Raw genomic sequence first — 115,343 nt, forward strand, 5'->3', positions numbered from 1 at the left:
GGGTGCAGGATCTTTCCTGGCGCGAATGGCCTGTCGCCAAGCGCCTCGAACATGCGCTGGTCAACGGCATCACCGACTATATCGATGCCGATACTGAAGAGGCCCGTCTTGAGGCGGACCGCCCGCTGCATGTCATCGAGGGACCGTTGATGGCCGGCATGAATGTTGTCGGCGATCTCTTCGGATCGGGAAAAATGTTCCTGCCGCAGGTGGTAAAATCCGCCCGCGTGATGAAGCAGGCCGTGGCTGTGCTTTTGCCCTACATGGAAGAGGAAAAGCGCCTGAACGGCGGCGAACAGCGCAAATCCGCCGGCAAGGTGCTGATGGCGACCGTGAAGGGCGACGTCCACGATATCGGCAAGAACATTGTCGGCGTCGTGCTCGCCTGCAACAATTACGAGATCATCGACCTCGGCGTCATGGTGCCCGCCACAAAGATCCTCGAGACGGCGATTGCGGAAAAGGTCGATGTCATCGGGCTCTCCGGCCTCATTACGCCGTCGCTCGATGAAATGGTGCATGTGGCCTCCGAAATGGAGCGGCAGGGTTTTGACATTCCGCTGTTGATCGGTGGCGCCACCACCAGCCGCGTCCATACGGCCGTGAAAATCCATCCGAAATACAATGCCGGTCAGGCGATTTACGTGACCGATGCCAGCCGCGCTGTCGGTGTCGTGTCGAACCTTCTCGCCGAAGGCGGCCGCACCGACTACGTGGAAAACATCCGCGCCGAATATGCCAAGGTCGCGGCCGCTCATGCCCGTTCGGAAGCCGACAAGATCCGCCTGCCGATCGCGCGTGCCCGCGCCAATGCGCAGAAGGTGGATTGGGCAGCCTTTGAGCCGAAGGCGCCCTCCTTCCTCGGCACCAAGGTTTTCGAGGACTATTCGCTGGAAGACCTCGTTCCCTATATCGACTGGACACCCTTCTTCCAGACCTGGGAGCTGAAGGGCCGTTATCCCGCCATTCTCCAGGACGAGAAACAGGGGGAAGCCGCGCGCCAGCTGTTTAGCGATGCGCAAGCGATGCTGAAAAAGATCGTCGAGGAAAAGTGGTTCCGCCCTCGGGCCGTCATCGGCTTCTGGCCGGCCAATGCGGTGGGCGACGATATCCGCCTGTTCACCGACGAGAGCCGGAAAGAGGAGCTGGCAACCTTCTTCACCCTGCGTCAGCAGCTTTCCAAGCGTGACGGGCGGCCGAACGTGGCGCTTTCCGATTTTGTCGCACCTGTTGACAGCGGCAAGGCCGATTATGTCGGCGGTTTCGTGGTGACGGCCGGCATCGAGGAAGTGGCGATTGCCGAACGGTTCGAACGTGCAAACGACGACTATTCTTCCATCCTCGTCAAGGCGCTGGCCGACCGTTTTGCCGAAGCCTTTGCCGAGCGCATGCATGAACAGGTGCGCCGCGAGTACTGGGGATATGCCGCCGGTGAAACGCTTTCGCCTGAGGACATGATCTCGGAAACCTATGCCGGCATCCGCCCGGCACCCGGTTATCCAGCCCAGCCCGACCACACGGAAAAGCGTACGCTGTTTGATCTCCTGAAGGCAGAAGACACGACCGGCGTGGTCTTGACAGAAAGCTATGCCATGTGGCCCGGCTCCTCCGTCTCCGGCCTCTATATCGGCCACCCCGACAGCTATTATTTCGGCGTCGCCAAGGTCGAGCGCGATCAGGTGGAAGACTATTCCCGCCGCAAGGGCATGGCGGTGGCAGAGATCGAACGCTGGTTGGGGCCGGTGCTCAATTACGTGCCGCAATCGGCAGAGGTTGAGGAGGATGCGGCGGCGTGAGCAGGGCAGCTTGGCGCCAACCGTTGGACAGTGTTGCCTTCCCCGGTCCGGGGAAGGAGGGTTCTGGAAAAAACCGTTAGGCCAGCAGCGTCTTCAGGCAGCCTTGTAACGCTCGATCCGCTCGAGTTCCTCGCGCAGATGAGCGGCCTCGATCTTGAGATCGTAGCTGGCCTGCAGGTTCGTCCAGAATTCCGGCGACGTGCCGAAGAACTTTGCCAGTCGAAGCGCCGTATCCGTCGTGACCGGCGCCGTTTCCTTGACGATGCGCTCGATCCGGGTGCGGGGCACGCCGAGCTTCTTTGCCAGCGCGCCAGCGCTCATATCGAGTGGCAGAAGATAGTCTTCAAGCAGGATTTCGCCCGGATGAACCGGCGGCAAGATATCCGTCATGGCTCAAGCCTCCTTCCAACGCTGCCTTGCTCAGTGATAGTCGACAATCTCAACCTCATCTGCACCGCCATCTTTCCAGATAAAACAGATACGCCATTGATCGTTGATCCGGATCGAGTATCGACCGGCTCTATCGCCTCTCAACGCTTCCAGACGGTTGCCGGGAGGAGACCGCAGATCGTCCAGGACTGTGGCAGCATTGATCATTGTCAGCTTTCGGATCGCAGCCTTCACGATATCTGACGGAAAACCCTTTGGCGCCCGCCCTGCCGCGACGCTTTCAGTTCGGGTATCGCGAAAGGAACGGATCACGCTGCACCCGATCAGTTTTGTATCGTGCGATGATACATATCATGGCGGTCAGCGGAGGCCAAGCCCGGTAGCTGCTACGTAGGGTCCACCGGGGCCGTAGGGAATTAGTGCTGTAGCGTCATTCTGTACCAGAAGAGGCTTACAATGCTTGCCGTTTCCATCTGTCCGACAGCACGCGGTCATCGATCACGAGAACCAGCAGGATTTCGGTGTCGATGAGGGGCACGTTTCGCCGCGCGTCATGGCCAGGATTGCGTCGGTTTCAAGCCCTGTTCCGGCATGGCCGCGTAAGCTGTCAAACCGGCTTGGTGGCAGTGTCTGTTCGGCGTTGGCCAGCACGGCGCTTCCATCGTCCGCGCGGTGGAAATTGACTTTGCTGCCGGGGGCAAGACCCAGAAGATCGCGCACCCCTTTGGGAATCGTCACTTGTCCCTTTGCAGTTATCGTCTTCGCCATCGCATGCACCGTGCAATAGCAGTTTTGATTGATGTACTCCCTGCGGGCTAGAGCTTCAAGGCGAACGAAATGCAGGGCGCGTTCCTCACGCTTCCACCCGCACCAGAACCGCTGTTGTATCGTCGCACTGCTTGAAGCGCGGATATTTTAGGCCATCCGGGTCCACCTCGCTTTCGAGATGGCGAAGCTCTGCGACCAGCGAGCCAAGGCCGGCGGTGGCGGCGCGTTGGATGAGGGTGGCGGGGTCATAGGCGCCGTAGAGGCTGACGAGATCGGCAAGGCCGTCCGAGCAGATCACGGCGGTTGCGCCCCCCTGAAGGGGGATGGATTGGCGTACCAGATGGTCGGCGGCATCAGGCACGAGGCCAAGCGACCAGACCCAGCCGTCCGGTGTGTTCTGGCGCTCGCGGTTGCGGCGCAGTTCCGCAAGCGTCTCCGGGTCGCCAAGCGCTGCACCGGAGGCTCCGATGCCGCCGACGCGCTCCACATGTCGGCGGGCGGCAGCCTGTTCTCGGGCGAAGGCATCGGGCAGCGCGGTGATGGTTTCCGCACGGCCATGGTCATGCAGGACATAGACGACACTGTCGCCGAGGCCGAAGAAGTCCAGCCCGTCATCCGTCACGCGAAGTCCGGCGAGCGCTGCGAGCGGCCAGGCATAACGGGGTTGTTCTCCGGCGGTCGCATCGAAGATTTTTCGCGCATCGGTGCTGATGCGGCGCAGCAGATCCGAAACCGCCATATCAGGGGTCAGTTCGACGGCAAGCCGCCGGGATGCGTATTCGGCGATCCAGGCGGCATCGCTGCCATAGTCGGTCATGAACTGCCGGTCGCCAAGCCCGGTCGCGCCATCCACCACGAAGGCTGCGGTGCGGTTGAAGCCAAAACGGTCTTCGTTGGGGCGGCCGGGCTTGCCGGCATCGGAGAGGGTGGCGATGACGTCGAGGCTATAGGTCATGCGATGCTACTCAAAACGGTCGATGATGCTGATGCCGCTTTCGCGAAACGTGTCCATGGCCGGCAGCGCCTCTGCGGCATCGGTGAGGCTGATATGGCGGCCGATCAGCTTTTCCGGCGAAAGCTGCCCCGTCTCGATCATGGCGAGCATGGCATCGTATCGCCAGGCCTGCATGCCGTGGCTGCCGTAGATTTCCAGCTCATGCGCAATCACCCGCCCCATGGGGATTTGCGGCATGGCGTGATCGGCCAGCATCAGGCCCACCTGCACGTGACGGCCGCGGCGGCGAAGGTTGGAGATGGAATTGCAGCAGGTCTGCGGATGGCCGAGCGCATCGACGGAGACATGCGCGCCGCCGCCGGTCGAATCCCGAACGGCCTCGGCCACGTCGGTCACGCTGCGGCTATTGATCGTCACCTCTGCACCGAGTTCGCGCGCCAGCGCCAGCTTGTCGTCCGCAATGTCTATGGCAATGACGCGAGCCCCAAGCCCGCGGCCGATCATGATGGCGGAGAGGCCGACGCCGCCGCAGCCGTGAACCGCCAGCCATTCGCCACCCTTGAGGCGACCCTGATCCACCACCGCACGAAACGAGGTGGCAAAGCGGCAGCCAAGGCTTGCGGCCGTGGCATAAGACATCGCTTCCGGTAACGCGACGAGGTTCTGCTCGGCATGGTCGATCGCGACATATTCGGCAAACGATCCCCAATGGGTAAAGCCCGGCTGGAATTGCGTTTCGCAGACCTGCTGGTTGCCGGAGCGGCATTCGTGGCAATGGCCGCAGCCGGAAACGAAGGGCACGGTCACGCGGTCGCCCACCTTGAAGCGGCGCACGTCGCGTCCGGTAGCTGTAATCACGCCGGCAAATTCGTGGCCCGGCACGTGCGGCAACGTGATGTCGGTGTCATGGCCCATCCAGCCATGCCAGTCGCTGCGGCAAAGCCCGGTCGCCTTGACCGCGATCACCACGCCATCGTCGGACGGTGTGGGATCGGGCAGGGTGGCAACCTTCGGTGTCTCGCCGAACCGTTCGAAATAAAGTGCGCGCATCCTGCCGTCTCTCTTTCATCAAATCGCGGCCATCCGTAGCCCGATTTGCCACGGGATGGAAAGACGTGGATGGCCCGGTTCCTCAGATCGAGGGCGGGCGAGGATCAGTCGCCCAGCACCATCAAGCCATCCTTCTGCAGGGTCAGCGACAGGATGTCGCCGGCCTTCGGCCGCAGAGCGGAAGGATGGTTGAAAATGTCGAAGGAGATGATGTTGCCGCCGACATCGACCTTGGTGCGCATGACCGAACCGAGGAAGTTCGATGACAGCACGGTGCCGGTCAGCGCCGCCGGTCCGGTGGAAGGGCCGGCAACCATCGCGGCTTCCGGCCGGAAGGCGACCGAGATCGACTGGCCATCGGCCTTGCCGCTGACGGGCTGCGGCAGGCTGACGAGTTCTTCCCCGATCTTCACCACGCCGGTGGCGCCATTAACAAGCGTTGCCTCGATGACATTCAGCGTGCCGACGAAATTGGCGACAAAGCGGGTTGCCGGGCGGTTATAGATCTCCGGTGCGGTGCCGATCTGGTCGGCCTTGCCGCCGTTCATCACGACGATGCGGTCGGAAATGGACAGCGCCTCTTCCTGGTCGTGCGTCACGAAGACGGTGGTGATGCCGAGATGGCGCTGGATCTGGCGGATTTCTTCGCGCAGCGACACGCGGATCTTCGCATCGAGCGCCGACAGCGGCTCATCGAGCAAAAGCACCTCCGGTTTTGGCGCCAGTGCGCGGGCGAGCGCCACGCGCTGCTGCTGGCCGCCGGACATCTGGTAGGGGTAGCGGTCAGCGAGATGCTCGAGATGAATGAGTTTCAGCATCTCCTTGACGCGGCTCTCGATCTCGCTCTTCGGTTTGCCCGCGACCTTCAGGCCGAAGGCGACGTTGTCGAAGACGTTCATGTTGGGAAACAGCGCATAGGCCTGGAACACCATGCCGATATTGCGCTGGTTCGGACGAAGGTGCGTCTGGTCCTTGCCGGCAATTTCAATGGTGCCACCGGTCGGGATCTCGAATCCGGCGATCATGCGCAGCACCGTCGTTTTGCCGCAGCCGGACGGGCCGAGGAAGGACACGAACTCGCCCTTGTCGATCGTCATGTTGAAATCATGCACGACCTTCACGGAACCGAAGGACTTTTGCAGATGGGTCAGTGTCAGAAAGCTCATGGATGAAAAGTCCTCAAACCGGGCGCTGCGCGGATTTCTGGAAGCGCGAGACAAGCTGGATCAGGCCCAGGCAGCCCCAGGTGATGGCAAAGGCAATGACGGCAAGGGCGGCAGGTTCATAGGCACGGTTGGCGCCGAGAACCTGCATGTAAGGCCCGAAGGCCGGCCGGTTGAGCAGCGCTGCCATGGTGAACTCGCCGATGACGATGGCAAAAGTCAGGAAGGCGCCCGACAGAACCGCCACCAGCACGTTCGGCAGGATGATGCGGGTGATGATGGTGAACCAGCCGGCGCCGAGGCTTTGTGCCGCTTCCGTCAGCGTCGTCACATCGATGGTGCGAAGGCCGGTATCGACTGCGCGGTACATGTAGGGAAGGGCAAGCATCGTATAACCGGCCACCAGCAGCACATCAGTGCCGAGTGCTGTTCCTGTGAGCGGCAGCCAGCTCGATGTGTTGTAAAGCCTGATGTAACCGAACACCACGACGATGGCCGGTATGACCAGCGGCAGGAGCGTGACGAATTCCACGTAAGGCCGCAGGAACGGCAGTTTCAGCCGTACCCAGTAGGCCGTGGGCACCACGAGGAACACGCCGACGAGAATGGTCAGCAGCGCAAGCGTCACCGAATAGGTGAATGTTTCCTGGAAACGCGTGTCTGCGAGCACTTTTGCATAGGCATCGAAGGAATAGACGCCGCGGCGCATTTTCAGCGAAAAGTTTGTCATGCCGATCAATGGCAGGATGAAATAGAGGAGGCCGATGATCAGCGCTCCCCAGGCCCAGAAACGCTTCATCTCATCCACCTTTCGCTGCGGGCGCGCAGCCAGATGTAAACCGTGTTGGCAACGCCGGTGACGGCGATCATGCCGAAGGCCAGCGCATAACCCAGATGCGGATCACCCAGCACGTCGCCGCGGATCTGCGCAAACAGCAGGATCGGCACGATGCTGAGCGACGAGCCGGTGAGTGCGATGGCTGTGGCAACCGCGCCGAAGGCATTGGCGAAAAGAAGGGCGAATGTGCCGAGGATCGCAGGCGTGAGGATCGGCAGCGCCACCATGCGCCAGTATTGCGCGTTTGTGGCGCCGAGGATGGAGGCCGCCTCGCGCCATTCCTTCTTCAACCCGTCAAGCGCCGGCGTGATGATGAGGATCATCAGCGGGATCTGGAAGAAGAGATAGGTGAGCGTCAGCCCCCAGAAGGAGAGGAGGTTGAAGCCGAGCATGCGCAGGTTGATGCCAAGCTCGGTCTGCAGGAACACGGTGATGAAGCCGACAGGGCCGAGCGTTGCCAGAAAGGCAAAGGCCAGCGGCACGCCGGCAAAGTTGGAGGCAACGCCGGAAAACGTCATCAGCGGCCCGCGAATGGCGCGCGGCAGGCCGCCGAGCACAACGGCGGCTGCGGTGCCAAAGCCGATCAGGCAGCCGAAAAAGGCGGATGCCATGCTGATGCGGATCGAGATGCCGTAGGCGGCAAGGATCGACGGCGTGAACAGATTGCCGATATTTTGAAAGGTAAAGCTTCCGTCTGGCCGCTGGAAAGCGCCGATGACGATCTTCATCGTCGGCATGATGAGAAAAAGCAGCACAAAGATCGCGAACGGCAGGATGCCGAGCCAGTGGAAAGGCAGGCGCATGCGCCTCGCCGGGAAGGGCCCGGTCGGTGGGTTCGGTGACGTCATTCCCCTCAATTCCGTTTTTGTTTCAGGCAACGGTTATTGTTCAAAGAGTGCAACGTTGCCCCGGCATTTGCAACCGGGGCAACGGATTCAGGTCTTACTTGACGTTTGCGCCGACGACGCTGTCCCAGGCGCCGGTGACGGCAGCCTTGTTGGCATCGACTTCTTCGAGCGTCGGGAAGTAGGCCTTTTCATAGGCAGCAGCCGGCGGCAGCTTGTCGAGCAGATCCTTCGGGATCTTGTTTGCCTTGGCCATCGCGTTGAAGCGGATCGGGTGGCAATAGCCCTTCAGCCAGCCAAGCTGACCGGCGTCCGAATAGAGGTGTTCCATCCAGAGCTTGGCTGCGTTCGGATGCGGAGCATAAGCGGAAATGCCCTGTACATACACGCCGGCGAGAACGCCGGACGCGGGAACGACGACTTCAACCGGCGGGTTGCCGGCCAGCGTGTCCTTGGCGGCAAGCGCATTATAGTCCCACATCACGACGATCGGGGTGGCACCCTGGGCAAGCGTGCCCGACTTGCCGATGACAGGCACGAAGTTGCCGGCCTTGTTCAGTTCGCCGAAATATTTGAGACCGGCTTCGCCGGCTTCCTTGCCAGCCTTTGCGCCGCTTGCGAGGCCGGCTGCGAGAACACCGAGAATGGCCTGGTTGGAGGCGCGCGGATCACCGGCAAGAGCGACCTGACCGGCATATTCCGGCTTCTTCAGGTCCGACCAGTCAGCCGGTGTGTTCTTGACCAGATCCTTGTTCACCAGCAGCGACATGACGCCGTAATAGTCGCCGTACCAGTAGCCTTCGGCATCCTTGACGTTGTCGGGGATCTCGCTCCAGGTGGAAACCTTGTAAGGCTGAAGAAGGCCTTCCTTTTTCATCTGCGGGCCGAATGCAAGGCCAACGTCCACGACGTCAGGCGCCTGCGGGCCCTTGTTGTCCTTGTTAGCCTTGATGGCTTCCACTTCGTCGGCCGAACCGGCGTCCGGGTTCAGTTCGTTGACGGTGATTTCCGGATACTTCTTCTTGAAGTCAGCGATGACTTCGCCGTAGCCGCACCAGTCATGCGGAAGGGCAACGGTGGTCAGCATGCCTTCTTTCTTGGCGGCAGCGATCAGTTCGGCGCTGGGCTCTGCAAAGGCAAAGCTTGTCGATGCAACGACGATCGCAGTCGTCAGAGACAGCATACGTTGGGTCTTGGACATCACGTTTTTCTCCTCAAGGTTATGGTTGGTGGCGCGACAAGTAGAGGCAGTTGATGAATGGCATGTGACAGTATCGGTTTGTATCCCGCAAGCGTCGCTTATGATGCGATGCGCGAATTTTCTCCTTTTTTCAGTTATTTGCCCCGGTCCTTCGGTTCGGGGCGCCGAAACAGCCGGCTGCGTTCGAACAAGGCCTCCAGCGAATTCATGCGTTCGCGGGTTCTCTCCCAGGTGGCACTTTGTACCGCCTCGATCAGCGCTTCCACGGTAAACAGCGTGACAACAGAGGAATCCCAGGCGGACGGCGCTTCGATGGCCAGTTTGAACACGTGGCGGGCATGGCGGGCGACGGGAGAGGCCCAGACATCGGTGAACAGAATGATCACCACGCCGCTGGCCGCTGCTGCCTCCGCAAGCGTTGCCAGTTCCTGCTCGTAACGGCGGATATCGAAGATCACCAAGACGTCGCCAGCGGACATGTTTAGAAGATATTGCGGCCAGGAACTGCGATTGGTCGAAATCAGCGTGGTCTTGGGCCGGATCACCTGCATATGGGTGAAGAAATAATCGGCCAGCGCCCCGGTGATGCGCCCGCCAACAAAATAGATGGCACGCTTGTCGTCGCGCAACAGATCGGCGGCATCGTCAAAGGCTGCAACATCGATGCTCGAGAGCGTGGTGCGCAGATTGTCGCTGACGGCCTCGGCAAAGCGATTGAGGACATGGGCCGTCGGGGCGCCGGCTGCCCATCGGTCATGCTTGGCAATCGGGCTTGATATCGTCGCCTCGAGATCCTGGTGCAGATGCGCCTGAAATTCCGGGTAACCCTTGTAGCCGAGCTTCTGCACCATGCGGGCAACGGTTGGCGTGGATACGCCGGCATTGTCGGCCGTCACGGTAATGCTGCCCAGCCCCGACATCGGATAGTTGTCGATGAGACTTGCGGCGAGCTTTTTCTCGGCCGGCGTCAGTCCGTCGTAATGCAGACGGATCACATCCAGCACCGTATTCGATGATGATGTCACGAACTCTTTGTTCCCTTCCCGATCTTTGCCGGTTTTGTGCAACTAAACTATCGGCAGGTGGGGCGAGTCAATCCACCCACTGAAAAGATTCTTTCAGGAAGTGGTTGACGATCGACTGTGTTTGAAGAATTCTCTTCTTGTCGAAGTCTGATACAGGCACGGAAACCTGATGACGTTTGTCCCGACCGATGTTCTGACCAGCGAGGATGAAAGCCCGGTTGCCATCGAGCGGGCGGATGCCACTGGTGACGTTCTGCTGGTGTGCGAACATGCATCCCGGCGGTTGCCGTCGCGGCTGGGAACGCTCGGGCTGTCGCAGGAGGCGCTTTCCTCGCATATCGCCTGGGATCCGGGCGCTCTGGCCGTCGCCCGGCTGATGGCGGAAGGGCTTGATGCCTGCCTGATCTATCAGCAATTTTCGCGCCTCGCGTTTGACTGCAACCGGCCACCGGGTGCGCCGGGGGCCATCCGCGATGTCAGTGAAGTGTTTCGTGTTCCCGGCAATGAAAACCTGTCGGAGACGGAAAAGGCCGCGCGGGCGCAGGCGCTCTATTATCCCTTCCAGGACAGGATCGGTGAGGAAATTAAAGATCGGCACGCCCGGGGGCAGGCGACCGTTCTGGTGACCGTTCACTCGTTCACGCCGGTCTATTACGGCACGCCGCGCGCCGTTGAAATCGGCATCCTGCATGACGAAGACAGCCGTCTTGCCGACCGCATGCTGGCGGCCGCGGATGGCAACGCGCACTACCGGGTGGAGCGCAACGAACCCTATGGTCCGGCCGATGGTGTAACGCATACGCTCGTCCTGCATGCACTGCCGGCTGGCCTTCTGAACGTCATGATAGAGGTCAGGAACGATTTGATCGATACGGAAGCCGGGCAAAGGATCGTGGCCGGTTTTCTCACGGAGTTGCTGGCGAAAAGCCTTGGCGACATCCAAAGATAAGATCCAGGGGAGCAGTTGGTTGGCATGCCCGAGGTCTTGTGCCGCGGGGGTTGAAACTGGGCGGTCGCAATGACGCGACCGATCTGCTGAGAGGGGAATGTCATGTCCGCTTATACAGACAAAGATAAAAAGCAGGATGTTCAAATCCTGCATTCCATGGGTTACGCGCAGGAACTGGAGCGTCGCATGAGCTCCTTTTCCAATTTCGCAATTTCATTTTCGATTATCTGCATTCTTTCGGGTGGTATCAACTCGCTCGGGCAGGCGACATCGGGCGCTGGCGGTGCGGCAATCGGCATCGGCTGGCCGCTCGGCTGCCTGATTTCCGGCATTTTTGCGCTTGGCCTTGCACAGATCAGCTCGGCCTATCCGACTGCCGGCGGGCTCTATCACTGGGGCTCCATCCTCGGAAACCGCTTCACCGGCTGGCTGTCGGCCTGGCTGAACCTTTTGGGTCTCGTCACGGTTCTCGGTGCCATCAATGTCGGCACCTTCTATTTCTTCTTCGGCGCCTTCGGTCCGGCATTCGGCATCGAGGATACCCTCATGCACCGGGTCCTGTTCGTTGCGGCCATTACCGCACTGCAGGCGCTGATCAACCATCTTGGCATTGGGCTGACGGCAAAGCTCACCGATTTCTCCGGTTACCTGATCTTTGCAACGGCGCTGATCCTCACGGCCGTGTGCCTATTTGCAGCGCCAAGCTGGGAGTTTTCGCGCCTTTTCACCTTCGCCAATTATACCGGCACGGAAGGGGCAGCACTTGTCTGGCCAACGACCGTTTCGGGCGGCATGGCCTTCCTGCTCGGCCTGCTTTTGCCGATCTACACGATCACCGGCTATGACGCATCTGCCCATACGTCGGAAGAAACCGTCAAGGCCGCCGAATCGGTGCCGCGCGGCATGGTCTCCTCGGTCATCTGGGCCTCCATCTTCGGTTATATCATGTTGTGCGCCTTCGTTCTGATGCTGCCCAGCATGGAAGAGGCGGCAAAGCAGGGCTGGAACGTGTTTTTCTGGGCCATGGATACCCAGGTCAACGCCACGCTCAAGACGGTTCTCTACGTGCTGATCTTCATCTCGCAGTTCCTCTGCGGCATGGCGACCGTCACCTCGCTGTCGCGCATGATCTTCGCCTTCTCGCGTGACAAGGGCCTGCCGGCCTCTTCGAAGCTTGCCAAGGTCAGCCCGAAATACCGCACGCCGGTTGCCGCGATCTGGACGGGATCGGTCTTGTCGGTTCTGTTTGTCTGGTTCACCTCCGCCATCACCATTGCCGGAACGCCCGCTTATTCCATCGTGGTGTCCTGCACGGTGATCTTCCTGTTCCTGTCCTTCATGCTGCCGATTGCGCTTGGCCTGGGGGCGATCGGCACGGCCAAATGGCTGGCCATGGGACCGTGGAACATGGGCATCGGCGCCTACAAGCTGGTGGCTGTTCTTGCCATCATCGCCATGATCGTGATCTTCTTCATCGGCGTGCAGCCGCCGAACGACTGGGCGCTGGAAATTACCGTCGGCTTCCTGGTGCTGACGGCCGTGGTGTGGTTCGTCTTCGAGAACCGCCGCTTCCAGGGCCCGCCGATTGGCGATGCCATTGCAAAGCGCAAGAGCGAAATCGCCGCTGCCGAGGCAGCCGTCGGAGAGGCGTGACGTAACCGAGGCATCATTTCATCCGCCGCCGCATCCGTGCGGCGGCTCCCTCTTTGAAACGGACACATCCATGACCTCACTCTATACTTTCGACGATCTGAAGATCGATGTGGCCGCCGGACGGATAGATACCGTCATCGCAGCACAGATCGACATGCAGGGACGCCTGATGGGCAAGCGTTTTCAGGCGGAATATTTCGTCGACAGCGCCTGGAAGGAAACCCACAGTTGCAACTACCTGCAGGCCACCGACATCGAGATGGAAACCATCTCCGGCTACAAGGCCACCAGCTGGGAGCAGGGTTACGGCGACTACATCATGAAGCCGGACCTCGCGACACTGCGCAAGCTGCCCTGGCTGGAAGGCACGGCGCTCGTGCTCTGCGACGTGCTGGACCATCACACCCATGAGGAAGTGCCCCATTCGCCGCGCGCCATTCTGAAAAAGCAGATGCGGGCGCTGGAAGATCTGGGCTTTGCCGCTTTCATGGCAACCGAGCTTGAATTTTTCCTGTTCGACCAGACGTTCGATCATGCCCGCGAGACCGGATACCGGAACTTGCGTCTCTCCAGCGCCTATAACGAGGATTACCACATCTTCCAGACCACCAAGGAAGAAGAGGTGATGCGCGCCATCCGCACCGGGCTGCAGGGCGCCGGCGTTCCCGTCGAAAACACCAAGGGCGAAGCCTCTGCCGGCCAGGCGGAAGTCAATGTGCGGTATGCCGAGGCGCTCACCATGGCCGACCGCCACGTCATCATCAAGAATGCCTGCAAGGAAATTGCCTGGGCCAAGGGCAAGGCCGTCACCTTCCTTGCCAAATGGAATGACAAGGCAGCCGGTTCGTCCTCGCATATCCATCAGTCGCTGTGGAGCACCGATGGCAAGGTGCCGCTGTTCTTCGACAAGGACGCCGACCACGGCATTTCTGAGACCATGCGGCACTACATTGCCGGCCTTCTCGCCTATGCCGAGGAGTACACCTATTTTCTGGCACCCTACATCAATTCCTACAAGCGCTTCGTCGCCGGCACCTTTGCACCCACCAAGATCGTCTGGAGCATGGACAACCGCACGGCCGGTTTTCGCCTGTGTGGTGACGGCACCAAGGGCATCCGCATCGAATGCCGCATCGGCGGCTCCGACCTCAACCCCTATCTTGCCATGGCAGCGCTGCTCGCCGCCGGCATCGAGGGCATCAAGAACAAGATGGAACTGGAACCGGCCTTCGTCGGCGATGCCTATGGCGGCAAGGGCGTGCGCGAAATTCCCCGGACGTTGCGCGACGCGACGGAAAAGCTGCGCGCCTCGGCCATGCTGCGGCAAGCTTTTGGCGAAGACGTCATCGACCATTATGTGCGCGCTGCCGAATGGGAACAGGAAGAATATGACCGCCGCGTGACGGATTGGGAGGTGGCGAGAGGGTTCGAGAGGGCGTAAAACGTCTCTCGGCTCGCCAGCTGATTTGGATAACAGGAAACAACCATGTCGATGATTCAATGTATTTCGCCGATCGATGGCTCGGTTTATGCCGAGCGGCCGGCGATGGCGCTTGAGCCTGCCGCCGATGCGGTGGCGCGCGCAAAAAAGGCGCAGAAGTCCTGGGCCAAACGCCCGCTGGATGAGCGCGTGCAGCTTGTGATGAAGGGTGTCGCCCGGCTGAACGAGATGGTGGACGAGGTGGTGCCGGAGCTTGCTCACATGATGGGCCGGCCGGTGCGTTACGGCGGTGAGTTCCGTGGCTTCAACGAACGCTCCAACTATGTCGCCTCCGTTGCCGCCGATGCGCTGGCGCCGATCCTCGTCGAGGACAGCTCTGCCTTCACCCGCCGCATCGAGCGCGAGCCGCATGGTGTGGTGCTGGTCATCGCGCCGTGGAATTATCCCTACATGACGGCGATCAACACCGTGGCGCCGGCGCTGATGGCGGGCAATACCGTGATCATCAAACATGCCGCCCAGACGCTGCTGGTGGGCGAGCGCATGGTGCGCGCCTTTGTCGAGGCCGGCGTGCCCGATGATGTCTTCCAGAACCTCTTCCTCGATCACGCAACAACCGAAAAGCTGATCGCTGCCGGCTCGTTCAACTTCATCAATTTTACCGGTTCGGTTGCCGGCGGGCGTGCCGTGGAGCGTGCGGCTGCCGGAACCTTTACCGGCATGGGCCTGGAGCTTGGCGGCAAGGATCCCGGTTATGTGATGGAGGATGCCGATCTCGACGCAGCCGTCGACACGCTGATGGATGGCGCCACCTTCAATTCCGGCCAGTGCTGCTGCGGCATCGAGCGCATCTATGTGCATGAAAGCCTCTACGACGCCTTTGTCGAAAAATCCGTTGCCTGGGTATCGAACTACAAGCTCGGCAACCCGCTTGATGCGGACACCACGCTTGGACCGATGGCAAACGTACGTTTTGCAAAAACCGTGCGCGAGCAGGTGGCCGATGCCGTCTCCAGGGGCGCAAAGGCGCTGGTCGACCCAAAGCTCTTCCCGAAGGATGATGGCGGCGCCTATCTGATGCCGCAGGTGCTTGTTAATGTGGATCATTCGATGGAATTCATGCGCGAAGAGACCTTTGGCCCGGCTGTCGGCATCATGAAGGTGAAGAGCGATGAAGAAGCGCTCTCCCTGATGAACGACTGCCAGTATGGCCTCACCGTTTCACTCTGGACGAAAGACGAAGAACGCGCCTCGCGTCTCGGCGCCGATCTCGAGACCGGCACGGTCTTCATGAACCGCTGCGATTATCTCGATCCGGCGCTGGTCTGGACCGGCGTCAAGCAGACCGGACGTGGCGGCTCGCTCTCCGTTCTCGGCTTCCACAACCTGACGCGGCCGAAATCCTATCACCTCAAGAAAGCCTGACCCCATGAACATTACCGCCAACTGGAGCTATCCGACCGCCATCAAGCTTGGCCGCGGGCGCATCAAGGAACTGGGCGATGCCTGCAAGTCGCTCGGCATGAAAAAGCCGCTGCTGGTGACCGACCGTGGTCTTGCCAGCATGGCCATCACGCAAGGGGCGCTGGAGGCGATGGAAGAGGCGGGCCTCGGCCGCGCCATCTTCGCCGAGGTGGATCCGAACCCGAACGAGATCAATCTGGAAGCCGGCATCAAGGCCTATCGTGATGGCGGCCATGATGGCGTTGTCGCCTTCGGCGGCGGCTCGGGGCTCGATCTTGGCAAATGCGTCGCCTTCATGGTCGGGCAGACGCGGCCCGTCTGGGATTTCGAAGATATCGGCGACTGGTGGACACGCGCCAACAGCGAAGGCATCGCGCCCATCGTTGCCGTGCCGACGACAGCCGGCACCGGTTCGGAAGTGGGCCGCGCCTCGGTCATCACCAATTCCAAGACCCATGTGAAGAAGATCATCTTCCATCCGAAATTCCTGCCCGGCGTCGTCATCTGCGATCCGGAACTCACCATGGGCATGCCGAAGGCCATCACCGCCGGAACCGGCATGGATGCCTTTGCCCATTGCCTGGAAGCCTATTGCTCGCCTTTCTTCCACCCGATGAGCCACGGCATTGCGCTCGAAGGCATGCGTCTGGTGAAGGAATTTCTGCCGCGCGCCTATCATGAGGCAAATGATATCGAGGCCCGCACCAACATGATGGCCGCCGCCGCCATGGGCGCCGTTGCCTTCCAGAAGGGGCTCGGCGCCATCCATGCGCTGTCGCACCCGATCGGTGCCGTCTACAACACCCACCACGGCATGACGAACGCCGTGGTGATGCCGGCCGTGCTGCGTTTCAACCGCAAGGCCATCGAACAGAAGATCGAACGTGCCGCCGCCTACCTCGGCATCGCCGGTGGCTTCGACGGTTTTTATGACTATGTGCTGGCGCTGCGCACGGAGCTGAACGTGCCGGAAAGCCTCACCGCCATGGGCATCAAGCCCGACCGGATCGATGAACTCTCGGCCATGGCCATCGAGGACCCGTCCTGTGGCGGCAACCCGGTGAAGCTGACGCTGGAAAACACCAAAACCCTGTTTGCAGATTGCTTCTAAGACCCGTACCGCTTGCATGGCGAAATCGAAAAATCCGGGCCTTTCGCCCGGATTTTTTATGAGTTGATGTCGGTGAAAATGGCACAACCCCAGTTATGTCAGGTCATATTGATGGCCCTGAAATTTACGCTTCATTAACCCTGTTTTTGCAAAAGTGACCGTCATTGGCACCATGTCGTGATGCGGTGCCGCTTCTGAGCGATGCGGCTCGATGACCGTCGAGGACAAACTATGCCTGTGATTTCATTTGCAAATGCCAAAGGCGGTGCCGGCAAGACGACGGCAGCGCTTCTCCTTGCCACGGAGCTGGCGCATCAGGGCCACCGCGTCACCCTGATCGATGCCGATCCGCAGCGCTGGATCAGCCAGTGGCACGAGATGTCCGGCTCGGTGCGCAACATCACCATTATCACCGAAGTCACGGTTGCCTCGCTGCAATGTCACCTGCGCGAGATGTCGTCGACCACGGATTATTTCATCGTCGATCTCGCCGGTGCCCGCGATGCGCTGGTGACCACCGCCATCGGCCTCTCGGATCACGTCATGATCCCCGTACAGGGCTCGGCGATGGACGCCAAGGGGGCCGCCCAGATCCTCGATCTGCTGGCGCTGATGAAGGAAAAGGCAGGCCTTGCCATTGCCCATTCCGTCGTGCTGACCCGCGTCACGCCCGTCGTCACCACCCGCGCACTGGTTGCCATCAAGGGCCTTCTTGCCCAGCGCGGCGTCAACGTATTGAACACCCCGATCGGCGAGCGCACTGCGTTTCGCGAACTCTTCGAAGTCGGCGGCACGCTGCATACGCTGGACGCGGCAAAGGTCTCCAACCTCGACAAGGCGCGCGAAAACGCCCGGATGCTCGCCGAAGAAGTCAAGCGTCTGATGCCCACCCGCGTTGTCCGCTCCGGCCTTCCCAGAATCATCGGTTTTGGTCGCCACGCGGCGTAGTGCCTGACATCCATTGCATACGAAAAAGGGCGCCCCGCAAAAGGCGCCCTTTTTGATGTCCATTTTACCGTGAGATCTCAGTCGACGAATTCCACCACGGTGCCGGGTTTCACCATCTTGGCGAGTTCCGTCGCATCCCAGTTGGTGAGACGGATACAGCCGTGGCTGTTGGTCTTGCCTATCTTGGAAGGCTCCGGTGTGCCGTGGATGCCGTAGGTGGGTTTGGAGAGCGCTATCCAGACCGTGCCGACGGGGCCGTTGGGGCCGGGCGGGATCTGCAGGATCTGGTCGTTATCGCCCTGCTTGAAGTTGATCTTCGGATTATACGTATAACCTGGATTGAGCGCGATACGCTGCACGGTGTGGCTGCCGGTGGGTGAGGGGGTGTCGGACGAGCCGATGGTGGCGGGATAGGCGGCCACAAGCTTGCCATCCGGGCCATAGGCAAAGACCTGCTTTTTGGCCTTGTCTGCCACCACGCGCGCCACTTCGCCGGTTTTTGGCTGGCCGGGGTTCACCACCTTGATGGTGGAGCCTGGAATGGTGAAATCGACACCGGGGTTCAGCGCCTTGAGGTAACCTTCGTCCATGTGGAAACGTTCGGCCAGCGCCTCCGTGGTCGAGGTATAGGACATGGCCGGCAGCTGCGCCTTGTGGGCGTAATCATCCGGAATGGAGGCAACATAGGGGCCGGCGGCATCGGCGGGCGTGATCGTGTAATTGACGATCGGCAGGCCGCCCGAATAGGAGAGGCGCTGCAGGATGTCCTCGGAATTGTTTGGGTCGAGCGTCTCGCCGGTCATTTCCTGCCAGGCGGCAATCGCCTTGTTGACGTTGTCGCCGAGATGCCCGTCGATCACGCCCGGCGAAATGCCTTCGCGGTCGAGAAACACCTGCAAGGCGGTGATTTCCGCCTGCGGCTTGCTGGTGATCGCCATCACGGGCTTTTCGTTGCGTGGCACGATGCTCGGCTGCGGCATCGGCTGTGTCTCCAGCGAGGCCTCTTCCTGTCCGTCATCGACGATGGCGCCATCCGCATCGAGCGGCAGGCGCACGATCGAACTGTCGCGGGGAATGGAGCCGGTCACTTCACCGGGCTCTCCTGGACGGTACTGGCGATAATCGCGGTAGCCGGCATTATTCTGAGCCGGATAGGCGTCCTGGCGAGGATAGGCTGGCTGGGAGGGGTAGGCGTCGCCATATCCGCGCTGGGGCCGTGCCTGATAACCACCGGCAACCGGATCGCGAAACGTATCGCTGCGCATCTCCGTTGCCACGACATTGCCGAAATGATCGATCAGCACTTTGCGCCCCATGCGGTCGCGGCTCACCACCACGTCGCCGGCTTCCGGGATGTAGTCGAGAATTTCGCCGGTCGGTGCCACGAGCACGGTGTCCGAGCGGGAGCCATAGGCGCCTTGGGCAACAGCCGGTGCGACCGACTGGAGCGAGAGAAGAAGAGCCAAACTGAGGCTGAACACTGATGTGGACTTCACAATATCACCGATTCGAGATTACGACGTATAACGGCGGCACGCGCTGACACGTTCCCGACAGCCGAGGTTCTTCTTCAGACAGGTCAATTTTGACGCGAGTGAGGTAGAATTGGCATTTGTGGTGAACGAATACTTAATTTTGAGTGTTTGTCACGCTTTGTTGAGACATGACTAAGGGAGGTTACGGTGAAAGCATTTGTGGCGGCGAGGGGACCAAAGCTGTTCCTGGATGAATCAAGCGTGCTCGATATCGGCAGCTGCATCGTGAATGGTACCGATGTGGCGCCCGGCCGGGCCATTCCCGATGATGGCGATCCACGAATCGACCATTCGCTGGAAGGCTTTTTGTTTACCTGCGGGCCGGATCATATCCGCCATCCCGAACCGATCGATGGCAATGCCGAGGGTCGCAAATATCCATTGCATGGCTCCTATTCCGGCAATCGCGCCGAAATCCTGTTCTGGGATGCGCAAGGCGAGGATGCCGAATGCAAGGCACGCGTTTCCGTGAAGACCGCCGATGGCGGTCTTGCCCTTCTGGAACGGCATGTGCGCACCGATGGCGAAACCGGCGAGGTCTGCCTCTCCGACCGCGTCACCAATGTCGGCACGACGCCGTTTGCCAAGGTGCACATGTACCACATGAACATCGGCGCCTGGCTGTTTGACGGCGATGTGCATCTGACCGGCAAGATGCTGGAGGGCGGCGGTTTCCCCTGGAATTTCGGCGAGGATCCCGGCGGTGTTTTCTGCGTGCCGGCGCGGGTGGCGGGCGAGGAATGGGCGGAAGTTCGGCTCGGCCCCATTGCTTCGCTTACTGGCGCGACACTGAAGGTGCGTTTCAGAACCGATACGCTGCCTTATCTGCAGGTCTGGCGCAATCAGCAGGCGCCGGCGCATGTGCTTGGCATCGAGCCGGTGTCGCACCGCTGGGTCGGCCGCGACGAGCTGAAGGCGTCCGGCGAATTGCAGATGCTCTTGCCCGGCGAGAGTGTCGATTACGGGCTGCGTTTCAGCTTTGCCTGATCAGCGGGATGGCTCTTACAGATTGAAAGGATGGCCTTTTCATTGACGCCATCCCTCTTGCATCGTAATTGAAAACCCTTGTTTGAACGCTGGAGGCCGAAACCATGGACATTCGCCAGATCAACGACGAATATTCCGTCACCGGGCAGATCACGCCTGCCGATCTCGACGACATCAAGGCCCTGGGCTTCAAGTCCATCGTCTGCAACCGTCCCGACGAGGAAGAGCCCGGCCAGCCAAGCTTTGACGAGGTTGCCGCCCGCGCCCGCGAACTCGGCCTCGATATCGCCTATGTGCCGGTCGGGCGTATGGGAGTCGATGGCGAAGCGGTAAAGGGCATGGTGGATGCGCTGGACGAATTTGCGCGCCCCATGCTGGGCTATTGCCGCTCGGGCGCCCGCTCGACCGCCATTTATGAAAAAAGCCTGCACATCCGCGGCTGATCTTTTTCCCCGAAACCATTTTCGGTTTCAGTTCCGCCCATTTACATGAGGAGCATATCCATGAGCATCAAGCGTATCGAACCCGGCAAGCGCATGAGCGGCGCCGTCGTTCACGGCAACACCGTTTACCTCGCAGGCCAGGTGGGTGAGGGCACGTCCGTTACCGAACAGTCGAAGTCGGCGCTCGCTGAAGTCGACCGCCTGCTGGCGCTCGCCGGCACCGACAAGTCAAAGATCCTGCAGACGATCATCTATCTCTCTGACATGGCGAATTTCGCTGAAATGAACGCTGTCTGGGAAGGCTGGATCGACCCGGCAAACCCGCCGGCCCGCGCCACCAGCGGTGCGCCTCTGGCCACGCCGGATTACAAGGTCGAATTCATCGTGACGGCTGCTCTCTGAGCCCGATTTGATCCTTAGATGATGGCACCGCAGGCATATGGCTGCGGTGCCATTTTATTTATTGCATGGGCGGCCATGAGGCCTGCCCGACGGTTGCCACACCAGCTTGTGGTTCAAGACGTCCGATCACGGAGCGTCTGTTCCTGTGCTTTGTCAGACGCAAAGACTGCCTTCCTAATAAAGCGATCTTTTGTAGGCCTCTTCCAGATCATCATCGAGCTTGCGCTTTTCTGCTTCGTCCTCCGGTGCCCCCGTCGTTTCTTCCAGAATGATCTGGACGAGCGAAGGCATCTGCCTGCGATCCTGGAAATGCTCCGGGTTCCACAGATGCGACCGCCGGAAGGCCTTGGCGCAGTGAAAGAAGATTTCGTCGACGTGAACGACGATGGCAAGTTTCGGGCACCGGCCGTTGACTGCCATGCGGTCCAACAGCTCCGGCTGCGTCGTCAGCGTGGCGCGCCCGTTCACGCGCAACGTGTCTTCAAAACCCGGAATGATGAACAGCAGGCCAACGCTTGGATTGCCAAGGACATTGGCGAGCGTATCCAGGCGGTTGTTGCCCGGCCGATCCGGGATCGCCAGCGTCTTGTCATCCAGCACCTGAACGAAGCCGGCTGGATCGCCGCGGGGGCTGACATCCGCGCGTCCGTCAGCGTTCTGCGTACCGATGCAGAGAAACGGCGAGCGGCCAATGAAGGCCTTCGCATGGTCGCTCAGCGTCTTCCGGCACTTTATGACGGCCAGATCATGCGTTGGCTCGAACAGGCTTCGCAGGCCGTCCTCATCCTTGATGGTAAACAGCGGGTCGAGCGAGAACGCTTGCATCTGTTTTTCCTCCCGAAAACCTTTGAGATGCGTACGACAATCAATTTGATGTACGTACCTCAAAAGGTCTATTGCGGCGGAAGATGCTTGTCAATCCAGCGAATCAGGCGATGGGCGTGCCCCGGATCTGGCTCAGCGTGCGGGTCGGGGTTATCGCTTCCGGCGACAGCATCACCTCGATGATGGCCGGTTTGCCGGAGGCGCGGGCGCGCTCGAAGGCAGGACCGAAATCATCCGTCTTTTCCACCCGCTCGCCATGGCCGCCATAGGCTGCGGCGAAGGCGACGAAATCCGGGTTGACGAGATCCGTGGCGCTGACGCGCCCGGGAAAGTCGCGCTCCTGATGCATGCGGATCGTGCCATAGGTGCCGTTGTTGACGAGCACGGTGATGATCGGCAGCCCATAGCGCACGGCGGTGATGAATTCCTGCCCATGCATCATGAAGCAGCCATCGCCGGCAAAACACACGACTTCACGCTCGGGAAACAGCTGCTTTGCCGCAACCGCTGCCGGAAGCCCGTAACCCATCGAGCCGGATGTCGGGGCGGACTGGGTGTTGAACGCCTGGAAGCGATGGAAACGGTGCAGCCAGGTGGCATAATTGCCGGCGCCATTGGTGAAGATGGCGGTCTTTGGCGTGTTTTCCTCGATCCAGTTCATGATCGGACCCATCTGCACATCGCCGGGACCGGTTTCCGGCGGCGTCGACCAGCGCAGGTAAGCGTCGTGCATGGCAGCACTCCGCTCGGCCCAGACGGGCCAGGCCGGCGGTTCGAGATCGCGGATGGCAGCGACGAATTCGGCAGGGCCGGCGCAGATGGCAAGATCCGGGCGGTAGATGCGGCCGAGTTCCTCCGGGTCCGGGAAAACATGCACGATCTTCTGCGACGGGTAGGGGATATCAAGCAGCGTGTAACCGGACGACGGCATTTCCGACATGCGGCTGCCGAGCAGAACGATCAGGTCGCTGTCCTTGATTTCCTTCGACAGCGCCGGATTGATGCCGATGCCGACATCGCCGGCATAACAGGTGTGCAGGTGGTCAAACAGCATCTGACGGCGGAAGGAGCAGCCGACGGGCACATGAAAACGTTCAGCAAAATGGCGGAAATCGGCAACCGCTTCTTCCGTCCAGCGCGTGCCGCCGAGAATGAACATCGGCCGGCGTGCTTCCCGCAGCAACGCCTCGAATGCCGCGATTTGCGACGGGCCGGGATGGCTTTCGACGCGGGTATAAGGCTTGGCTTCCGGCGCTTCTACCAGATCGCGCAGCATGTCTTCCGGCAGCGTCAGCACGACCGGGCCGGGACGGCCGGACGTCGCGACGGCAAAGGCGCGGGTGACGAATTCCGGAATGCGCCGGGCATCGTCGATCTCGCCGACCCATTTGGCAAATTCCGTGAAAGCGCGGCGGTATTCGACTTCCTGAAACGCTTCCCGCTCGCGCGCATCGCGCTGCACCTGGCCGATGAACAGGATCATTGGAATGGAATCCTGCATGGCGACATGCAGGCCGGCGGATGCATTGGTGGCGCCCGGGCCGCGGGTGACCATGCAGATGCCGGGTTCGCCGGTGAGGCGCCCCCAGGTATCGGCCATCATCGCAGCGCCGCCTTCCTGACGGCAGACCAGAACCTCGATGCCGCTGTCATAGAGCGCATCAAGCACCGCAAGATAGCTTTCGCCGGGAACGCAGGACACGCGGGACACGCCGTTTGCCTTCAGCGCCTCGACTATCAGTTGACCGCCGGTCTTCATGGGTTCTGCCTTTCCTTCTGTCGTCTGTCGAGTTCTGCAAGCACCGCGCCGGTGTGCTCGCCAAGCGCCGGGCTTGGCCTGTGATAGGAGAGTGGGGTTTTGGACATCACGATGGGCGTCCTGACGCCGGGAATTGTGGTGCCGTCCGCCGTCTCAAGGTCGATGCGCAGGCCGCGTGCAACAATCTGCGGATCGGCAAACATTTCCGCCACCGAATTGATCGGGCCGGCCGGCACGGCATTTTGGCCGCAGGCGGCCAGCAGGTCGGCCTTCGTCCATTTGACGGTCTCGGCAATGACGGCGGCGCGCACGGCGTCGCGGTTGGCAACACGGGCCTTGTTGGTGGCGTGGCGGGCGTCTTCGGCAAAGGCGTCGATGCCTAAAATAGCGCAGAGGCGGCGGAACTGGCCGTCATTGCCGACGGCCAAGATCAGGTAGCCATCGGCGACCGGCACCACTTCATAGGGGCTGATATTGGGATGGGCATTGCCGAGCCGCACCGGGGCAGCGCCGGAGACGAGATAATTCATGTTCTGGTTGGCAAGCACCGCCGACATCACGTCGAGCAGCGCCATGTCCACCTGCTGGCCCTCTCCGGTCTTCATGACGTGGATGAGAGCGGCCTGGATGGCGGTAACGGCGTAGATGCCGGTGAAGATATCGGCAATCGCGACACCCGCCTTCATCGGCTCTCCGTCAGGCGCGCCAGTCACCGACATGAAACCGGACATGCCCTGCACGATATAGTCATAACCGGCAAGGCTGGCATAGGGGCCGTCCTGGCCAAACCCGGTGATGGAGCAGTAAACGAGGCGCGGATTGATGACCTTCAGGCTGTCATAGTCGAGGCCGTATTTCTTCAAGCCGCCGAGCTTGAAATTCTCGATAAAGACATCGGCATCGGCCACCAGACGACGCACGATTTCCTGTCCCTCCGGCGTGGAGAAATCGACTGCGATGGAGCGCTTGCCGCGGTTGGTGGAATGGTAATAGGCGGCAGACAGGTTTTCGCCGTCCTTGCCCTCGACAAAGGGAGGCCCCCAGCCGCGTGTATCATCGCCACCCTCGGGGTTTTCCACCTTGATCACGTCGGCCCCGAGATCGGCCAGCATCTGGCCAGCCCAGGGGCCTGCCAGCACGCGCGCGAGTTCGATGACGCGGATGCCGTCGAGGGGTGGTTTGTTGTGGGTCTCGCTGGTCATGTCTTCTCGCCGGTGTACAGAGCCCCATGGTCATGAGGACTTTCGATCATGGCGGTGCTCGTGGCCCCCTCACCCCGCCTCCGCTTTGCTCGGCGGACCTCTCCCCAAGGGGAGAGGGGGAACGCGAGCGTTGCGGCCTATCCCTTCTCCCCTCGGGGAGAAGGTGCCCGAAGGGCGGATGAGGGGGCTCTCAACGCCGCCTTACCGTTGTTCATACCGCCACCACCCAACCACGGCACTTGATATCTAGTCATGAGGTCATTCCCACAACGGCAGGTGCCGCTGGTTTGGAAAGGTTCGTCTCGGCCCAATCGGCAAATTCCTGCATGGCGGCCTCGCGGCCGATTTCGTTCAGCGTCTCGTGGCGCATGTCATGATAGATGCGTTTCGTCACCCGCGAAAAGCCGCGCTCGGCCAGACGATGCGACAGCCAGGAAATCGCCTTGCCGCCTTCGGTTGCCGGATCCTGCCCGCCGCCGACCAGATGGATGGGCAGATCCTTCTTCAGGCGCGCCAGAAGCTCTTGTTCGGTGCCGCGAAAGCTCAAGGCAAACACGTCGAGCCACAGAGAGATGGAAATATCGAAGCCGCAGAGCGGATCGGCGAGATAGGCCGCCACTTCCGCCCGGTCGCGCGATAGCCAGTCGGCTTTCGTCTGGTGGTCGGGCATGGCGCGACCCCAGGTGTCAAAGGTGAGTTTTGGCAGGATGAGGCTCGGCACGTCAGAACCCTTCAGCGCCCGTTCGGTCTTCAGCACCACCTGCGCCAGACGCCCGGCAGCACCCACGGCAAAATTGGAATTCCAGACGGCGAGCGCCTGATAATCGCGGGGATAAGAAAGTGCTGTGTTGAGCGCAATCAGCCCGCCCATGGAATGGCCAAACAGCAGCACCGGCAGGCCGGGATGCGCAGCCCTTGCGGCGTCGCTCACGGCCTTGACGTCGGATAGGACCGCGTCGACGCCACCCTTTGCGGCAAACCGCCCTTGCGGCGCATCCGGTGCGGTCGTGTGCCCATGGCCGCGGTGATCATGGGCATAAACGTGAAACCCGCGGGCCGCCATGAAACGGGCAAAGCCGAGATAGCGGCCGCTGTGTTCGCCAAGTCCGTGGCAGATGTGAAGAATGGCGCGCGCCGTGCCCTCGGCGGGCGCATGGCGCATGGCAAGATCAGCGCCGGATGGGCTTTTCAGGCGATTTACTGTCTCGAACATGCACTCTTCCTCCCCTTGCCGCATTGCTCCGGCGGCCCGTTTCGCCTAGATAGCGTCCAAACCCCCAAAAGTCGCCGGAGCAATTTTCCTATGGCACGTCAGTTTATTTATCACATGTCCGGGCTCAACAAGGCCTACGGCGCAAAGAAGATCCTCGAAAACGTCAACCTGTCCTTCTACCCGGATGCCAAGATCGGTATTCTCGGACCCAACGGGGCCGGTAAGTCCACCGTGCTGCGCATCATCGCCGGCCAGGACAAGGAATTTACCGGTGAAGCCTGGCTCGCCGAAGGTGCGACCGTTGGTTACCTCGAGCAGGAACCGCATCTCGATCCGTCCAAGAACGCCTTCGAGAACGTCATGGAAGGCGTCGCCGACAAGCAGGCCGTGCTCGACCGTTACAACGAACTGATGATGAACTATTCCGACGAGACGGCGGAAGAGGGCGCGAAACTCCAGGACATCATCGATGCCCAAAACCTGTGGGATCTGGAACAGCAGGTCGAGATGGCGATGGAAGCCCTGCGCTGCCCGCCGAAGGATTCGGATGTCACGGTTCTCTCCGGTGGTGAACGTCGCCGTATCGCGCTTTGCCGCCTGCTTCTGTCGCAGCCGGACCTGCTGCTGCTCGACGAACCGACCAACCATCTGGACGCCGAAACCATCGGCTGGCTTGAAAAGCACCTGCGCGCCTATCCCGGCGCCGTGATGATGATCACCCACGATCGCTACTTCCTCGACAACGTCACCGGCTGGATCCTCGAACTCGACCGCGGCCGTGGCATTCCTTACGAAGGCAATTACTCGGCTTACCTGCAGGCGAAGGCCAAGCGCATGCAGCAGGAAAACCGCGAAGAAGCCGGCCGCCAGAAGGCGCTGTCGCGCGAACAGGAATGGATTGCATCGAGCCCGAAGGCCCGTCAGGCCAAGTCCAAGGCGCGTATCAAGGCCTACGAACAGCTGGTGGATGCAGCCGAAGGCATCCGTCCCGGCGACGCGCAGATCATCATCCCCGTCTCCGAGCGTCTCGGCCAGGTGGTCATCGAGCTTGAAGGCGTTACAAAGGGCTTTGAAGGCCGCACGCTGATCAACGACCTCTCGATCAAGCTGCCGCCGGGCGGCATCGTCGGCATCATCGGCCCGAACGGCGCCGGCAAGTCGACGCTGTTCAAGATGATCACCGGCCAGGAACAGCCGGACGGCGGTTCGATCCGCATCGGCGAGACCGTGCATCTCGGGTATGTCGACCAGAGCCGCGATGCGCTGGATGGTTCAAAGACCGTCTGGGAAGAAATCTCCGGCGGTGCCGAAATCATCAAGCTCGGCAAGTTCGACATGAACAGCAGAGCCTATTGCGGCGCCTTCAACTTCAAGGGCGGCGACCAGCAGCAGAAGGTCGGCAACCTCTCGGGCGGCCAGCGTAACCGCGTTCACCTTGCGAAGATGCTGAAGGCGGGCGGCAACGTTCTCCTCCTCGACGAACCGACCAACGACCTCGATACCGAAACGCTCGGCGCGCTCGAAACTGCGCTCGAAAACTTTGCCGGCTGCGCCATCATCATCAGCCATGATCGCATGTTCCTCGACCGTCTGGCGACGCACATCCTCGCCTTCGAGGGCGATGGCCATGTGGAATGGTTCGAAGGCAACTTCGAAGACTACGAACAGGACAAGATCCGCCGCCTCGGCGCAGACGCTCTGAACCCGGGCAGCCAGTCCTACAAGCGCCTGACGCGCTAATTGCTCAAACCCGTAGCGGAACCGCTGCGGGCAGAGGAGCCTCGACAGAAGGCCCGCGTGTTGCAGATGCAAGACGCGGGCCTTTTTCATGAATACGATCACTCGTCATAATAAGGCAGATACTGGCTCGCAGTCGACACGGATCGCAGCCGTGTCGCCAGAACAAAATGCCGCGAACGCGACTATAGTGGGAAAAATCCAACGAAATCTGGCGCGTTTTATCGCTCGTACCCCTGGGGTTTTCCTGAACGGCACGCGGCGATCCGAAGATATACAGATTCGTAAGTATCCGGTGCTACCGTACCCACTCTTGACTGCCATGAGGGGGCAGCGGCTGACGTATTCTGTCTGGTGGGCATGAGGCTTCTCCTGCGGACACAAGGGAGGAGTGCGTCTTGTCGCTACTCGGGAAGCTTTCGTTTCGCAAGTCTCTATCATTGCTCGCACTGGTGCCACTGACGGCCGTGGTCGGGCTGGGCCTGGCCGTGGGGTGGTCGAGCTACGAAAATTATGCGCGGCTGCACCGGGCCGAGGCCATGGCCAAGCTGGCCTATGCCGGCGGCGAGATGATGATGATCATGCCGTTGGAAGGTTCTGTTCCGGCGGCCGACCGGCCAGCTGTGCGGGCAAAAGCCGATGGCGTCTACAAGGACATGATCGAGCAGCTGGATGCGCTGGCGGTGCTGGGCTATGACGATGCCGCGACCCGCAAGCTGCGCGCCGACCTCGAGGCGACCTTCGCCAAGATGCCGGAATACCGCCAGCAACTGGATGCAGGCGATACCAACCCGATCCTGCCGCTGCGTTATGCCCAGCCCGTTGCCTCTGCCGCACTGTCGCTGTCCTCGCGCGCCAGTGGCTTGACGGATGATGTGGCACTTGCCCGCGACATTCGCGGCATCCATGCCTGGATGAAGGTCAACGAGGGGTATCTCGTGCTCAACCGCATGGGGCAGGTCTATATCAAGAACGGGAATTTCACCAGGCCGGAGCAGGCCCGGTTCAACGGAGCCGTGAGCCAGATCCGCAATTTCGACCCACCCTTCCGGGAGTTCGTGGCGCCGGCCATGCTGGGCCGCTACGATGCCTTCTTCACAACGCCTGAAGGCAAGATCATCGTCGATACGATCAAGGCGATGGAAAGTACCGAGGACTTCAAGGGCAAGCCGGAAGATCTGAATTCTTTCATCCAGGCCATGGCCAAGCGTCGGGATCAGGTGGCTGAACTTCTTCGGGAAAACGGCACCAATCTGCTGCAGGGCGCGCAGGCGCGTCTTCAAGACGCCTATCATTCCATGCTGATGATCGTCGGCGGCATGCTGCTGTTTGTCGTCTTCGTGATCATGCTGAGTGCCGGTGTCACGCGCGCGCTGTCGTCCTCTATCCGCGGGGTCAACCGGTCGATGACCGAGCTTGCGGGCGGCGATACGGTGCGTGCTATTCCCTATACCGATCGCAGCGATGAAATCGGTGACATGGCGCAGTCCGTGGAAATCTTCCGTCAGGCAGCGATCCGCAATGCGCAGCTGGAAGCGGAAGCCGTCGGCAGCCGCCAGCGTTCGGAGGCTGAGCGTGCCCAGGTTCAGGCCAAAGCCGAAGCCGAGGCGGAGGAACGCCTCAACCAGGTGACCAGCACGCTTGCCGCCAGCCTTCGCCGTTTGGCTGCCGGCGATATGGGTTGCGAGATCGAAATGCCGCTTGCACCGCAATTTGAAAACCTGCGCGCCGACTTCAACACCTCCGTTCGCCAGTTGCGCGATGCGCTGGTCAGCGTCGGCGGCTCGGTGGCAACGGTGACAAACGGCTCCAAGGAAATCTCTGACGCATCCGACAATCTTGCCAAGCGCACCGAACAGCAGGCGGCTTCGCTGGAGGAAACGGCCGCGGCGCTTGAGGAAATCACCGCCAATGTGGTGGCAACATCGCGGCGTACCAGCGAAGCGCGCGATGTGGTGCGCGATGCTCGCGCCCGCGCCGATCAATCCGGTTCGGTGGTGCGCAATGCCGTCTCCGCCATGCAGCGCATCGAGGAATCCTCGCGCCAGATCAACCAGATTATCTCGGTCATCGATGAAATCGCCTTCCAAACAAACCTTCTTGCCTTGAATGCCGGGGTGGAAGCCGCGCGCGCCGGTGAAGCCGGAAAGGGCTTTGCGGTCGTTGCCCAAGAGGTGCGTGAGCTTGCCCAGCGGTCTGCCAATGCGGCCAAGGAAATCAAGTCGCTGATTTCGAAATCCACCACGGCCGTCTCCGAAGGCGTCAAGCTGGTCAGCGATACGGGTGAGGGGCTTTCGGCCATCGAGCAACTGGTTCAGACCATCAATACCCACATGGATGCCATCGCAACGGCAGCCCATGAACAATCGACCGGGCTTGCCGAGGTCAATACCGCCGTCAACCATATGGACCAAGCCACACAGCGCAATGCGGCGATGGTCGAAGAAATGAACGCCGCCGGTGCAGGCCTTGCCCAGGAAAGCGTGCAACTGTCAGACCTTCTGTCGCGCTTTCGCCTCACGGGCCCTGCAAATGCGCAGCGCCCGGCCACTCCTATGCGCTCCTCGCGGGCGGCCTAGCGCCCGCGTGCGGGGCGCTGTTAAGCCTGCCTTCATCACTCCTCACTTAAGGGCGGCTCGGGCCGCCCTTTTGCTGTCGCGCAGTGGGTTTGCGCTTGTCAGGTGCTCATAAATCACATAAACATATCTTTATGTGTTGATCGTGATTGGAATGCTGTGATGGGTCTGCCGCTGGACAGTCTGGTGGGAATTTTGAAGACGGCGGGCGAACCGACGCGGTTTCGCCTTCTGGCGCTGTTGGCCGGTGGCGACCTGACGGTGAGTGACCTTACCGATATTCTCGGCCAATCCCAGCCGCGCATTTCCCGCCACCTGAAGCTTTTGACCGAAGAGGGCCTGATCGAGCGTTACCAGGAAGGCGCCTGGGCCTATTTCCGGCTGAAACAGGATGGACGTGCAGCCGTTGTCGCGACAAATCTTCTGTCTGCCGTCGATGCGGCCGATCCAGTCCTTGCGCGCGACAGCGAACGGTTGGCCACCGTCAAGCGGGCGCGGGCGGAACGGGCGCAGGCCTATTTCAGCCGCAACGCCTCCGAATGGGACGAGCTTCGCCGGTTGCATGTGAGCGACGCCGATGTGGAAGCAGCACTGCTGCAGATCCTCGGGCCTGATCATGTCGATGCGCTGCTCGATCTCGGCACCGGCACGGGCTGGATTTTGCAGCTGCTGGAGCAGAGTTACCGGCGTGCTGTCGGCATCGATGCCAGCCGCGATATGCTCGCCGTTGCCCGCGCCAATCTCGACAAAGCCGGCATCGTCAAGGCGAGTGTGCGCCATGGCGATATCTTCAACCTGCCGCTTGAGGCAGGCGATTTCGATCTCATCACCATTCATCAGGTGCTGCACTTCCTCGATGAACCCGAGCGCGCCATTGCGGAAGCTGCCCGTGTGCTGCGCCCCGGCGGGCGCCTCGTCATCGTTGATCTGGCGCCGCATGCCTTTGATTACCTGCGTGATGAACACGCGCATCTTCGCCTTGGCTTTTCGCACCAGACGGTGGCGGAATGGCTGGAGAAGCTTGGTCTGACCGTCGGCGAGATCATCGATCTCCAGCCGAAGCAGCAAAAGCCGGCTTCAGCGCTCACCGTCACCATCTGGCTTGCCTCTGCCCCGCTGGCCTTAAAGGCTGAGGCGCCTCAAGGGCGGTCGCGCCAAGTTGCTGCCCCCCGCAAATCCCTTCTGTCGGAAATCGAGCTATGACCACTGTCGCAAACACCTCCCGCAAGGCCCAGCCGTTCCGGCTTTCCTACGAGTTTTTTCCGCCGAAATCGCCGGAGATGGAGGAGCAGCTCTGGCAGACGGTGGAGGAACTGTCCCGCTACAATCCAGATTTCGTCTCCGTTACCTATGGCGCCGGCGGCACGACCAAGGCACCGACCTTTTCGACTGTTGGGCGGATGATCCGCGATATGGGGCTTGCGACCGCCTCGCACCTCACCTGCGTCGATGCCGATCGAGCAGAAACCCATCAGGTGATCGAGGACATGCGCCAGCTTGGCGTGCGCCATATCGTGGCCTTGCGCGGCGATCCGGCAAGCGGCATCGGCACCGCCTATCAGCCGCATCCGGATGGGTATGCCAACGCGGCCGAACTTGTGGTGGGCCTGAAGGAGATCGGTGGTTTTGAGATTTCCGTCTCGGCCTATCCGGAAAAACATCCGGAAAGTGCGGATGTGGCCGGCGATATCGAGATGCTGAAGCGCAAGGCCGATGCCGGCGCCGACCGCGCGCTGACGCAGTTCTTTTTCGACAACGATGTTTTTGAGCGGTATCTGGAACAGGTACGGACGGCCGGCATCACCATTCCGGTTATTCCCGGCATCATGCCGATCCAGAACCTGTCGCAGTTGAGGCGTTTTGCCAGCCGCTGCGGCTCCACGGTGCCGGCGTTCCTCGATGCGCGATTTGAAGGGCTGGACGACAAGCCGGAAGACCGCGCCAAGGTTGCCGCCGACGTGGCCGCCGAACAGATCGAAGACCTGATGCGCCGGGGCCTTGGCGAGTTCCACATCTACACGATGAACCGCGCGGCACTGACCGGCGCGATGCTCGATCGTCTGGGCTATGCCAAGGATGAAAAGCACATGTCCGCAGAAGCAAAGTCTGCACAAGGCCAGTCTGAACAGGAAAAAGCTGAAAAGACGCAGGCCGGGGCGGCGGCCTGAGCCAGGACTTCCAAGGCGGGGGCGGAGATATCCGCCCTTCCAATTTTTGAAGCCGATTTGTCTCTTAAACGACTGCTGAAACGGTCAGCTCAATCGTGGCATGGATTATTCTTTGTCGCGATGCTCAGACAAAGAGCATGGATGCCACGAACACAAACGCTGCACCGACGAGAAGGACATTGAAGGAATGTACGTGTCCCATGTCTGCCTCCTTGCGTTAACACTTGAGATGTAAGTGCATTTTTGAACGCTTGGGAAGCGAATAATGTGCTGCACTGCGGGAACACATATGACGGATTTATGGCGGATCACGCGACAAGCCGCTGTTATGCAAAGATAAATCCGTTAATTAACAGGGTTTACCATCCGTGAACAAATCTGTCCGCGCTGTTAAGAACCGTCACATTGCGTGATGGGGAGGGCCCGGCAGCGGCATGAACGCCCCACAAAAAAACCTCCTGGGAAGACCGCGGGAGGTTTTGCGCGCATAGATAAGGATGATTCCCCGTCTGCCTTATAGCGCGTTCAGAAGCGCTGCGGTGGGCCAGCCATCGGCGGGCATGCCGAGCCGCTGCTGCGCCTTCTGCACGGCCACACGCGTGCCGGAGCCCAGAATGCCATCGATCTTGCCGACATCATGGCCGATGCCGTCGAGCTTCGTCTGCAATACCTTCATCTCGTCGACGCTGAGGCCCGGTTCCGGATTGCCCTTGGCATAAGTCGGCGCACCTGAGAGGCGGGTGGCAAAATAGGCCGCCGACGTCGTGTAGATGAACGACTGGTTCCACGAGAGATAGATCGAGAAGTTGGGATAGGTGATGAAGGCCGGCCCCTTGCGGCCCTGCGGCAGCACGAGTGCGGCGGGAAGCGCGCCAAACGACGTGTTGCCGTCGCGCGGTTTGACGCCGAGCTTGAACCATTCGGCGGCCGGCATTTCGTTGCCAAGACCGCTTTTCTCGTAAGGCAGGCTTTCCGGCAGTTCCACTTCCTGGATCCACGGCTCGCCCGGCTTGAAACCGAGGCTCCTGATGAAGGAGGCGGCCGTCAGGATGGCATCCGGCGCGCTCGTCTTGACGTTGATATGGCCGTCGCCATCGCCATCGACGCCATGTTCGATGATGTCGCGCGGCAGCATCTGTACCTGGCCGATTTCGCCGGCCCAGGCGCCGGTATTGCTCTCAGGATCGAGATCGCCATGCTGCACCATCTCCGTGAGCGCCAGCAACTGCGGGCGAAACAGTTCCGGACGGCGGCAATCATGCGAGAGGGTGACAAGGGCATTTCGCGTGTTGAAATCGCCCTGTACGGCGCCGAAATCGGTCTCCATCGCCCAGAAGGCGGTGATGACGCCAGGGGCTACGCCATATTCCTTCTCGGCCCGCCCAAACACCTCGGCATACTGCTTCATCTTCTGGCGACCGATATCGAGGCGGGCCTGGCTAACGGTGCGCTGCGAAAACTCCAGAAACGTCTGGCGGAACACGCCCTGCGCCCGGTCGCGTGACAGCACTTTCGGATCGATCACGGCACCGGCCAGCGCCCGGTCGGCCGCCTCTGCCGGAACGCCCATGCTAAGCGCTTCAGCCTTCACGCCCTGCAGGAAGGCAGAAAGGTCTCCGCCGCATGCCGGTGGATTCTGGCCAGAGGTTGGCTGGCCAGAGGCTGGCTGAGAAGAGGCTGGCTGGGCAAAGGCCGCGGAGGCGAGAAGCCCCGTCAGGGCAAGGGCAAGCGAGATCGGGCGAACGGAAGGCAAGGGCATGAAAGGTTCCTCTGGCGGGCTTATGCCCCATGTCGGCGAGATTTGTGACGGAAGATGGGCAAAGACCATGCGGCGTCAATGGCGACGCTTCCGAATGTTGCTGAGGGGCGCCTCGCGGACGCTGAAAGGGAGTGCGGATGGGTTTTACGGGCCGACGGAGGCGACCCAGTTGCGCCAGTTCTTTTCCGTGCCGGCAAAAACGTTGATATCAGTGTCGCCCTTGATGCCGGGAACGATGCCGGTGGACGTGTATTGCCAGAAGGCCCATTTGCGCGCCTCGTAGATCTTGGCGGGGTGCGCCGCTACGGAGCGGACCCAGAAATGATAGTCCTGGAACGCGCCGACCAGATTGTCGCGGTGGAAATCGACCGATGTGTAGATGATCGGGCGCTTGCCGTAATAGGCTTCCAGCCGGTCCATGAAGCGCTTCATCTCCGCCCGCACGGTCTCCGGCGCCGGCCAGGTGGTGCAGGTTTTGGACGTGTGGTTCCATTCCACGTCGACCACCGGCGGCAGGCTGCTGGCGGCCTTCGGCACATTGGCGATGAACCAGTCCGCCTGTTCATCAGCGCTCGAGCAGAAATAGTAGAAATGGTAGGGCGCGTGGGCAAGACCGGCTGCTGCCGCATTGCGCCAGTTTGCCTCGAAAGCCGGATCGACCCGGTCCTTGCCTTCGGTTGCCTTGATGAACACGAAGGACACGCCACCGCGCTTGACGGTCGGCCAGTCGATGTCGCCATTCCACTTGGACACGTCGATGCCGTGGATCTCATGGCGATCCGGATGGTTGGCGCCGAAATCCTGCGGGTCGCTGTCTTTAAATTTCGGCTTGGAGATCGATGCCGTCGACATGAAATCATAACTTGTCGAGGTGCAGCCGGTGGCAAGGGCGGCAGTCGCAAGAAGGGCAAAGATGAGCCGAGGCATGGCGCTTCCGTGATGACCGAGGGGACGAATCACTTGTCGGCCACGCCGAATCACCGGGCGCAAACAAGGATGCGAAACGACCTGATAACCATGTCGGCGTAAATATTCCCTTACGCACCAACGATTTGCCGCGCAGCGTTTCAGACGCGCGGCAACGTCATCATGCGCTAAGAAATTCGTGAAATCAAGCGCTTGGCCGCCATCAGCTCCGGCGACGGACGATCGCATGCCAGGCGTAACCACGGCCCGTTGTCTCGAACATCATGTCGGCATCGAACTGCGCAAGGCGGGCCTCGATCGCTTCGGCAAGGTCTGCGCGCGGCGTCACATGAAATCGCGACAGCCAGGCCTGTAGCGATGCGCGAAACCAGACGGGCAGGTTTTCCTGCTGGCCGAAATCGACGATGTGCAGCGAACCGCCGGGCTTCAGCGCACCAAGGGCTGCCGTCAGCGCGCCCTGCCAGTCGGGGATCATCGACAGCGCATAGGAAATGAGGATGCGGTCGAAACCATCCGTGCCGAAATCGGCGGGCGAAAACGTCGTCGCATCTGCCACCTTCAGCATCGGTTCCGCCGCCTTGCCGCGGAAATTGGCGCGGGTGGTGGCGAGCATCTCGCTGGAGATATCGAGGCCATAAAGATGCGCCCGCGGATAAATGCGGTGGGCGAGCAGAAGGTTGCGACCGGTGCCGCAGCCCACTTCCAGAAGCGTGCCATCCTTCGGCACCGCAAGGTCGCGGATCGCCCGATCACGGCCGAGAAGGTAATATTTGCGCGTCAGGTCATAGATATGGCGCTGGTAGCGATACATCCGGTCCATGCGGGCAGCGTGATCGGATGTCGGCCCTGTTCTTGTCCCTGGTCCTGTCCCGCCCAGCGCCGTCATGCCGCTTTCTCATAGATGTGGAAGCCGCCATAGATGGCCGAGCGGTCCTGCAGGTTCAGTTCCCCGGAGCGGGCTTCGAGATAATGCCACTGGTCGCGCAGCGCCGGCGAAAGGCGCCCCTCGATGATGCTCTTTTCGGCCGCGGTGCGGAAGATGACGCGGGCGCCCGGTGCGGCGGTGCGGCTGATTTCTGCCCAGAGATCGTTGAGCTGGCGGTCGTTCATCCAGTCCTGCGCGTCCAGAAGCACATAGCGATCCACGGTGCCGGCGGCCTTTTGCGACAGAAGGTCGGTGAAGGTTTCATGATGCACGGCAACGCGCGACACGTTGTTGCGGATGGTGCGGTAGTTTTCCGCCTTCAGATAGGTCGGCAGGGAACCCTCGTGCGGCAGCGCATAGCGGCGGGCAAACGCCTGCCAGGCGAAATAGTTGTCACGCAGCGGAAAATGGCAGGCAAGTTTTTCCAGCCGCTGGCGCAGAACCGGCGCAATCGAGCCATCCGGCGCAAGGCTTGCCAGCTCGTCATATTGCTGCGGCGGAATGCCAAGGCCGAACAGCGAGCTTTTGGCGCTCGTCAGCCAGCGAATCAACGGCTTGTCGAAGAGAGGCGCGATGCGGGTATCGAAAAACTGCCGCTGTTCGCGCAGCGAGCCCATGGCCGCCATTTCGGTGAGGTTTACGCCATGCATCCGCGCCAAAAGGTGGCCGACAGCGATAAAGCGACCAAGCAGGCCGGTGCGGTAGATATTGCGCTCGAAGACGGAAATGCGGCGTCGCCCGGTGAGGCTGCGCTTCTGCCAGTAGGCCCGCGTTTTGTCATCCAGCTTCGGGGCGATGAACAGATCGAAGGCGCGCGCGTTGGTGCCGGCGTTTTCCGTGGCAAGAAGGCGCACGACATCGGCATGTGAGGGAAGGGCGGCAAAGGCTTGAAGCTTCAGGCGGTTGAGCGCGATATGATGCGGATTGAGATCCACCACGTCGATGGAGCGCGGCGAGCGGGAGAGGTAAGCCAGCATATTGCAGCCGCCGGAGCCGATGGTGACGATGCTGTGGCCTTCAGACAGCGCCATGCCCGCCATGTCGACATCCGGATCCTCCCAGATCTGAGGATAGACAAGGCCGGAAAACAAAAGGCCGAACAGGCGTTCGGAAAGCCCGCTCTTTGACAATGCCTTGTGCTGCAGCAGTGCAGTCTTCAGCTTTCCATTCTTCAGAAATCCGGCTTCCGGTGCAATCTCGGCCATGCTCTATTCCCGTTGCCTCGTCATGAGTGTCAAACGGCTGTAGCCGCTTGCTGCTACAGTTTCATGACGTGTCCTCATGCCGCCGCACTTGCTCCCCAGGCTTGACATCTGGCGGTGCGCTGGAGACGGCATGCCGCCGCCAACAGGAATGATCTGATGCGCCTTGTGCTTCGTCTTGCAAAACTTTCCCTCGTCTTTGTCGCGTTGTTGCTGGTTGCCGGTTTCGTCTGGCTTCAAGCATCGCCGCCCACGCTGTTGCGGGTGGGAAGCGGTTATGCGGCAAAGATTGTCTGCTCGAACGTGTTTCTGGCGGGGCGCGAGCCGGCAGAGGTGCTGTCTGAAGATGTGCAGGCGCCCGGTAATCCGCTGCTGCGGCTGATGCGGGTGAATGTCGAGCGAGATGCGGGCCTTGTCCATGCAGCACTTGTCGGCGGCATCGCGCCGGTGACGGCGATGTACCGTGGAGGGCTCGGGTGCAGCGTGCTGGCGGATGGCGCAAAGCCTGAAAGCCTTGCCGCCGTCAATCTGGCAGCTGATGCGCGCGAATCGTCGACGGAGCCACAAGCTCTCTGGCCGAAAGGTGAGACGGTGACGCCGCGCCCGGATATTTCGGAGATCCTGTCGCGCGATAACCTGACGGGGCCGGGTATGCGGGCCGTGGTGGTGGTGAAAGACGGTCGTATCGTCGCAGAGCGCTACGGCAAGGGTTTCGATGCAAAGACGCCTCTCCTTGGCTGGTCGATGACGAAGACGGTGAATGCCGCCCTCATCGCCACGCTGGTGCGCGATGGGCGCATCTCGCTCGACGAAAACAACCTGTTTCCCGCATGGAAGGGCGACGCGCGCGCAAAAATCACCGTTGCGCAACTGCTCGGCATGGAAAGCGGTCTTGCCTTCAACGAGGACTATGGCACCGTGGCGGATGTCACGCGGATGCTGTTTCTGGAGCCGGATATGGCCGGCTTTGCCGCAAGCCTGCCCCTTGCCGAGAAACCCGGCACGGAGTTCAACTATTCCTCCGGTACGGCCGTTCTTCTGTCGCGCATCTGGATGGACCGGCTCGGCAATGCTGAGCAGGCGCTGGCCTATCCGCGCAAGGCGCTGTTTGAGCCGCTGGGGATGGGGAGCGCGGTGTTTGAACCGGACGAGTCGGGAACCTTTGCCGGCAGTTCCTACATGTATGCGACGGCGCGTGACTGGGCGCGCTTCGGGCTTCTTCTGCCAGACAAAGGTGTCTGGCAGGGCCGCACCATCCTGCCGGCGGATCTGGTCGAGGATATGTGGCGTGCGAACGCGACATCCGGCGGGCGTTATTCCCGCATTCAGACATGGCTTGCGTCTCGGAGGGCGGGGGAGGGGGCTGCTGTACCGAACGACCAGTTTGCGCTGCAAGGCCATGACGGTCAGAGCGTCACAGTCATTCCTTCAAAACGGCTGGTGGTTGTGCGTCTCGGCCTGTCTCCGGCATCAACAGGATATCGGCCGGGCGCGCTGGTTCAGGCAGTAACGCAGGCGCTGGAGTAACCGCGCCTTATACCGGTTATTTCAGGACGTAGAGCATGTCCTTGCGCTTGGCATCGTAATAATAGCCACGGGCATAAAGGCCGATTGCGTCATCCGGCTCGTTATCGGCCACCAGCCAGGCGCCACGCAGGTATTTGATGGCGTATTTCAGATTGGTTTCGGCATCGAGCAGGCCTTCCGGCGTGCCGCCATATCCCATCGACTTTGCCGTGGAATACTTGATCTGCATGAGGCCGAAATAACCGCGCTTGTTGTAAGCCTTCGGGTCGTAGCGGCTTTCGCGATGCACGACGCGGTGCACGAGCGATTCCGGCACGCCATACATGCCGGCATAACGCTTGATCAGCTTGTTCAGCGTGGGCGTGCTGGCCTCTGCCGTTTCCGGCACGGGAGCACCGGGCGCCGGCGGGAAGAAATCGTTGGAGACCGAAGACAGTGGCTGGGCAGGCGATGCATAAGCCAGCATCGAAGAGGTGCTGGACGAGGCAGGGCGCGGACGCGGCGTCGGAATGGCGGCGTAGCCTTCCGAGACGTCGGCGGGAATGCCGAGATGTTTTTCCTCGGGCTTTTGTGTCGAGCGCAAGGAGGCGGTCTGGAGATCAGGCGAAATATCCTGACGCGACCTGGAAAGCGGGGATGCCGCAACCGGGGCCGTCATGGTGTTGGCCGTTGTGGTGGCCACATTGATGGCTTCCATGGCGCCCGTTGTCTGCATCGATGTGGGAGCCACGGCGAGCGCCGGCGTCACCACGGGCATTTCTGAGGCCTGCGCGAGGGCGGCGCGCACCGCATCGTTTTGCGCGGCAATGGCCGATTGGCCGGTCGGAAGCGCCACGGCGTGAACCCGGCCACCTTTTTCAGCAACGGTCATGATCGAGCCGGCCGGTGCCTCCACAGGCCCGCCGGTCGCAGCCGCCGCTGCAGCGGCAATGGAAATGCGCCCGGTCTTGGTTGCCGACTGTTGTCCTGCGGTTTGCTCAGCGGCAGGTGCCCCCGCCGAAGCGACGTCCGCAGACTGTTCGGTGGTGTCAGCTGCCTTGTTGGAAGCCGTTTCCACGCTCGAGCAGCCGGAAACAGCCCCGCAAATCGCAAACGCCACAACCGCGTTGCAACCGAAAATTCGGGTTATCGCCATGGTCTCACTTTCACGAAGATGATTGTCCCAGCCTGCAAGTGCCCCTCAAATCTAAAGATTTCTTAACTTATCCGAACGCCTGCGGCAAGCCCGAGGATTTTATGCGGCAATTCGGCGGTAACCGGCGCTGACGGCGCGGCGCGCGATGAAGCGCGTGCGCGGGGTGGCGGAGGCCGCGTTCTTCAGGCTTACAAGCCGCATCTTGCGGGTGCTGCGCCCGGCAAGCAGCACCTGCAACAGGCCAGATGCGATGGCTGCCATGGCAAAACCCGCAGCGGCCTGAAGCGCCAACCGTTCCGTTGTCCCCGACGAATCAGCCAGATGAACCAGAAGTGCGGCAAAGGCGATGGCAAGGCCCGGGCGCACCTGGGCGATAAGGCAACGGCCCATGCCGCGCACAAGAGATTTCTCGCGAAGGTTGTCATTATCGGCGGCGCGCTGGCGAATGCCCTGCTGCAGGCCCTTGCCGACATAAAGCGCAAGATAGGCAAGGGCTGCCCAGCCAAGCGTTTCATGCATGCTGCGCAGCGACACCGAGAGCCAGAGGAAGATCGCAAATCCTGCCGCAAACGACAGGAAGGAACCGGCAGTCATGGCCGGAACAAGCGCCATTGCCCGCGGTTTGCCGCGAGCAATGGTATAGGCCGCCAGAAAACGGCTGGATGCCGAAGGCAGATATAGCGTCAGCAGGCAGAGCACTGAAAATATCAGGATCGCCTCGATGCTCATGTCGTCTCCTCCGCATCAATCTCCACACAAGACCGGTCTTTCCTCGCGGGCCGGCCACGGTTTCGATCACGCCGCCCGGAAAGGCTGCCCGATGAAGTTCATGACGTCACCGAACCAGGGGGTGGAGAGATCGAAATGCTTGCCACCCTTGATACGCGGGAATTCGATCGTGCGCAATTTCCCATTCTGGTCTTCGTCATGACCCGTCACGCCGGATATGCCGTTCAGCGCGCTTTCGACGGCCAGATCCACCATGCCCTGGATGAGGCGCAGGTCCTGCTGGTTTGCCGGGGCCGAGCGGGCGTAATAGCCGGATTTCTGCACCATCGAGCGTTCCGCATGCAAAAGCGAGGCAAAATGCGTCTGGAACCAGTTGCCGACATTGATCGTGTCGATCTTCACGTGACCAAACGCATCGCGCTTGACCTTTTCGCCGGAGGCTTCGCGCTCGGCAACGATGGTTTCCAGGCCGGCGCCTTCCGAGACGAACAGCGTCACGAAGCCGCAGGTATCCATGATGCCGCGCAGACGCTCGGCTTCCGCTTCCAGGTCGAAGGCCATCTCGGGCAGGTAGAGCCCGTCGATGTTCTTCATCTGGGTGTTCATCATGAAGCCTTCGACATATTCATTGTTGCACGTGTCCTGGATATAGGCGCGCGCGGTGGCCGCCGTCAGCCAGCCGCAGTGGCGGCCCATCACCTCATGGATGACCAGCGTGCGCGGGGCTGCACTCTGCTCGTTGCTGACATGATCGAAGAAATGCGCGCCGACTTCGGCCGCCGTCCACGCACCGAGCGACTGGCGGATGGGCACCACGTCATTGTCCACCGTCTTCGGCAGGCCAACGACGGTGAGGTCATAACCGTTTTCAGCGAGATAGGCGGCAAGGTCGGCGGCCGTCGTATTGGTATCGTCGCCGCCGATCGTGTGGAGAATGGTCACGCCATCGGCTGCCAGCCGGTCGGCGGCAACCTTCAGCGGGTTCTCGCCTTCCTTGACCAGGCCGCGCTTGACGCAGTCGGCGGCATTGGTGAGCTTCACCCGGCTGTTGCCGATCGGCGAGCCGCCATATCGGTGAAGAAGATGGGCACCCTCGCGCATGGTCTGGTTGATCTCGATTCGATCTCCCAGCAGCACGCCCTGATAGCCGGAACGGTAGGCGACAAGCTCCAGTTCGGGGGCGATGTCGCTATAACGCTCGATCAAACCGCCCACTGCCGATGACAGGCATGGAGCAAGCCCTCCTGCTGTCAGCATTGCCACTTTCTGCTTGGCCATCGAACCTCCTTGGCGCCGTTGCGCCTTGCCATGAACTGGCAAAGGGATGCGACAGAGCTTTGCGGCTGTAAAGTGAATTTCTCAAGAAAATCCGGCATTTCGCAGCTTTTCTGGAACGCTTGCGGATTTAATCGGTTCAAATATGAGATGAGGAACAGGGGCGCTGCCGGCGCCGTTCCACGTCACCCGGATTGCGGCCGGCCGCTGTGCCGGACTGCGACGTTTTGGCTTCTTGCTGAACCGGGCACAAACCAATCCCGTAAGGGTGAACAAAGTTTAACCCGACCTTCGCCGGCTTGCGCTTGCCAAGGGTTCCAGAATTTGGTCAGGTGCAGCATGATTTTAGATTTTGCATGCCTTCAACTGACGAACTTGTGGGAGCGACTGCTGGGCAGTGTCGGCGACGCCGCCCACAATGCGCTGTCGCGCGTCGTGGAGGCTATCCGTACACTGTTCGAAGGCGATCCGGAAACCCGTCGCAAGGTGTCCTTCTCGGTTGCCATCATCGCGCTGTCTGCCAAGATGGCCAAGGCCGATGGTGCCGTGGTTGCCTCCGAAGTGGAGGCATTTCGCCAGATTTTTGATTTTCCGGAAGAGGAAGCGCGAAACGTCGCGCGCCTCTACAATCTCGCGCGCCAGGATGTCGCCGGCTACGAGGCCTACGCCGAAAAGCTTGCGGGCCTTTGCGGATCCGGCGAGCAAAACTGCCAGATGCTGGAAAACGTCGTCGACGGCCTCTTTCACATCGCCAAGGCTGACGGCATGGTGCATGAGAAGGAGCTGGATTTCCTGGCCCGCATCGCCGAAATCTTCCACATCGACGAGGATCACTTCCGCCGCATTCTTGCCCGCCACGTGGAAGTCGATGGGGGCAATCCGTATCTCATCCTCGGCGTTTCGCCGGAGGATGATTTTGCCGAGATCCGCAAGCGCTATCGCCGGCTGGTGTCCGAACATCATCCCGACAAGCTGATTGCGCGCGGCGTGCCCGAAGCGCTGCATGCGGCCGCCAACGAGCGCATGGCAGCCCTCAATGCCGCCTATGCGGCGATTGAACGGGAACGCAAGGCCGCATGAAACTGGTGCCCGATTTCGAAGGCGCAAGGGTCGATCCCTCGCCCAACCATGGCGAACGCGTCGGCGGTGTCGCGCCCGACATGATCATCCTGCATTACACCGGCATGGCCGATCACGGGCAGGCGATCTCGTGGCTCAAAAATATCGAAAGTCAGGTCTCCAGCCATTATTTCGTCTGGCCGGATGGTCGCGTGGTGCAGATGGTGCCGGAAGCGCGCCGCGCCTGGCATGCCGGCAAAAGTGTCTGGGCCGACGAGACGGATATCAATTCCCGCTCCATCGGCATCGAAATCGCCAATGCCGGCCATCCCGGCGGCCTGCCAGCCTATCCCGATGAACAGATCGAGGCTGTGATTGCACTCTGCCGCGATTGTGCCGCCCGCTGGTCGATCCGCCCGGAACGGGTGCTCGGCCACTCGGACGTCGCGCCGAAGCGCAAGGTCGATCCCGGCGAGAATTTTTCGTGGGAAAGGCTTTTTCGCGCCGGCATCGGTCATTGGGTCGAGCCGAGCCCGATCCGCAGCGGCCGGTTTTTCCAGCGTGGTGAAAGCGGCCAGCCGGTGGAGGCGCTGCAGGGCATGTTGGCGCTCTACGGTTACGGCATCGAGATCACCGGCGAGTTCTGCGAAAAGACCGAAGGGGTGGTCGAAGCCTTCCAGCGGCATTTCCGTCAGGAAAGGGTCGATGGCATTGCCGACATGTCGACCATCGAGACGCTGCATCGGCTTCTGTCGCACCTGCCGCGCTACGGTGCTTCCGCCTGATCCTTCCGCTCAAGGTTACGGTCTGCTCTGCTGCGACCGTTTCGCCTCTTTAAACCGGCGCGCAAACCGCTATCAGTGCGCCACGGATTTTTAAGCAACAGGGCAGGCGAGAGGCGATCATGACGCCGGACTTCAAATACATCATCATCGGTAGGGGCATGATGGGGGCAGCTGCCGCCCGCCACCTGACGCAGTGGACAGACGGCGTGGCGCTGATCGGCCCGGACGAACCGGCGGATGCAAAAACCCACCCGGGCGTTTTTGGCAGCCATTACGACGAGGCGCGAATCACCCGTACCATCGATTCTAACCCGGTCTGGGCGCGCCTCGCCAACCGCTCCATCGCCCGCTATGGCGAAATCGAACGCGACAGCGGCATCCGCTTTTATCACGGCGTTGGTTGCCTCATGGTCGGGCCGGACCCGGCCACCGGTCACACCTATATCAACGGCACCCTGAAGGCGGCTGAAACGCTCGGCGTCGAAACCGCTTCGATGGACGATACATCCCTTGCCGAAAATTTTCCCTGTTTCGGTTTCGAACCGGCCTGCCACGGTGTTTTCGAGGCTGCAAACGCCGGTTACGTGAACCCGCGCGCGCTGGTTTCGGCCCAGTCGCTGCTGGCCGAACGCCAGGGTGCTCGGAAAACCGCGGAGACGGTGGTGTCTGTGCGCGAGGAGGGCGGGCTTGCCGTGGTATTGACCGCAGAAGGCAAGATCTATCGCGCCGAAAAGGCGCTGGTGGCCGCCGGTGGCTTTTCCATCGCGGAAAATCTCATGGCGCGCCCGGTCGATATGGCGGTTTATGCCCGCACGGTCACTTTCTTCGAGATCCCCGACGAGGAACTGCCGCAGTTTGCCGGCATGCCCTCCCTGATCTACGAGCCGCGCGACAGCCGCAACCACATCTATATGCTGCCGCCGGTGCGTTATCCCGATGGCAAGACCTACCTGAAGATCGGCGGCGATCCCGACGACATTCTGCTGACGCGCGATGAAGACATGCGCGCCTGGTTCCGCTCCGGCGGGCGCGAGAGCGTGCGCGATCATCATGCCGGCATCATCGAAACACTGGTGCCCGGCATAGATGTCACACGCATCTCGACGGGCGCCTGCGTCGTCTCGAAGACCCCGAGCGGCTATCCCGCCATCGGCTATACGGAGAGCCCGGCGGTTGCCGTTCTGACCGGCGGCTGCGGGGCGGCCGCCAAAAGTTCCGATGAGATCGGCCGTCTCGGTGCCGAACTGCTCCACAGGGGCCGGATCGAGGATGAGGTCTATGGCGTCTCCTTCGCACCGGATTTTGCCTGAGCTGCTTTCGTCTTTCCGGTGGCATTCGGCTTTCAAACCGTCTAAGGAGCCCCTGCCAGTTGGCCGGGCAGCCGCGCTTTACCAATGCCGAAAGGCGGTAGGGTGAGGAAAGTCCGGGCTCCACGGAAATACGGTGCCGGATAACGTCCGGCGGGGGTGACCCTAGGGAAAGTGCCACAGAAAGGAAACCGCCCCGCCTGCTGTTGTGCTCTGGTTTGAGCGCAAGAGCTGGCGGGGTAAGGGTGAAAGGGTGGGGTAAGAGCCCACCGCGGGACTGGCAACAGGACCGGCATGGTAAACCCCACCGGGAGCAAGACCGAATAGGGATGACGCGGGTGCTTTTTGCACTACAGCCTGTTTCCGGGCCAGTCATCCGGGTGGGTTGCGTGAGGCGGCGTGTAAACGCCGTCCCAGATGAATGGCTGCCACGTTCCGGTGCTTGCACCGGTGCCATACAGAACCCGGCTTACAGGCCAACTGGCGATTTCATTTTTTATCCGTTGCGACCGGAGGGCGGTTTCGCTCTCCGGTGCTTCGTCATGTGCTTCTGGTTGCGCTAACGCTGCGGTGCGGTAAAACCTTAAATATCGTTAGGGTTGTGCTCTGCATAGTGACAGGCACTCGGGTTTTTGCAAATGTTGTCGTGATGGCAACGACTTAACCGGCTTTCCCCGTCCTCTCCCGGCCGTGTTTGCGGCGGTCTCTGGGAAGTTCTCGCTAACCCTTTGTTAAACTTAACAGGTTATAAATAATTCAGGTTGCCACGGTCCGGTGTGGCGGCTTCCCATTGACGCCCATATGGTCCCATGTTATCCCAATTCCACACTGCGAGCGGGCAGATAGGTGCCCTTTCATCGGACAGTTTCGGAGCGCTCCCGCAAGGGGGAACCGGACGGAATGTGTTCCGTCTGAACGGCTCGGTTGTGTCCGGTGGCTTGCGTAATGTGGGGTGTAATTTCGCTCTGCTAATAAATGGGCCGGGTGTTTGGCGTTATGAACCGCTTCTTGTCCAATGCGACGAACAGGATCGATGCGAAGGGGCGGGTTTCCGTGCCTGCGCCGTTTCGAGCCGTGCTCGCGCAGCGGGATATCCAGGAGCTTTATTGTCTCCAGGATCTTGTGTTTCCGGCGGTGAGCGTCGGCGGTCCGGATTTGCTCGAGCGGTACGAGCGCCAGATCGCCCAGGCGGACCCGTTCTCGCCGGAGGCCAATGCGATGTCGCTGCTGGTTCACGGCGGCGGCGTCTATATGCGGCTCGATGCGGAAGGCCGGCTGATGGTCACGGATTTTATTCGCGACTTCACCGGCGTGACGACGGAAGTAACCTTCGTCGGCCGCTCGGATCATTTTCAGCTTTGGCAGCCGCAGGCGTTCCACGAGGCGCAGGCGGCGGCAAGAGCGGGGCGGGCCACGTTTGCGGCGCGTCCTGCATAAGACAGGGGATCGGAATGGCGGCTAATCCTGGCGACGGAATTTCCGAGGCCGATGGCGGACCGATGCGCCACATTCCGGTGATGCTGGGAGAAGTGCTTTCGGCACTTGCTCCGGCCCCCGGCAAGACTATTCTCGATGGTACATTCGGGGCCGGCGGCTATACCCGCGCGATCCTGTCCACCGGTGCTGATGTCGTTGCCCTCGACCGCGATCCCAATGCGATTGCGGCCGGACAGGCGATGGTCACGGAATTTGATGGCCGCCTGACGCTGCACGCCACCCGTTTTTCACGCCTTGCCGACCACGCGCCCGAAGAGGGGCTCGATGGCGTCGTGCTCGACATCGGCGTTTCCTCCATGCAGATCGATGAAGCCGAGCGCGGATTTTCCTTCCAGCGCAACGGCCCGCTCGACATGCGCATGTCGTCGTCGGGCGTTTCTGCGGCCGATGTCGTCAACCGGGCAAAACCCGGCGATCTCGCCCGCATCTTCGGTTTTCTGGGTGAAGAAAAGCAGGCTGGGCGCATTTCGCGCGCCATTGAAAAGCGCCGTGCGTCCGAGCTTTTCGTTACCACGCGTGACCTTGCCAACCTCATCGAGACCGTTAATCCGCGCAAGGCCAAGGACAAGATCCACCCGGCCACCCGTGTTTTCCAGGCGCTGCGCATCTTCGTGAATGACGAGTTGGGCGAGCTTGCCCGCGCGCTGTTTGCCGCCGAACGGGCGCTGAAGCCCGGCGGTCGTCTCGTCATCGTCAGCTTCCATTCGCTGGAAGACCGTATCGTCAAGCGTTTCCTCGCCGACCGGTCCGGCCGCGCCACCGGCTCGCGCCATATGCCGATGGTGGAGGAAAAGGCTGCCGTGTTCGAGCCGATCGGCAAGGGCATGCAATCTGCGACGGAAGCCGAGGCCGAGATCAATCCGCGCGCCCGCTCCGCCAAGCTGCGTGCCGCGTTCCGCACGGCCGCTCCGCCCGCCGCAGCCGACCTTTCCATCTTCGACCTGCCTGATCTTGCCAGCCTCGACAAGTTGGGAGCCTGACCATGTTGCGAAGCTTCGACCTGATCCTGATCGGCGTGATGACGGCAACCGCCGTCGTCACCTACAGCATCAAGCACCGCGCCGAACTGAAGCTGGAGGAGGTCCACCGCATCGAGACGGAAATCCGGCTTGAGCGCGACACGATCGATCTTCTGAAGGCCGACTGGGCGCTGCTGACGCAGCCGAACCGTCTGCACCGGCTGACCGCCGTCTACCAGTCGGAACTCGATCTTGTGCCGACCGAATCGACGCAGCTTGCCATGCCCAAGGAACTGCCGATGCCGAAATCGCAGCTGCCGCAGCCGGAAACCACCATCGAGCAGTTAATCGCTGGCAATGATCCGGCCGTGGCGGCTGCCATTGCAGGTGTCGACAAGGCAAAGGCCTCCAAGCCAGAACCGCACATTCCCGTGCCCCTGCCGCGCGGGGCCTCTTCCGTCGATGTCATTTCAACCGGATCGGTGAGGCGCTGATGTCCTTCCTCTCCCGTGTCATGGTGCTCAAGAGCCGGGCCCATTTTTCCGCCGGTGCCCGCGGCGTCAATTTTTCGCAGCGTGGCCCAAGCTTTGAAGGCGTGCGCAAGCGGCGCAACGGCCAGACCCGCACCCGCGTCGGCATCATCATCGGCGGTTTCGCCATCATGTACTGCGTGATCGGCGGCAAACTCATCTATTACGGCACGATGCAGCCCGAGGCGACGTCGAGCATCATGCCGGCCGACCGGCTGATGGCCTCGCGCCCGGACCTTTTGGACCGCAACGGCGAAGTGCTGGCGACCGACATCCGCACGGTCTCGCTGTTTGCCGAGCCGCACAAGATCGTTGATCCCGACGAGGTGATCGAAAAGCTGCGCACCGTTCTGCCGGATATCGACAGCCGCCAGATCTACAACAAGCTGTCGTCGAAATCGCGCTTCCAGTGGTTGCGTCGCCAGCTGACGCCGAAGCAGCAGAGCCAGATCCTGGCGCTCGGCATTCCCGGCATCGGCTTTCGCCCGGAAAAGCGCCGGTTTTATCCAGGTGGCCCGACGGCTGCCCATATCGTCGGTTACGTCAATATCGACAACCGCGGCGTGGCCGGCATGGAGCGTTATGTCGACAGCCAGGGTCTTGCCGATCTTGCCGCCGTCGGCATGACCAGCAGCCAGCCGCTCGAGCCCGTGCATCTGTCCATCGACGTGCGCGTACAGGCGATCCTGCGCGAAGTGCTGATGTCAAACATCACCAAGTTCAAGGCCAAGGGCGCCGGCGGCGTGGTGCTCGATGCCAATACCGGCGAAGTGCTGGCGATGGCGTCCGCGCCCGATTTCGATCCCAACGATCCGGCTGGCGGCAGCGAAGACGGCTGGCTGAACCGCATGTCGAACGGCACATTCGAGATGGGCTCCACCTTCAAGTCGTTTACGCTGGCCATGGCGCTCGACAGCGGCAAGGCCTCGATCAACGACATGTTCGATGCCCGTTATCCGATCCGCATCGGCGGTTACACGATCAAGGACTTTCACGGCCAGAGCCGCATGCTGAGCGTGCCGGAAATCTTCCAGTATTCCTCCAATATCGGCACCGCCAAGATGGCCGACGTGGTGGGCATCGACGGGCACAAGGCGTTTCTGACCAAGATGGGGCTGCTCAGCAAGATGCAGACGGAACTGCCGGAAGTGGCCATGCCCAGCCAGCCGCGCGAGTGGAAGAAGATCAACTCCATCACGATCTCCTTCGGCCATGGCGTGGCAACCACGCCGCTGCAGACGGCAGTGGCGGGTGCGGCTCTCGTCAATGGCGGACGCCTGATCGAGCCGACCTTCCTGCCGCGCACGCGTGCTCAGGCGGATGAGGTGGCAAAAACCGTCATTCGACCGCAGACCAGCGAGAACATGCGTTATCTGTTCCGCTGGAACGGTGTCAAGGGATCGGGCAAGAACGCACTGGTGGATGGCTTCAATGTTGGTGGCAAGACGGGCACGGCCGACAAGGTCATCAATGGCCGTTACAACCACGACCACAACTTCAACGCCTTCCTGGCCGCCTTTCCGATCGACAAGCCACAATATGTCGTGCTGACCTTCATCGACGATCCGCGCAGCGAAACCGACCGTGCAGTGCTCGCCGGTAACAGCGCCGCACCGATGGTGAAGGAAATCATCCGCCGTTCCGCCGCAATTCTCGGTGTAAAACCGCTTTTCGGGGAAGATGGGTCAGCCACTCTGGTGTCCTATTAGGCCATAATGACTGCACCCGACGATTCGCAGCCCAGAGTTTGGGTTGCAGCTGAGAGAGGGTACCGATGAATTTGAGACAGCTCTCCGGCGGGGAATTTCCGGAGATTTCAGACGTGCTCGCCGGACCGGTGGGCGATGTGCAAATTTCGGGTCTTACCGCCGATAGCCGCAAGGTTTTGCCGGGCACGCTGTTTGTGGCGATTGCCGGAAACAAGGCTGATGGCGCAGGTTTTATCACCGATGCGGTGTCCCGCGGCGCGTCTGCTGTCGTGTCAGGCCAGCCTGTTGCGGCCGATGTTCCGGTGATCGTGGTTTCTAACGCGCGCCGCTTTCTGGCGCTGGCGGCGTCGCGTCTCTACGGGCCGCAGCCGCAGACCATGGTGGCAGTAACAGGCACGGCCGGAAAGACCTCCGTTGCCTCCTTTACCCGCCAGATCTGGGCGCATGCCGGCCTTGCCGCTGCCCAGATCGGCACGACCGGCGTGATTTCGCCAACCCGCAACGAATACGGATCGCTGACGACGCCGGACCCGGTGGCGCTGCATCAGTTGCTGGCTGAACTCTCCGGCGAGGGCGTGAGCCATGCGGCGATGGAAGCCTCCAGCCACGGTCTCGACCAGTATCGCCTTGACGGCGTCCAGCTTGTTGCTGCCGGCTTCACCAATCTCGGCCGCGATCACATGGATTACCACCCGACGATCGAGGACTACATGGCCGCCAAGATGCGGCTGTTTGCCGATCTTCTGCCGAAGGGAAGCCCCGCGGTGATCTTTGCCGATGATCCCTGGTCCGCCGAAGCCATTCGCGTCGCAACTGAAGCGGGCCATGATGTGCGCACTGTCGGCCGCGCCGGCAATTTCATCACGTTGAAGCGTGTCGAGCATTTCCGCCACAGGCAGATGGCCGAAGTGCATGTCGGTGGCGCCATCTTCGAAGTCGATATCCCGCTGGCCGGCGATTTCCAGATTGCCAATGCGCTGGTCTCCGCAGGCCTTGCCATCTCCACAGGCGTTGCGCCAAAACTTGCGATGGCAGCACTTGAAAAGCTCGTAGGCGCGTCTGGCCGGCTGGAACTGGTCGGGCAGGCAAAGAATGGCGCGCTCGCTTATGTCGATTATGCCCATAAGCCGGATGCGCTCGCCAATGTGTTGTCCTCCGTGCGGCCCTTTACCACCGGCCGCGTCATCGTCGTGTTCGGCTGCGGCGGCGACCGCGACAAGGGCAAACGGCCGATCATGGGCGAGATTGCAACGCGCCTTGCCGATGTCGTCATCGTCACCGATGACAATCCCCGCTCGGAAATGCCGGCCACCATCCGGGCCGAAATCATGGCCGCAGCACCGGGTGCGACCGAAATTGCCGACCGCGCTGACGCGATCCGCCATGCCGTTGCCATGCTTGGCGCCGGCGATACGCTGATCGTGGCCGGCAAGGGACATGAGGAGGGCCAGACAATCGGAACGACGGTTCTGCCGTTCTCCGATCACGTCGAAACCCGCAAGGCACTGGAGGAGACGCAAGCTTGACCTGGCTCTGGGATACCGCGGATATGATGGCTGCCATGGGTGGCCGACCGTTTGGCTCGCCCCCCTCGGGCATTACGGGCATTTCCATCGACAGCCGCTCGATCACGCCGGGGGAAGCCTTCTTCGCCATCAAGGGCGACCGGGTGGATGGCCATGATTACGCAACGATTGCGGTCGCAAATGGCGCCTCGCTGATCGTCGTCAGCGAAGCAAAGCTTCCCGCGATGGGCAGGCTCACCATTCCGATGATCGTCGTCGAGGATGTGCTGGCAGCGCTTGGCAAGCTGGCTGTTGCCGCGCGTGCCCGCAGCCGCGCGCAGATCGTTGCCGTCACCGGATCCGTCGGCAAGACCACGACCAAGGAGATGCTGCGCAATGTTTTAGGCCCCTCCGGCAAGGTGCATGCAGCCGTTGCCTCCTTCAACAATCACTGGGGCGTGCCTCTGACGCTTGCCCGCATGCCGGTTGATTGCGATTTCGGCGTCTTTGAAATCGGCATGAACCATCCGGATGAAATCCGCCCGCTGGTGAAGATGGTGCGCCCGCATGTGGCTGTCATCACCACGATTGCGGCCGCCCATCTCGGCCACTTCAAAAGCCTTGAGGAAATCGCCGCCGCCAAGGCCGAGATTTTTGAGGGGATCGAGCCAAACGGCGTGGCGCTGATCAACCGCGACACCAGACAATACCCGTTTCTGGAGCAGAGGGCGCTGGAGGTCGGGGTTGAGAACATGCTGACCTTCGGCCAGCACGCCAAGGCGGATTTCCGCCTCGCCGATTTTGAGGGCACGGCGGAAGGCTCGACCATCTGGGCCGTGATCAACGGCGAGACGATTGAGGTGCATCTTGGTGCGCCCGGCCGTCATATCGCGGAAAATGCCATGGCGGCACTCGGCGTCGTAGCCCTGTTCGGGGCCGACATGGACGCGGCGAAGGCCGCCCTTGCAGGCCTTCGTGCCGTCAAGGGCCGCGGTGAGCGTCACCAGTTGGCGATCGGCGGAGACTATCTCACGCTGATCGACGAGAGCTATAATGCCAATCCGGCTTCCATGCGGGCCGCCTTTGCGCTTCTTTCGCAAAGCGTGCCGCACGGCGCCGGTCGGCGTATCGCGGTGCTCGGCGATATGCTGGAAATGGGCGAGTTTTCCGCCCGCGTTCATGAGGATCTCGCCGGTGCGCTGCTGTCGGCCGGCATCGAGCATGTCTGGCTGTCGGGCGCGGAAATGCTGGCGCTGCGCGACGCGCTCCCCGACACCGTTCATGTCGAACACCATGCGACGACCGCCGAACTGTCCGATTTCGTCGTGGGCCACGTGATGCCGGGCGATGTGCTGATGGTGAAATCCTCCCTCGGCCTCGGCTTCGGTAAGATCGTCTCCGCACTTATTGACAACTACCCGGCATTGCCCGACACGGAGCGCCAACTTTGACCGGCATCAAGAAAGACACATCATGCTGATCTGGCTCGTCGAGCTTGCGGGCACCTTCCAGGTGTTCAACCTGTTTCGCTACATCACCTTCCGCACGGGTGCGGCGATGTTTACCTCGGCATTGATCGTCTTCATGTTCGGGCCGCAGATCATTGCCTCGCTGCGCATCCGCCAGGGCAAGGGCCAGCCGATCCGCGCCGATGGGCCGCAGACCCATTTCAAGAAAGCGGGAACGCCGACCATGGGCGGGCTGATGATTCTGGCCGGCATCGTTGGCGGATCGCTGCTCTGGGCGGATCTCTCCAACGTCTATGTGGTGGCAACGCTGCTCGTGACGCTCGGCTTCGGCGCCATCGGTTTTTACGATGACTATCTGAAGGTCACCAAGCAGACCGACAAGGGCTTTTCCGGCAAGGCCCGTCTTGGCATCGAGTTCCTGATCGCCGGCATCGCGGTGTATTTCATGATGCGCGTCGCGGTGACCAACAGCCCGCCCGGCTCGGTGCTTGGTACCTCCATCGCGTTTCCGTTCTTCAAGGAGCTTGTGGTCAATCTCGGCCTGTTCTTCGTGCTGTTCGGCGGCTTCGTCATCGTCGCCGCCGGCAATGCCGTGAACCTGACCGATGGTCTCGATGGTCTGGCCATCGTGCCTGTCATGATTGCGGCGGCCTCCTTCGGCTGCATCGCCTATCTCGCCGGCAACGCCGTGTTTGCCAATTACCTGCAGATCAACTTCGTGCCCGGCACCGGCGAACTCGCCGTCATTCTCGGCGCCGTCATCGGGGCGGGGCTCGGCTTCCTCTGGTTCAACGCGCCGCCGGCTGCCATCTTCATGGGCGATACCGGTTCGCTGGCGCTCGGCGGCCTCATCGGCTCGGTCGCGGTTGCCACCAAACACGAGATCGTCATGGCGATCATCTGCGGCCTTTTTGTCATGGAAACACTATCGGTCATCATCCAGGTCGGTTTCTTCAAGCTGACCGGCCGTCGCGTGTTCCTGATGGCGCCAATCCACCACCATTTCGAAAAGCTCGGCTGGACGGAAAGCCAGGTTGTGATCCGCTTCTGGATTATCGCCGTGGGTCTTGCCATGCTCGGCCTTTCCACGCTGAAGCTGCGGTGAGATCATGATCCCTGTCGCCACCTTTGCCGGCAAAAAAGTCGCTCTTTTCGGGCTCGGCGGTTCAGGCCTTGCCACGGCAAAGGCGCTTCAGGCCGGTGGTGCCGAGGTGACGGCCTACGATGACAATCCTGATAGCGTAACCAAGGCCTCTGAAGCCGGCCTTCTGACGGCAGACCTGCGCACCATCGACTGGTCAGCGCAGGCAGCCCTCGTGCTTGCTCCCGGCGTACCGCTCACCCATCCAAAACCGCACTGGTCGGTGGATCTGGCCCGCACGGCCGGCGTCGAGATCATCGGCGATATCGAGCTTTTCGTGCGCGAGCGTCGGGCCCATGCGCCCGATTGCCCGTTTATCGCCATTACCGGCACCAATGGTAAATCCACCACCACGGCGCTGATTGCCCATATCCTTACGCAAAGCGGCCGCGACACGCAGCTCGGCGGCAATATCGGCACGGCTATCCTGACGCTCGATCCGCCGAAGGCGGAGCGTTTTTATGTAGTGGAGTGCTCCTCCTACCAGATCGACCTGGCGCCGACGATCAATCCGAGCGCCGGCATCCTTCTCAATTTGACGCCCGATCACCTCGACCGCCACGGCACCATGCAGCATTATGCCGACGTGAAGGAGCGGCTGGTGGCCGGCAGCGATACGGCGATCGTCGGCATTGACGACAGCCATTCGGCGCTGATTGCCGACCGGGTGGAGCGGGCAGGCGTTAGCGTGCAGCGTATATCCAGGCGCAGTGCCGTCGCTCATGGCATTTATGCCGAGGGTGCGCGGCTGATCGCTGCCGAAACCGGTGCCACCCACGAGATTGCCGATCTCTCCGCCATCGATACGCTGAAGGGCAGCCACAACGCCCAGAACGCGGCCGCCGCCATTGCCGCCTGCCGCGCCGTTGGCGTGTCGGAAGAGGAGATCCGGGCCGGCCTTAAAAGCTTCCCCGGCCTGAAACACCGCATGCAGCCGGTGGCCCGGCGCGGGCAGGTGGTGTTCGTCAATGACTCCAAGGCCACCAATGCGGAAGCCGCCGCACCGGCACTCTCCAGCTACGAGCGCATCTTCTGGATTGCCGGCGGTCTGCCGAAGGCCGGCGGCATCGCAAGCCTCGCGCCACTTTTTCCGCATATCGTCAAGGCTTACCTGATCGGCGAAGCGGCGGCGGAATTTGCCGCAACACTCGGCGAGGCCGTTCCTTACGAGATTTCCGGCACGCTGGACCGGGCCGTCGCCCATGCCGCAGAGGACGCCGCAGACGATAACGGCGCGTCTGCCGTGATGCTGTCGCCCGCCTGCGCCAGTTTCGATCAGTTCAAGAATTTCGAGGTCCGGGGCGAAGCTTTCGTCTCCCTGGTCGCAGAACTCGACGGCGCAACGATGCTGGTCGAACCGGAAAAGGGGATGTGACATGGTAAGTCGTGCCGATCGCGGGGCGCTCGCAGACTGGTTCTGGACGATCGATCGCTTTTTCCTGGCGACCTTCGTGCTGCTGATGGGCCTTGGCTTTATGTTGTCCTTTGCCGCATCGCCGCCGGTTGCCGAGCGCATCGGCCTGCCAAGCTTCCACTTTGTCGAACGCCACGCGGTGTTTCTGCTGCCATCGCTTGCGGTGATGATTGGCCTGTCGTTCCTCACGCCCCGGCAGGTGCGCCGCACGGCAATCATCATTCTCGTCATCTCGATCTCGATGATGGTGCTGGCGCTGTTCTTCGGTGTGGAAATCAAGGGCGCCCGCCGCTGGTTCTCGCTCGGACCGCTCTCCATCCAGCCTTCGGAATTCCTGAAACCGTCTTTCGTCGTCGTCTGCGCCTGGCTGTTTGCCGAGCATGCGCGCCAGCCGGAAATTCCCGGCAACCTGTTTGCCATGATCCTTTTCGGCATTGTGGTGGCGCTGCTCGTCGCCCAGCCCGACCTTGGCCAGACCATTCTCACCAGCGCCGTCTGGGGCTCCATGTTCTTCATGGCGGGTATGCCGTGGCTGTGGATCGTGCTGCTTGGCGGCATGGGCGTCGGCGGTCTGTTTGCCGCCTACCATATCTTCCCCCACGTCGCCGGCCGTATCGACCGCTTCATGACCGGTGAGGGCGATACGTTCCAGGTGGATACGGCGCGCGAGGCGATCATCCGCGGCAACTGGTTCGGCCAGGGGCCGGGTGAGGGCATCGTCAAACGTATCCTGCCGGACAGCCATACGGACTTTATCTTTTCCGTGGCTGCCGAAGAGTTCGGCATCATCTTCTGTATGGTTCTGGTGGCGATCTTTGCCTTCATCGTCATCCGGGGCCTCAGCCACGCCTATCGCGAGCGCAATGATTTCAACCGTTTTGCCGTGGCCGGCCTGGTGCTGCAGATCGGCATCCAGTCGATGATCAATATCGGCGTGAACCTCGAGCTGATGCCCGCAAAAGGCATGACGCTGCCGCTCATTTCCTACGGCGGCTCCTCGATGATCGCCATCTGCGTCACCGCCGGCTTCATTCTGGCGCTCACGCGCCATCGCCCGGAAAAACGGGCGCAGGAACGCAGCCTGTTTCGTGTTTCGAACGGCGTTCCCGCGGAGTAGACCACCATGACCAAAGGTATCATTCTGCTTGCCGCCGGGGGAACCGGCGGCCATTTGTTTCCGGCCGAAGCGCTGGGACATGAACTGCGCGCCCGCGGCTACAGCGTCCATCTCGTCACCGACAGCCGAGCCGAGCGTTTTGCCGGCACTTTTCCGGCAGACGAAATCCATGTCGTGCCGTCCGCCACCTTCGCCTCGAAAAATCCGATTGCGATGACGAAGGCGCTGCTGACGCTCTGGAAGGGTCTGCGCGCCGCACGCCGGCTAATGACGCGGCTGAAGCCGCTTGCCGTGGTCGGTTTCGGCGGTTATCCCACCGTGCCGCCGCTTCTGGCCTCCACCGGGCTTGGCATCCCCTCCATGGTGCATGAGCAGAATGCCGTGATGGGCCGCGCCAACAAGGCGCTGGCCGCACGCGTTGTCGCCATTGCCGGCGGCTTCCTGCCGGCAGGTGAAGGCCCGCATGCGGCAAAGATCGTCACGACAGGCAACCCGGTGCGCCCGGCCGTGCTGGCGGCCGCCGCTACACCCTATGTGCCATCCGTTGGCAATGACCCGTTCCGGCTGGTCGTGTTCGGCGGAAGCCAGGGCGCAAAATTCTTCTCCGGCGCAATCCCGACGGCCCTTGCCCTTCTGCCGGAAGACTTGCGCGCACGCATCGTGCTCACCCAGCAGGCCCGCCCGGAAGACCGCCCGCAGGTGGACCAGTGCATGGCCAAGCTGAAGATGGATGCCGACGTCTCCCCCTTCTTCGGCGACATGGCCGCGCGCATCGGTGCCGCCCATCTCGTCATTAGCCGGTCCGGCGCCTCGACCGTTTCGGAAATCTCGGTCATCGGTCGCCCGTCAATCCTCGTACCCTATCCATATGCGCTCGATCATGACCAGGCGGCCAATGCCGCAGCGCTCGTCAAGGCCGGCGGCGCCGAGGTTGTGCCGCAGGCGGAACTTTCGCCGGAAAAGCTGTCGGGCCTGATTGCTGCTGCGATGCGTGAGCCGGAGCGGATGGCCAGGATGGCGGAAGCGGCGCGCGTTTCCGGCCGGCCGGATGCGGCGGCCTTGCTCGCCGATCTGGTTGTGGCTATTGCCGACAAACAGGATATTTCGAAATTCAAAGGAGTTCGCCCATGAAAATGCCAAAGGCCATCGGTCTGGTCCATTTCATCGGCATCGGTGGCATCGGCATGAGCGGCATTGCCGAGGTGCTGCACAATCTCGGCCATCGTGTTCAGGGGTCTGACCAGTCGGACGGCGCCAATGTGCAGCGCCTGCGCGACAAGGGCATTCCGGTTTTCGTCGGCCATCAGGCCGATAATCTCGGGGATGCGGAAGTGGTGGTGGTTTCCACCGCCATCAAGAAGAACAACCCGGAATTGATTGCTGCCCGGGAAAAGTCGCTGCCGATCGTGCGCCGCGCCGAAATGCTCGCCGAACTCATGCGCTTTCGCAATGCGATTGCCATCGGCGGCACGCATGGCAAGACCACGACGACCTCGATGGTGGCAGCACTTCTCGAAGCCGGGTCGCTGGACCCGACCGTCATCAATGGCGGCATCATCAATGCTTACGGCACCAATGCCCGCATGGGCGAGGGCGAGTGGATGGTGGTGGAGGCCGACGAATCGGACGGCACGTTCCTGAAGCTGCCGGCAGATGTGGCCGTCGTCACCAATATCGATCCGGAACATCTCGATCATTACGGCAGCTTCGACGCCGTGCGCGCCGCCTTCCGGGAGTTCGTCGAGAACGTGCCTTTTTACGGTTTTGGTGTTCTCTGCCTCGATCATCCGGAAGTGCAGACGCTGGTCGGAAAGATCGAGGACCGCAAGATCGTCACCTATGGCGAAAACCCGCAGGCCGATGCCCGCTTCTCCAACGTGCGCATGGAAGGCACGAAGTCGATCTTCGACGTGGAAATCCGCCGCCGCCGCACCGGCCGGGTGTTTTCTTTCAAGGACCTGACACTGCCTATGCCGGGTCGCCACAACATTTCCAATGCGACGGCCGCCATTGCGGTCGCCAATCGTCTGGGCATTTCGGAAGCCGATATTCGCAAGGGGCTTGCAGCGTTTTCCGGCGTCAAGCGCCGCTTCACGCTGACCGGCACCTGGAACGGTGTGTCGATCTTTGACGATTACGGCCACCATCCGGTGGAAATCAAGGCGGTGCTGAAGGCGGCGCGCGAAAGCTGCCAGGGGCGAATCATCGCCGTGCATCAGCCGCACCGCTACAGCCGTCTGGCGAGCCTGTTTGAGGATTTCGTCACCTGCTTCAACGATGCCGACAGCATTTTGCTGGCGCCTGTTTATGCCGCGGGCGAAGATCCGATCGACGGCATCAACTCGGAAGCGCTGGTTTCGCGCATCCGCGCCGGGGGTCACCGCGATGCTCGTTACCTTTCCTCACCGGATGCGCTTGCCGGCATGATCGCCGGCATTGCAAAGCCGGGTGATTTCGTGGTTCTTCTTGGGGCTGGCAATATCACGCAGTGGGCGGCGGCCTTGCCACGAGAATTAGAAAGTATTTCGGGATAGTCTGCATGAAACAGGTGAATGGGGAAAAGCTGCTGGCCTCGCTCGGGGACGGCGTAAGTGCGATACGGGGGAGGCTGACGCCCGACGCACCGATGGATCGCGTCACCTGGTTCCAGGCCGGCGGTCTGGCGGAACTGATGTTCCAGCCGCATGATCTGGACGATCTCGTGACGTTCCTGAAGCTTCTGCCGGAGGAAGTGCCGCTGACCGTGATCGGCGTCGGCTCCAACCTGCTCGTGCGCGATGGCGGTATTCCCGGCGTCGTGCTGCGCCTGTCCGCCAAGGGATTTGGCCAGGTGGATCTTGCCGGCGAAAACCGCATCATGGCCGGCGCCATCTGCCCGGACAAACATATTGCGGCCATGGCCATGGACAATGGCATCGGTGGCTTCGCCTTCTATTACGGCATTCCCGGCTCCATCGGCGGCGCGCTGCGCATGAATGCCGGTGCCAATGGCGGTGAAACGGCGGCCCGCGTGGTCGAAGTCCATGCGGTGGACCGCAAGGGCGAAAAGCATGTGCTGTCAGGCGCCGACATGGGCTACAGCTATCGCCATTCCTCCGTTCCCGCCGATCTCATCTTCACCCATGCGCTGTTTGAAGGCTATGCGGACGACCGCGCCAAGATCCGCTCGGAAATGGATGCCGTGCGCCATCACCGCGAAACCGTGCAGCCGGTCAAGGAAAAGACCGGCGGTTCGACCTTCAAGAACCCCGACGGTCATTCGGCCTGGGAACTGATCGACGATGCCGGCTGCCGCGGGTTGATGAACGGCGGCGCGCAGATGTCGTCTCTGCACTGCAATTTCATGATCAATATCGGCCATGCCACCGGCCACGATCTGGAATATCTCGGCGAGATGGTGCGCCAGCGGGTGTTCGAGAATTCCGGCATCAAACTGGAATGGGAAATCAAGCGGCTGGGCATCTTCATGCCGGGCCGCGAAGTGAGGCCGTTCCAGGGGGCTGTTTCGGAATAGGGCAGCGAGCGCCCGTTGGGGGGATGAGATGTCGACGCTGATCCACAACGAGCGCACGAAACTGCTGGCCAACGCGCTGGACCGGTTGTCGACGGCCAGCGTTGCGGCCGGATTTATCGCTCCCGTGAGCAGTCTGATCGGCAACAACTCGCCGGGCATCACGGTTGCTGTTGCGATATCGACAGGCGCTTGGCTTTCGGCGTCGGTGATATTACATTTGGCAGCAAGACGTGCTCTTGGAGGGCTGATGTCATGAATGCCGCGACCGTGTTTTTCCTGTATGTCCTGCCTTTCGTGATTGCAGGACTGGGCTGGGGCGCCGTGTTGCTGAACGAACAGCAGAACCGCCGCAAAAACCGCCTCCATCCCGGCGAGTAACCGCAAGCACCATTGAAACAAAAGCCCGCGAAACCAATGGTTTCGCGAGCTTTTTTGTATCGAGCTGACTCTACCGGATCAGACCTCTTCCTTACCCGAGAGGAGGATGCAGGCGAGCGTGATGATGGCGGCGACCAGAAGGTAATAACCGACATAGGTCATGCCGTAATTCGCCTGCAGCCAGGTGGCAATGTAGGGCGCAAGCGATGCGCCGAAAATGCCGGCAAAGTTGAAGGTGATGGACGAGCCGGTGTAACGCACGGCCGTCGGGAAGGGTGCGGCAAGGGCCGTGCCGATCAGGCCATAGGTCACGCCCATCAGCGCCATCGAGGCGGCCGAGAAGATGAAGATCGCGGTTTCGCCGCTTGTCATCAGCGTCGGCAGCAGGAACGAGAAGAGGCCGATGAGGATGGTGACGGCAATCAGCAGTTCGCGGCGTCCCACACGGTCGGCAAGCTTGCCGGCGAGCGGAATGAAGGCGCCGAAGACGATCGAGCCGAGCAGCTGCACTTCCAAGGCGTCTGTGAACGGGATCTTCAGGATCTTGACGTTGTAGGAGAGGAGATAAGCCGAGCCGATGTAGAACAGCACGAAGGTGGCCAGCGCCACGAAGGTGCCGAGAACCAGGCTGCGCTTGTGGTTACGGAAAAGCTCCGCCACCGGCACGTCGACCCGCTCATGTTTGTCGATGGCCTTCTGGAAGGCCGGCGTTTCGGTGATTGAGAGGCGCACCCAGAGGCCGATGGCAATCAGCACGATCGAGGAGATGAACGGCACGCGCCATCCCCAACTGAGCAGCGCCTCCTGCGACATCACATGCAGCAGCAGCCAGAAGATGCCCGAGGACAGGAAGAGGCCGACGGGCGCGCCGAGCTGCGGGAACATGCCGTACCAGGAGCGTTTGCCGGGCGGTGCGTTTTCCGTTGCCAGAAGTACCGCGCCACCCCACTCGCCGCCGAGGCCAAAACCCTGGCCGAATCGGCAAAGCGCCAGAAGCAGCGGCGCAACCACGCCGATCTGCTCATAGGTCGGCAGCAGGCCGATGATGACGGTGGAGACACCCATCGTCAGAAGGGCGGCGACCAGCGTCGTCTTGCGCCCGATACGGTCACCGAAATGGCCGAACACCACGGCGCCGAAAGGACGCGCGAAAAACGCGATGGAGAAGGTGGCAAAGGAGGCGAGCAGCGCGGTCATCGGATCGCTGTTGGGGAAGAACAGCGCCGGGAAGACGAGCACGGCTGCGGTGGCATAAACATAAAAATCGAAAAATTCGATCGTCGTGCCGACCAGGCTGGCCGTCAGGACTCGTGCAGGAGAATTCAATGCAACAGGTACCAACGGCTCGGCGGACGGCGACACGGGAGAGGTCGCTTGCGTCATAATCTTGTCCACTGAGAGTTAAAGACAGCTCTGTTTGAAAGGGCTCGCGGTCCTTTACGGACATTTTCACAAACCTCAAAGCCCTTTTGCGCCCGCTGACGTCAACAAAACCGGCACTCGTGCGCGCCCTGCCGGGGTGATGCGCGATGGCAACACGGCAGCGCGGTTAACCAAAGTAAACGATTCATTAACCATGGCCGGTGTCTAATCGGTCTGTGCAGGAATCAGGTCTGCGCAAGCAAGATGGCATAAGCCCAGGTAATCTCGGGGGACTATTGATGAGTGGCAAGCACGTGGCAGTTCTGATGGGAGGGCTCTCCTCCGAGCGCCCGGTCAGTCTGTCGTCCGGCAATGCCTGCGCATCCGCGCTGGAGGCTGAAGGCTTCCGCGTCACCCGCGTCGATGTGGCCCGTGATATTGCCGCCGTTCTGGCGGACCTGAAACCCGATGTCGGCTTCAACGCCCTCCATGGACCGAACGGCGAAGATGGCACCATTCAGGGCATTCTCGAATATTTGCAGATCCCTTACACCCATTCCGGCGTGCTGGCCTCGGCCCTTGCCATGGATAAGGACCGCGCCAAGGCTGTTGCTGCCGCTGCCGGCATTCCGGTTGCCGAAGGTATTGTTGTTGATCGCCACGAGATTGGCGCAACCCATCCGATGCAGCCGCCTTATGTGGTGAAGCCCGTCTGCGAAGGATCCTCCTTCGGCGTCGTGATTGTCCGCGAAGGCCAGTCGCATCCGCCGCAGGTGCTCGGCTCTTCCGACTGGCGGTATGGCGACCGGGTGATGGTCGAGCGTTACATTGCCGGCCGTGAACTGACCTGCGGTGTCATGGGCGATGAAGTGCTTGGCGTGACGGAAGTGTTGCCGCTTTCCGGCGCCTTTTATGATTATGATGCGAAATATGCCGCCGGCGGCTCCTCCCACGTCATTCCGGCGCAAATTTTACCGAATATTTACCAAAAAGTACAAACACTGGCCCTTAAGGCGCACCAGGCGATGGGGTGTCGCGGTGTGAGTCGCTCCGATTTCCGCTTCGATGACCGTTTGTCCGAGGATGGCGAGCTTGTCTGGCTTGAGGTGAACACCCAGCCGGGCATGACGCCGACCTCCCTGGTGCCTGAAATGGCCGCCTATGCCGGCCGTTCCTTTGGTGATCTCGTCCGCTGGATGGTGGAGGACGCTTCGTGTTCGCGCTGAATGGCAAAAAAGCTCCGGTTTCCCGCGGGCGCCCGTCGCAATATCCGGCCGGTGACGACCGTATGGTGCTGCCGCGCCCGATGCGTCGCGTCGTGCGCTTCTGCGTGAGCCTGGCCACCGGGCGCATTCATATTCCCCGCCACACCGGCACGGCCGGCGTTTTTGTCCTGTTCGGCGCGGTCGGCCTTTACGGCATGTCGCTGGGCGGTCATGCGGACGATTTTGCCCAGGTGACGACGGCCGCTGCCGGCTTTGCCATCGAAAAGGTGATGATATCAGGCAACGTGCAGACGTCGGAAATCGATATCCTGCAGATGCTGGGCCTTGATGGCGCAACCTCGCTGGTCGCGCTCGACATCGAAGCGGCACGGCGCAAGCTTGCCGATCTTCCCTGGGTCGAGAACGCGCAAGTGCGCAAGGTCTATCCGAAGACGATCGAGGTCACGCTCAAGGAGCGTGAAGCCTTCGGCATCTGGCAGCATGGCACCGAACTGTCGCTCATCGAAAAGAACGGCAGCGTGATCGCGCCGCTACGCGACAACAAGTTTGCCTCGCTGCCGCTGTTCGTCGGGCGGGATGCCGAATCAGCGGCAGCCGCCTTCGATGACGAAATGTCCGGCTGGCCGGAGCTGAAGGCCCGGGTGCGCGCCTATGTGCGTGTGGCCGGCCGTCGCTGGGATCTGCATCTCGATAATGGCGTGGTCATCAAACTGCCGGAATCAGAGACTCAGCAGGCACTCGTCCTGCTTCACCGCTACGAGCAGTCGCAAGGACTTTTGAACCGGGACATCGCAGCCGTTGACCTGCGTCTTCATGATCGCACCACGATCCGCCTCACGGCGGACGCTGCGGAACGTCGTGCCTCGGCTGTCGAGGCACGCGCAAAGGCCCTCAAGAAGGCAGGAGGTCAGACGTGAGCCTGTTCGGTTCTTCAAATTTCGGCCTGCCGCGCCTGAAGCCTCTGTCTTCGAAGCGTTCGCATGTCGTGTCCGTCCTCGATATCGGTTCGAGCAAGGTGGTCTGCATGATCGCGCGGCTGACGCCGCGTGCCGAAAGCCAGATCCTGCCCAACCGCACCCATAGCGTCGAAATCATCGGCATCGGCCATCAGCGGTCGCGCGGCGTCAAATCCGGCGTGATCTCGGATCTCGATGCGGTGGAAAGCGTTGTGCGGCTGGCCGTCGATGCCGCCGAGCGCATGGCGGGCCTCACTGTCGATAGCCTCATCGTCAACGTATCGGCCGGGCGAATCACCAGCGACGTCTACACCGCGACCATCGATCTCGGTGGCCAGGAAGTGGATGCGACGGACCTGCGCAAGGTGCTGACGTCCGCCAGCCACCAGTCGGTGCGCCAGGACCGGGCCGTGCTGCACTCGCTGCCGACCGGCTTTTCGCTGGATGGCGAACGCGGTATCCGCGATCCGCTCGGCATGTACGGCGATCTTCTGGGCGTCGACATGCATGTGGTGACCGCAGAACGGGCCGCTCTTCGCAATCTCGAACTTTGCATCAACCGCGCGCATCTCTCGGTCGAGGGCATCGTGGCAACCCCTTACGCCAGCGGCCTTGCCGCGCTCGTCGATGATGAAGTCGAACTTGGTTGTGCGGCCATCGACATGGGCGGCGGCACCACGACGATCTCGGTGTTTGCCGAGGGTAAGCTCGTTCACACCGATGCGATCGGCATCGGCGGCCATCACGTGACGACGGATCTGGCGCGCGGTCTTTCGACCCGCATCGAGGATGCCGAGCGCATGAAGGTCGTTCACGGCTCAGCCATCACGACGGCGGCCGACGAGCGCGACATGATTTCCGTGCCGCCGATTGGCGAGGACGACCGCGATCTGCCGACGCAGGTGCCGCGGGCTCTCGTCACCCGCATCGTGCGGGCGCGTCTTGAAGAAACGCTGGAACTGATCCGCGACCGGATCCAGAAATCCGGCTTCAGCCCGATCGTCGGCAAGCGTGTGGTGCTGACCGGCGGCGCGGCCCAGCTGACCGGCCTGCCGGAAACGGCCCGCCGCATTTTGGCGCGTAATGTGCGTATCGGCCGCCCGATGGGGGTTTCGGGTCTGCCGACAGCGGCCAAGGGGCCGGCTTTTTCGACGGCGGTGGGTCTGATGATCTATCCGCAGGTCGCGGACATGGAAACACATGCGGGGCAGGGCGGACTTCTCGCCACGCTTGGCAATGGCAACAGCCGCATCGCCCGCATGGGCCAATGGTTGAAAGAAAGTTTCTGACACTCTTTACGGAGTGTCAGCCCAGTTTAGAGAATCGGCCCGCTTGGCGAGGCGGCCAGAGAAAGAAGGAACGGTTACTATGACCATCAATCTGCAAAAGCCGGACATCACCGAGCTGAAGCCTCGGATCACCGTCTTCGGCGTTGGCGGTGGCGGCGGCAACGCCGTTAACAACATGATCACTGCGGGTCTCGAAGGCGTCGATTTCGTTGTCGCCAACACCGATGCCCAGGCGCTCACGATGGCGAAGGCCGAACGCATCATCCAGATGGGTGTGCAGGTAACCGAAGGCCTTGGCGCGGGTTCGCAGCCGGAAGTCGGCCGGGCCGCAGCGGAAGAATGCCTTGACGAGATCATCGACCACTTGTCGGGCACGCACATGTGCTTCGTCACCGCCGGCATGGGCGGCGGCACCGGCACCGGTGCTGCCCCTGTTGTCGCACAGGCTGCCCGTAACAAGGGCATCCTGACGGTCGGCGTCGTCACCAAGCCGTTCCACTTCGAAGGGCAGCGCCGCATGCGCCTTGCCGAGATGGGCATCCAGGAACTGCAGAAGTCGGTCGATACGCTGATCGTTATTCCGAACCAGAACCTGTTCCGCATCGCAAACGACAAGACGACCTTTGCCGATGCCTTCGCCATGGCCGACCAGGTTCTCTATTCGGGCGTTGCCTGCATTACCGATCTGATGGTGAAGGAAGGTCTCATCAACCTCGACTTCGCCGACGTTCGCTCCGTGATGCGCGAAATGGGCCGCGCGATGATGGGCACCGGTGAAGCGTCCGGCCAGGGCCGCGCCATGCAGGCCGCCGAAGCTGCGATTGCCAACCCGCTGCTCGACGAAACCTCGATGAAGGGCGCACAGGGCCTGCTGATCTCCATCACCGGCGGTCGCGACCTGACGTTGTTCGAAGTGGACGAAGCGGCAACCCGCATCCGCGAGGAAGTCGATCCTGACGCCAACATCATCCTCGGCGCCACCTTCGACGAAGCGCTTGAGGGCGTCATCCGCGTCTCGGTTGTTGCAACCGGCATCGACCGCGCCATGAACGAAAACGATCTGCGTTCCGCTGAAATGCGCGCCGCCACGAAACCGATTATCCGTTCTTCGGCGGCCGTTGCTTCGGCTCCGGCCGCAGTTCAGCCTGCAATGGCGCAGGCACCCCGCACCGCCGCCCCGGTTGATCACGTGGCCGAAACCATCCGTCAGGCGGAAGCCCAGATGGAACGCGAACTGTCGATTGCCACTTTGCAGCATTCGGCTCCGGCTCCCCAGCCGGTGCAGGCGCAGCCCGCTCCCGCCCCCATGCAGGAAGAGTTCCGCCCGCAGAGCCGTCTGTTCCAGCAGCCAGCACCTGTGGAGCCGGTCGCAACCCGTCCTGCTCCGGCCTATAATGCAGCCCCTGCCTATTCGGCACCTGCACCGCAGGCACCGGTGATGAGCCAGCCGGCCCCGATCCAGCACCAGCCGGTTCAACAGCAGCCGATGCAGCAGCGTGTGGCCCCGCAGCCGGTCGAACAGGCCGCTCCGGTCATCCGCAATGTGGCAGAGCAGGTCCGCATGCCCCGCGTGGAAGACTTCCCGCCGGTCCTGAAGGCTGAAATCGAGCATCGCAGCCAGCCGGTTTCGCATGCAGCCGAAGAGCGTGGCCCGATGGGTCTCCTGAAGCGCATCACCAACTCGCTCGGCCGTCGCGACGACGAAGAGGGTGTGGCCGCCGAGATGACGTCGGCTCCGGCCGCCGCATCCCAGCAGCGTCGCCCGCTGTCGCCGGAAGCAAGCCTCTACGCGCCGCGTCGTGGCAATCTCGACGATCACGGTCGTTCGGTTCCGTCGTCGAACGCCCATCACGAGGATGACCAGCTGGAAATCCCGGCCTTCCTGCGCCGCCAGTCCACCTGATCGACAGGAGAGGCCGGACTGCCGGCCTCACCCCATCCCGTCTTCAAACAGAAAAAAACGCCCGCGCTTCTCAAGCCGCGGGCGTTTTCGTGAACGGATGGTCCATGCGCCGACAGGGCCGGATCAGTTGACCAGGGTGATGTCGGTGACGGCGGTATTTTTCGGCGACCAGCTCACGGAAACAAGATTGCGAAAGCTTTCCGGAAACATGAAAAGCTGGTCCTGGTTGGAATTGCCGCGAACGGTCACTGCAAAGGCGGTCGTGCTGCCATTGGCCAGTCGTCCGACAAACATGATCGACTGCGTCGGTGTATTGCGGTCCGGATTGCAGATCTTTAGCGCCTTCAGGCGGAAGGGCCGGTCGGTATTGTCGACGGACAGGTTTAAATTGGTGTTGCCGCGGGCATAAACGAGGATGCGGTTACTTCCCTGTTCGCGCATGGCGCGGATACAGTCACTGTCGTCGCTGCACGGCTTCAGCCCGTTGCGCCCGATGAGCGTGTAACCCTTCTCGCTGTATTCCTGGACCGTCGCGGTCGGATCAACGCTGGAAAAGGAGAGGGTGGTTTCGCGTCCCGCGCCGTGGCAAGGCTCCTCGACCTTTGCCGACGCCTTGAGCACGGCGCCATCGATGGGCAAGGCGACAGTGGTGGCCGGTGATCCGCATGATGTCTGGTCTGGGGAGGCGTGAGCGATATCGTCGGCCGCCGCGAGGCCCGTATGTGCGAATGACATATATAAAGAAGAAAAGATAAATATTGTGCAGCGCACTGAAGCCTGTTGACGCAGGAAAACGGATTTGTAATCTTTAGTCACGGCGGCCTCCCCGCAGTATTTCTAATTTTTAATTTATTTTTCCGATTGTATTTACATGCGACCGCTGCCGTCAAGCTTCTCTTGTTCATCAAGGGGGCCGTGAGGCGCTTTTCCCGTTTTCCCCGGGAAACCTCGGTAAATCAACGCACTGACTTCGTAACAATGCGAAAGAAACAGTGATTTGGCTTGGTCGCACACCCAGCATATGTACAGAATTGAGAAAGCAAGGTTTCGCCGCGTCAAGCGTAACGAAACGTCAAGGGTCCGACGTCCCGAAAGTGGAGGTTGGCCATGAGAAGGCACAAGACATGACGATCGGACTTCTGGGTTTCCAAACCACAATCGCAGCCCCCGTGACCCTTTCTGGCATCGGTGTGCATTCTGGCAGTCCGGTCTCGATCACCTTCCAGCCGGCGGAAGCCGGCACCGGCATTCTGTTCAGCCGGCAGCTGGCCGATGGATCTGTCGCTGAATATCGCGCCGTTTCGTCCAATGTCGGCAATACCGATCTCTGCACCGTGCTTGGCACCTCGCTCTCGCGCTCGATTGCCACCATCGAACATGTCATGGCCGCACTTTATGCGCTGGGCCTCGACAATCTGGTGGTGGAGGTCGATGGCGCCGAAATGCCGATCATGGACGGTTCCTCCTTTCCCTTCATCGACGCTATCGAACAGGCCGGCATCGTCAACCTGGGTGAAAAGCGCCGCTACATCCGCGTGCTGAAGCCGGTGCGCATCGATTCGGGCGCCTCCTGGTCGGAATTCCGTCCCTATGATGGCACGCGTTTCGAGGTGGAGATCGATTTCGACTCGCCTCTGATCGGCCGCCAGAGCTGGAAGGGTGACCTGACGGCGCAGGTATTTCGCGATGAACTGTCGCGCGCCCGCACCTTCGGCTTCATGCGGGATGTCGAGCGTCTCTGGGCTGCCGGCTTTGCGCTCGGCTCGTCGCTCGAAAATTCCGTCGTGATTTCCGACGATGATTCGGTCGTCAACATCGAAGGCCTGCGTTACACGGACGAATTTGTGCGCCACAAGACGCTGGATGCCGTGGGCGATCTGGCACTCGCCGGCGCCCAGTTCATCGGCTGCTACCGTTCCTATCGCGGTGGCCACAAGATGAATGCCAATGCGCTGAAGGCGCTGCTGAGCGATCCCACAGCCTATGAAGTGGTGGAAGCCCCGATGCGCAGCCAGCGGGTTCGCGCCCGTGAATTCGTCGCCGTCAGCACGGCGGAATTTGCGCCCTGGGCCGGTTGAGCACCATCAGCACACTGTTTGTAAGGCCGTCTCCCGCAGGCGGCCTTTCTTTTTGGAACATGGTGTGGCGCTGCCACAAAAATGCGTCAAAGCACCATCATTGCGTTGCTCTCCCGCTTCTTTTATGGCTAGAACGCCAATTCGGGCGGTCGATGTAACATCGCGTGGCAATCGGGAAGTGTCGAATGACTGAGACGAAGTCTGTTGGAATGAGGAACACCGCACGCCTTGCGCTCGTGTCCCTGCTGCTGGTGGGAACGGGTACGCTGGTGACCTCTTGCCAATCGGACCCGGACATCGACATCACCAAGCTTGGCCTCAATGCCGATCCGCCGGAGCAGCTCTACAATCAGGGCCTTGCCAACATGAAGGCCGGCAACCTTGCGGAAGCCAGCCGCAAGTTTGACTCCATCGAAAAGCAGAACCCGTTCTCAGAATGGGGCCGCAAGGCGCTCGTCATGAGCACTTTCACCAAATATCGTCTGGCGCGTTATGATGATGCCGTTCAGACGGGCAATCGTTACCTGAAGCAATATCCGCGCTCGGAAGATACAGCCTATGTGCAGTATCTGGTCGGTCTGTCCTATTCCAAGCAGATTTCCGACGTGACGCAGGACCAGAAGGCCTCCAACCGCACCATCGAGGCGATGTCGGTGGTCGTGCGCGATTTCCCGAAGTCGGAATATGTCGAGGATGCGCAGGCTAAGATCCGTTTTGCCCGCGACCAGCTCGCCGGCAAGGAAATGCAGGTCGGGCGTTATTACCTCGAGCGCAAGGAATATCTGGCGGCCATCACGCGCTTCCGCACCGTTGTGGAAAATTACGGCAACACCAATCAGGTCGAAGAGGCGCTGGCGCGTCTCGTCGAAGCCTATTATGCCATGGGCGTGACGGAAGAGGCGCAGACGGCAGCGGCCGTTCTCGGCCACAACTATCCGGACAGCCAGTGGTATGCGGATAGCTTCAAACTCCTGAAGGGCGGCGGACTGGAGCCGCGCGAGAACCGCGGATCGTGGATTTCTCGCGCCGGTGCCAAGCTGATCGGCGCCTGAAACAAGGGACATCATGCTTAGCCAGTTGTCGATCCGCGATATCGTTCTGATCGAGCGGCTGGACCTTTCGTTCGAAAGCGGCCTTTCGGTGCTGACGGGCGAAACCGGGGCGGGGAAATCCATCCTCCTGGACAGCCTGTCGCTGGCGCTCGGTGGGCGCGGCGATGGCGGGCTTGTGCGCCACGGCCTCGACAAGGGGCAGGTGACCGCCGTCTTTGACGTGGGCATGGATCACCCGGCGCGCCTGATGCTGCGTGAAAACGGCCTTGATGATGACGGCGACCTGATTTTCCGCCGCATGCAATCGGCCGACGGACGCACCAAAGCCTCCATCAACGACCAGCCGGTCAGTGTGCAGCTGATGCGCCAGGCCGGCCAACTGCTGGTGGAAATCCACGGCCAGCATGACGATCGGGCGCTGGTCGACATCAATGCCCATCGCGCGCTGCTCGATGCCTTCACCGGGCTGACCGACGAGGTCGCCACCGTCTCCTCCCTCTACAAACAATGGCGCGATGCCGACCGGGCTTTGAAAACCCACCGCGCCCGCGTCGAGGCGGCTGCCCGCGAAGCCGATTTCCTGCGCGCCTCGGTCGAGGAACTGGAGGGCCTTAGCCCCCGCGACGGCGAGGAAGAGGAACTGGCGGAAAACCGGTCTCGCATGCAGAAATCAGAACGAATCGCCGGTGACATTTCCGAAGCTTGCGAATTTCTGAACGGCAACGGTTCGCCCGTGCCGCTGATTGCCTCGCTGGTGCGCCGTCTCGAGCGCAAGAGCCACGAGGCGCCGGGGCTTCTCGAAGACACCGTGCAGCTTCTCGATGCAGCGCTCGACAACCTCTCCAACGCCCAGATGGAGGCCGAATCAGCCCTTCGCCGCACGGAGTTTGATCCGCGCGAACTGGAGCGCGTTGAAGAACGCCTGTTTGCGCTGCGTGCCGCCAGCCGCAAATATGCCGTCGCCGTTGCCGACCTGCCGGCGCTTGCCGAAAAGATGGTGGCAGACCTTGCCGATCTCGATGCCGGGGAAGAACGTCTGGGGCAGCTGGAAAAGGCTGCGACATCAGCCAAGGCAGACTTTGATCGTGCCGCGCTGTCTCTGTCCGAAAAGCGCCACAACGGAGCCGACGCACTGGCAGAGGCCGTGATGGCAGAACTGCCGGCGCTGAAGCTGGAGCGCGCCCGCTTCATGGTCAATGTCACCGCCGATCCCGACAATGCGACGGCAGACGGCATCGATACCGTGGAATTCCACGTGCAGACCAACCCCGGCACGCGCCCCGGCCCGATCATGAAGGTTGCCTCCGGCGGCGAGCTGTCCCGCTTCCTGCTGGCGCTCAAGGTGGCGCTGGCCGACCGGGGTTCTGCCCCGACGCTGGTGTTCGATGAAATCGACACCGGGGTCGGCGGTGCGGTTGCCGATGCCATCGGCCAGCGGCTGAAGCGGCTATCCCAGACCGTGCAGGTTCTCTCCGTCACCCACGCGCCGCAGGTGGCCGCACGCGCGGCGACCCATCTCCTCATCTCCAAGGGGCCGGCCAGCGACGGCTCCGACAAGATTGCAACGCGCGTGGCGACCATGGCGCCGGAACATCGTGCCGAAGAGATTGCGCGCATGTTGTCTGGTGCGTCCGTGACGGATGAGGCAAGGGCTGCCGCCGCCCGGCTGCTTTCGGGCAGCGCCTGAGCGTCGCTTCGCTCTTTCCAATTTGAGAAAAAGCTCTAAAAACCGACTCCTAAGTGCCAGGAGTTGAGCCCAATGTCAGTCGAACAAGCACCTGCCGAAACTCTTACCGCTCTTGAGGCGTCTGCTGAACTTGCGCAGATTGCTCGAGATTACGATGAGTTGCGGAAAAAGGTGGAAAGTTCTTCTTTGTCTATCTCTGAACGGCAGAGAGTAGGGGATTTGCTCCGACGCAATGAGGAAATTGAAGCAATCTTTCCTGATCTTAGGAGGCCTGATAGCCCCGCTATCGTGTCCCAGGTTTCAGCTAAGGAAAGGCGAGAGCTTCACGAGAAGTTGAGCTACATTGCAGACGATTATCTCAAGATTTCTCTGAATCTACATAAGTCTGACTTTGTCGCAATGCTGGAAAAATTTTACCATCGTGGTGGCTCAGGCACTATAGAAGAACTTTACTCATTTCATAAAACGCTTTCTCGCAAAAATGATGAGCGCGCGAAGGTGATGGAGATAAAAAAATACTTGTCCGCCAGATCCATACAGGCGGTTGAACGTATTCAAAAGATAAAAGATTTTATGGATTTTGCTGATGAAATGTATCATACATACGATACTCCAATTATGGCTGATGCAGAATACGATGAGCTAAAGAAGGCTTTTGCAACGTTCCTGCTTCAAGGTGAAAAGCTAGTTGATCTGCAATATCAAGTGAACGCCAAAGTTGGGGCCACACCGGCTGCGATTTTCAGACCTGTCACCCACGCCCGCCCCATGCTCTCGCTCGACAACACGTTTTCCGACGAGGACGTGGGTGATTTCATCGGCTCGGTCTATCGCTTCCTCGGCCGTCTCCCGGATGATTCGATTGCGTTTACCGCCGAGCCGAAGATCGACGGGCTCTCCATGTCGATCCGCTACGAGAACGGCCGCATGGTGAGCGCTGCGACGCGCGGCGATGGCACGACGGGCGAAAACGTCACGGCCAATATCCGCACCATCGCCGAAATTCCCCAGCAGCTGCCGGCGGGTGTGCCTGAAATCGTCGAAGTGCGCGGCGAGGTCTATATGGCGAAAAGCGATTTTCTGGCGCTGAACGCCCAGATGGAGGCGCAGGGCAAGCCGACCTATGTCAACCCGCGCAACACGGCGGCGGGTTCGCTGCGCCAACTCGACGCAAAAGTGACGGCAAGCCGCAAGCTGCGCTTTTTTGCCTATGCCTGGGGAGAGATGTCGGACATGCCGGCGACGACCCAGATGGGCATGGTGGAAACCTTTCGCGACTGGGGCTTTCCGATCAACCCGCTGATGAAACGGCTGACCTCGGTTGCCGAAATTCTGGCGCATTACCACGAGATCGGCCTGCAGCGCCCGGACCTCGATTACGATATCGACGGTGTCGTCTACAAGGTGGACGAGCTTGCCCTGCAGCAGCGTCTGGGTTTTCGCTCGCGCTCACCGCGCTGGGCCACCGCCCACAAGTTTCCCGCCGAACAGGCCTTTACGACGGTGGAGGCCATAGACATTCAGGTTGGCCGCACCGGTGCGCTGACGCCGGTGGCGCGGCTGACCCCGATTACTGTCGGTGGCGTGGTCGTCACCAATGCCACCTTGCATAACGAGGATTACATCAAGGGCATCGGCAATTCCGGCGAGCGCATCCGCCCCGAAGGCCATGATATCCGCATCGGTGATACCGTGATCGTCCAGCGCGCCGGCGATGTCATTCCGCAGGTGCTGGATGTGGTGCTCGAAAAACGCAGCGAAGACGCCCGTGAATACGTGCTCCAGCCGAAATGCCCGGTCTGCGGCAGCCATGCGGTGCGTGAGCGCAACGAGAAGACCGGAAAGCTCGATTCGGTCATGCGCTGCACCGGCGGTTTTACCTGTTCGGCACAGGCCAAGGAGCATCTGAAACATTTCGTCTCGCGCAATGCCTTTGATATCGAGGGCCTCGGCGCAAAGCAGATCGATTTCTTCTTTGACGCGGAAGATCCCGCACTGCAGATCCGCACCGCGCCGGATATTTTTACGCTGAAGGCACGACAGGAGGGCTCGAGCCTCACCAAGCTCGAAAACATCGATGGTTTCGGCAAGGTCAGCGTCCGGAAACTGTATGACGCAATTGATGAGCGTCGCCAGATCGCGCTCCACCGCTTCATCTTCGCGCTCGGCATCCGCCATGTCGGCGAAACCACGGCAAAGCTTCTGGCACGCGCCTATGGCAGCTATTCTGTCTTCGAGGCGGCCATGAAGGAGGCGGCAAGCCTGTCCGGCGATGCCTGGACGGATTTGAACAACATCGAGGGCATTGGTGAGGTGATGGCGCGCGCCATCGTTGAATTTTTCAAGGAGCCGCGCAATGTCGAGGTGATCGGGCGCCTTCTATCGGAAGTGACGCCGCAGGAGGCCGAACAGCCGGTGACGACCGACAGTCCCGTGGCGGGCAAGACGGTGGTGTTTACCGGCAGCCTCGAAAAATTCACCCGCGACGAGGCCAAGGCCCGCGCCGAAAGCCTCGGCGCCAAGGTGGCCGGCTCGGTGTCGAAAAAGACCGACATTCTGGTTGCCGGTCCGGGTGCGGGTTCGAAACTGGCCAAGGCGGCAGAGCTTGGCGTTCAGACGATGGACGAGGATGAGTGGCTGGCGCTGATCGGCGGGTGAGGGAGGTTTGCTAGGCCCCGGTGATTTGACCGTCGTAGCCAGCCGCCCCCTCATCCGCCCTTCGGGCACCTTCTCCCCGAGGGGAGAAGAGAACCGCCATCGCTGCGGCCCCTCAGATGGAAGAGGCTGAAACGTCGACCCCATCCCGCTTCTCGCCTCGGGGAGAAGATGCCGGCAGGCAGATGAGGGGGCGGCTGGCGCAAAGATCAACTGTTCGTCTGTTTCGATGACCACCGCAACGCTTTTGGTTCGCTTCTCCCCTTGGGGAGAATGTGCCCGAAGGGCGGATGAGGGGGCAGCTGGCGCAAAGGTCAGCTTAAGCCATTTTCTTGCCACACGCGCCAAGGGCAACCCATAGCCACCGTCCTTCCGAACGGCCCCCTCATCTGCCTGCCGGCATCTTCTCCCCGGTGGGGAGAAGCGGGATGGGGTTGGCGTTTGAGCTTATTGCCATTTGAAAGGCCGCGGCGCTTACAATTCGCTTCTCCCCTCGGGGAGAAGGTGCCCGAAGGGCGGATGAGGGGGCGGCTGGCGCAAAGATCAACTGGCCATCTATTTCGATGAGGGGGGCGGCGTGCGCTTCATTTCACCCGCGCCATCGCATACGCATCCACAAACGCCCCATCGCGGAAAGCAAAATCGGTGTGGGTGCCTTCCACGGCAAAGCCGAACTTTTTGTAGAGCGCCAGCGCCGGTTCGTTGTCCACGAAGACGGTGAGTTCCAGGCGGCGCAAGTTCAGCCAGTTGTCGGCAAGATCTATGACGGCGGCCATCAGCGCCGAGCCGATACCGCGGCCGGCATGCGCATCATGAACGCCCATGCCGATGGAGGCCACATGCGCGCGTCGACCGGTCTGCCGCATCAGGCCGATCTCGCCGACAATCTCACCGTTCAACTCCGCCACCAGCCCTTGAGTGTTGGGGTTGGCGTCGCTGAAGCGACGGGCGGTTTCGGTGATGCTCTGGTAGGGCAGGCGAAGCGTTCCCCGGCGAAAGCCCGGCAGGTTCACAAGTGCTGTGATCGCCTCGACATCGGAGGGGCGCGCGGCGCGGATGATAAAATCGGGATTGGGTCGTTGTGCGGGTGGTTCGTCTCGCATCGTGCTCTCTCGGGTTTTGGTAAAAGCCGAGGCAGAGCCATGTGACGGGTCCCTGCCTTAACCGGCAGGGAAGTGTGGACTGATCAGGCCATGCGCCGACCGTCCACACGCCCTGCAGGGCGGATGGTGTGGGTCATCACAAGATGGGTGCGCAGATTGATCATGGGCTTAAGGTCTCAGACGGTTCGCCTGTCGTCAAGATGGCTTTGCCGAATCAGCACCGGGGGATAGAACCATCCGCACAACATCCGCCGGGACATCGCCCTTGAAAACCATTGCCATCGATTTCGAAACCGCCAACGAGCAGCGCGGCAGCGCCTGTTCGGTCGGTCTCGCCTGGATCGAGGATGGGCGGGTGGTGCGCGTCGAGGAGCGGATGATCCGGCCGCGCGACATGCGCTTTTCCTCCTTCAACATTGCCGTCCACGGCATCCGGCCGGAGCATGTGGAGGATGCGGGCGAGTTTCCCGAGGTGATGGATGAGTTCATTGACGATTTTGCCGGCGCCACGATGATTGCCCATAATGCGGCGTTTGATTTCAGCGTCTGGCGCGCCTGTCTCGATCTTTACCGCCAGTCCTATCCGGAGCTTTCCTATCTCTGCAGCGTCAAGATGGCGAAAAACGTCTGGCCGCACCTGACATCGCATAAGCTGAACGTGCTCGCCGCCCATCTCGGCCTGCGGTTCAAACATCACAATGCAGCGGAAGACGCTGCGATCTGCGCGGAGGCGACGCTTGCCATTGCCCGCACTGTCGGGGCCGCTCACGCTCGCGACATTCCGCTGCACATCGGCATGACGGTTGGGCGGCTGTATGCCGGTGGTTATACGGCCTGCACGCTGCGCAAGCGCTGAACGTCTGCCCGGCGCGCGACCGTCTTGCAATCGACCGTCCGATGCCTATCTCGTGATCAGCATTCCCTGATGGAGACCTTGTTCATGCGCGCCCCTCTTTTTCTTGCCGCCGCCGCCGTTTTTGGTGCGCTGATGGCCTCTCCATCCTTAGCCGACGTGGTCGGGGAAGTCGGCGTCGACTGGATGGGCAACGATATCATCGTGGACGCCGTCACCGATCCCAAGGTGAAGGGCGTCACCTGCCACGTCACCTATTTCGATCGCGGCGTGCTGGACCGGCTGAAGAACGGCAAATGGTTCGAAGACCCCTCCAACAATTCCATCGCCTGCCGCCAGACCGGGCCGATCGAGATCGGCGATATCTCGCTCTCCAAGGGCGGCGAGGAAGTGTTCAAGCAGGGCATGTCGCTGATCTGGAAAAAGATGGTCGTCAACCGGATCTATGACAAGGAAAACAACACGCTGGTCTACCTCGTCCACACGCGCGAACTGACCGACGGCTCGGCCAAGATGGCGATTTCCACGGTGCCGCTGTTCAACCAGGCCGTCACCTGGACGAAGGGCCAACCGAAGTGAGGGCGAGATAACGCCGAAAACCCCGGTCGCAAGGACCGGGGCATCGCCATCCATCAGCAGCATTCTGGACGTACCAAGCCAACCGCTTTCGCGGATCAGGCAGCCTGCGCCAGTTCGTCGGCAATCACCGTGTCGAGGTTGAGGAAGCAGACCATGGTCTTTTCCAGCGCCACGATGCCACGGCAGAAGGCGCGCTGGGCTTCCGGAATGATTTCCGGCGCCGGCTGCAGATCTTCGCTCTTGATCGTCATCATGTCCGACACCTGTTCAACCAGCAGTCCGACCAGCTTGCCGGCGATGTCGGTGACGATGATCGCCGCACGTTCCGACGGTTCGGTCATCTTCATGCCGAGACGGCAGGCCATGTCGATAACAGGGATCACCGCGCCGCGCAGGTTGATGAGGCCGAGCACGTAAGGCGGCGTGTGCGGCATCGGCGTCACCGGAGCCCAGCCGCGGATTTCGCGGATGGCCATGATGTCGATGCAGAACTCCTGGTCGCCGAGGTGGAAGGAGACGATCTCGAGATAGGCGCCGGTCTTCTTGATAGCGTTCGTCATGGTTAGAATTCTTCCCATTGTTCTTTGGTGGCGACAGCGAGCGAACCCGCTGCCGGCCTGCTGCTGGTGATGGCGCTCGCAACCCTGTTCATCAGGTTGCGGGCGGGAGAGGGGCGGGACTGGGCGGGGGCGCTTGTCATCTCGACAGCGCGCGGCCCCGCGCTTTCGATGCGGAACTGGCCCATTAGGCGGGTCAGGTTTTCGGCATCGCTGGCGAGCGTATGGCTGGAGGCATTGGTTTCCTCCACCATGGCCGCATTTTTCTGGGTGGTCTGATCCATCTGGCCGATGGCGGAGTTGATTTCCGACAGGCCGACGAACTGTTCGCGCGCCGAGGTGACGATGGCGCCGACGTCGTCGTTGATCTTCAAGACGTCATCGCCGATACGGTGCAGCGCCTCGCCGGTGGCGCGTACCAACGCAACGCCGGTCTGCACTTCGCCGCTGGAGCGGGTGACGAGCGCCTTGATATCCTTGGCAGCGCCCGATGCGCGGCCGGCAAGCTCGCGCACTTCCTGGGCAACGACGGCAAAACCCTTGCCGGCTTCGCCCGCACGCGCGGCTTCAACGCCGGCATTCAGCGCCAGAAGGTTGGTCTGGAAGGCGATTTCCTCGACCACGTTGATGATCTTGCCGATTTCGCCGGTGGCGCCTTCGATGCGTTCCATGGCGGCCATGGCATCGGTCACCACCTGAGAGGAACGTTCGGCAAAGTCCTTGGCGTTGCTCACCATCTTGCTGGCGCCTTCGGCCCGGTCGGTTGCGTTGCGCACCGTGCGGGTAATCTGCTCCAGCGCTGCCGAGGTTTCTTCAAGCGCTGCTGCCTGCTGTTCGGTGCGCTTGGCCAGATCGTCTGCGGCAGAGCGCATCTGCTGGGCATTGGCCTGGATGGAACTGGAACTGCCGGAAATCTCCGTCATGATCATCCGCAGCTTTTCCGTCAACCGGTTGAAGTCGGCGCGCACCGGCTCCAGGTCCTCGCGGAAGGGGCGGTCGATGGCGACGCTGAGGTCGCCTTCCGAAAGGCGGGTGAGGGCGGCGGCAAGTGCCTGCGTTGCGGTGTTGATCGCTTCGGCATCGGCCTTTTGCACCGCGTCGCGCTCGCGGGTGGCCTGTTCGGTGCGCGCCCGGTTTTCCTGCGTTTCCTGTTCCAGCCGGATCTTGTCGAGATTGGCCTGACGGAAGATTTCGGTGGCGCGCGCCATGTCGCCGATCTCGTCGCTGGCGCCGAGCCCCGGTACCGGCGTGTCACAGTCTCCGGCCACGATGCGCTGCATGCTGTCCTTCAGGTCTCTGATGCCACGGCGGATAGCGCCGCCGTGGATCATCTGCAGAACGGTGACAAAGGCCATGGCGACAAGCCCGCAGATGAACTGGATCCAGAGCGAGTTGCTCGATGTTTTCTCTACCGTTGCAATGTTTTCGGCTGCAAAGGCGCTGCCGAGCCTGGCGATTTCGCTGAGTGTCGTGGTGATCTTTTCGCCGCCGCCGTCGATGGCGTCGTCAATGGCATCGAAGGCGTCCTCCGAAGCGCGCGTTTCCACCAGTTTCGTCAGGTCCACCTGAATGGCTTTGGCGACGGTTGCCACGTCACCTGCAAACGATGCGGAAAGGCTTGGCTGCCCGACGAGGGCGGCCAGTTTTGCGACGTCTGCTGCGCCAGCCTCCAGTTTCTTGGCCGACTCGGCGATCAGCTGGACGCGTTCTGGCTGCACCTTGCCTTCGTCCTTGTCGACGATCGTATCCATCGCGGCAAGAATCATCTCCAGGCTATCGGATTTCAGCGCGGCTAGATTCTCGACCTGCCGGTTGATCTCCACGGCCTGGTTGAGCCCGGTCTCGACGCGCCCCTGCTGGTACCAGCCGATCGTCACGATCGCTCCCATTCCGATAAAGGCTGCGCCGCCGAGCGTCATCAGGCGCTGGCCTACTGACATTGTCCTGCTGCCGGTTGTGCTGGTCATGAGTGCTGTTCGTTCCTGTTGAGGCCCTGGCTGGGAAGACGAGGACGCTGTACAATGCTGGATGCGGTTCGGGAAAAGGCGCGTTCATGCACCGGCAGTTACGTCAACTCGCACCAAAACTGTCTCAAACAGGTGTTAAACATTCGCTAATCCTGATATGGCAAGTAAGAACTTCGCACAGGATCAGTGTTGGACCAGAAAGTTGCCATGCGGTTACCTGAGCATCCTTCATATTTGCCTTTATGGGTCGCCTCGGCGGTGTTTCTGAGCGGCATCTGCGCTTTTGCAGCTTATGGTTGGATCATGCATGGCTCTGCCATCTACCTTGCGATGTCGCAAAGCCTTGCTGCCTGGTGCATGTAGGGGCAGCATTAGGGTGCATCGGCCGCTGCCGGTTGCGGCAATCCAGCGCGCCGAGGTGGTTGAACGCGTTCTTGAATTGCAGCCGGGCAGGGCAGGGCTTAAAGAGGAGCGAACATAATGTCGCCGGGAGCCCGCATCCGCCATGAAGACCATCCGAATAGCCTTGTGGATTGCCTGCGCCGTGATGGCCGCCGTATTGGGCTGGCTGACGCTTGAAGTGACGCGCTCCAACAAGGATATCGCGGAAGGTCCGTTTGGCGTTCCTTTCACACTGGTGGCGCAAAACGGCCAGCCGATCACCGAAAAGGCCTTTCAGGACAAGCCGACAGCGCTGTTCTTCGGTTTCACCCATTGCCCGGAAGTGTGCCCGACCACGCTGTTTGAGCTGAACGGCTGGCTGCACCAGGTGGACCCTGATGGCACCAAGATGAATGCCTATTTCATCACCGTCGATCCCGAGCGCGATCCGCCGGAACTGCTCGGGCGTTATGTCTCCAACGTCACCGACCGCGTTACCGGCATCTCCGGCGATCCGGGCAAGATTGCCGACGTCGTCAAGGGCTTTCGCGTTTATGCCCGCAAGGTCCCGGTGGACGAGAAGGATCCGAACGGCGACTACACCATGGATCACACCGCCTCGGTGTTTCTGCTGAACAAGGGCGGACGTTTTGCCGGCACGATTGCCTATGGCGAAAACCCGGATGCGGCGATGAAGAAGCTGGAAAACCTGATCAAGGGCTGATGCCGGCCATGAAGATCCAAGCTGTTGCTTGATGCGGCGGAAGGTTTTGTGGCATGGCTGATTTTCGTATCGATGGGCCGCGACATGCCCGTCACGAAAAGCCAGCCGCAGAAAGAACCAGACCTTGAGTGAGATCCGCCTCTACGTCACCGTCACCGAGCGCGAATCGGAAGACATTCTCGACTTGCTGTCGCTTTGCTTCGGCGAGGAGGATTTCGCCATCGGCACCACCGAGGTGGATGAAAAGGCCGACCGCTGGGAAGCTTCCGTCTATATGATGCGCGCTGACGAGGACGAGGTGCTGAGGCGCTTTGCCGAAACGATCGGCGAGGCATATCCCGGTCTCGAAATCACCCGCGAAGTGCTGCCCGACATCGACTGGATCGCAAAATCGCTGGAAGGCCTGAAGCCGGTGCGCGCCGGGCGGTTCCTGGTGCATGGGTCACATGATCGCGACAAGGCACGAGCCGGTGATCTCGCCATCGAAATCGATGCGGGCCAGGCCTTTGGCACCGGCCATCACGGCACCACGGCAGGCTGCCTGGAAACCATTGCCCGCGTGATGCGGGCGCATCCGCCGCGCAATGCGCTCGATCTCGGCACCGGCAGCGGCGTTCTCGCCATCGGTGTGAGGAAGCTTGCCAATATTCCGGTTCTTGCCACCGACATCGATCCGGTTGCCGTGCGCGTGGCGGCTGAAAACGTGCGGCTGAACGGCATCGTGCAGGGCATTACGCTGGAGACGGCGCCGGGCTTTCATTCGTCCGCCTTCCGTCGCCATGGGCCTTTCGACCTCATCATCGCCAACATTCTGGCACGGCCGCTGATCAAGATGGCGCCGCAGCTTGCAACGCATCTGTCGCCGGGCGGCGATGTCATCCTGTCGGGAATTCTGGCCTCGCAGCGCTGGAAGGTGATCGCCGCCTATAATGGTGCAGGCCTTGCCCATGTGCGCACCATCTGGCGCAACGGCTGGGTGACGATCCACCTGCGTCACGGCGCGTAGTCCTCGTCTTTTTGCGGCGCAGCATTGCGTTGAATGCATAGCGTATCGCAGGCAAACGAAAAGGCGACACCCGGAGGTGCCGCCTTGGAGTTGATCGGACCTGGAGGAGACCGATCCGACCCGCGAGCCGTTGGGGAGGTGCTCAAGCGGGTCTTATGCGTATTCTGGCAAGTCGACGGCCGGGAGGAAAGCCGATGCGATGGCTGATCAGAACACGTAGCGTGTCGCACCCTTGCGGCGCAGTTCTTCCTGGCTGGTGCCAAGCGTTGCAAGCGTTTCGTTGTCGAGATACATCAGGGCGCCGGTGACGTAACGGCTTGCCTGGCGTTCGCGTGCTGCAACGACGCGGTCGAATGCATTGCGGAAAAATGAATTTGCCATGTCAGCGGTCCTTTGTGGTCGGTGAGGTTTCTCGCTCACCTGTTGATGGAGATATAGGCGGTTTTTCGCTGTTCAGTCAGGGGTGCTGCGTCACGGGTGTCATGCTTCAGATGCATAGGTTGTGGTTTTTGAGGAGGATTGTGCCTCATCCCTGCACAATTGCGCATCATTTGCGCGGTTATCTGGTCCGGCGATGATTTTCGGGTAACATCGCGCCCGAAACGGAATCGCCCTTATCGAAAGTAGATCCATGTTCCAGTCGTTCGAAACCACTTCGTCCCCCGCTGCCGGCCCGGCGCGCGTCAAAACCCTTCGCGAGCGGTTCGATGACCTCGGGATCGACGGTTTTCTTGTGCCGCGTGCCGATGAATTCCAGGGCGAATATGTGCCGGCTTCGGCTGAGCGCCTGTCATGGCTGACAGGCTTTACCGGATCGGCCGGCATGGCGCTGATCCTGCGGTCGCAGGCGATCGTGTTTGTCGATGGGCGTTATACGACGCAGCTCGTCCAGCAGGTGGATGCAGAAACCTTCACGCCCGGCGATCTGGTCGGCGAGCCGCCGCACAGCTGGATTGCGACCCATGCGCCGAAGGGCCTGCGTCTTGGTATCGATCCCTGGCTGCACGCCGGCGCCGAAGTGAAGCGGCTGACGACGGCACTTGCGGCGCGCGGCGGAAGCCTCGTCATCCTCGATCACAATCCGCTCGATGCTGTCTGGCACGATCGTCCGGCCGAGCCGATGGGCGCGGTTGCCGTGCAGCAGGACATGCATGCCGGCAAGCCCGCTGCTGAAAAGATTGCCGCAATCGCCGCAGGCCTCACCGACAAGGGGGCCCGCGCGGTTCTCATTGCCGATCCCTCCTCGATTGCCTGGATCTTCAACATCCGCGGCGCCGACGTGCCGCATACGCCGCATCCCCTGGCGCGCGCCATCATTCTCGATGATGGCAAGGCCGAGCTGTTTATCGCCGCGCAAAAGGTTGGCGCGGAGGCGGCCCGTCATCTCGATGCGCTGGCTTCACGGTTCGAACCGTCGGAGCTTCCGGCACGGCTGGCGCATTACGCGACCGGCGGCGCAAAAATGCTGATCGATGCCGATGCAACGGCAATCGCGCTGGCAAAGGTGATCGAGGATGCCGGCGGCGTCGTGGTCGAGGCGACGGATCCTGCCCGTCTGCCGCGCGCGATCAAGAATGCCGTGGAGCTTCGTGGTTCGGCAGAGGCTCATGTGCAGGATGGCGCGGCGATGGTCGCCTTCCTCCATTGGCTCGATGGCCAGCAGCCGGGCACGGTCAGCGAAATCAGGGCGGTCAATGCGCTGGAAGCGTTTCGCGCCCGCGTCGGTGAAAGCCTGCAGAACCCGTTGAAGGATATTTCTTTCGACACGATTTCCGGCGCCGGCGAGCATGGCGCCATCATGCATTACCGGGTTACGACCGAAACGGACCGGGTGCTGGAACCCGGTGAACTGTTCCTCATCGATTCCGGCGCGCAATACATCAACGGCACGACGGACATTACCCGCACGGTTGCCATCGGCGCGGTGCCGGAGGAACAGAAAAAGTTCTTCACGCTGGTGCTGAAGGGTATGATCGCCATTTCCGTGGCGCGCTTTCCAAAAGGGTCGCGCGGCTGCGATCTCGATCCGCTGGCGCGCATCGCGCTCTGGAAGGCCGGCGCCGATTTTGCCCATGGCACCGGCCATGGCGTTGGTTCTTATCTCTCCGTGCATGAGGGTCCGCAGCGCATCGCCCGTCTTTCGACGCAGGAACTGCTGCCCGGCATGATCCTCTCCAACGAGCCCGGTTATTACCGACCCGGCTCGTTCGGCATTCGCATCGAGAACCTGATTTATATCACGGACCTGCAGCCTATAGAGGGTGGCGACCTGCCGATGATGGGGTTCGAGACGCTGACCTGGTGCCCGATCGACCGGCGGCTGGTGGTCAAGGCACTGTTGACCGAGGAGGAGCACCAGTGGCTTGATGCCTATCACGCCACCGTGCGCGAAAAGCTCTCGCCGCTCATCGCGGATGCAGACGTCCTGTCTTGGCTGGAGCAGGCGACGCAGCCGCTCTGACGTCGTCTTCGGGAAAGAATCAGGAAACGACGAAGTGGCGCAGCAGCATGGCTGCGCCCCAGCCGGCCACCAGCAGCGGCAGGCCGGGATGGCGCAGTCCCACCAGCAGCGCCACCACCATGGCGATCTTCACCTCGATGCCGCCATCGAAGAAGGCCGGCGCCACCAGCGTGGTGAGAACCGCTGCCGGAACCGCATTCAGCGCCGTCTCCAGCCGTGGCGGGATCCGCGTCATATTGCTGATCAGAAGATGGCCGCCAATCCGGGTCAGGTAGGTCGCAAGGCCTGCCGCTAAAATGACCAGCGCGGTGTGGAGATCGGTCAGATGGTCCATTAGAGCGTCTCCCCGTCACGGACGGTTTGGGCGGGCTTGTGCAGGATAACGGCAGCAATGACGCCTGCCAGCGCACCGATGCTGACATGCCAGGGCGATCCGACCGTGTGCATGGCAAGGATGGAGGCAACGGCGCTGACCGGCACCACGGCGGAAAACAGCGGGCGCCGGCGAAAGCCTAGCACGAGGCCGAGGAAATAGACCGGCAGCAGCACGTCAAAGCCCATCGATGCCGGATTGCCGACCATCCGCCCGAACAGGGCGCCGATGGCCGAACTTGTAACCCAGAGCCCATAAACCACGAAGGCCATGCCAAAGTACCAGGCGGGCTCGACCTTGCCGTGCTGGTCGACCTGTTTGGAGGCTTCCGCAAACTGCGGGTCTGTCAGGAAAAACAACGCGCCGAGACGAGCCGGACGCGAATAGGTGCGCAAATGCGGGGAAAGCGCTGCGGAATAAAGGATGTGCCGGAAGTTTACCGCAAAGACGGAAAGCACGATAAGCCATGCGGGAACGTTGGTGCCAAACATCTGCACGCCGACCAGCTGGCTGGCGCCGCCGAAAATGATGCCGCTCATCATCGTGGCCTCGAAAGGCGTCATGCCGCCATCAACGGCGACTGCGCCAAACAGCAGTCCGAAGGGCAGCGTTGAAAATCCGATGACCATGCCGGCTTTGGCGCCCTGCCGGAAAAGAGTGCTGCGCATATCCTGTCCCCTTGGTGAACCCCGCTGGTAAAGCGCTCCATCAATGGGGACAAGACAGGAATACTGATACCATGATGCATTTCGTTGAAACCGGCAGTTGGGGATGATGACGTCCACCCCCAGTGACTGCCGGCTGCAGCATTTAGTCGGCGAGGATTGCACCGCTGGTGACGATCACCACACCGTTGTCGCGCATTTCGGCAATGGCGGCGGCAACGCCCTTGGGGTCGATGCCCCGGCTGGCATCCTCGATGAAGCGCACCTTCACATCCGGCAGCATGGCGCGGGCATCGAGTGCGGAAAACTTGACGCAGTAATCGGTGGCGAGGCCGCAGATATCAAGTTCGCTCACCTGCTGCGCCCGAAGGTATCCGGCAAGGCCGGTAATGGCGGCCTGATCGTTGTCGCGAAAGGCGGAATAGCTGTCCACCGCAGGGTTTTCACCCTTCTGCTGGATATAGTCGATGGCATCCGTGTTGATGTCAGGATGAAAGTCGGCATCCGGCGTGCCCTGCACGCAGTGATCCGGCCACAGCACCTGCGGCTGGCCGGAGAGTTCGCCCATGTCGAACGGTTTTGTGCCCGGATGCTGCGAGGCAAAGCTGCCATGGTGTTCGGGGTGCCAGTCCTGCGAGGCCGCCACCAGATCATAGGAGCCTTCCTCGATCAGCCGGTTGACGATGGGCACGATCTGGTCTCCCCCCGCCACGGGCAGGTTTCCGCCAGGGCAGAAACCGTTCTGGATATCGATGAGCAGCAGGGCCTTCATGATCGTCTCCATGCGTGTTGATCGCTCAAGATGCCAAGCCTCACGCGGCGGATCAAGCACCGTCGTCGCAGAAGCGTCGTTCCCGCTCGGCAGGAACGTCTTTCCGCTGCTTGCGGCGAACTTGGAACGACATTCCTCGAACCGGCGGGCCTTGCGCCCTATCTCAAGCGCATACCTTCAGGAGATCGTCATGACTTTCGCAAACTCTTCGATTGCGCCACGCGCATCGAGCCTGCCGCCGCTTGGCGCGCCGGGGCTTGCAGCGCTTCTGGTGCTGGTGGCCGGCACGCTGGCGCTCGGTTTTACCCATGGCCCGGCGCAGGGCGCACTGTTTCTGATTGGCGGGGCGCTTGGCATTTCGCTGTATCACGCCGCTTTTGGTTTCACGTCGGCATGGCGCGTGTTCATTGCAGAGGGCAGGGGGCGCGGACTTCGCGTGCAGATGCTGCTGCTGGCGCTTGCCGTCATCCTGTTTTTCCCGGTTCTGTCAGGCGGCACGCTGTTTGGCCATGAGGTGCGCGGCAACATTTCGCCCGCCGGTCTCGGCGTCATCGCCGGCGCCTTCATGTTCGGCGTCGGCATGCAGCTTGGCGGTGGATGTGCGTCGGGCACGCTGTTTACCGCCGGCGGCGGCAATGCCCGCATGCTGGTGACGCTGTTCTTCTTCATCGTCGGCTCGCTCTTGGGCACCATCCATTTCGACTGGTGGGCAAGCCTTCCGTCGCTGCCGCCGACCGCTCTTTTCCAGAGTTTTGGCGCACTCGGCGGCATTGTCGTCTCATTGCTGATCTTTGGCGCGATTGCCGCCATCACTGTCGTTGTGGAACGGCGCCGGCGCGGCAGTCTGGAACAGGAGCCTCTCCCTGTTCGCACCGGCTTCCAGCGTTATCTGCGCGGTCCCTGGCCACTGGTGGCCGGTGCCGTGGCACTGGTGCTCCTCAACTTCGCGACGCTTGCGATTGCCGGCCGTCCCTGGGGCATCACGTCGGCCTTTGCGCTCTGGGGCGCCAAGGGCGCGCAACTGATCGGCATTGATGTGGCGCAATGGGCCTACTGGCAGACGCCGGGCAATGCCAAGGCGCTGGCATCCAGCGTGTTTGCCGATGTCACCTCGGTCATGGATTTCGGCATTATCGCCGGCGCCATGCTGGCGGCGGCCCTTGCGGGAAAATTTGCACCCTCGCTCGATATTCCCTTGCGCTCGGTGCTTGCCGCCGTGGTGGGTGGTCTGCTTCTCGGTTACGGCGCGCGAATCGCCTACGGCTGCAATATCGGCGCCTACTTTTCCGGGATCGCATCCGGCAGCCTGCACGGCTATCTCTGGGCGATTGCTGCTTTTGCCGGAAATGTGATCGGGGTTCGTTTGCGCCCGTGGTTCTTTTTTGAACGCGTAAAAGTGCGTGGTAACGATGGATAAACCATAGAATTTCTACCGGAAATTGCGAAGGCGCGGCAAATTTGAGGCTTTGCCGTGCCTTTGTCGCATTTTCGCTAAACTTCCGGCCGTATCCGTTTATAATGGCCTTCGTACTGAAGAGGGGGCCACGTAAACACATTGGTTACCATAATTCGTCATCCTGATCGCTGTTCGGAAGAGACCGTGGGCCTGCGCCACAGGTCCGGTGTTGGTCTCTCCTTTTGTGTGCGGTGTTTTGTGCCGTGTGTTCGAGTAGCGGTAAAAGGGTGAAGCGTATCATGGCACTGGCTTTTGCGACGGAGCGATCCGTCCCACGAACCTCACGATATCCAGCCAAGACGCCCGCCACGCGCGGTCTGATGAAATATACGATGCTGATGGGGACCGGCCTTGCCGTCGGTGCCTGGATGATCGCAGCCTTGGCGACCGTGCACAGCATGGCCTCCATCCAGCCTTCCAATTTCAGCTATCAACTGCGCGCGTCGCTCGACCTTAAGCCGCTCGCTGCGCCGGTCTCGGACGAGCGCGTGATTCGCGTTGCGAAATTTTCACGCCTCTCATCCGGCGCAACACCGAAGGCCGCCCGGCTGGAGGATGCGCATTTTGCCCACCTCACAGCCACGCGAGCCGCAGCCGATAACGTCAAGGACAGCCTTTCGGTTGCATTGGCGGCGGCGGAAGATGCCAAGAAATTTGCAAGCCTTGCCGAGAAGCGCCCTGAAGGGGAGGCGGTGAAAACCGCGCTTGCTTCGGCGCTCGAAAACACCGTGCTGATTGCACCGCCCACCGAAACTGCCTGGGACGCGTCGCCCGCCGGCAATGCTGAAGGCGGCGAAGTGGAAGTGGCTGACCTGCAGAGCCCGGCGGAACTCGCCGTGGCCCAGGCGATCGGCCCGGATGAAGACGACAGCCTGCCGATGGCAGGTCCGCTGCCTGTCGGCCGGCCGCCGGCCAATGCGCTGGCGCTCGCGATGGCCAAGCCGGCCGAGCGTGCTGTCGTCAAGCCCGGCCGCACCGGCGCTCCGCAGGAAGCCGAAGAGGAAGAGCAGGAAGCCCCGCAGGCACTCGCCTTCGCCCGGCCTGAAAACCCGATGAAGAGCATAACGCCGGCTGTGCCGTGGCCCGACCGCGGCGGCTCCAAGATTGCCGTTTATGACATCACCAACGGCGTCGTTCACATGCCGAACGGCGAAAAGCTCGAAGCCCATTCCGGCATCGGCGAAATGCGCGACAACCCGAAATTCACCCATGTGAAGATGCGCGGGCCGACTCCGCCCGGCACATACAAGCTGTCCATGCGCGAGCAGCTGTTTCACGGCGTGGCCGCGATCCGCCTGACGCCGACCGATGGCGTGGCACCACTCGGCCGCACCGGTCTTCTCGCTCATAGCTACCTTCTGCGCACACGCGGCGATTCGCACGGCTGCGTCGCCTTTGCCGATTACAACCGGTTCCTGAAAGCCTTCCAGCGCGGCGAAATCACCCACATGATCATCGTCGACCGCCACAACGGCAGCATCCCGGCAACCGCCATGCGCAAGATCAACCCGCGCGGCGCACCGCCATCGACGGATGGCGGAGCGGCTGGTGAGGCCCGCCGCACGCTGGTCGATTACCTGAAAAACGACGGCTGATCCTGTTCTTCTGTCTTCACGAAAAATGCCGCAGGCCCGCAAGAGCCTGCGGCATTTTCATGTGGAGATGATGCCGTCGCGAACGATGTTCAGCCGAGAAGATCGTCGGCAATCCGCTTGAAGATGCGGGCGCCGATCGGAATCAGCGCGTCAGGAAAATCATAGGTGGGATTATGCAGGGCCGGGTGGTTTTCACCGGCGCCGAGAAAGAACATTGCCGATTTCGACACATCCGCAAACCGGCCGAAATCTTCCGATGCCCGGAATGTCTCGCCCGCCTCGTGCGGCAGGTTTTCTGCATCGAGCGCCGCGCGGATGATGTCGACGGCGTCTGCATCGTTCATGCAGTGACGAAACTCGTCGTGATAACTGAAGGAGACGGAAAGGCCATGCGCTTTGGCCGCATGCGTTGCCAGCGCCTCGGCCTTTTCCCGCACCTCCGCCATCGCATCGTCGTTCACCGTGCGCAGTGTCACCCAAAGCTCGGCAGAACCCGGCGCGATGCCGAAGGCGGGTTCGCCGACCGATACATGCGTGACGGTTGCCAGAACAAGATCGCCGCCGCGGATATCGCCCTTGCGCAGGTCCGTCAGCGCCGGAATGAGTGCTGCCACGGCCGGGGCCGGCGAGACACCGGTTTCCGGCATGGAGGCATGCGCCGTCTTGCCGCTAAAACTGATCTTCAGCCCGCAGGAGGCGCAATTGGCCGCACCCGCCCGGATCCAGCTTTTGCCGAAGGGTATACCGGGCATATTGTGCAGCGAAAACGTATAGTCCGGCGTGAGGGTTTTGAATTTTTCGTCCGCCAGAACGGCCGCGGCACCCGCTCCGGTTTCCTCCGCCGGCTGGAACAGCAGGATCACGCGCCCGGAGGCCGGGCGTTTTTTTGAGAAGGAAACGGCAAGCGCTGCAAGCGTCGCCATATGCCCGTCATGGCCGCACATGTGGCCCTTGCCGGCGATCTGCGATCGATACGGCAGGTCGCTTGACAGCTCTGCGATCGGAAGCGCATCCAGTTCGGCACGAAACATAATGGTCGGACCGGCATCGGCGCCTTTGAACACCGCAGCGACACCCGTACCGCCAAGCCCGGTGACAATTTCGTCCGGCGATACGCCCTTCAGAAACCGCACCACCTCCGCTGCCGTCTCATGCTCCTCGCCGGACACCTCCGGCATGGCATGAAGATGCTGCCGCCACTTGGCAAGCTCCACAAAATCGCTTTCGGCAAGGTTCATGCGGGCGGTCCTTTTCTGCCAGCTCGGGGGAAGCGAGAGAGGGTTAGCTGACCTTCTCCACAAACCCGTCCAGCACGCGTTTCTGGCCGGCCCTGTCGAAATCGATGGTCAGCTTGTTGCCTTCGATGGAGGCGACGTGGCCGTTGCCGAATTTTATGTGGAAGACGCGGTCGCCGACCGTAAATTTCGACGGCGTGGTGGCGACCGATTTGGCCACCAGTTCGCCATCGATGGTGCGTGCCTTCGGGCCGCTTTCGCCGTAGCCGATGCGCTCCACCGCATGGCCGGAGCGGCTGCCCCAGTTGTCGCGGGTGGCATCGGTCTTGTTGGCCTGGGCGCGTTTCCAGCCGGGGGTCGAGTAGGAGTTCTGGAAAGGTTCGGCCTTGTCGAAGCGCGATTGGCCATAACCGCCGCGCCCGCCATAACCGCCGTAACCGGTATCGGCGGCGGCGGCCACGTCCACGTGGGCTGCCGGCAGTTCATCGAGGAAGCGCGAGGGCATGGTGGATTGCCAGAGCCCGTGGATGCGCCGGTTGGAAACGAACCAGATGTGGCAGCGGCGTTTTGCGCGGGTGATGCCGACATAGGCGAGACGGCGTTCTTCCTCCAGCCCCGAGCGGCCGCCTTCATCCAACGCGCGCTGGTGCGGAAACAGGCCTTCTTCCCAGCCGGGCAGGATCACGGTTTCGAATTCCAGACCCTTGGCCGAATGCAGCGTCATGATCGAGACGGCATCGAGGTTTTCGTTCTGCTCGACATCCATCACCAGAGAGACGTGCTCGAGGAAGCCGCGCATGCTCTCGAACGCCTCCATCGAGCGGATGAGTTCCTTCAGGTTGTCGAGGCGGCCGGGCCCTTCGGCGGATTTGTCGTTTTTCCACATGTCGGTATAGCCCGACTCTTCGAGGATCTGCTCGGCAAGCTCGGTATGGGGCGTGTTTTCCAGCCGCTCGCTCCAGCGGGCAAAGCTTTGCACCACATCGAACAGCGCCTTGCGCGCCTTCGGCTTCAACTCGTCCGTCTCGATGATATCGCCGGCGGCAGACAGCATCGGAATGTCGCGAGCGCGGGCATAGTCATGCAGGTTGCGCACGGTGGTGTCGCCAAGGCCGCGTTTCGGCGTATTGATGATGCGCTCGAAGGCGAGATCGTCGGCCGGCTGGCAGACGAGGCGGAAATAAGCCATCGCATCGCGGATTTCGAGCCGCTCGTAAAAGCGCGGGCCGCCGATGACGCGGTAGTTGAGGCCAAGTGTCACAAACCGGTCTTCGAACTCGCGCATCTGGAAGGAAGCGCGCACGAGGATCGCAATGTTGTTGAGCGCATGGCCGGAGCGTTGCAGCTGCTCTATCTCTTCGCCAACGGCGCGGGCTTCCTCTTCCGAATCCCAGGCGGCGTGAACGATCACCTTTTCGTCATCGGGATCTGTGCGCTCGGTAAAAAGCGTCTTGCCGAGGCGGCCTTCGTTATGGGCAATCAGATGGCCGGCAGCGCCGAGAATATGTTCGGTGGAGCGGTAGTTGCGCTCGAGACGGATGACCTTGGCGCCCAAAAAGTCCTTCTCGAAGCGCAGGATATTGTCCACCTCCGCGCCGCGCCAGCCATAGATCGACTGGTCGTCATCGCCGACGCAGCAGACGTTTTGCGGCACGTCTTTCGGGCGCTGGGCGAGCAGCCTCAGCCACATATACTGCGCGGTATTGGTGTCCTGATACTCGTCCACCAGGATGTAGCGGAATTTCTGGTGGTACTCGCGCAGGATATCCGGGTTGCGGCGAAAAATGTCGATCGGGTGCAGCAGAAGATCGCCGAAATCGCAGGCGTTCAGCGTCTTCAGCCGGCCCTGATAGGCGGCGTAAAGCTCGCGGCCCTTACCATTGGCAAAGGCGCGCGCATCGCCCTCGGGAATGTCCTTCGGCGTCAGGCCCTTGTTCTTCCAGGTGTCGATCATGCCGGCGAACTGGCGGGCCGGCCAGCGCTTGTCATCAAGGCCTTCGGCCTGGATCAGCTGCTTGATCAGCCGGATCACGTCATCGGTGTCGAGAATGGAGAAATCGGAGCGAAGACCGGCGAGTTCCGCATGGCGGCGCAGGATCTTGACGCCGATGGAGTGGAAGGTGCCGAGCCACGGCATGCCCTCGACGGCGCCGCCGACGAGAACGCCAATGCGCTCCTTCATCTCGCGCGCTGCCTTGTTGGTGAAGGTGACGGCCAAGATCTGGCTCGGATAGGCGCGGTTGGTCGCCAGAATATGGGCGATGCGGGTGGTCAGCACCCGCGTCTTGCCGGTGCCGGCGCCGGCGAGCACCAGAACCGGGCCATCCATGCTTTCCACGGCGTCGCGCTGTTCCGGGTTGAGGCCGGAGAGATAGTCGGGCATCCGGTGCTGGTCCCGCGCGGCCATGGCGCGGGCGGCAAGGCCAAGCCCACCCGGCGCCGGTGTTGCTGCACCGGCAGGCGGGGCGGCAGGCTTCTGGCGTGGCGTGTGATCCGGCTCTTCGTCGAAGAACGGAATATCGTCAAAACTGTTCGTCATCAGGCCAATCTAATGATTTGCGAAGAACATGGCCATAGAGCATGTTCTGCTTTTATTCCAGCCTGCCGCCTCAGCGATGGAGAAAAGCCGGGCAGATCGGCAGGTTTTCAACCGGTTAGCCCCTCAAGGCATTTGATTAAGCGCCGTTCACGCCGGTGTGAAAATCCGTTAGGTTACAATTCGGCAAGGTTGGCAATCTGGCATTGCTTAAGTCCTTGCTAAACGTGATACTTTGACTTGTAAGATCTCATCCTCCCCATCGGAGTGCCGAATGCGCATCTGGAAGCAATTGCTCCTCAGTCTCGTCATGCTGTTTGCAGGTCTCTGTCTATGGCTTTTCGTCAGTCCAGATGCGGGCCATGCGCTTGTGCGTATGGGCGTTCCGCAACAGGCCGTGGCGCTTGTCCAGCCCGGCGTGGCTGGAAACGGCAGCAACAATGGCGGTTCCGATTCGGGCGCGCAGCCGGCAAGGGCCGGTGGCCAAGGTGGTCAGGCAGGGCAGGGCGGCAGGGGACAGGGTGGTCAGCGTGCGCCGCTGGTCGTCACCCGTACCGTTGTGATGGACAAGGTCAACGACCGTTTGAACGCCATCGGAAGCGGCACCGCCATCCAGTCTGTCGTTGTTATGCCGCAGGCGAGCGGCACAATTGATGAGATCCTTGTCGCCTCCGGCCAGAAGGTCAAGAAGGGCGAGGTTCTGGCGCGTCTCGATGACGAGGAACAGAAGATCGAGCTGGACAAGGCTCGCGTCTCGCTGCGCAGTGCGGTTGAAAAGTCCAGCTCCTATCGCAACCTGCAATCGGTCGCGCGGCTTGACGTGCTCGACGCACAGATTGCCGAGGAATCGGCAAAGCTTGCTGTCAGCACTGCCGAGTTCAATCTACGCCGTCGCGATATTCTGGCCCCGATCGATGGTATTGCCGGTATCGTCGCCATCAATGTCGGCGACAACGTTACCACCCAGGCCAGCGTCGTGACGCTCGATGACCGCTCGGAAATCCTGGTGGATTTCTGGGCGCCAGAGCGCTTCGTCACGGCCATCACGCCGGGCATGGCGGTGGAAGCCACCTCGATCAGCCGTCCCGGACAGGTGTTTGCCGGCAAGGTGGAAAGCATCGATAACCGCGTGGATGCGGCAAGCCGCACCATTCGCGTGCGTGCCCGCATCGACAACCAGACCGATGTTCTGCGGGCCGGCATGTCCTTTGCCGTCTCGATGCGCTTTGAGGGCGAAACCTTCCCGGCCGTCGATCCGCTTTCGGTGCAATGGGATGCCGAAGGCGCCTATGTCTGGAAGATCGAGGCCGACAAGGCAGCCAAGGTGCGTGTCGCCATCATCCAGCGCAATCCCGATATGGTGCTGGTGAATGCGGATCTGAAACCGGAAGACAGGATCGTCATCGAAGGCCTGCAGCGCGTGCGCGAAGGCCAGCCGGTGCGCCTGCAGGGGACTGGCGAAAAACCGGCAGAGGTGGCGCGTCAATGAGCGATAATTCAGACCTGAAGATCGAGGATTCCAAGGCCACCTTCACGGCGCTTTTCGTGCGCCGTCCCATTCTGGCCGCCGTCATCAACACGCTGATCGTCGTGGCCGGCCTTGCCGCGCTCGTGGGCGTTGAGGTGCGCGAACTGCCCGACGTCGACCAGCCGGTGATTACCGTGCGCACGACCTATGATGGCGCCGCCCCGCAGACGGTGGACCAGGAACTGACCCAGGTCATCGAAGGGGCCGTGGCGCGCGTGTCCGGTCTCAAGGGCCTGTCGTCGGAATCGCAGTTCGGCGCCAGCCGCGTTACCATGGAATTTAACGATACGGTGGATCTGGCTGTTGCCGCAAACGACGTGCGCGATGCCATAGGCCGCATTTCCGATCAGTTGCCGGAAAGCGCTGACGATCCGCGCATCGTCAAGGCCGATTCGGATTCGCAACCGATCATGCGATTGGCCGTCACCTCCTCCACGCTCTCCATGGAAGACCTGACGCTTCTCGTCGACAACGAAATCAGCGACCGGCTGGCGGCCGTCGAAGGCGTGGCCGACGTCGAGCTTTACGGCGACCAGGAGAAGATCTTTCGTGTCGACATCAATCAGGCAGCGCTTGCAAGCCGCGGGCTGACGGTGGCGGATGTGTCGGGCGCGCTTTCCAGTGCAGCGCTGGACGTGCCGGCAGGCTCGCTCACCAGCCGCACGCAGGATATCGTTGTGCGCGCTACGGCAAACCTGTCCACGCCGGCCGATTTTGAAAACGTGCTGATCAAGGACAATATCCGCCTGCGCGATGTGGCAGGCGTTACGCTGGGTCCGGATGACGGCACTACGACTTTGCGCTCGAACGGCGTGCAGGGCGTCGGCCTTGGCATCATCCGCCAGGCCCAGTCGAATACGCTCAACATTTCGACAGGCGTTGCGGCCGCCGTTGCCTCCCTGCAGGCGGCAATGCCGGAGGGTACGCGTATCGTCATCACCTCCGATGATGCCACCTTCATTCGCGGCGCGCTGCACGAGGTGGAACTGGCGCTCGGCCTTTCGGCGCTGATCGTGGTGGCCGTACTTTACCTCTTCCTGCGAGATTGGCGCGCCACGCTCATTCCGGCGCTCACCATGCCCGTTGCCCTCATCGGCACGCTGTCGGCCATCTATCTCGTCGGCTTTTCCATCAACATCCTGACGCTTCTCGCCATCGTTCTTGCAACCGGTCTTGTGGTTGATGATGCGATCGTGGTGCTCGAAAACATCGTGCGGCGGCGAACGCAGGGGCTGGGGCCTCGCGCGGCCGCCATTCTCGGCACGCAGGAAGTGTTTTTCGCGGTTCTCGCAACAACGGCCACGCTTGCTGCCGTCTTCATTCCGCTCTCCTTCCTGCCCGGCCAGCTCGGCGGCCTGTTCCGCGAATTCGGTTTCGTGCTGGCGCTTGCCGTCGGCCTCTCGTCGATCACCGCGCTGACGCTCTGCCCAATGCTGGCCTCGCGCATGCTGACAAAACCGATGGTGGAGCCGAAGGGTCTGCTCGCCGGTTTCGGCAATCTGTTTGCCGCCACCTATGCCCGCACGCTGCAGTTCTGCATGAATGCACCTGTTGTGGTCATTGCCGTCTGCGCCGTCATCATGGGCGCCGCCTATGTCGCCTTCGGGCTTGTCACCAGCGAGCTGACACCGCGCGAGGATCGCTCGATGGTGATGATGCGCGCCACGGCACCGCAGGGGGTCAGTCTCGAATATACGCAGGACCAGTTGCAGCGGGTGGAGGAAAACCTGCAGCCGCTGATCGATTCCGGCGAAATCCGCAATCTGTTTTCGATTTCCGGCATGGGCGGCTCCTCCAACACCGGCTTCATGGTGATGACGCTGGCGCCGTGGGAAGAGCGCACCCGCAGCCAGGATGAGATTGCAAACGACATCAATGCCGCCGCCGCCCGCGTGCCGGCGCTTCGCGGTTTTGCCATCCAGTCGAACAGCCTGCGCATTCGTGGCGCCGGCAGCGGTTTGCAGGTGGCGCTGGTTGGTGCCGATCATGCAAGCCTCACCCAGGCGGCGCTGCAGCTGGTGCAGGCCATGGAGAAAAGCGCGTCCTTCGTTACCCCGCGGCTCGACAACGAGCCGACGCAGGCGCAGCTGTCGGTCTCCATCGACCGCGAGCGCGCGTCCGATCTCGGTATCGATATCACCGGGCTTTCCAATTCCATGCAGGCGCTGCTCGAAGGACGCTCCATCGTTGATGTCTTCGTCGATGGCGAGGCGCTGCCGGTGAAACTCATCTCCTCCATGCAGCCGATCAACGATCCGACCGATCTGGAAAACGTCTTCCTGCGCACGGGTGACGGCAAGGTCGTGCCGATGTCAACCATCGCGACCTTGAAGGAAGGAGCGGTCTCGCCGCGCCTCAACCGCGAACAGCAGATGGCTTCCGTCTCGCTCTCGGCAAGCCTCGGCGATGGCGTGTCTCTCGGCGCAGCCCTTGAGGAAGTGACAAGGCTTGCCCAGCCGCTGCTGCCGAACGGTTCTCGCCTTATGCCGTTGGCGGAAGCTAAGACGCTGGGTGAAAATGCCAATGGCATGGCCATCACCTTCGGTTTTGCCATCGCCATCATCTTCCTCGTGCTGGCAGCGCAATTTGAAAGCGTGCTGTCGGCACTGATCATCATGACAACGGTGCCGCTCGGCTTGGCTTGCGCCGTTTTTGCGCTTGTGATCACGGGTTCGACGCTCAACGTCTACAGCCAGATCGGCCTTGTGCTTCTGGTGGGCGTCATGGCGAAGAACGGCATTCTCATCGTCGAATTCGCCAATCAGCTGCGTGACCAGGGTGTTGCCGTGCGCCAGGCCATCGAAGAAGCCTGCCGCCTGCGCCTTCGTCCGGTCATGATGACGATGATCGCCACCATTCTCGGTGGCGTGCCGCTGGTGCTGGCCGCCGGTGCCGGGGCCGAAGCGCGCGTCGCACTCGGCTGGGTCATCGTTGGCGGGTTAGGCCTTGCAACACTGGTGACGCTGTATGTGACGCCGGTTGCCTATCTGCTGATTGCCCGTTTCGCCAAACCGCATTCTCATGAAGAAGAGCGCCTGCACGAGGAACTGGAGCGCGCCCATAGGGGGGCGGCCAATGCCGAGGAAAAACCGCTGCTGGCGGCGGAGTAGCGCGGCATCCGGTAGTCCTGGCCGCGCGTGGCGGCCGGGACGCTCTTTACGGCAGCCGATCATCAGGTGGGCTGGCGCATCTCCTTGGCGATCTCAGGATTTGCCTCGGCAAACTTCATACTCTCGCCGTTCCTGTAGGCTGCGTCCTTGAAATCAGGACTATCCTTCAGAGTGGCAATCTCCTCAGGCGTGAACTTGAAGAACAAGAGCAGGCGATAAGCCTGCTTGGCGCCTTCGCTCTGCGAAGCCCATGCCGGCAGCGCCGTTGCAAGCGCCTTGTTTTCCCGGTCGTTGCGGTCCATTTGCACCGCCAGTTTCATCAGGCCGCCAATGGGAAGCGGGATGCCGTTGATGGCAAGATCCGGAACGAAGCTGACCGGGTGGATGCCGCCCGCCGGGTTCGTTCCGGTGATGACGCCGCAGCGATGGTCGGTCACAAGCTCCTTTTTCTGCTGAGCGCGGTGGGTATTCAACTCCAGCAGCAGTTTGCAATTTGCCTTGTTGGCATCCGTCATCAGGCGCTGATACTCGGCCTTCTTCAGCTCCTGCGGGGAATTGGGGTCCACCGTCTGGCATCCGGCAAGCGCAAAAAGGCTGAGGGCCAGCCCGATCTGAGTAAACTTCATCATCCGTTCCTGAACAATATCCGGCAGCCTGGGCCGGTTCGGCGCCAGGGCGTGCGGTCAAACATGTTTGAAAAATGCTTTGGCACAGCAAAATGCTGTCATCTGCACAAGATAACCCGGCCCCGCGTGGCGACCTTCGAAAGCAAAAAATTATTAGCTGTCATCTTTTACGCCAGCAACGCCACCGCTTATTGTCTTCGCGGATACGGTAAACGGGCTATCTCCAGAGCACCCACTCCCGGTGCAGGTCGGCAAGCCAAGGGAACCACTGCGGTGGCGAAATTGCCTTCGATATGGACAAGCACCAACGGCTCCCGTACCAAGCGTTACAGAACATGACGGGCATGTGTCGCCCGATCGGGAGACATGACGATGGTGATGAGAGACGCGCAACCGGGCCCCCGCAATGAAGAGGGCATCGCGGCTGTTCTTGGAATTTTGAAGCAGAGCCTTGGTGACCGGTTGCAGACCGGCCAGGCCTTTCGCGAGCAGCACGCCCACACCACGACCTATCTGCCGCCGCAACTGCCGGATGGCGTGGTTTTTGCCGAATCGGTCGAGGATATCAAGACGGTGGTGAAGGCTTGCGCTGCCCACCGTGTGCCCGTCATTGCCTTTGGCACAGGCTCTTCGCTGGAAGGGCAGGTGAACGCGCCCTCCGGCGGGATTTCGCTCGATACCACCCGCATGGACAAGGTGTTGCGCGTATCGCCGGAAGATCTCGACGTGACGGTAGAACCCGGCGTGACGCGCGAGGCGCTGAACACCTATCTGCGTGACACGGGCCTGTTCTTTCCGATTGATCCCGGCGCCAATGCCTCCATCGGCGGCATGACGGCCACCCGCGCCTCCGGCACCAATGCGGTGCGCTACGGCACGATGAAGGACAATGTTCTCTCGCTCACCGTCGTGACGGCCGATGGCGAAGAGGTGGTCACGGGCACCCGCGCGCGAAAATCCTCGGCCGGTTATGATCTGACGCGGCTTTTTGTCGGGTCTGAAGGCACGCTTGGCATCATCACCTCGATCACGCTGCGCCTGCAGGGCATTCCGGAAAAGATCGGCGGCGGGGTCTGCGCCTTCGAGACGGTGAAGGCTGCCTGCGACGCGGTGATCATGACCATCCAGATGGGCATTCCGGTCGCCCGCATCGAGCTGCTGGATGCCGTGCAGATGCGCGCCTGCAACGCCTATTCCGGCTTGAACTATGCCGAGAAGCCGACGCTGTTTCTGGAGTTCCACGGCACCGAAGACACCGTGCCGCTGCAATCGGAACAGTTTGCCATGATTGCCGCCGAATGCGGCGGCGAGGATTTTGAGTGGACCGGCGATGCCCAGCAGCGGGCAAAGCTGTGGAAGGCGCGCCACGATGCCTATTGGGCGTCGCGGGCGCTTGCGCCGCATCTCGCCGGCCTCTCCACCGATGTCTGCGTGCCGATCTCGCGCCTTGCCGAATGCGTGGCTGAAACCCATGCGGATATCGTCGAGAACGACTTTCTGGCGCCGATCGTCGGCCATGCCGGCGATGGTAATTTTCACGTGCTGATCCTGTTTGACGACAAGGACCCCGAGGATATCGCGCGCGCAGAATCCTTCGTGGAGCGGCTGAACCGCCGTGCGCTCGCCATGGGTGGCACCTGCACCGGCGAACACGGCATCGGGCAGGGCAAGATGACGTTTCTGGAACAGGAGGCAGGCTCTGCCCTTCACCTGATGCGGGCGATCAAGCACAGCCTTGATCCGAACGATATCTTCAACCCCGGCAAGATCCTTCGCCAAGGCGCATGATCCGGCGCGCTTAAGGCTTTATGACTGTTCAGGAATTTTGTTCTTAAACCGGTTGGGGTTATCAGGTAGAGTGCGGGTGCGAAGGTTTTAAGCCTTGCTGAGGAGGCGGGCTTGGCTGGCGCGGGACAATGGCGAATCGATTCAAAATGTTAGAGCGGCCGGTGGATCTGTTGAGTCAGGCGGCGCTCTCAGGAGAATGAACAGGTGCTCGGACGGATAATGCTGTTGCTCGGTGGCCTTGTGGTCATTGCGCTGTTTACGGCCTTGCTGGCGCCGTTCTTCGTCGACTGGTCGAATTTTCGCCGGGAGTTCGAGGAGCAGGCTGGCCATATCCTCGGCAAGAAGGTTTCTGTCCATGGCGCCGTCGATGCCCGCATCCTGCCGTTTCCCTCGGTCACCCTGCATGATGTCCGGGTGGGGCAGGATGTCGATGGCACGCCGCTGGTGCAGGTCGAGCGCTTTTCCATGGATATGGAACTTGCGCCCTTCCTTTCCGGCGAAGCGCGCATTTTCGACATGCGGCTGGAGCACCCGAAAGCCCGCATTCGCCTCCTGAAGGATGGCCGCCTCGACTGGACGCGCGGCAGCCAGCCGGATATTCCCGCGCGCAATGTCGTGCTGGAGGATGTCCATATCGAGGGCGGCCAGATCGAATTCATCGATGACGGCACCGGCCGCACGCGCCATCTGACAGGCCTTACCGCCAAAATGTCGGCGACATCGCTGGCAGGTCCCTGGCGTGCCGATGGCAATGCGACGCTCGATGGTTATGAGGCGCAGTTTTCGCTCTCCAGCGGCGCGCCCGATGCCGTCTCCGGCGCCGTCCCCTTGCGCATGAAGGTTCGCCCGGATGTGCAGCCCGTCGAGGTGCAGCTGGACGGCGCCCTTGCCGTTACCGCCGGCAAACCCGATTACAAGGGTGATTTTTCGATGGCCTTCCTGGATACGCCGGTAGAGCCCGTGGTGCCGAAGGGCATCAAGCCGCCACCACCGCCGCGCACCAAGGGCAAGTTCGAACTGACAAACGACCGCATCCGCATTCCCGAATATCGGGTCGAGGTGGGCGCGCTCGACAATCCCTATGTGGTGACGGGCGAGGCAACGCTCGATACCGGTGACAAGCCGGAATTTTTGCTGACCGCCGATGGGCAGCAGGTGGATGTGAACCGCCTGACGGGCGAACTGGTGAACGGCAAGACGGGCCGCGATCCGCATGCCTCGGCGCAGCGGCGTCTGAACGCGCTTGTCGAGATGGCCGCGCGCGTTCCGGTGCCGCAGGTGCCGGGCCGCGCCACGATCCGCCTGCCGGCAATCGTTGCCGATGGCACGACGGTGCGTGATGTGGAACTGAACATGCGCCCGGCCGGCACCGGCTGGAATGTCGATAATGCCGTGGCCATCCTTCCCGGCCGCACGCGGGTGGAAGCGCAAGGGGCGCTGAAGCTTGTTGACGGCCCGTCCTTTGTTGGCACCATGCTGCTTGCCTCCAACCAGCCTTCAGGTCTTGCCGACTGGCTGAAGGGGCAGGTCGATCCGGCGATCCGCCAGCTGAAGACCGCCGGCTTTTCCGCCGATGTCGACCTGACGCCGACCCTCCAGCGGTTTAATGCGCTGGAACTCTCGGTTGGCCCGGCCATCCTCAAAGGCCGCGTCGAGCGCAAGTCTCCGGCTGATGCCGTACCGGATCTCACCCTGGATCTGGCGGGCAATGAGATCGATTTTGACGCGTTGCGGGCGCTTGCCTCGCTGCTGACGGGTGGCGATGCCGGGGAGCAGGTGCTGGATCATCGCCTCGTCGCGCATCTGAAGGCCGGCCGGTTGACCGCCCTTGGCATTGCCGCAGACGATGTTGAGACCGCCTTCACGCTGGGCGATGGCGCGCTGTCGTTGGAAAAGCTGTCGGTGGGTGATATCGCCGGCGCAAAGCTTGACGCAAAGGGCAGGGCGGAAGGTTCCTTCCTCGATTATACCGGCACCGGCCAGCTGACCTTCAGCGCCTTCGATCCTGGGCCGTTTCTTGCCATGCTGCGTGAGCAGCTTCCGCGCCATCCGGTGCTGGAACAGTTGGTGCGCAGTGCCTCCTGGTATGCCGATACGAAGCTGTCTGCCGACGTGACGCTGGCAAACGGTGTCTCGGCTCATGTCGCCGGTCAGACGAATGGCACAAAGCTCGATGCGCAGCTTGCCCTGCCCAACCTGTTTGACCTGACAGCAGAAACCGAACTGAAGCTTGATGCGACGCTCACCAACCCGCAGGCCTCCACAATCCTTGGGCAGGCGGGGTTCGAAACGCTGCCCTTCGAAGGCGATTCCGATGCGCGGCTGACCCTTGCCCTGCAAACAAATGGCGAGGCGCCGGCCGCAGCCAAACTTCTTTACCAGACGGATCGCACAGCGCTGTCGGCAGACGGTCGCATTACGCTCTCTGCGGAAAAATTCGGCCAAGGCTCGCTGGCCGTGACGCTGAAAAGCACGGATCTGGAGCCGACGCTTCTCACGTCAGGTATCGGCCTGCCGCAGTTCGGCATGGGCCTTGCGGCAGATCTGAAGGCGGATATCGCTGTCACCGGCGAAGACATCGGCGTAAGCGGCCTTGCCGGCACGCTGGCGGGCAACCGGCTTGACGGGCAGCTGATGTTGTCTCGCACCGCGCCAATGCCGACGGTGACCGGTGCGCTGTCGCTTGATAGCGCCGATCTCGGCTGGCTTGCTGAAACCGTCTATGGTCCGCTCACCAATCCTGAAACCGGTTCTGCCTCGCAGAAGGAATTTGCCCTGCCGCTCTTTGCCGGCTGGGATGTCACTCTTGATCTCAAGACGCGCACGCTGAACACGCTGGGACTTGGTCCCGTCAACGGTTTTGCCGGGCGCCTCACCAGCAAGGCGGGTGGAGTGTCGCTCGAAGATGCAAGCGGCGGCTGGCATGGCGGGCGGCTTGCCGGGCGCCTGTCGATGTCGCATAGCGGCGGTGTCGGTCTTTTCCAGACGCGCCTGACGGTGGAGGGCGCGGACCTTTCTGGCCTGCTCTGGCAAGCGGCTGGCAAGCCGGTGGCGCAGGGCAGCATGGGTGTGGAACTGGCGGCGGAAGCCACCGCGAAAAGCCCCGCCGATCTTCTCTCCGCCATCAGCGGTTCCGGCACGATCCGGCTTTCGGACGTGATGCTGCCGAGCCTGAACGCCGCGCTGATGCCGGGCCTTCTGGCTGACGCCGACCGCATCGAAGGAGAGGTGACGGCCGGAAAAGTCCAGCCTCTGGTCGAGCGTCGTATACACGACGGCTCTGCCACGATTGGCGCCGTCGAAGTCCCCTTCACCATCACCGGCGGACAGTTGCGAGCGCAGAACATCACCGCCAAGGCCGGGGGCACGTCTCTCACAGGCGAGTTGCGGATGGATCTTGCCGACAGCAGTCTCTCCGGCGAAGTCGGGCTTTCCTACGATGTCGGCGATGAGGCGCTGGCCGGTGCTGATCCGGCGCTCACGCTGCGGTACGACGGCGATCTCGGCGCGCCAGAGGAAGCGATCGACGTGGAAGCCATGACGAACTTCCTCTCCATGCGCGCCTTCGAGCGCGAGCGCCGGCGTGTGGAAACGCTGCAGGCCAGCGTCTTGGAAAAGCAGCGCCTGCGCCGAGAGGTGACGCTCTATACGGTGCGTGAGGAGGAGCGTCGGCTGGCGCGCCAGAAGGCCGAGGCCGAGGAGCGGGCACGCCTCGAGGAAGAACAGAAGCTGCGCCGCGAAGCCGAGCAACAGCGCCAGCTACAGCCTCCCGTCTTCGACATGCAACCCGCCGACGGCGCGTTCCGATAGAGACAGTCAGGAACAGCACCGCTCTGCGAACTCTCGTCGCGGCCGGACCCTGACTCAGCGGAAGGTTGAGGCGCGACTGACTCTGCGGCAGGCCCGAATGTTTTGACGAAAGGTCAGGGAGGAGCAGTCAGTTATTCGAACTGCCCATCGGCGCGCCATGGGCCTTCACCCAGCCGAGCACGTAAAGCCGAAGCGCCGACGAGAGGTTGCTGTCCGGCCCCCGCCCATCGTCGATTTCGGCAATCAGTGCGGCAAGGCTGATGGATCGTGCAGCGGCAATGGATTTCAGGTCTTCGAAAAATTCGGCCTCCAGCGAAAAGCTGGTGCGGTGGCCGTGCAGCGTGGCGGAATGTTTGCGGATCACGCCGGCTGTCCCTGATCGATGGGTTGAAGAAGTTTTGAAAATGAGTCCGCCCGAAGGCACAAGTCATTGATCCGACTGAAACTCAGACGTTAGTCCTTGTTCGGACTGTCTGTGTTCTTGCCCTCCAGGCGCCCTTGATCAAGGCTCTTTTGAGCCTTGTCATTGAGCGCCCGGGTGAGGTTCTTTTCGTCCTTGGTGCGGCCGAACGTGATGCGGTTCTGCTCCGCCTGACGCTCTTTTTCAGAGCGCGCCTTCGTTTTTCGAAACTGGCGAAGGTTGACGACATCAGCGCTCATGGCGCCCTCTTTTGAATAGGAAACCGGTTACTGCTTCTTGCGGAAGGAATCGAGCGACACCACCGATGCGGGCTTCTTTTCCTCAGTCGTATTCTGGTCGCCTTCTGCCGCGGGCTTGGCAGCAGCGTCCACCGGATAGGCGGTGATTTCCGCCGAGGTCTCGTCTTCCTCGACCATCGGCACTTCGAATTCGAGTTCGAAGTTGACGGAGGGATCATAGAAGCCGCGGATGGCGTTGAACGGGATGACCAGGCGTTCCGGCGTATCGGAGAAGGACAGACCGATCTCGAACTGCGTATCGGTCACCTTCAGGTCCCAGAACTGGTGCTGGACGACGATGGTCATCTGCTCGACATACTTGGTCTTCAGGTGCTGCGAGATGCGCACGCCCGGCGCGCCGGTGAGGAAGGTGATGAAGAAATGATGATCACCCGGAAGCCGGCCGGTTGCGGCCACCTCGGTCAGAACCTTACGGATGACGCCACGCAATGCGTCCTGCGCCAGAATGTCGTAACGGATGTGATCCTGCCCCATAGGTGCCTTCTTCCAATCAAGTTCGTCGTGTTCCGGCGATTTGCCGTCCCCGTTATAAGACAGGTGCGCGCCGCACGGAAGTCCCGCGGTGTGCTTACTGACGATCATAGCGAAAAACTGGCAAATGGAAAAGTGAAGGCTTCTGTTGCCAGGTGCCTTCGGACCCCGCCTCAAGGGGCTAACCTAGAGGACTTGGTTCGGATTTCCCGCACCGCCGTTAGGCAGCGAGAGCATAACCCTTAGCGTTGTTGTCATTTGCAACTACACTTGTGACCCGATAACGGCGGTATCATGCCGAGCAAAAGTTCGATCTTTACGCCCTTGTCGATCCTATTTCGCCCCCATCAAAAGCCGGCCCATTTGGAATGGTTCGGCCGGTTTTTGGTGGAGGCGCCGGGTACCGCCCCCGGGTCCAATAGGTTTATTACACCGACAGTTTATTGCCATAGCCGGAGCAAGCCCCGGCACGAGTGATATAGGTGTTTTATGGGGCGCTGAAAAGGGGGGCTCCGCTTTTGTTTTCAAAGCGTTTCCGTGGGAGACGGCAATGGTTGGCGCATGGATGCGGCAGTCTCCATCGTTTGGTGAGGAATGGTGGGGAAAGTGGCCGTGCCGGGTCTGTCTATAGCCAGACCATTCCCCTATGATCGCCGCCATGAAAGGCGGGCCGAGCCCGCGCGATCGGCGTGTCGCACGCCGCAGCGGACGTCACGGCAGCGCAGAGACTTAAGGAAGATCAGATGGCGCGTCATCCGGAATATCAATATCTCGATCTCGTCGAGAGCGTGCTTGCCAAAGGCGACAGACGCATCGACCGCACCGGCGTCGGCACGCTCGCCTCCTTCGGGGCGATGATGCGCTTTGACATGTCCGATGGCACATTCCCGGTCTATACGACCAAGCGCGTCTACTGGAAGACGGCAGTCAAGGAGATGCTCTGGTTCCTGACGGGCCAGACGAACATCCGCTCGCTCCTGCAGGAAAATGTTCGCATCTGGACCGACTGGCCGCTGGACAAATATCGCAAGGCAACCGGCATCGAGATCTCGCAGCAGGACTTCGAGGCCAAGGTGCTTGAGGACGAGGAATTTGCGCTGGAATGGGGCGATCTCGGCCCGGTTTATGGCAAGCAGTGGCGTCGCTGGCTGGGGCCAGATGGCCGCGAGCACGACCAAATCGCCACTGTTGTCGAGACGCTGCGCAGCAACCCGACCAGCCGCCGCATGCTGTTCCACGCCTGGAATGTCGCTGATCTCAGCCAGATGGCGCTCAACCCCTGCCACAACTTCTACCAGTTTTTTGTGCGCGGAATGGGCGATGATGCGCCGGGGCCGGCAAAGCTGTCGCTGATGGTCGGTGTCCGCTCGAATGACCTCGGTCTTGGTAATCCGTTCAATGTCTGCCAGCAGGCAGCACTTCTCGCCATGGTGGCGCAGCAGGTGGACATGGTGCCGGATGAACTGATCTGGGTGGGCGGTGATGTCCATCTTTACCTCAACCATATCGAGCTTGCCGAAACCATCCTGAAGCGCGAGCCTCGGCCGTTCCCGAAGTTGAAGCTTCTGAGACGACCCGACAGCATCGATGGGTACCGAATCGAGGATTTCGAGGTGACGGGTTATGATCCGCACCCGCCAATCGAGGCGCCGGTGGCCGTCTGACGGGGCTTTCAGATTGCATAAGCGCAAAGTCGGTCACAATCGGCAGCGCGCGTCGTTCTCTGCCTCAATGAATGACGCGCGCCTCTTTCGCAGGATCATCTGAAAAATCCTTGCGGCATGACGGAAAGGACTTGCACAGTTTTAAGATCCGTTCTAAACGCCCGTCACCACACGCTTTTAATACCTGGTTGGCCTCGTGGCGGAGTGGTTACGCAGAGGACTGCAAATCCTTGCACCCCGGTTCGATTCCGGGCGAGGCCTCCAACCTTTTTCCAACATTATTGATACAAGAGACCGGTCGACACGCCGGCTCCTATTTTATCGCTGCGACTTTCCTTGTCCCGGAGCGGATAAGCCGCTGACGCGCCACAAAAATGGCCGCCTCATGCGGTGCAAAAGGCGGCCTTCTTGAAATCTCAACTGGCAGGAGCGCTGCTCACGCCATGCCGGCTGGGTCGCCGATCGGCATCAGTGCCGGCTGCAGCGTCGGATCGTTGGGGTTCTTGGTATCGCCCGGATCCTGCGCCGGCGTCAGCGGCGGTTTTTCCTGAGTCCGGTCTGGAACGCCGGGGGCAGGGGTCGGCCCGCGCGGACCTTCCGTCGGGTCTACCGGGGGATTGGGAAGTGTCGTTGGCATCTCTGTCTCCCTTGCATGGTCTTCTCTGTAGAGCCAACGGGTCGATCCAGGGATTGTTCCGTGGTTTTATGACGGGTGCCCATCGCTTTTTGGCAGCGCTTGCGCACAGCCGGTCTTGAAAGCCAATCGCACCCCCAGTAATGAGAAGACCACATAGACGCTTTCACGAGGCGAACGACGATGATGGATTTTGAAGCAGCACGTATCAAGATGGTCGACAATCAGGTGCGCACCACCGATGTCACCGCCCATTCCGTGCTGCGGGCCTTTCTGACGGTGCCGCGCGAGGCTTTCGTGCCGGAAAATCTGAAGGCGCTCGCCTATATCGACAATGATATCGAAGTGGCGCCCGGCCGCTACCTGATGGAAGCCTCGCCGCTGGCAAAACTCCTGCAGCTTGCCGCCGTGACCAAGGATGACGTTGTTCTGGAAGTCGGCTGCGGCACCGGTTATGCCACGGCACTGCTCTCCAAGATGGCAAGTGCTGTCGTTGCGGTCGAAAGCGATGCGGGTCTTGCCACCAAGGCCACCGAAACGCTGTCGGCGCTCGGCTGCGACAATGCCGTTGTCGTCAGCGGCGATATGGAAGCCGGTTATGCGGCCGAAGCCCCTTATGATCTCATCTTCATCAACGGTGCCGTTGAACAGGTGAGCGAACCTCTCTTTGCCCAGTTGCGCGATGGCGGTCGCCTGGTCACGGTTGTGGGTTATGGCAATGCCTCCACGGCGCGCGTCTTCCGCAAGGAAAACGGCGTGGTGTCGGAAAGCGCGTTCTTCAACACCTCGGTCAAGCCGCTTCCCGGTTTCCGCAAGGCAAAAGAATTCGTTTTCTAAGAGCCTTTTGGCAACGATTTTTCAGATGCTCGGCCCGGAAACTTTGTGTTTCCGGGCCGATTGCATTGTGGGGGCTAGGGCAGAGTTAGCACGGTCGGCCGGCGCGGCTGAGAAAGCTGTGCATCGCGCAGGCGTGACCGGGGGCGGCAATTGTGGGGTGCCACCCGCATCGCGTACACTCGAACCCGATTCGGCCCTTCCTCTTTACTCGGTATCGTGCCCTGTAAACCCGGAAACGGCCGTCGATCAAGAAATCGGGGATGAAGATGGCTCAGCCAAGTGTCGCGCGCGAACCTTCCATGGAAGAAATCCTGGCTTCGATCCGCCGGATCATCGAAAGCAATGATCCGGTTGGCGAAGGCCAGGCGCTGAGCCGCCCGCAGGGATCGCCCTTTCCCGAAACATCTTCCTTCGAGGAAGACGAAGACAGCATCGATATCTCAGACGAGATGGACGCATCCTTTGTGCCGCAAAGGGCGGCAAACGATCCGGGTCTGCCATTTTCGCAAAGTTATTCTGAACCGGCACCGCTTCGCCCGACGCTCGATGCCGCAACACGCCAGCGATTTGCCGCCGAGGCGCAATCGGCTGTAACATCCACGCCGCCGGCCCCTGCGCCGCAGCCGGAACGCAGCCTCTCGCTTGCCGATGTCGCAGCCCGCGTTCGCGCCGCAGCCGGTCGTGTGCCGGAGCCGATTTCGGCACGTGCCGCGCAGCAGGTGCCCGAGGCGCGTCCTGTCGCCGAGGTGCGCCCGTTGAGGGATGAAGCGCCGCAGGCGGTGGAAACGGTTGCTCTGCCAATGGATCGGCCAGTTGAAGAGGCGCCGCAGGTGCAGCGCATGACCGAGGTTTCCGAGGTCGAGGTAAAAGAAGAACCGGCGTCGCTGCCGGCGCGGATCGAGGATGCGGCAAGTCTCATGCTGTTATCGGAAGAGGCCGGTGCGCAGGTGGCTCGCTCGTTCAACGAACTCGCTGACATCTTCAACGGTCTCGAGCGCCAGTCGGTGGAAGACATGGCGCGCGATCTGTTGCAGCCGATGCTGCGCGAATGGCTGGATGATAACCTGCCGACGCTGGTGGAACGCCTCGTGCGCGAAGAGATCGAACGTGTGGCGCGCGGCCCGCGCCGCTGATCCAAAACGCCACCGCTTGCAAAGGGCCGCTTTTTCAAGGCGGCCTTTTTTATTGACTTGGATTTGCCAGTCCTGTTTACACCCAAGCCAACGAGAACTCGAAATCTGGTCGGAAAATGCTCGAAAAAACCTATGATTCCGCCGCCGTCGAACCGAAAATCGCAGCCGCATGGGACGAGGCCAATGCGTTTCGCGCGGGCGCCAATGCAAAGCCCGGTGCCGAAACCTTCACCATCGTCATCCCGCCGCCGAACGTGACGGGCTCGCTGCACATGGGCCATGCGCTGAACAACACGCTGCAGGACATCATGGTGCGCTTCGAGCGCATGCGCGGCAAGGACGTGTTGTGGCAGCCGGGCATGGACCATGCGGGCATCGCAACGCAGATGGTGGTCGAGCGCAAGCTGATGGAAGCGCAGCTTCCCGGCCGCCGCGCCATGGGCCGTGAGGCCTTCATCGACAAGGTCTGGGAGTGGAAGGACGAATCGGGCGGTTTGATCTTCAACCAGCTGAAACGCCTTGGCGCCTCCTGTGACTGGTCGCGCGAACGCTTCACCATGGATGAGGGCCTGTCCAAGGCGGTTCTCGAAGTGTTCGTCACGCTCTACAAGCAGGGCCTGATCTATCGCGGCAAGCGTCTGGTCAACTGGGACCCGCAGTTCGAGACGGCGATCTCCGACATCGAGGTGGAGAACCGCGAAGTCGACGGCCACATGTGGCATTTCAAGTATCTGCTGGCTGGCGGCGAAACCTACACCTATGTGGAAAAGGATGCCGACGGCACGATCACGCTGCAGGAAGAGCGCAATTACATCTCGATTGCGACGACTAGGCCCGAAACCATGCTGGGCGATGGCGCGGTGGCCGTCCACCCGTCAGACGCGCGTTATGCCGCCATCGTCGGCAAGCTCTGTGAAATTCCTGTTGGCCCCAAGGAACATCGCCGCCTGATCCCGATCATCACGGATGAATATCCGGACCCGACCTTTGGCTCGGGCGCGGTGAAAATCACCGGCGCCCACGATTTTAATGACTATCAGGTCGCCAAGCGCAACAACATTCCGCTCTACCGGCTGATGGACGGCCAGGCGCAGATGCGCGCCGATGGCGAGGACTATGCCACGTGCGCTGCGCAGGCGCAGGCGTTTGCGCGCAGCGGCGATCTGCCCGGCGAAGCGGAAGTCGACGAGATCAACCTCGTTCCGGAAGAGTATCGCGGTCTCGACCGTTACGAGGCGCGCAAGCGCATCGTCGATGCGATCAATGCCGAAGGCCTTGCCGTCACCGTCAAGGATGCCGAAGGCAATGATGTGCCTTACGTCGAAAACAAGAAGATCATGCAGCCTTTTGGCGATCGCTCCAACGTCGTCATCGAGCCGATGCTGACCGACCAGTGGTTTGTCGATGCCAAGACGCTGGCCGAACCGGCGATCGCTTCCGTGCGCGAAGGCCGCACCAAATTCGTGCCAAAAAACTGGGACAAGACCTATTTCGAGTGGATGGAAAACATCCAGCCCTGGTGCATTTCGCGCCAGCTCTGGTGGGGTCACCAGATCCCCGCCTGGTATGGTCCTGACGGTCAGTGTTTTGTTGAAAAGAGCGAGGAAGAAGCCCTCGACGCCGCCATCCAGCATTACCTGGCACATGAAGGCCCATGGAAGGCCTGGGTGCAGGAGAAGCTGGAAAACTTCAAGCCCGGCGAAATCCTGATCCGCGACGAGGATGTTCTCGACACCTGGTTCTCGTCTGCGCTTTGGCCTTTCTCGACGCTCGGATGGCCCGATCAGACGCCGGAGCTTGCCCGTTATTATCCGACCAATGTGCTGGTGACAGGCTTCGATATCATTTTCTTCTGGGTCGCCCGCATGATGATGATGGGCCTGCACTTCATGAAGGACGAGGACGGCAACCCCGTCGAGCCGTTCAACACGGTTTATGTGCATGCGCTGGTGCGCGACAAGACCGGCCAGAAGATGTCGAAGTCGAAGGGCAACGTCATCGATCCGCTCGACCTGATCGACGAATACGGCGCCGATGCGCTGCGCTTTACGCTCGCCATCATGGCAGCGCAGGGGCGTGACGTGAAGCTTGATCCGGCCCGCATCGCCGGCTACCGCAACTTTGGCACCAAGCTGTGGAACGCCACGCGCTTTGCCGAAATGAACGGCGTCAAGCGCGATCCGAACTTCCTGCCGCAGGCCGCCACCCAGACGGTCAACCGCTGGATCCTCACCGAGCTTTCGGCAACGATTGCCGAGGTCACGACGGCCATCGAGACGCAGCGCTTCAACGATGCCGCCGTCAGCCTCTACCGCTTCGTGTGGAACCAGGTCTGTGACTGGTATCTGGAATTGCTGAAGCCGATCTTCTCCGGCGAAGACGAAGTGGCCAAGGCCGAAGCGCAGGGCTGTGTCGCCTATGTGCTGGAGGAATCCTACAAGCTTCTGCATCCGTTCATGCCATTCATGACGGAAGAGCTGTGGGAGCACAGCGCCGGCGAGGGTGAGACGCGCGGCGGATTGTTGTGCCATGCCGACTGGCCGCTGCCGGGTTTTGAGGATGCAGCCGCTGCCTCCGAAATCAACTGGCTGGTCGATCTCGTCACCGGCCTTCGTTCGGCGCGCTCGGAAATGAACGTGCCGCCCTCGGCCAAGGCGCCGCTGATCGTGGTGGGTGCCACGGCGCTCACGGAAGGCCGCCTGCAGCGCCATGAGGCCGCCATCATGCGGCTGGCGCGCGTTGAAAGCATTGCGCTGGCGACGGAGGCTCCACGTGGGGCCGCCCAGGTGGTGATCGGCGAGGCAACCGCCTGCCTGCCGCTCGGCAGCCTGATCGACCTCTCGGCCGAACGCGCCCGCATCGAAAAGGCACTGGGCAAGACGGCGGCCGACATCGAGCGTGGCGAGAAGAAACTCGGTAACGAGAAATTCGTCGCCAATGCCGATCCGGAGGTCGTTGCTGCCGAACGCGAGCGGCTGGCGGAACTGGGCGTGCAGCGCGCAAGCCTTGAAACGGCGCTCCAGCGCATCAACGAAGCCGGGTAACACCCGTTTCGAATCAACTGCACTGATCCGGCCCCGCCAGCGTCCTGCAGGCGGGGCCGGTTCCGTTTTGGGACGGCGGCGGCAACGCTGCGATGTCGGGGTGCCCATGGCTGCGCTGAGAGATTGTGTCTTTTGTGTTTTTTCAGCAACGCTTGTGCCAGAATGAAGAATGATCTTCTGGGAAAACCTGCGTTTTCGCAAAAATCGTAGAAAAAAATACGCCTGGGAGGGTTTATGGCTCCTTGTCCTCGGAAATTTACGTAAATCGGGCAAGTGGGGTGTTGCGGTGCGGCATGGAATTGAGAAGTTGTCTTTCAAACACATACAGTTAGGCTTGTTTGCATATGTGCAGGGGAGTGAAAGACACATGACAAGCAAATTGATCTGCAGAGGAGTGCTGGCCACTGTTGCCGCCGCAGCTCTGCACACCGCAGCTGCAGCAGGGGGGCTGGAGCGCGGTGGCTACAACATCGATCTTCTGTTCGATCCATCAACGGTGGCGGCTGAAGCAACAAGCACCTATGTAATGCCGCAGCGCAAGGTCAAGAACGTTCAGGATACCAACAGTGCGAATGGCCTGGGGTCCAATGGAGCCAACGGCGGGACAACGACCGCGGATGATTCCGAAAGCTATTGGGTGCCGCGTATCGGTATCAAGGCTGCCATCGGCGACGGTGTAGATTGTATGGCGGACTATTCGCAACCATGGGGCGCTCACACCAAGCCCGGCGCAAATTGGCGCGGCGCCAACGATAATATCGAAACCAAGGTGGAGAGTGACGCTTACGCGGTAACCTGCTCCTACCGTTTCGACATGGGGCCGGGCCAGCTGCGGTTGATCGGCGGCGGTGTCTATCAGGAAGTCGAGGGGTTCAAGGATCGCCTCGTCGTTCCCGATGCTGCCACATCATTCGGCAATGGCGTTGGACGGCTCAAGCTCGCGGGAGACGGCTGGGGCTGGCGCGCCGGTCTTGCCTATGAAATTCCCGAATATGCCTTCCGGGCCAGCCTCGTCTACAACAGTGAGGTGAAGTTTGATGACATCACCGGCACGCTGAACCTGTCTCAGGTCAATGGTCAGGTGTATAATATCTTCGGATCCCAGGCGATGCCGGATTCGCTGGAGTTGAAGGTGCAGACGGGCGTGGCGCCCGGCTGGCTGGTGTTCGGTTCGGCGAAATGGGTTGACTGGAGCCAGTTGCAGACCGTTCCGTTCTGCGTGGTCGGCAGCACGAGCAACTGCACCACCGCAAATGACATCACCAACCTGCCGCTCGGCTTCCGCGATGGCTGGACGCTGTCCGGGGGCGTCGGGCACAAGTTCAACGAACAGTGGAGCGGCGCGCTCAGCCTCACCTGGGATCGCGGCACGTCGCAGGGTTTTGGCACACAGACGGATACCTGGAGCGTCGGTGCCGGTCTTGCCTATCAGCCGAACAAGAATGTCGAAATCCGCCTTGCCGGCGTGCTCGGCGTCCTGACCGGCGGGTCTTCCGGTCCGGTGACGCTGGGCGGCGAAAGCTACGGCAATGAAATCCGCTACAGCTTTGACGACGATCTGGTCGCCGCCATTTCGACGTCCCTCAAGGTTCGCTTCTGAAGGTTGTCCGATTTTCGACAAGGCCCGGTGCTTGCGCCGGGCCTTTTGACGTTTACCGGGAATACTGTGCTGCTTTCGCGTTTTGTGACGATTCGGCAACAGATTCTTACGACAATCATCCGTAGTATTGTCGTCGGCCTTAATGTCTATTTCCCGCCACAAACGAGGAGCAGCGATAGGGCCGACAAGAAGAGCGGACCTGCGGGGGCGGGGGCGCATATCGGAGTATCATGGGCGAATTCTTCAGTGAAATGCCGTGGATGGCCAGTGCGAGCGCTTGCTCTGCCGGGTGTCTCCGCGTGCCACCACACATTGCAGGAACGGGTCGCAGTATTGCCGAAAACGCGTTCTATCCTCTGAACATCCGGAAACGGCAAAGGCCGATGTTTCCGGCTTGCACCGGGTTCGCGATTACCGGTGTCAATGATCGTTTGTTCGGAGTACGTGCATGACCCTTATTGTGATCTGCGGCCACACCTATCAGGCAGACAAATCGAAATCGATGCTTTCGCGCACACTCCGATCAAACACCGGCATGGTTAAGGAAGTCTGAACATGCCGCTCATTATCCACCGTTCGATGGGCTCCTGGGCCGCCGGACTGATGCTGGCGGTGACAGCCTTCAGCCCTTGTGCGGCGTTCGACATCAATGCCGGCGTCAGCAAGGAATCCGGTCCCTTCGATCTGTTCAAGTTCGGTTTCAAGGCCTACAAGAACGGCCAGAAGCAGGATGCGGTCGAGGCCTATAAATATGCCGCCGAAAAGGGGCATACGGGTTCGCGCTGGGCACTTGCCAACATGTATGCCTTTGGCGATGGCGTGGCGAAGAATGATTTCGAAGCCTTCAAGATCTACAACGAGATTGCAAGCCAGGGCGTCGAGCCCGGCTCGGAAGACACCGGCTTCTTCGTTAATGCCCTGCTGTCGCTGGCCGATTATTACCGTCACGGCATTCCGGGCTCGCCGGTGCGGGTGGACCTGTCGCAGGCCCGCCAGCTCTATTTCCAGGCGGCGTCTACTTTTGGCGTTGCCGAGGCGCAGTTCCAGCTGGCCAAGATGATCATGGCCGGCGAGGGCGGTGCGCCGAACATGCAGCAGGCCAAGAAGTGGCTGAACCAGGCGCGCAAGAGCGGCCATGCCGGCGCCATGGCGGTGTTTGGCAATGTGCTGTTCGAAGAGGGCCAGACGGTACGCGGCCTTGCATTCCTCACCGCAGCGCTTGACCGCTGTACCCAGAAGGATTGTCTCTGGATGCAGCAGCTGCAGGAAGATGCGTTTTCGCTGTCGAGCGAGCACGACCGCCGCACGGCCATCGTGCTGTCGCAGCAGTTTGCCGCCAATGGCGGGGACGAATAACCGTTCAAGGCAGAGATGATTGCCCCGGCACGTCAAAGGACGAGCCGGTGGCACGGCGCGCGGCGCTTACGCTGTTGATTACGCCGTAAAGTCGAAATAACCGACCACCGGCACGTGGTCTGAAGGTTTTTCCCAGGCGCGCACGGTCTTTTCGATCGACGTTGCCGTCAGCCGGTCGGCAGCTTCCGGCGACAGCATCAGGTGATCGATGCGGATGCCGTTATTCTTCTGCCAGGCGCCGGCC

At 61.3% G+C, this 115,343-nt stretch carries 96 protein-coding genes, 1 tRNA gene, 2 other RNA genes and 1 pseudogene (2 of these 100 only partly in view); 60 read left to right on the forward strand and 40 right to left on the reverse strand.

Going from position 1 to position 115,343, the window contains the following annotated elements; all coding sequences use genetic code 11:
* Positions 1–1,796 carry the end of a methionine synthase gene (gene metH / locus AC4CWH_RS04065; protein WP_491320499.1) on the forward strand. 1,978 nt of this gene lie to the left of the window's left edge, so the window shows 1,796 of its 3,774 coding nt (coding positions 1,979–3,774); the start codon falls outside the window, past its left edge; the stop codon is at positions 1,794–1,796.
* A 93-nt stretch (positions 1,797–1,889) separates the two neighbouring features.
* Here the strand turns inward: metH and AC4CWH_RS04070 are convergent, their stop codons facing one another.
* From AC4CWH_RS04070 to AC4CWH_RS04115, 10 genes are all read right to left on the reverse strand, one after another.
* Positions 1,890–2,186 (reverse strand): HigA family addiction module antitoxin, encoded by a 297-nt coding sequence (locus tag AC4CWH_RS04070; RefSeq protein ID WP_491284356.1) that lies wholly within the window; start codon positions 2,184–2,186, stop codon positions 1,890–1,892.
* A 30-nt stretch (positions 2,187–2,216) separates the two neighbouring features.
* Positions 2,217–2,498 (reverse strand): type II toxin-antitoxin system RelE/ParE family toxin, encoded by a 282-nt coding sequence (locus tag AC4CWH_RS04075; RefSeq protein ID WP_491320500.1) that lies wholly within the window; start codon positions 2,496–2,498, stop codon positions 2,217–2,219.
* Positions 2,499–2,684: 186 nt separating this feature from the next.
* Positions 2,685–2,954 carry an AbrB/MazE/SpoVT family DNA-binding domain-containing protein gene (locus AC4CWH_RS04080; RefSeq protein WP_491320501.1) on the reverse strand — a complete coding sequence of 90 codons (270 nt, stop codon included), beginning with the start codon at positions 2,952–2,954 and terminating at the stop codon, positions 2,685–2,687.
* Positions 2,955–3,039: 85 nt separating this feature from the next.
* Positions 3,040–3,909, reverse strand: coding sequence for a protein phosphatase 2C domain-containing protein (locus AC4CWH_RS04085; protein ID WP_491320502.1), 870 nt, complete (start codon positions 3,907–3,909; stop codon positions 3,040–3,042).
* Positions 3,910–3,915: 6 nt separating this feature from the next.
* Positions 3,916–4,959 (reverse strand): zinc-dependent alcohol dehydrogenase family protein, encoded by a 1,044-nt coding sequence (locus AC4CWH_RS04090; RefSeq protein ID WP_491320503.1) that lies wholly within the window; start codon positions 4,957–4,959, stop codon positions 3,916–3,918.
* A gap of 104 nt (positions 4,960–5,063) precedes the next feature.
* Positions 5,064–6,125, reverse strand: coding sequence for an ABC transporter ATP-binding protein (locus tag AC4CWH_RS04095; protein ID WP_491320504.1), 1,062 nt, complete (start codon positions 6,123–6,125; stop codon positions 5,064–5,066).
* A 13-nt stretch (positions 6,126–6,138) separates the two neighbouring features.
* Entirely contained in the window at positions 6,139–6,921 is a 783-nt protein-coding gene (locus tag AC4CWH_RS04100; RefSeq protein WP_491284361.1) for an ABC transporter permease, read from the reverse strand.
* A complete protein-coding gene (locus AC4CWH_RS04105; protein WP_491320505.1) occupies positions 6,918–7,763 on the reverse strand; it encodes an ABC transporter permease in 846 nt (281 codons plus the stop codon). Before AC4CWH_RS04105 ends, AC4CWH_RS04100 begins: the two co-directional genes overlap by 4 nt.
* A gap of 139 nt (positions 7,764–7,902) precedes the next feature.
* A complete protein-coding gene (locus tag AC4CWH_RS04110; RefSeq protein WP_491284363.1) occupies positions 7,903–9,006 on the reverse strand; it encodes an ABC transporter substrate-binding protein in 1,104 nt (367 codons plus the stop codon).
* Positions 9,007–9,140: 134 nt separating this feature from the next.
* On the reverse strand, positions 9,141–10,031 hold the full coding sequence (locus tag AC4CWH_RS04115) for a MurR/RpiR family transcriptional regulator (protein WP_491320506.1): 891 nt from the start codon (positions 10,029–10,031) through the stop codon (positions 9,141–9,143).
* 169 nt (positions 10,032–10,200) lie between these two features.
* Between AC4CWH_RS04115 and AC4CWH_RS04120 the strand changes: the two genes are divergently transcribed.
* From AC4CWH_RS04120 to AC4CWH_RS04145, 6 genes are all read left to right on the forward strand, one after another.
* Complete coding sequence (locus AC4CWH_RS04120) at positions 10,201–10,980, forward strand: N-formylglutamate amidohydrolase (protein WP_491320507.1); 780 nt, start codon at positions 10,201–10,203, stop codon at positions 10,978–10,980.
* 102 nt (positions 10,981–11,082) lie between these two features.
* A complete protein-coding gene (locus AC4CWH_RS04125) occupies positions 11,083–12,633 on the forward strand; it encodes an amino acid permease (protein ID WP_491320508.1) in 1,551 nt (516 codons plus the stop codon).
* Between the two features lie 70 nt (positions 12,634–12,703).
* The gene (locus AC4CWH_RS04130) at positions 12,704–14,074 is read left to right on the forward strand and encodes a glutamine synthetase family protein (RefSeq protein WP_491320509.1); all 1,371 of its coding nucleotides are present in this window, start codon (positions 12,704–12,706) and stop codon (positions 14,072–14,074) included.
* A 45-nt stretch (positions 14,075–14,119) separates the two neighbouring features.
* Positions 14,120–15,499, forward strand: coding sequence for an aldehyde dehydrogenase family protein (locus AC4CWH_RS04135; RefSeq protein WP_491320510.1), 1,380 nt, complete (start codon positions 14,120–14,122; stop codon positions 15,497–15,499).
* Positions 15,500–15,503: 4 nt separating this feature from the next.
* Positions 15,504–16,649, forward strand: a complete 1,146-nt coding sequence (locus AC4CWH_RS04140; protein ID WP_491320511.1) for an iron-containing alcohol dehydrogenase — start codon at positions 15,504–15,506, stop codon at positions 16,647–16,649.
* A 231-nt stretch (positions 16,650–16,880) separates the two neighbouring features.
* A complete protein-coding gene (locus AC4CWH_RS04145) occupies positions 16,881–17,597 on the forward strand; it encodes an AAA family ATPase (RefSeq protein WP_491320512.1) in 717 nt (238 codons plus the stop codon).
* Positions 17,598–17,674: 77 nt separating this feature from the next.
* On the opposite strand, the gene AC4CWH_RS04150 is transcribed toward AC4CWH_RS04145, so the two are convergent.
* Positions 17,675–19,093: a L,D-transpeptidase gene (locus AC4CWH_RS04150; RefSeq protein ID WP_491320513.1), complete on the reverse strand. Its 1,419-nt coding sequence runs from the start codon at positions 19,091–19,093 to the stop codon at positions 17,675–17,677.
* Positions 19,094–19,279: 186 nt separating this feature from the next.
* On the opposite strand from AC4CWH_RS04150, the gene AC4CWH_RS04155 reads away from it, so the two are divergent.
* From AC4CWH_RS04155 to AC4CWH_RS04165, 3 genes are all read left to right on the forward strand, one after another.
* Positions 19,280–20,119, forward strand: a complete 840-nt coding sequence (locus AC4CWH_RS04155; RefSeq protein WP_491320514.1) for a DUF4432 family protein — start codon at positions 19,280–19,282, stop codon at positions 20,117–20,119.
* A 104-nt stretch (positions 20,120–20,223) separates the two neighbouring features.
* Positions 20,224–20,562, forward strand: a complete 339-nt coding sequence (locus AC4CWH_RS04160) for a protein tyrosine phosphatase family protein (protein WP_491284373.1) — start codon at positions 20,224–20,226, stop codon at positions 20,560–20,562.
* A 60-nt stretch (positions 20,563–20,622) separates the two neighbouring features.
* Complete coding sequence (locus tag AC4CWH_RS04165; RefSeq protein WP_491284374.1) at positions 20,623–20,964, forward strand: RidA family protein; 342 nt, start codon at positions 20,623–20,625, stop codon at positions 20,962–20,964.
* 174 nt (positions 20,965–21,138) lie between these two features.
* On the opposite strand, the gene AC4CWH_RS04170 is transcribed toward AC4CWH_RS04165, so the two are convergent.
* From AC4CWH_RS04170 to caiB, 3 genes are all read right to left on the reverse strand, one after another.
* Positions 21,139–21,789, reverse strand: coding sequence for a pyridoxamine 5'-phosphate oxidase family protein (locus tag AC4CWH_RS04170; RefSeq protein WP_491320515.1), 651 nt, complete (start codon positions 21,787–21,789; stop codon positions 21,139–21,141).
* 103 nt (positions 21,790–21,892) lie between these two features.
* Complete coding sequence (locus AC4CWH_RS04175; protein ID WP_491320516.1) at positions 21,893–23,548, reverse strand: thiamine pyrophosphate-binding protein; 1,656 nt, start codon at positions 23,546–23,548, stop codon at positions 21,893–21,895.
* Positions 23,545–24,750, reverse strand: a complete 1,206-nt coding sequence (gene caiB / locus AC4CWH_RS04180) for a succinate--glutarate CoA-transferase (RefSeq protein WP_491320517.1) — start codon at positions 24,748–24,750, stop codon at positions 23,545–23,547. Before caiB ends, AC4CWH_RS04175 begins: the two co-directional genes overlap by 4 nt.
* Before the next feature lie 48 nt (positions 24,751–24,798).
* Here caiB and AC4CWH_RS04185 point away from each other — a divergent pair.
* Positions 24,799–24,948, forward strand: a pseudogene (locus tag AC4CWH_RS04185) (endonuclease domain-containing protein); the annotation flags it as partial.
* 52 nt (positions 24,949–25,000) lie between these two features.
* Here AC4CWH_RS04185 and AC4CWH_RS04190 read toward each other — a convergent pair.
* Positions 25,001–25,963 (reverse strand): alpha/beta fold hydrolase, encoded by a 963-nt coding sequence (locus AC4CWH_RS04190; protein ID WP_491320518.1) that lies wholly within the window; start codon positions 25,961–25,963, stop codon positions 25,001–25,003.
* A 90-nt stretch (positions 25,964–26,053) separates the two neighbouring features.
* Here AC4CWH_RS04190 and ettA point away from each other — a divergent pair, with 90 nt between their 5' ends.
* From ettA to metF, 4 genes are all read left to right on the forward strand, one after another.
* Positions 26,054–27,703, forward strand: a complete 1,650-nt coding sequence (ettA, locus tag AC4CWH_RS04195; protein ID WP_491320519.1) for an energy-dependent translational throttle protein EttA — start codon at positions 26,054–26,056, stop codon at positions 27,701–27,703.
* Between the two features lie 395 nt (positions 27,704–28,098).
* Positions 28,099–30,279, forward strand: a complete 2,181-nt coding sequence (locus tag AC4CWH_RS04200) for a methyl-accepting chemotaxis protein (RefSeq protein WP_491320520.1) — start codon at positions 28,099–28,101, stop codon at positions 30,277–30,279.
* A 159-nt stretch (positions 30,280–30,438) separates the two neighbouring features.
* Complete coding sequence (locus AC4CWH_RS04205; protein ID WP_491320521.1) at positions 30,439–31,479, forward strand: ArsR/SmtB family transcription factor; 1,041 nt, start codon at positions 30,439–30,441, stop codon at positions 31,477–31,479.
* Positions 31,476–32,444 (forward strand): methylenetetrahydrofolate reductase [NAD(P)H], encoded by a 969-nt coding sequence (metF, locus tag AC4CWH_RS04210; RefSeq protein ID WP_491320522.1) that lies wholly within the window; start codon positions 31,476–31,478, stop codon positions 32,442–32,444. The genes AC4CWH_RS04205 and metF overlap by 4 nt, the downstream gene beginning before the upstream one ends.
* 514 nt (positions 32,445–32,958) lie before the next feature.
* On the opposite strand, the gene AC4CWH_RS04215 is transcribed toward metF, so the two are convergent.
* The 4 genes from AC4CWH_RS04215 to AC4CWH_RS04230 all read right to left on the reverse strand — a co-directional run bounded on the left by AC4CWH_RS04215 (position 32,959) and on the right by AC4CWH_RS04230 (position 37,260).
* Complete coding sequence (locus tag AC4CWH_RS04215; RefSeq protein WP_491320523.1) at positions 32,959–34,203, reverse strand: lytic murein transglycosylase; 1,245 nt, start codon at positions 34,201–34,203, stop codon at positions 32,959–32,961.
* Positions 34,204–34,347: 144 nt separating this feature from the next.
* Positions 34,348–35,130, reverse strand: a complete 783-nt coding sequence (locus AC4CWH_RS04220) for a glycoside hydrolase family 25 protein (RefSeq protein ID WP_491320524.1) — start codon at positions 35,128–35,130, stop codon at positions 34,348–34,350.
* Between the two features lie 202 nt (positions 35,131–35,332).
* Positions 35,333–36,016, reverse strand: a complete 684-nt coding sequence (locus AC4CWH_RS04225) for a class I SAM-dependent methyltransferase (RefSeq protein ID WP_491320525.1) — start codon at positions 36,014–36,016, stop codon at positions 35,333–35,335.
* Positions 36,013–37,260, reverse strand: a complete 1,248-nt coding sequence (locus tag AC4CWH_RS04230) for a BtaA family protein (RefSeq protein WP_491320526.1) — start codon at positions 37,258–37,260, stop codon at positions 36,013–36,015. The genes AC4CWH_RS04225 and AC4CWH_RS04230 overlap by 4 nt, the downstream gene beginning before the upstream one ends.
* A gap of 156 nt (positions 37,261–37,416) precedes the next feature.
* Between AC4CWH_RS04230 and AC4CWH_RS04235 the strand changes: the two genes are divergently transcribed.
* Complete coding sequence (locus tag AC4CWH_RS04235) at positions 37,417–38,784, forward strand: serine hydrolase domain-containing protein (protein WP_491320527.1); 1,368 nt, start codon at positions 37,417–37,419, stop codon at positions 38,782–38,784.
* A 16-nt stretch (positions 38,785–38,800) separates the two neighbouring features.
* Here the strand turns inward: AC4CWH_RS04235 and AC4CWH_RS04240 are convergent, their stop codons facing one another.
* The 3 genes from AC4CWH_RS04240 to AC4CWH_RS04250 form a co-directional block, all read right to left on the reverse strand.
* Positions 38,801–39,919: a transglycosylase SLT domain-containing protein gene (locus tag AC4CWH_RS04240; protein WP_491320528.1), complete on the reverse strand. Its 1,119-nt coding sequence runs from the start codon at positions 39,917–39,919 to the stop codon at positions 38,801–38,803.
* A gap of 99 nt (positions 39,920–40,018) precedes the next feature.
* Complete coding sequence (locus tag AC4CWH_RS04245; protein WP_491320529.1) at positions 40,019–40,648, reverse strand: hypothetical protein; 630 nt, start codon at positions 40,646–40,648, stop codon at positions 40,019–40,021.
* Between the two features lie 66 nt (positions 40,649–40,714).
* Entirely contained in the window at positions 40,715–41,926 is a 1,212-nt protein-coding gene (locus tag AC4CWH_RS04250; RefSeq protein ID WP_491284390.1) for a pyrophosphate--fructose-6-phosphate 1-phosphotransferase, read from the reverse strand.
* A 336-nt stretch (positions 41,927–42,262) separates the two neighbouring features.
* Here AC4CWH_RS04250 and AC4CWH_RS04255 point away from each other — a divergent pair, with 336 nt between their 5' ends.
* The 18 genes from AC4CWH_RS04255 to AC4CWH_RS04340 all read left to right on the forward strand — a co-directional run bounded on the left by AC4CWH_RS04255 (position 42,263) and on the right by AC4CWH_RS04340 (position 60,307).
* Positions 42,263–43,003 carry a tellurite resistance TerB family protein gene (locus AC4CWH_RS04255; RefSeq protein ID WP_491320530.1) on the forward strand — a complete coding sequence of 247 codons (741 nt, stop codon included), beginning with the start codon at positions 42,263–42,265 and terminating at the stop codon, positions 43,001–43,003.
* The gene (locus tag AC4CWH_RS04260) at positions 43,000–43,767 is read left to right on the forward strand and encodes an N-acetylmuramoyl-L-alanine amidase (protein ID WP_491320531.1); all 768 of its coding nucleotides are present in this window, start codon (positions 43,000–43,002) and stop codon (positions 43,765–43,767) included. Before AC4CWH_RS04255 ends, AC4CWH_RS04260 begins: the two co-directional genes overlap by 4 nt.
* A gap of 119 nt (positions 43,768–43,886) precedes the next feature.
* On the forward strand, positions 43,887–45,077 hold the full coding sequence (locus tag AC4CWH_RS04265) for an NAD(P)/FAD-dependent oxidoreductase (protein ID WP_491320532.1): 1,191 nt from the start codon (positions 43,887–43,889) through the stop codon (positions 45,075–45,077).
* Between the two features lie 55 nt (positions 45,078–45,132).
* Positions 45,133–45,562: RNase P RNA component class A (gene rnpB, locus AC4CWH_RS04270), an RNA gene on the forward strand.
* 508 nt (positions 45,563–46,070) lie between these two features.
* Positions 46,071–46,511, forward strand: a complete 441-nt coding sequence (gene mraZ / locus AC4CWH_RS04275; RefSeq protein ID WP_491284394.1) for a division/cell wall cluster transcriptional repressor MraZ — start codon at positions 46,071–46,073, stop codon at positions 46,509–46,511.
* A gap of 14 nt (positions 46,512–46,525) precedes the next feature.
* The gene (gene rsmH / locus AC4CWH_RS04280) at positions 46,526–47,551 is read left to right on the forward strand and encodes a 16S rRNA (cytosine(1402)-N(4))-methyltransferase RsmH (RefSeq protein ID WP_491320533.1); all 1,026 of its coding nucleotides are present in this window, start codon (positions 46,526–46,528) and stop codon (positions 47,549–47,551) included.
* A 2-nt stretch (positions 47,552–47,553) separates the two neighbouring features.
* Positions 47,554–48,024 (forward strand): cell division protein FtsL, encoded by a 471-nt coding sequence (gene ftsL, locus AC4CWH_RS04285; protein WP_491284396.1) that lies wholly within the window; start codon positions 47,554–47,556, stop codon positions 48,022–48,024.
* Positions 48,024–49,769, forward strand: a complete 1,746-nt coding sequence (locus tag AC4CWH_RS04290) for a peptidoglycan D,D-transpeptidase FtsI family protein (protein ID WP_491320534.1) — start codon at positions 48,024–48,026, stop codon at positions 49,767–49,769. Before ftsL ends, AC4CWH_RS04290 begins: the two co-directional genes overlap by 1 nt.
* A gap of 65 nt (positions 49,770–49,834) precedes the next feature.
* On the forward strand, positions 49,835–51,295 hold the full coding sequence (locus tag AC4CWH_RS04295; protein ID WP_491320535.1) for a UDP-N-acetylmuramoyl-L-alanyl-D-glutamate--2,6-diaminopimelate ligase: 1,461 nt from the start codon (positions 49,835–49,837) through the stop codon (positions 51,293–51,295).
* Positions 51,292–52,725 carry a UDP-N-acetylmuramoylalanyl-D-glutamyl-2,6-diaminopimelate--D-alanyl-D-alanine ligase gene (locus AC4CWH_RS04300; protein WP_491320536.1) on the forward strand — a complete coding sequence of 478 codons (1,434 nt, stop codon included), beginning with the start codon at positions 51,292–51,294 and terminating at the stop codon, positions 52,723–52,725. Before AC4CWH_RS04295 ends, AC4CWH_RS04300 begins: the two co-directional genes overlap by 4 nt.
* A gap of 22 nt (positions 52,726–52,747) precedes the next feature.
* Entirely contained in the window at positions 52,748–53,848 is a 1,101-nt protein-coding gene (mraY, locus tag AC4CWH_RS04305; RefSeq protein ID WP_491320537.1) for a phospho-N-acetylmuramoyl-pentapeptide-transferase, read from the forward strand.
* A 4-nt stretch (positions 53,849–53,852) separates the two neighbouring features.
* A complete protein-coding gene (murD, locus tag AC4CWH_RS04310; RefSeq protein WP_491320538.1) occupies positions 53,853–55,259 on the forward strand; it encodes a UDP-N-acetylmuramoyl-L-alanine--D-glutamate ligase in 1,407 nt (468 codons plus the stop codon).
* 1 nt (position 55,260) lies between these two features.
* Complete coding sequence (gene ftsW / locus AC4CWH_RS04315; RefSeq protein WP_491320539.1) at positions 55,261–56,415, forward strand: putative lipid II flippase FtsW; 1,155 nt, start codon at positions 55,261–55,263, stop codon at positions 56,413–56,415.
* A 6-nt stretch (positions 56,416–56,421) separates the two neighbouring features.
* Positions 56,422–57,546, forward strand: a complete 1,125-nt coding sequence (gene murG / locus AC4CWH_RS04320) for an undecaprenyldiphospho-muramoylpentapeptide beta-N-acetylglucosaminyltransferase (protein WP_491320540.1) — start codon at positions 56,422–56,424, stop codon at positions 57,544–57,546.
* On the forward strand, positions 57,543–58,949 hold the full coding sequence (gene murC, locus AC4CWH_RS04325) for a UDP-N-acetylmuramate--L-alanine ligase (RefSeq protein ID WP_491320541.1): 1,407 nt from the start codon (positions 57,543–57,545) through the stop codon (positions 58,947–58,949). Before murG ends, murC begins: the two co-directional genes overlap by 4 nt.
* A gap of 5 nt (positions 58,950–58,954) precedes the next feature.
* The gene (gene murB / locus AC4CWH_RS04330) at positions 58,955–59,929 is read left to right on the forward strand and encodes a UDP-N-acetylmuramate dehydrogenase (protein WP_491320542.1); all 975 of its coding nucleotides are present in this window, start codon (positions 58,955–58,957) and stop codon (positions 59,927–59,929) included.
* A gap of 28 nt (positions 59,930–59,957) precedes the next feature.
* Positions 59,958–60,185 carry a hypothetical protein gene (locus AC4CWH_RS04335; RefSeq protein ID WP_491284406.1) on the forward strand — a complete coding sequence of 76 codons (228 nt, stop codon included), beginning with the start codon at positions 59,958–59,960 and terminating at the stop codon, positions 60,183–60,185.
* Positions 60,182–60,307 carry a hypothetical protein gene (locus AC4CWH_RS04340; RefSeq protein WP_491284407.1) on the forward strand — a complete coding sequence of 42 codons (126 nt, stop codon included), beginning with the start codon at positions 60,182–60,184 and terminating at the stop codon, positions 60,305–60,307. The genes AC4CWH_RS04335 and AC4CWH_RS04340 overlap by 4 nt, the downstream gene beginning before the upstream one ends.
* Positions 60,308–60,385: 78 nt before the next feature.
* On the opposite strand, the gene AC4CWH_RS04345 is transcribed toward AC4CWH_RS04340, so the two are convergent.
* Positions 60,386–61,690 (reverse strand): MFS transporter, encoded by a 1,305-nt coding sequence (locus AC4CWH_RS04345; protein ID WP_491320543.1) that lies wholly within the window; start codon positions 61,688–61,690, stop codon positions 60,386–60,388.
* Positions 61,691–61,968: 278 nt separating this feature from the next.
* Between AC4CWH_RS04345 and AC4CWH_RS04350 the strand changes: the two genes are divergently transcribed.
* From AC4CWH_RS04350 to ftsZ, 4 genes are all read left to right on the forward strand, one after another.
* Positions 61,969–62,895 carry a D-alanine--D-alanine ligase gene (locus AC4CWH_RS04350; RefSeq protein ID WP_491320544.1) on the forward strand — a complete coding sequence of 309 codons (927 nt, stop codon included), beginning with the start codon at positions 61,969–61,971 and terminating at the stop codon, positions 62,893–62,895.
* Positions 62,883–63,812, forward strand: coding sequence for a cell division protein FtsQ/DivIB (locus tag AC4CWH_RS04355; RefSeq protein WP_491320545.1), 930 nt, complete (start codon positions 62,883–62,885; stop codon positions 63,810–63,812). The genes AC4CWH_RS04350 and AC4CWH_RS04355 overlap by 13 nt, the downstream gene beginning before the upstream one ends.
* Positions 63,809–65,140: a cell division protein FtsA gene (gene ftsA / locus AC4CWH_RS04360; RefSeq protein WP_491284411.1), complete on the forward strand. Its 1,332-nt coding sequence runs from the start codon at positions 63,809–63,811 to the stop codon at positions 65,138–65,140. The genes AC4CWH_RS04355 and ftsA overlap by 4 nt, the downstream gene beginning before the upstream one ends.
* Positions 65,141–65,219: 79 nt before the next feature.
* Positions 65,220–67,043: a cell division protein FtsZ gene (gene ftsZ / locus AC4CWH_RS04365; RefSeq protein WP_491320546.1), complete on the forward strand. Its 1,824-nt coding sequence runs from the start codon at positions 65,220–65,222 to the stop codon at positions 67,041–67,043.
* A gap of 123 nt (positions 67,044–67,166) precedes the next feature.
* Here ftsZ and AC4CWH_RS04370 read toward each other — a convergent pair whose 3' ends face one another.
* Positions 67,167–67,682 carry a hypothetical protein gene (locus AC4CWH_RS04370; RefSeq protein ID WP_491320547.1) on the reverse strand — a complete coding sequence of 172 codons (516 nt, stop codon included), beginning with the start codon at positions 67,680–67,682 and terminating at the stop codon, positions 67,167–67,169.
* A 485-nt stretch (positions 67,683–68,167) separates the two neighbouring features.
* Between AC4CWH_RS04370 and lpxC the strand changes: the two genes are divergently transcribed.
* The 4 genes from lpxC (at position 68,168) to ligA (ending at position 74,518) form a co-directional block, all read left to right on the forward strand.
* Complete coding sequence (gene lpxC / locus AC4CWH_RS04375; protein ID WP_491320548.1) at positions 68,168–69,121, forward strand: UDP-3-O-acyl-N-acetylglucosamine deacetylase; 954 nt, start codon at positions 68,168–68,170, stop codon at positions 69,119–69,121.
* 209 nt (positions 69,122–69,330) lie between these two features.
* Positions 69,331–70,173 carry an outer membrane protein assembly factor BamD gene (locus AC4CWH_RS04380; protein WP_491284415.1) on the forward strand — a complete coding sequence of 281 codons (843 nt, stop codon included), beginning with the start codon at positions 69,331–69,333 and terminating at the stop codon, positions 70,171–70,173.
* Positions 70,174–70,186: 13 nt separating this feature from the next.
* Positions 70,187–71,860, forward strand: a complete 1,674-nt coding sequence (recN, locus tag AC4CWH_RS04385) for a DNA repair protein RecN (RefSeq protein WP_491320549.1) — start codon at positions 70,187–70,189, stop codon at positions 71,858–71,860.
* Positions 71,861–72,361: 501 nt separating this feature from the next.
* The gene (gene ligA, locus AC4CWH_RS04390) at positions 72,362–74,518 is read left to right on the forward strand and encodes an NAD-dependent DNA ligase LigA (RefSeq protein WP_491321348.1); all 2,157 of its coding nucleotides are present in this window, start codon (positions 72,362–72,364) and stop codon (positions 74,516–74,518) included.
* A gap of 581 nt (positions 74,519–75,099) precedes the next feature.
* On the opposite strand, the gene AC4CWH_RS04395 is transcribed toward ligA, so the two are convergent.
* Complete coding sequence (locus AC4CWH_RS04395; protein ID WP_491320550.1) at positions 75,100–75,618, reverse strand: GNAT family N-acetyltransferase; 519 nt, start codon at positions 75,616–75,618, stop codon at positions 75,100–75,102.
* A 265-nt stretch (positions 75,619–75,883) separates the two neighbouring features.
* Between AC4CWH_RS04395 and AC4CWH_RS04400 the strand changes: the two genes are divergently transcribed.
* Complete coding sequence (locus AC4CWH_RS04400) at positions 75,884–76,474, forward strand: 3'-5' exonuclease (protein WP_491320551.1); 591 nt, start codon at positions 75,884–75,886, stop codon at positions 76,472–76,474.
* Positions 76,475–76,606: 132 nt separating this feature from the next.
* On the forward strand, positions 76,607–77,050 hold the full coding sequence (locus tag AC4CWH_RS04405) for a CreA family protein (protein ID WP_491321349.1): 444 nt from the start codon (positions 76,607–76,609) through the stop codon (positions 77,048–77,050).
* Positions 77,051–77,145: 95 nt separating this feature from the next.
* On the opposite strand, the gene AC4CWH_RS04410 is transcribed toward AC4CWH_RS04405, so the two are convergent.
* Complete coding sequence (locus AC4CWH_RS04410; protein ID WP_210104599.1) at positions 77,146–77,610, reverse strand: chemotaxis protein CheW; 465 nt, start codon at positions 77,608–77,610, stop codon at positions 77,146–77,148.
* A 2-nt stretch (positions 77,611–77,612) separates the two neighbouring features.
* Positions 77,613–79,574, reverse strand: a complete 1,962-nt coding sequence (locus AC4CWH_RS04415) for a methyl-accepting chemotaxis protein (protein WP_491320552.1) — start codon at positions 79,572–79,574, stop codon at positions 77,613–77,615.
* 505 nt (positions 79,575–80,079) lie between these two features.
* Here AC4CWH_RS04415 and AC4CWH_RS04420 point away from each other — a divergent pair.
* Positions 80,080–80,679 carry an SCO family protein gene (locus AC4CWH_RS04420; RefSeq protein ID WP_491320553.1) on the forward strand — a complete coding sequence of 200 codons (600 nt, stop codon included), beginning with the start codon at positions 80,080–80,082 and terminating at the stop codon, positions 80,677–80,679.
* A gap of 124 nt (positions 80,680–80,803) precedes the next feature.
* Entirely contained in the window at positions 80,804–81,685 is an 882-nt protein-coding gene (locus AC4CWH_RS04425) for a 50S ribosomal protein L11 methyltransferase (RefSeq protein WP_491320554.1), read from the forward strand.
* Between the two features lie 207 nt (positions 81,686–81,892).
* Here the strand turns inward: AC4CWH_RS04425 and AC4CWH_RS04430 are convergent, their stop codons facing one another.
* Complete coding sequence (locus AC4CWH_RS04430) at positions 81,893–82,066, reverse strand: hypothetical protein (protein ID WP_491320555.1); 174 nt, start codon at positions 82,064–82,066, stop codon at positions 81,893–81,895.
* A 250-nt stretch (positions 82,067–82,316) separates the two neighbouring features.
* On the opposite strand from AC4CWH_RS04430, the gene AC4CWH_RS04435 reads away from it, so the two are divergent.
* Entirely contained in the window at positions 82,317–84,146 is a 1,830-nt protein-coding gene (locus AC4CWH_RS04435) for an aminopeptidase P family protein (protein WP_491320556.1), read from the forward strand.
* Between the two features lie 19 nt (positions 84,147–84,165).
* Here AC4CWH_RS04435 and AC4CWH_RS04440 read toward each other — a convergent pair whose 3' ends face one another.
* The 3 genes from AC4CWH_RS04440 to pncA all read right to left on the reverse strand — a co-directional run bounded on the left by AC4CWH_RS04440 (position 84,166) and on the right by pncA (position 85,956).
* On the reverse strand, positions 84,166–84,480 hold the full coding sequence (locus tag AC4CWH_RS04440) for an AzlD family protein (protein WP_491320557.1): 315 nt from the start codon (positions 84,478–84,480) through the stop codon (positions 84,166–84,168).
* A complete protein-coding gene (locus tag AC4CWH_RS04445; RefSeq protein WP_491320558.1) occupies positions 84,480–85,187 on the reverse strand; it encodes an AzlC family ABC transporter permease in 708 nt (235 codons plus the stop codon). The genes AC4CWH_RS04440 and AC4CWH_RS04445 overlap by 1 nt, the downstream gene beginning before the upstream one ends.
* A gap of 142 nt (positions 85,188–85,329) precedes the next feature.
* Positions 85,330–85,956: a bifunctional nicotinamidase/pyrazinamidase gene (pncA, locus tag AC4CWH_RS04450; protein ID WP_491320559.1), complete on the reverse strand. Its 627-nt coding sequence runs from the start codon at positions 85,954–85,956 to the stop codon at positions 85,330–85,332.
* Positions 85,957–86,146: 190 nt separating this feature from the next.
* On the opposite strand from pncA, the gene AC4CWH_RS04455 reads away from it, so the two are divergent.
* Complete coding sequence (locus tag AC4CWH_RS04455; RefSeq protein ID WP_491320560.1) at positions 86,147–87,373, forward strand: YeeE/YedE family protein; 1,227 nt, start codon at positions 86,147–86,149, stop codon at positions 87,371–87,373.
* 359 nt (positions 87,374–87,732) lie between these two features.
* Positions 87,733–89,007: a DUF2778 domain-containing protein gene (locus AC4CWH_RS04460; protein ID WP_491320561.1), complete on the forward strand. Its 1,275-nt coding sequence runs from the start codon at positions 87,733–87,735 to the stop codon at positions 89,005–89,007.
* Between the two features lie 89 nt (positions 89,008–89,096).
* Here the strand turns inward: AC4CWH_RS04460 and AC4CWH_RS04465 are convergent, their stop codons facing one another.
* Together AC4CWH_RS04465 and AC4CWH_RS04470 are read right to left on the reverse strand one after the other, a co-directional pair.
* Positions 89,097–90,245 carry an amidohydrolase gene (locus AC4CWH_RS04465; protein ID WP_491320562.1) on the reverse strand — a complete coding sequence of 383 codons (1,149 nt, stop codon included), beginning with the start codon at positions 90,243–90,245 and terminating at the stop codon, positions 89,097–89,099.
* 43 nt (positions 90,246–90,288) lie between these two features.
* Positions 90,289–92,781 carry an ATP-dependent helicase gene (locus tag AC4CWH_RS04470; RefSeq protein WP_491320563.1) on the reverse strand — a complete coding sequence of 831 codons (2,493 nt, stop codon included), beginning with the start codon at positions 92,779–92,781 and terminating at the stop codon, positions 90,289–90,291.
* A gap of 271 nt (positions 92,782–93,052) precedes the next feature.
* Between AC4CWH_RS04470 and AC4CWH_RS04475 the strand changes: the two genes are divergently transcribed.
* Together AC4CWH_RS04475 and AC4CWH_RS04480 are read left to right on the forward strand one after the other, a co-directional pair.
* Positions 93,053–94,267 carry an efflux RND transporter periplasmic adaptor subunit gene (locus AC4CWH_RS04475; RefSeq protein ID WP_491320564.1) on the forward strand — a complete coding sequence of 405 codons (1,215 nt, stop codon included), beginning with the start codon at positions 93,053–93,055 and terminating at the stop codon, positions 94,265–94,267.
* The gene (locus tag AC4CWH_RS04480; protein WP_491320565.1) at positions 94,264–97,416 is read left to right on the forward strand and encodes an efflux RND transporter permease subunit; all 3,153 of its coding nucleotides are present in this window, start codon (positions 94,264–94,266) and stop codon (positions 97,414–97,416) included. Before AC4CWH_RS04475 ends, AC4CWH_RS04480 begins: the two co-directional genes overlap by 4 nt.
* Positions 97,417–97,478: 62 nt before the next feature.
* Here AC4CWH_RS04480 and AC4CWH_RS04485 read toward each other — a convergent pair whose 3' ends face one another.
* Positions 97,479–98,042 carry a hypothetical protein gene (locus tag AC4CWH_RS04485; RefSeq protein WP_491320566.1) on the reverse strand — a complete coding sequence of 188 codons (564 nt, stop codon included), beginning with the start codon at positions 98,040–98,042 and terminating at the stop codon, positions 97,479–97,481.
* Positions 98,043–98,414: 372 nt separating this feature from the next.
* On the opposite strand from AC4CWH_RS04485, the gene AC4CWH_RS04490 reads away from it, so the two are divergent.
* A complete protein-coding gene (locus tag AC4CWH_RS04490; RefSeq protein ID WP_491320567.1) occupies positions 98,415–99,830 on the forward strand; it encodes an FAD-binding oxidoreductase in 1,416 nt (471 codons plus the stop codon).
* Between the two features lie 204 nt (positions 99,831–100,034).
* Positions 100,035–103,640, forward strand: coding sequence for an AsmA family protein (locus AC4CWH_RS04495; RefSeq protein ID WP_491320568.1), 3,606 nt, complete (start codon positions 100,035–100,037; stop codon positions 103,638–103,640).
* Between the two features lie 127 nt (positions 103,641–103,767).
* Here the strand turns inward: AC4CWH_RS04495 and AC4CWH_RS04500 are convergent, their stop codons facing one another.
* From AC4CWH_RS04500 to ssrA, 4 genes are all read right to left on the reverse strand, one after another.
* Complete coding sequence (locus tag AC4CWH_RS04500; protein ID WP_491320569.1) at positions 103,768–104,004, reverse strand: ribbon-helix-helix domain-containing protein; 237 nt, start codon at positions 104,002–104,004, stop codon at positions 103,768–103,770.
* Between the two features lie 89 nt (positions 104,005–104,093).
* Entirely contained in the window at positions 104,094–104,300 is a 207-nt protein-coding gene (locus AC4CWH_RS04505; RefSeq protein ID WP_491320570.1) for a DUF4169 family protein, read from the reverse strand.
* A 27-nt stretch (positions 104,301–104,327) separates the two neighbouring features.
* Positions 104,328–104,834: an SspB family protein gene (locus AC4CWH_RS04510; protein WP_491320571.1), complete on the reverse strand. Its 507-nt coding sequence runs from the start codon at positions 104,832–104,834 to the stop codon at positions 104,328–104,330.
* A 131-nt stretch (positions 104,835–104,965) separates the two neighbouring features.
* Positions 104,966–105,339, reverse strand: a transfer-messenger RNA (tmRNA) gene (gene ssrA, locus AC4CWH_RS04515).
* Positions 105,340–105,574: 235 nt separating this feature from the next.
* On the opposite strand from ssrA, the gene thyA reads away from it, so the two are divergent.
* The gene (gene thyA, locus AC4CWH_RS04520; RefSeq protein ID WP_491320572.1) at positions 105,575–106,495 is read left to right on the forward strand and encodes a thymidylate synthase; all 921 of its coding nucleotides are present in this window, start codon (positions 105,575–105,577) and stop codon (positions 106,493–106,495) included.
* Positions 106,496–106,685: 190 nt separating this feature from the next.
* Positions 106,686–106,759 (forward strand) — tRNA-Cys (locus tag AC4CWH_RS04525).
* Between the two features lie 172 nt (positions 106,760–106,931).
* On the opposite strand, the gene AC4CWH_RS04530 is transcribed toward AC4CWH_RS04525, so the two are convergent.
* Positions 106,932–107,132, reverse strand: coding sequence for a hypothetical protein (locus AC4CWH_RS04530; RefSeq protein ID WP_491284462.1), 201 nt, complete (start codon positions 107,130–107,132; stop codon positions 106,932–106,934).
* 183 nt (positions 107,133–107,315) lie between these two features.
* Here AC4CWH_RS04530 and AC4CWH_RS04535 point away from each other — a divergent pair, with 183 nt between their 5' ends.
* The 5 genes from AC4CWH_RS04535 (at position 107,316) to exoR (ending at position 115,099) form a co-directional block, all read left to right on the forward strand.
* Positions 107,316–107,966: a protein-L-isoaspartate O-methyltransferase family protein gene (locus AC4CWH_RS04535; protein ID WP_491321350.1), complete on the forward strand. Its 651-nt coding sequence runs from the start codon at positions 107,316–107,318 to the stop codon at positions 107,964–107,966.
* Positions 107,967–108,232: 266 nt separating this feature from the next.
* On the forward strand, positions 108,233–109,099 hold the full coding sequence (locus tag AC4CWH_RS04540; protein WP_491320573.1) for a PopZ family protein: 867 nt from the start codon (positions 108,233–108,235) through the stop codon (positions 109,097–109,099).
* A 116-nt stretch (positions 109,100–109,215) separates the two neighbouring features.
* A complete protein-coding gene (locus AC4CWH_RS04545) occupies positions 109,216–112,143 on the forward strand; it encodes a valine--tRNA ligase (RefSeq protein WP_491320574.1) in 2,928 nt (975 codons plus the stop codon).
* A 367-nt stretch (positions 112,144–112,510) separates the two neighbouring features.
* Positions 112,511–113,743: an OmpP1/FadL family transporter gene (locus AC4CWH_RS04550; RefSeq protein ID WP_491321351.1), complete on the forward strand. Its 1,233-nt coding sequence runs from the start codon at positions 112,511–112,513 to the stop codon at positions 113,741–113,743.
* Between the two features lie 579 nt (positions 113,744–114,322).
* On the forward strand, positions 114,323–115,099 hold the full coding sequence (gene exoR, locus AC4CWH_RS04555) for an exopolysaccharide production regulator ExoR (protein ID WP_491321352.1): 777 nt from the start codon (positions 114,323–114,325) through the stop codon (positions 115,097–115,099).
* Between the two features lie 78 nt (positions 115,100–115,177).
* Here the strand turns inward: exoR and xth are convergent, their stop codons facing one another.
* Positions 115,178–115,343: the end of an exodeoxyribonuclease III gene (gene xth, locus AC4CWH_RS04560; RefSeq protein WP_491320575.1), read on the reverse strand. 626 nt of this gene lie beyond the right edge of the window; the window shows 166 of its 792 coding nt (coding positions 627–792); its start codon lies beyond the right edge, outside the window; its stop codon occupies positions 115,178–115,180.

The organism is Neorhizobium sp. PAMB6716, from assembly GCF_058242805.1.

What these genes read in the sequence shown, in the direction of transcription:
- pncA (WP_491320559.1), bottom strand. Translation starts at nt 85,956, where the DNA reads ATGAAGGCCCTGCTGCTCATCGATATCCAGAACGGTTTCTGCCCTGGC.
- AC4CWH_RS04510 (WP_491320571.1), bottom strand. Translation starts at nt 104,834, where the DNA reads ATGGGGCAGGATCACATCCGTTACGACATTCTGGCGCAGGACGCATTG.
- AC4CWH_RS04505 (WP_491320570.1), bottom strand. Translation starts at nt 104,300, where the DNA reads ATGAGCGCTGATGTCGTCAACCTTCGCCAGTTTCGAAAAACGAAGGCG.
- AC4CWH_RS04090 (WP_491320503.1), bottom strand. Translation starts at nt 4,959, where the DNA reads ATGCGCGCACTTTATTTCGAACGGTTCGGCGAGACACCGAAGGTTGCC.
- AC4CWH_RS04240 (WP_491320528.1), bottom strand. Translation starts at nt 39,919, where the DNA reads ATGGCGATAACCCGAATTTTCGGTTGCAACGCGGTTGTGGCGTTTGCG.
- AC4CWH_RS04100 (WP_491284361.1), bottom strand. Translation starts at nt 6,921, where the DNA reads ATGAAGCGTTTCTGGGCCTGGGGAGCGCTGATCATCGGCCTCCTCTAT.
- AC4CWH_RS04230 (WP_491320526.1), bottom strand. Translation starts at nt 37,260, where the DNA reads ATGGCCGAGATTGCACCGGAAGCCGGATTTCTGAAGAATGGAAAGCTG.
- metF (WP_491320522.1), top strand. Translation starts at nt 31,476, where the DNA reads ATGACCACTGTCGCAAACACCTCCCGCAAGGCCCAGCCGTTCCGGCTT.
- AC4CWH_RS04120 (WP_491320507.1), top strand. Translation starts at nt 10,201, where the DNA reads ATGACGTTTGTCCCGACCGATGTTCTGACCAGCGAGGATGAAAGCCCG.
- AC4CWH_RS04350 (WP_491320544.1), top strand. Translation starts at nt 61,969, where the DNA reads ATGAGTGGCAAGCACGTGGCAGTTCTGATGGGAGGGCTCTCCTCCGAG.
- murC (WP_491320541.1), top strand. Translation starts at nt 57,543, where the DNA reads ATGAAAATGCCAAAGGCCATCGGTCTGGTCCATTTCATCGGCATCGGT.
- AC4CWH_RS04135 (WP_491320510.1), top strand. Translation starts at nt 14,120, where the DNA reads ATGTCGATGATTCAATGTATTTCGCCGATCGATGGCTCGGTTTATGCC.
- AC4CWH_RS04420 (WP_491320553.1), top strand. Translation starts at nt 80,080, where the DNA reads ATGAAGACCATCCGAATAGCCTTGTGGATTGCCTGCGCCGTGATGGCC.
- AC4CWH_RS04535 (WP_491321350.1), top strand. Translation starts at nt 107,316, where the DNA reads ATGGATTTTGAAGCAGCACGTATCAAGATGGTCGACAATCAGGTGCGC.
- AC4CWH_RS04085 (WP_491320502.1), bottom strand. Translation starts at nt 3,909, where the DNA reads ATGACCTATAGCCTCGACGTCATCGCCACCCTCTCCGATGCCGGCAAG.
- AC4CWH_RS04095 (WP_491320504.1), bottom strand. Translation starts at nt 6,125, where the DNA reads ATGAGCTTTCTGACACTGACCCATCTGCAAAAGTCCTTCGGTTCCGTG.
- AC4CWH_RS04140 (WP_491320511.1), top strand. Translation starts at nt 15,504, where the DNA reads ATGAACATTACCGCCAACTGGAGCTATCCGACCGCCATCAAGCTTGGC.
- AC4CWH_RS04405 (WP_491321349.1), top strand. Translation starts at nt 76,607, where the DNA reads ATGGCCTCTCCATCCTTAGCCGACGTGGTCGGGGAAGTCGGCGTCGAC.
- AC4CWH_RS04465 (WP_491320562.1), bottom strand. Translation starts at nt 90,245, where the DNA reads ATGAACCTTGCCGAAAGCGATTTTGTGGAGCTTGCCAAGTGGCGGCAG.
- AC4CWH_RS04260 (WP_491320531.1), top strand. Translation starts at nt 43,000, where the DNA reads ATGAAACTGGTGCCCGATTTCGAAGGCGCAAGGGTCGATCCCTCGCCC.
- AC4CWH_RS04540 (WP_491320573.1), top strand. Translation starts at nt 108,233, where the DNA reads ATGGCTCAGCCAAGTGTCGCGCGCGAACCTTCCATGGAAGAAATCCTG.
- AC4CWH_RS04225 (WP_491320525.1), bottom strand. Translation starts at nt 36,016, where the DNA reads ATGACGGCGCTGGGCGGGACAGGACCAGGGACAAGAACAGGGCCGACA.
- recN (WP_491320549.1), top strand. Translation starts at nt 70,187, where the DNA reads ATGCTTAGCCAGTTGTCGATCCGCGATATCGTTCTGATCGAGCGGCTG.
- AC4CWH_RS04490 (WP_491320567.1), top strand. Translation starts at nt 98,415, where the DNA reads ATGGTGATGAGAGACGCGCAACCGGGCCCCCGCAATGAAGAGGGCATC.
- AC4CWH_RS04460 (WP_491320561.1), top strand. Translation starts at nt 87,733, where the DNA reads ATGAAATATACGATGCTGATGGGGACCGGCCTTGCCGTCGGTGCCTGG.
- AC4CWH_RS04265 (WP_491320532.1), top strand. Translation starts at nt 43,887, where the DNA reads ATGACGCCGGACTTCAAATACATCATCATCGGTAGGGGCATGATGGGG.
- AC4CWH_RS04395 (WP_491320550.1), bottom strand. Translation starts at nt 75,618, where the DNA reads ATGCGAGACGAACCACCCGCACAACGACCCAATCCCGATTTTATCATC.
- murD (WP_491320538.1), top strand. Translation starts at nt 53,853, where the DNA reads ATGATCCCTGTCGCCACCTTTGCCGGCAAAAAAGTCGCTCTTTTCGGG.
- AC4CWH_RS04245 (WP_491320529.1), bottom strand. Translation starts at nt 40,648, where the DNA reads ATGAGCATCGAGGCGATCCTGATATTTTCAGTGCTCTGCCTGCTGACG.
- AC4CWH_RS04430 (WP_491320555.1), bottom strand. Translation starts at nt 82,066, where the DNA reads ATGGCAAATTCATTTTTCCGCAATGCATTCGACCGCGTCGTTGCAGCA.
- mraZ (WP_491284394.1), top strand. Translation starts at nt 46,071, where the DNA reads ATGAACCGCTTCTTGTCCAATGCGACGAACAGGATCGATGCGAAGGGG.
- AC4CWH_RS04175 (WP_491320516.1), bottom strand. Translation starts at nt 23,548, where the DNA reads ATGAAGACCGGCGGTCAACTGATAGTCGAGGCGCTGAAGGCAAACGGC.
- AC4CWH_RS04475 (WP_491320564.1), top strand. Translation starts at nt 93,053, where the DNA reads ATGCGCATCTGGAAGCAATTGCTCCTCAGTCTCGTCATGCTGTTTGCA.
- murB (WP_491320542.1), top strand. Translation starts at nt 58,955, where the DNA reads ATGAAACAGGTGAATGGGGAAAAGCTGCTGGCCTCGCTCGGGGACGGC.
- AC4CWH_RS04170 (WP_491320515.1), bottom strand. Translation starts at nt 21,789, where the DNA reads ATGCAAGCGTTCTCGCTCGACCCGCTGTTTACCATCAAGGATGAGGAC.
- AC4CWH_RS04145 (WP_491320512.1), top strand. Translation starts at nt 16,881, where the DNA reads ATGCCTGTGATTTCATTTGCAAATGCCAAAGGCGGTGCCGGCAAGACG.
- AC4CWH_RS04545 (WP_491320574.1), top strand. Translation starts at nt 109,216, where the DNA reads ATGCTCGAAAAAACCTATGATTCCGCCGCCGTCGAACCGAAAATCGCA.
- AC4CWH_RS04125 (WP_491320508.1), top strand. Translation starts at nt 11,083, where the DNA reads ATGTCCGCTTATACAGACAAAGATAAAAAGCAGGATGTTCAAATCCTG.
- AC4CWH_RS04255 (WP_491320530.1), top strand. Translation starts at nt 42,263, where the DNA reads ATGATTTTAGATTTTGCATGCCTTCAACTGACGAACTTGTGGGAGCGA.
- AC4CWH_RS04110 (WP_491284363.1), bottom strand. Translation starts at nt 9,006, where the DNA reads ATGTCCAAGACCCAACGTATGCTGTCTCTGACGACTGCGATCGTCGTT.
- AC4CWH_RS04290 (WP_491320534.1), top strand. Translation starts at nt 48,024, where the DNA reads ATGTCCTTCCTCTCCCGTGTCATGGTGCTCAAGAGCCGGGCCCATTTT.
- AC4CWH_RS04550 (WP_491321351.1), top strand. Translation starts at nt 112,511, where the DNA reads ATGACAAGCAAATTGATCTGCAGAGGAGTGCTGGCCACTGTTGCCGCC.
- AC4CWH_RS04455 (WP_491320560.1), top strand. Translation starts at nt 86,147, where the DNA reads ATGACTTTCGCAAACTCTTCGATTGCGCCACGCGCATCGAGCCTGCCG.
- AC4CWH_RS04530 (WP_491284462.1), bottom strand. Translation starts at nt 107,132, where the DNA reads ATGCCAACGACACTTCCCAATCCCCCGGTAGACCCGACGGAAGGTCCG.
- AC4CWH_RS04295 (WP_491320535.1), top strand. Translation starts at nt 49,835, where the DNA reads ATGAATTTGAGACAGCTCTCCGGCGGGGAATTTCCGGAGATTTCAGAC.
- AC4CWH_RS04415 (WP_491320552.1), bottom strand. Translation starts at nt 79,574, where the DNA reads ATGACCAGCACAACCGGCAGCAGGACAATGTCAGTAGGCCAGCGCCTG.
- lpxC (WP_491320548.1), top strand. Translation starts at nt 68,168, where the DNA reads ATGACGATCGGACTTCTGGGTTTCCAAACCACAATCGCAGCCCCCGTG.
- ettA (WP_491320519.1), top strand. Translation starts at nt 26,054, where the DNA reads ATGGCACGTCAGTTTATTTATCACATGTCCGGGCTCAACAAGGCCTAC.
- AC4CWH_RS04190 (WP_491320518.1), bottom strand. Translation starts at nt 25,963, where the DNA reads ATGTTCGAGACAGTAAATCGCCTGAAAAGCCCATCCGGCGCTGATCTT.
- AC4CWH_RS04130 (WP_491320509.1), top strand. Translation starts at nt 12,704, where the DNA reads ATGACCTCACTCTATACTTTCGACGATCTGAAGATCGATGTGGCCGCC.
- AC4CWH_RS04480 (WP_491320565.1), top strand. Translation starts at nt 94,264, where the DNA reads ATGAGCGATAATTCAGACCTGAAGATCGAGGATTCCAAGGCCACCTTC.
- AC4CWH_RS04070 (WP_491284356.1), bottom strand. Translation starts at nt 2,186, where the DNA reads ATGACGGATATCTTGCCGCCGGTTCATCCGGGCGAAATCCTGCTTGAA.
- AC4CWH_RS04080 (WP_491320501.1), bottom strand. Translation starts at nt 2,954, where the DNA reads ATGGCGAAGACGATAACTGCAAAGGGACAAGTGACGATTCCCAAAGGG.
- AC4CWH_RS04235 (WP_491320527.1), top strand. Translation starts at nt 37,417, where the DNA reads ATGCGCCTTGTGCTTCGTCTTGCAAAACTTTCCCTCGTCTTTGTCGCG.
- AC4CWH_RS04435 (WP_491320556.1), top strand. Translation starts at nt 82,317, where the DNA reads ATGTTCCAGTCGTTCGAAACCACTTCGTCCCCCGCTGCCGGCCCGGCG.
- AC4CWH_RS04445 (WP_491320558.1), bottom strand. Translation starts at nt 85,187, where the DNA reads ATGCGCAGCACTCTTTTCCGGCAGGGCGCCAAAGCCGGCATGGTCATC.
- AC4CWH_RS04380 (WP_491284415.1), top strand. Translation starts at nt 69,331, where the DNA reads ATGAGGAACACCGCACGCCTTGCGCTCGTGTCCCTGCTGCTGGTGGGA.
- AC4CWH_RS04485 (WP_491320566.1), bottom strand. Translation starts at nt 98,042, where the DNA reads ATGAAGTTTACTCAGATCGGGCTGGCCCTCAGCCTTTTTGCGCTTGCC.
- AC4CWH_RS04440 (WP_491320557.1), bottom strand. Translation starts at nt 84,480, where the DNA reads ATGGACCATCTGACCGATCTCCACACCGCGCTGGTCATTTTAGCGGCA.
- AC4CWH_RS04105 (WP_491320505.1), bottom strand. Translation starts at nt 7,763, where the DNA reads ATGCGCCTGCCTTTCCACTGGCTCGGCATCCTGCCGTTCGCGATCTTT.
- AC4CWH_RS04215 (WP_491320523.1), bottom strand. Translation starts at nt 34,203, where the DNA reads ATGCCCTTGCCTTCCGTTCGCCCGATCTCGCTTGCCCTTGCCCTGACG.
- mraY (WP_491320537.1), top strand. Translation starts at nt 52,748, where the DNA reads ATGCTGATCTGGCTCGTCGAGCTTGCGGGCACCTTCCAGGTGTTCAAC.
- AC4CWH_RS04335 (WP_491284406.1), top strand. Translation starts at nt 59,958, where the DNA reads ATGTCGACGCTGATCCACAACGAGCGCACGAAACTGCTGGCCAACGCG.
- AC4CWH_RS04340 (WP_491284407.1), top strand. Translation starts at nt 60,182, where the DNA reads ATGAATGCCGCGACCGTGTTTTTCCTGTATGTCCTGCCTTTCGTGATT.
- AC4CWH_RS04250 (WP_491284390.1), bottom strand. Translation starts at nt 41,926, where the DNA reads ATGGCCAAGCAGAAAGTGGCAATGCTGACAGCAGGAGGGCTTGCTCCA.
- AC4CWH_RS04165 (WP_491284374.1), top strand. Translation starts at nt 20,623, where the DNA reads ATGAGCATCAAGCGTATCGAACCCGGCAAGCGCATGAGCGGCGCCGTC.
- AC4CWH_RS04220 (WP_491320524.1), bottom strand. Translation starts at nt 35,130, where the DNA reads ATGCCTCGGCTCATCTTTGCCCTTCTTGCGACTGCCGCCCTTGCCACC.
- caiB (WP_491320517.1), bottom strand. Translation starts at nt 24,750, where the DNA reads ATGACCAGCGAGACCCACAACAAACCACCCCTCGACGGCATCCGCGTC.
- AC4CWH_RS04410 (WP_210104599.1), bottom strand. Translation starts at nt 77,610, where the DNA reads ATGACGAACGCTATCAAGAAGACCGGCGCCTATCTCGAGATCGTCTCC.
- AC4CWH_RS04345 (WP_491320543.1), bottom strand. Translation starts at nt 61,690, where the DNA reads ATGACGCAAGCGACCTCTCCCGTGTCGCCGTCCGCCGAGCCGTTGGTA.
- AC4CWH_RS04470 (WP_491320563.1), bottom strand. Translation starts at nt 92,781, where the DNA reads ATGACGAACAGTTTTGACGATATTCCGTTCTTCGACGAAGAGCCGGAT.
- ftsZ (WP_491320546.1), top strand. Translation starts at nt 65,220, where the DNA reads ATGACCATCAATCTGCAAAAGCCGGACATCACCGAGCTGAAGCCTCGG.
- murG (WP_491320540.1), top strand. Translation starts at nt 56,422, where the DNA reads ATGACCAAAGGTATCATTCTGCTTGCCGCCGGGGGAACCGGCGGCCAT.
- AC4CWH_RS04205 (WP_491320521.1), top strand. Translation starts at nt 30,439, where the DNA reads ATGGGTCTGCCGCTGGACAGTCTGGTGGGAATTTTGAAGACGGCGGGC.
- thyA (WP_491320572.1), top strand. Translation starts at nt 105,575, where the DNA reads ATGGCGCGTCATCCGGAATATCAATATCTCGATCTCGTCGAGAGCGTG.
- rsmH (WP_491320533.1), top strand. Translation starts at nt 46,526, where the DNA reads ATGGCGGCTAATCCTGGCGACGGAATTTCCGAGGCCGATGGCGGACCG.
- ftsL (WP_491284396.1), top strand. Translation starts at nt 47,554, where the DNA reads ATGTTGCGAAGCTTCGACCTGATCCTGATCGGCGTGATGACGGCAACC.
- ftsW (WP_491320539.1), top strand. Translation starts at nt 55,261, where the DNA reads ATGGTAAGTCGTGCCGATCGCGGGGCGCTCGCAGACTGGTTCTGGACG.
- ligA (WP_491321348.1), top strand. Translation starts at nt 72,362, where the DNA reads ATGGAGATAAAAAAATACTTGTCCGCCAGATCCATACAGGCGGTTGAA.
- exoR (WP_491321352.1), top strand. Translation starts at nt 114,323, where the DNA reads ATGGGCTCCTGGGCCGCCGGACTGATGCTGGCGGTGACAGCCTTCAGC.
- AC4CWH_RS04160 (WP_491284373.1), top strand. Translation starts at nt 20,224, where the DNA reads ATGGACATTCGCCAGATCAACGACGAATATTCCGTCACCGGGCAGATC.